Source organism: Maribellus luteus (assembly GCF_003576475.1).
GTDB classification, from domain to species: Bacteria; Bacteroidota; Bacteroidia; order Bacteroidales; family Prolixibacteraceae; genus Draconibacterium; species Draconibacterium luteum.
Genome location: NZ_QWGR01000001.1, coordinates 57672 through 173014, shown reverse-complemented (window position 1 = coordinate 173014; position 115343 = coordinate 57672). Strand labels below are relative to the sequence as shown.

Genomic DNA, 115343 nt, shown 5'->3' with positions numbered 1-115343 from the left:
AGAATTCACATACTTCCCGGGTATTTCCGGGTTCGAATACCAAAGCAGGGTCAGTACTTTGCTGATCGGATCGTAGCTTCCGCAATACGGCAGCGCACGCATGGGAGGAACACCAATTTTACTCCGGTATTTTCCGTCCACTTTAAAGAAAATGGTTCCGTCTTTTACAATCAAACGATCTGCCGGAACTTCTCCAAAATAGTTATCGGTCACAATTTTTCCCAGCTCCTCAATACTTCCGGTTTTGTAGGGAACAAACACCACTCCCTGCTCCGATGGGTTAAACATACAAAGCATCCACAACGACAAAACTCCGTCGGTGGAGTTCCAATCATTCGTCCCCTGGTTTGACAAGCTATTCACCGATTCAAAAGCCACAAAGCTCAATTCGTCATTCAGCCTCATCCCCAGAGCTTGCTCCGTATGTTCTTTTGAAAGTATCTCCACCGAACGCTGAATCTCCATATCCATCACTGTTCCGGAGGCATTTTCGATCGAAAATTCTTTTTGAAAGAGTGCTTTGCTCAGCCCTTGTTCAACTATTCTGAAAGGCTCGGTATCCAACTCTTTCGGCACTACCCAGTTGGCAAAAACCTGCTCAGTTCCGGGTTTAAAATAAATGGAGAAAGGACCGCCTTCCGGTCCCAGCCAAAGCCGTTCCTCGCCACCAAAGGGGTTAAACTGCGCGCTGCGTTCACCCGACTGAAACACATCGTAATTGATCCATCCAAAACTTTTTCCTTTGCTACCCTCAGCAGTAGAAGTCATCACCCTTCCCTGGAGATTGGGAATAATCAAAACTTTACCCGACGAGCCGTTAACGGTCAATTCCAGGTAGTCGATGTTATTTTTCTGAAAAAAAGCTACATCATAGCCATAAGTCCCTCTGTCAAAACTTTCCATTGTATCCGTTTTTGAGTTTTTCCTGTTCGAATTGAATGAACAGGAAATCAGCCCCGCCAGTCCAATCCAGATGATTGCGAATTTAAAAAAGTGTAGCATAATTCAAGCATTAATTTACTTCCAGTTCCTGCCACGAAGGAAGTTTGGGAAAAGCAGCGTGTGGCTCAGCTTGGTACCAGTAGCTTACTGATGATATATCGGATTTTTGAGGTAAATAACGGTGTCCGTGACGCCACCCCAAATCCTGGATTGTTACCTTTAGATCTTTCTTAAAGCGAATCGGGTCGAGAATGTGCCAGCGGTAAAAACCAAAACGCTGTTGCGATTTGTAAGTACCATCGGGCCGGATCACCTGATGCAGGCCTGCATACGGTGTACAGAATTCCTGGTATTGCCCCTCGCGGTCGAAATTATACGAACCGCAAAAATAATCCTCGGTCCCGGTTCCGCAGATTGTCGGAAATTCAGCGTCGCCGTCCATGAAAAACTTGATCTCGCCTTCACCCCACCAGCCGTTGTTGTTCACGCCCCACGCAATGTAGGTCCCCACGTACTGGCCCTGTCCTTTTATTCCATCAAGCAAGGTATGAACCGACGTCATGTTCGGATTACTGCGCCGGAACTGGGCGTGAAAGTAAGCCGCATCATCAGGCACTTCCGTTAAGGTATAGTCGATTTGGTAATACAGCCTCATTTCATCCTTATCGTTGATGTTCTCCATGGTTATTTTGCATTTCTTACGGAACGGCATTGGCCAGTAGCAGTTAAAGGCACTACCGGGGTTCACACAAACGGCCAGCGACGAAAGCGGCGCATAAACATTCCAGCCCATGGCAAAAAAATCGCCTACCGGACATTCAACGGAAGGTTCTTTCTCGTCGTCCCAGTACATGCGAATAATGGAGAATTTCCAGTTCCCGGTGGGCGTCATCCAAATATGCTGAATAGAACCCGACCCGTCGATTTCGGCCAGGGTAAAGGTCTCTCCCGGTTTGATAATGATAAACGGATTCACCTTCCAGCCTTGCCCCAGGTCGCGTGCCACCTCGGCAGCATTTGCTTTATTTCTGATCCCCTTATCCTCCAGCGAGGCCATGCCTCCCTTGCCTTTCTCCCCGGTAAAATTTTCGGGACTGATTGATCTTGTCTCAGCATTAGAAAGACGGTAAATATTTCCCATGTTCATATTCAACCCATCGAACGAGGTTTGCGAACTTACCTGACCTGCAATTACGATGATGGCAAGTAATACTAAAATTTGTTTCATCGACTTAGATTTTATTTGGTTTATTTATTGGTTTTCAGCACCTGAATTTTGCTAAATAAATACAGACTTTCGTAACACAGCGATTCTGCCACCCGACAAAAAAAGCGGAAAAATACACCTCGCTACCGATAACCATAAAGGATACTTGTTTAGTCATTGTTGGTTTAGCTTATCCGATTTACGGTATTGCAATGCTGTGAAAATCAAAGTTGCATGCCTATCAAATATAAGCTTAAGCATTCAAAAAATCGCAAGAATGTGATATAATATATTCAATAGCTTGCTTTTATACTCTTTATTTTAGCCAGGTCAAACTATTAATTGTGTCGCAACGCGCGGCAAAAAAAGACAGACACGACCAATTGTCACCTGATCATTTATTTCTTTCATTATCAAATGTGAAATTAACAATCGCTCATTTTCAAGTTACCTTCCCCAGTTCTAATCTATTTCTATCTTTATCCCTCTGAAGTGTCTTTTATGGGAGAGGACTATAATCTGTGGGAGAATTTCAAAAAAGGGAAAGATTACGCCGTTTCTGAAATTTATGATCGTCACGTGGATTTTTTATTCAATTACGGGAAAAAATTTACGGGTGATGAAGATATTGTATTGGATACCATTCAGGACATTTTTTTTGATTTGATTCGCAACCGGAAAAACTTAGGGGCAACCGATAATATCAGGTTATATCTTCTCAAAACATTCAGGAGAAAACTAATCAGAGCGTTGGAAAAGAGTAAAAAATACGGAGTAATGCCGGATTTCCAGGAAGAAATAAGTCCTGATATATCTTTTTCGATTGAGGAACAAATGATTCAGGACGAAGAATCCGCCCAAAAGATCAAACTGATTACCGAAGCTCTCCATCAGCTAAATCAAAGACAAAGAGAGATTTTATATTATAAATTCACCTGTGGTTTTGATTATCCCGAAATCTGCGAACTCATGTCGATCTCGTACGATACCGCCAGACAATTGGTTTCCAGAACCATTCAATCACTCAAGAAGAGTCTCCCTCCCAAATTAGCTCCGTTACTTTTTATCTGCCTTTCAAAAAAAAGATAAAGTTTTAAATCTTTTTTGTCACAAAACAAATCCCATTGCCTTTTAATTGATATAAAACGAAGGCAAAAAATGTCAAATAAAAGGAAATACTCCGGTTTCTCTATCGAAGATTTATTACACGATCAGGAGTTTGTGCGGGAAGCACTAAAGCCCGGCAAAATATCGTGGAACCGCTTTCTGGACAACCACCCGGAAGAGAAAGACAAAATGATTCAGGCCAAAAGAATCATAGACGTTTTTGAGGTTCCAAGCGTCCCTCTTGATCAGAATAAGAAAGCCCATGCGTGGAGCAACATCAAAAATTACCATACGGCGAACAAAGCCCCCCGCAAAATTTTCCGGTTCAGAGCTGTTGATGCGGCAGTAATTTCGCTGCTTGTTGTAGCCGGAAGCTGGTACTGGAATTATAGCCGGCAATCTGAATGGTTTTTCGAAAGCAATAACTCAAGCGGTAAACCTGAAGTACTAAAGTCTACCCTAATTCTTTCCAATGGCAACGAAATTGCATTAAACGAGGCCAAATCGGCTTTAACTGTTTTGGAAAGTAAACAGGCCATTCAGATCAACCACGACAGCATTGTTGCCACCAAGCCAGAAACAGAAAAGGCGTCACCCAAAGAAGAGCTCAACAAAATAATCGTCCCTTATGGCGAAGAAAGCAGTCTTTTGCTGGCCGACGGGACCAAAGTATGGCTAAATGCCGGAAGCCAGCTGGCTTTCCCGATTCAGTTTAGCGAAAAAACACGCCAGGTATACCTGGAAGGAGAAGCCTACTTTGAGGTAGCCAAAAACAGTGATAAACCGTTTATCGTCTCTACCCACAACATCGATGTGAAGGTGTATGGTACAAGATTCAATATCAGCGCCTACCGGAACGATGATTATACCGAAACAGTATTGCTGGAGGGCAAGATTTCGCTGATCAAAAACAAGTCGCTGCTTGGCAGAGAAACCTACATGACTCCAGGCCAAAAAGCGGTATACAACAATGCAGGGAAGGATATTACACTGGAAAAAACAAACAGACCGGAGCTCTATACATCATGGAGGGAAGGTTGGTACGAATTCTCGGACGTTGACCTGACTTATGTAACCCACAAGCTGGAAAGGTTTTACAATGTAAAGTTTGAATACAACACTGAGCTTGTTAAAAACAGTTACCGCTTAAGTGGCAAACTGGAATTAAAAGAGTCGCTGGAGAATGTGTTGTCGATTCTTGCCAAGGTAACCAACACCGAGTATCGTGTTGAAGCGGACAAAATAATCGTTTCGGAAGCGAAAGAAGAAGAGTAAAAATAATAAAGGTGGAGAACGAGATTAGGCCCTCATTCTCCACCACAAACTGTTAATCATTATCTAAAAGGTAAAAATAGATAATTCATAAAAGTATGAAAAAAAAGAGGAAATGGGACAAGTTCCCCAACGCATGGGGTTCAAATTTTTTATTGAAAATGAAATTATTGACACTGCTTATTTGCCTGGCAATGGCATCTGTTGCTGCCGATAGTTATTCGCAGCAAACCAAGTTCAATATAAATGCCAACAACATTACATTGAAGGATATCTTTCGACAAATAGAACGCGAAAGTGATTTTATTTTTGTGTACAGCGAGAATAATGTAGACCTTCAGCGCAAGGTAAATTCAACGTACAAAAATGAATCGCTGAACAAAATTCTGGATGAGATTTTTGCGGGCACCAACAATTACTACGAAGTACACGACCGGCAAATAGTGATTCTCTCCAAACCGGCTGAAGCAACCATTCCGACAAGATTGAGACAGGATGCACATACCGTAAAAGGTACGGTTACCGATCAATCGGGGCTGCCCATCCCCGGTGTTAACATTTGGATAAAAGGCACCAACCTCGGCACAATTACCGATGTAAACGGAAAATATGAAATAAAAGGCCGTTTACTTCCCGAAACCTTCCTCGAGTTTTCATTCATTGGCTTAAAAACCCAAAAAATACAAGTTGGCAGCAGAGAAATCATCGACGTAAAAATGGAAACAGAAGAGATTTCGATTGCCGATATTACCGTAAAAGGGGCTTATGGTACGGTGCAAAAGAAATCGGACATGGTAGGTTCTGCTTACCAGGTAAATGCCGAGCAAATTAAATCGAGACCGGCAACCCGTGTAGACCTCTTACTGGATGGGATTGTTCCCGGCCTAAAGATTGAGCCCAATGTAGACACTCCGGAATCCACCCGACCCCGCTACAATACCCGTATCAGGGGAGCGGCATCCTTGTCGGCCTCCAACGAACCCTTGTGGATTATTGATGGCACTCCCATTTATACAGGCGGAAAAACCAACCAGATTGCGGGCGTACAAACATCTGTATCTCCCCTGGCAGGAATAAATCCGGAAGACATTGAATCCATTACAGTACTAAAAGATGCTTCTGCCACTTCTATTTACGGGGCCAACGGGGCCAACGGGGTAATCCTTGTTACCACCAAGAAGGGTGTAAGAGACCTTCCTCCGCAGTTAACAGTCAACGCCCGCTATGGTATCTCCAGAATTGATGAATCTTCCAAAGTAAAAACACTCAATGGCAGCCAGTACATGGAGCTGGCAAAAGTTGCCTACCAGAATGCAGGATTGGATATGAAGTATTTTCCATTTCAGGACAACGATATGAACCAATATAGTTCAACCTCAACCGACTGGAACGATGTTTTCTTCGAACTGGGACAGAACAAGCTACTTAACCTTACATTACAGGGGGGAAGCAATAAGTCAACCTTTTACATTTCGGGAGGCTACTACAATGAACAGCAAACCATAAAGGGGAACACAACCGACCGGTACTCTTTCCGCACCAACAACGAAATATATGTAACGGATAAACTTTCCACTTCATTCATTTTATCCGCAACCTACACCGTCGACGATATTTTTAATACGAGCACAGATTACTATGATTTTCTTCCGATCTATAGTGTCTACAATCCGGATGGTACTTATCGGCTTTTCAATAAATTCATTGACGGAAAAACCGCTAACGACGAACCGAACTGGACTACAAAAAAATTCTTTAACAGTGTAGCGGAGCGAGAACAGAACGATTACCGGCAAAGGGCTTTTATGTCGAATGCAAACTTTATCCTGACCTATCAGTTATCGGAGGGGCTGACACTTACGTCGCAATTGGGAATGGATTACCAAAGTCGTTTCGAAGATATTTACAGAGCCCGAAGCAACTGGTCGGGGATGAATTTGGATGGCACACCCACTGGGATTGCCTACCGCTCGCACATGAATACCTTGTTTATTACCAACATCAATCGTTTCAATTACCTGAAAACATTTGGCAAACACACGGTTTCTTCATTGCTGGGAATGGAAATCAATTCAAGAAAATACCGTACCACCAGTTCCAGAGGCGAGGGTTTTATAAACGATCATATCAAAGAAGTATCGTATGCTATTGACCGTTACGGCTCCAGCGGTGCCGATGTTGACCGGGCTATGTCTTTTTTCGGGCAACTTACCTACTCATTCGACAAGCGATATTTCCTGAATTTTAATGCCCGGGCCGATGGTAACTCCTCGTTTGGGAAAGATGTGCGCTGGGGCAAATTTTACTCGCTGGGGTATTCATGGAACATACATAACGAACAGTTCTTTGAAAGTGAGACCATCGACCTTCTGAAGCTGAAAGCAAGTTACGGGACAAACGGAAACTCACGCCTGGGAAGCCAGGAAGCCCTTGGTATTTATTCTTACGGCGATTCGTATAATTATTACAACGAGCAGGGAACGGTTATGACGAGAACACCGCAACCTACTTTAAGCTGGGAAACAACCCACATGGCAAATATCGGATTCAGAATACGGCTATTTGACTTTGTGGACATTGATGCCGAATGGTACAACAACAAAACCACCAACCTGCTAAGTGAAATGGATGTATCGCGAACGACCGGAACTACCAGCATTACCCGCAATATAGGAGAAATCAGAAACAGGGGTTACGAGGCAACTCTTTCCTTTGATTGGATAAAAAATAGAGATCTGTACTGGAGTACAAACATTAATCTTTCGCATAACAAGAACACATTGCTGAAGCTATACAAAGGCATCGTTAAAACGCTTGATACGAAGCTTTGGAAAGAAGGTGAAGGTATCGACACCTACTACCTGATACGCTGGGCAGGCGTTGATCCGCGCGACGGAGCACCACTCTGGTACGATAAAGACGGGAATATTACCCGAACCTACAGCTACGACAACCGGGTACCCGGTAAATCATCCACACCCTATTTAACCGGCGGTTTTACCAATACCGTGGGCTACAAGAGTTTCACGCTGTCAATGTTATTCAATTTCGAAATAGGCGGCTACGCGTTTAGTTCCTATGCCCGTGATGTAGTTTCTGACGGGTTAAACATCATGTCGCAAAATCAATCGGTGAACCAGATGGATTACTGGAAAGAACCGGGAGACATCGCACTCAATCCCAAACCCATTTGGGGTGTTTCTACAAAATCGGCCATGCACTCAACCCGCTTTTTATACGAAAAAACCAACCTGCGTCTGCAAAACATTGCTCTTACCTATGACATGCCCAAACACTACCTGGAAAGAATAGGAATAGAAAAGGCCAGCATAAGTTTAATCGGCGACAACCTGGGGATCTGGACCCGCCACGACAGCAAAACCAGAAACTCGTACCGCCAGTTAATGCGTGGTTATCCGCTCGAAGAAATGTATTCGGTAAACCTGAACCTGACTTTTTAAACGAAACAAGCCTGCAACATCAAGAGGTCTCCAACGATGTTAGGGAAAAAAATAGATACATATGAAAAACAAAATAATAAAATACATCAGCATCGCATTTATTGCAGCAAGTATAAATGCCTGCGATTTTCTGGAGGTTGATCCCATTGGCAAAACCTCCATCCCTGTTCTGTTTTCAAACGTGGAAGGCATACGTGCAGCATTGCCCGGGACTTATTCAATGTATTACAAATACTACAGTTCCGATTTTCTGAAATACCCCGAAGCGGCAGGAAATATGCTTCATCTTAGCTCTGTTTCCGAAAGCAGCGATATGATCAAGCAGTACAATTTCACTTCAGCACCCGGCGATGAACTAGAGACTGTTGGATATATCTGGCGTTACATATACGAAGCAACTGCAAATGCGAACAACATTATTGAGTACCAGCCAGCTCTGGTAAAGAATTTTCCGGCTCAGGAAACTGAATTGAACCGGATTATGGCCGAAGCCCTGTTTTTAAGGGCACTTGGACATTTTGATCTGTGCCGGGTTTATGCACAACCCTACAATTACACCGACGATGCCTCACACGCGGGCATCCCGATCGTATTGAAAACACCGGGAGCCGATACCAACCTCCCGCGAAAAACGGTGAAGGAAGTGTACGAACAGATTATCACAGACCTTGAAAGCTCGTTGCAGTATTTTGAGGGAACCTCGCCCCGCGAAGATTACTACGCTTCTCCCGATGCCGTTTACGGACTATTGTCGAGGGTTTATCTTTACATGGAAAACTGGGATAAGGCAATTGAATACGCGTCGAAGGTGATTGATAAAGTCCCTCTTTCTTTGGGCAGCGATTACCTGAAAATGTACAACGAGCTGGAGCCCGGAGTTGAGAACATTTTCAGACTAAACGGCACATTGAGAAGTTCATCGCTGGCAACATTCTATGCTCCGATTTCACCTCTTGCCATACCTGCGGATACCTTGATAAACCTGTTTCAGAATCAGGATGATATTCGCTTGCAACTATTAACAAAAGAAGACGACTCACCGGTTTGTAAGAAATATTACATAACAGCCGACGTGTCGGAAGAAAACAAGCATTACGATCCCTTTGTGCTGCGTGGCTCTGAAATGTACCTGAACCGTGCGGAAGCTTACCTTCATAAAAATAAGTTAGACGAAGCAGCTGCTGATGTAAAAGCAATAATTGCCCGTGGCCTGCAAGTGGACATTACCGAAATTACGCTGGACGAAACATACGACCAGCTGGCCAAAACGATTGAAACCGAGCGTGCCAAAGAGCTTTGCTTTGAAGGACATCAGTTTTTTGATATCACCCGCCGGAAACAGGACCTGATCCGATCAGCCAACACAAATTCGTCGGTAAAGCAGATACAATATCCAAGTGATTTCTTTGTATTGCCCATTCCGCAAAAAGAAATGGACACCAACCCGTCAATGGAACAAAACCCGTCGTACAATTAAAACATCGTTATGAAAACATCAAAATACATCTTCTTATTCCTGTTGATTTCTGTACTTTGCTCGTGTGGAAAAGATGAGTTTAAACCGTATGATCAGGCTTTCATTCACATTATGAAAGATGAGATTTCCACAACAACGGTTTCGTCAAAAGCCAATTACGTTGCCGAATACAAAATCTTTTTAAGTTCCAAACCATTAACAGAGAAATTAACGGTTACTTACTCCATTTCAACCGGCGAAGGCTTGCAGCAGGGAGTAGACTATGAACTGGTCAACACATCCGGCGAACTAACTTTTTTACCCGGAATTTACGATATGCCGGTGCGCATCCGATGGAAATCACATGTGCTGGATCCACAAAAAGACAATTCGCTGACCATCCGCATCGAAAGCAACAGCCTGGGACTGACAATGGGATTGCCCGGAAAAAATGAAAACCAGCGCGAATTTACCATCACAAAAATCAACTAACTCAGAAACAGAACAAAAGACCGGCACAATAAGGCAGGCAGCACCCAATGCTGCAGAATGCATATAACATTACCCAATGAGAAATTTTATTTTATTATTCATAATACTACTTGTTTCCAGCGTTTTTTCATCCGCCCAAGAATTAAAGCCTCCGAAAAAACTTGTTAAGGGAACACTCGACAATGGCCTTACCTACTACATCTACCCCAATAAAAAGCCTGAAGGCGAAGCTGTTTACCGGCTTTTCATAAAGTCAGGGTCCTTGTTCGAAACAGAAGAACAACGTGGACTGGCTCATTTTCTTGAACACATGGCATTTAACGGAACCCGGCATTTCCCGGGAAATTCGCTCACGGCATTTCTGGAATCAAAAGGAGCAAAATTTGGGGCCGATTTAAATGCCCACACGTCCATGAACGAAACTGTTTACAAACTTCAGTTACCCTCTACCGATCCGGCTTTTGTTGACAGTACGATCATGATTCTGGCCGACTGGGCCGGAGGACTTTTGCTCGACAGTACCGAAGTGGAAGATGAACGGGGGGTTATACTTTCGGAATGGTTGCTAAAAGTGGGGCCAAAGTACGAGGCACAAAACGCCTTTCTGCTGGAATTATTAAACAATTCGCGCTACAGCCGGAGGCTGACCATTGGCGATACGGCAGTGATCAAAAACTTTCCGCTCGAAGATTTGCAGGCTTACTACCAAAAATGGTACGACCCGTCGATAATGGCAGTGGCAGTGGCCGGCGATGTGGATGTGGCGAAGGTCAAAAAGTCGATCAAAAAATACTTCTCACACATGTCATCATCCTTAAATGGCGTGTTACCCAAACATCCTATTTCAGATTATGACAAAGTAGAAGTAAAAACCGTCAGCCATGAATCGCTGGATGGCGTAGAACTAAATGTGATACAGTTGCTCGAACAACCTGTTGCTGTCACCACCGAAAAAGAATATCCGGCTTACTTACAACGCACCTTGCTAAACCAGCTCATAAAAGCACGGTTTGCCGAACGCTCTTTTTCAAACCCTGCTTACAAGGATGCAAGTTATTCATACAGCAGCTTTTTAAATACCAAAGGAGCCTTGCTGGGTAGCGTAGAACTAACGCCGACAAAAATTAAAGCAGGTATCATCGATTTTGCCAGCGCATCGGAGCAAATGTTTCGCTACGGTTTTACCTCGGGCGAAATCAGGAAAGCAAAAACCATATACATTAACGGACTGAAACGCAAAGCGGAATCAAAAAAACCGAGCCTGTCCTCTGCATTAGTAAATGAAATTTACAGTGAATTTTATGTAGGCAACAAAATTGTTTCAGCAAAAGACGAGTATAAGTTAGCCCTCAAATACATCGATGCCATCGACTCTCTGAAATTATGTAATCAGCTTCAGCATTTGCATACCCCTCACAAAACACATTACCTGATAACCACCTTTGACAAGGCAAAAGATGAAATCCCATCAGAAACTGCTTTGATCTCTATTTTTGACAGCATCAGAACGAGCAACATTCAGCCTTATCAATATGCGGTAGAAATGCCGGAAAGTTTGCTACCAAAAGAACCGCTTGCAGGAAAAATTGTGAAAACAAAACGCCTCGAAGAAATTGATGCCGATCAGCTAACCTTGTCAAATGGGGCAGTTGTTACGTTCAAATCTTCTTCTTTATCTCCTGATGACATTCTGCTTAGCGCCTTCAGAAAAGGTGGATTGTATGCGCTCGACAGTGTTGATTACGTTTCCGGATTATATACCGGTTCCATAGTTGGATTAAGCGGCGCCGGCGATTTTTCGCGTCAGGAGTTGAGCCGCTACCTTGCAGGCAGCTCTGTTTCTTCGCGTTTTATCATTGAGAAATCGAGGGTAGGTATCGGTGCCAAATCCAATATCGAAGATTTGGAACTCCTGTTTCAATTGCTATACCTGAAATGGACCTCACCCCGCATTGACACCGCCATTTTTGAGCAAACAAAAAGTAAGGCCATAGAAACTTACCAAACCCGGAATGAAACTCCGACTACCCGTTTCTATGAAGATTTCAGCCTTTTGCTAAATGGCGATAACTACACAACGCGAACAGTTACTGACACCAGATTAGAAAAGGAACTCCAGTTAAACCGGATATTGCCTCTTTTTCAGTCACATTACAATTCTGCCCAAGGTTTTCATTTTGTATTTGTCGGCGATTGTTCGTTAAAAGAGATAAAACCCTATATCGAAAAATACATAGGGAGCTTGCCAGGCGATACGCCGGAAAACAATGGCTATCAATATACTTATTCTGAAACGGTTGCCAATGATACCTCTTTGATCCAAAATGTTGGTGACAATGCGAAATCCACCGTTTCGCTTATGTTTCAGTCGAATAAAAAAATTGACGACTACAACCACACCCAACTCCTCAACGACATGACAGAAGAGATTGTCCGTGCCCGTTTGCTGGAAGTTTTACGCGAAAAAATGGGAATGATCTACAGCGTTGGAGTACAAATGAGCCAAACCAAACATCCTTCTGATTTACGCCGGACAAGCATTCGTTTTTCGTGCAAACCGGAAGACGTGGATACTTTGATTGCCACCACAATGGAACAATTAAAGCTGCTAGCACAGAATCCTGAAAATCTTGGATTGAAGTTAGCCGATGTAAAACAAAACCAACTAAAAGACTGGCAGCTTGATAAACAGCGCATTACTTATTGGTCAGGCGGTATCCGAAACAAGTTATTTAACAACGAGAACAGCTGGGAGTATTTAACTGGGTTCGACCGGATTATTGAACAAATAACGGTGGATTCAATCAGTGAGAACATACAACGCGAACTGTTGCAAGTTCCCATGGTAAAAGCGGTTTTAAACCCCGCCCCTACTCCGGATAACAACGAAATGCAATCAATTAATTAAATAGAATTATTAACTATAAAACACGAAGAAAATGAAAAAACAAATCTTCAATTTATTTTATGCTTTGGCCTTGCTTGCCATTGTAACGGCCTGTAGCGACGATGATGATCCGATAGACTTACCGGTTTACGGAGACGCAACAATGACCAGTTTTGGCTTTTATGTAGAAGACAACGAAGGAGTTATTCTCAAAGATTATGTTGCTGAAGGTATCACGGGAGATTTTACTGTATCAGTACCCGACTACGTGAACAAAACCGCACTTGTTGCCCGTTTTGTAGTTTCTGAAAATGACACTGTTTATGTAAACAATGTACAACAGGAAAGCGGTGTAACAGCCAATGACTTTTCTGCTCCGCTTGATTACATTGTATCGGAAGGGACCAACAACACCAAATACACTGTAACCGTTGCCAATCTTCCGGCTGCTGTTTGGAGCCTGGCAGCAAGTGATACTACCGACTTAAGAGAATTTTCTATGCGGGTAAATCCCGTAACCAATGTTCCGTACCTGGCTTATGCACTTGATATGGATGATTCGGCCGATGAAAAGGTAGGTGTGTTTAAACTGGATGGGAATACATTGGTTAATGTTGGAGCAAAAACAGTTTCAGAGGGAAGAGCCTCTTATCCCAGAATTGCGTTTGATGCAGAAGGAGCGCCATTCATTTCATATGCTGACTACACCAACAATGACCCTTACAAAGAAGGCAGCACAACTTATGCGGCATCGGTTATGAATTACAACGGTTCTTCTTGGTCGTATGTAGGTAATAAGGGTATTACCGATGTACGTATCACATATAATGATATTGTATTGAAAAATGATGGTAACCCAATGTTATTCTGCTACAACAATGCAGCAGGAACACTTGCCAGAAGAGAATTAAACATCTCTGACTTTACCGGAAACAGCTGGGCCTCCAACCTTACCATTCCAGGCAGAGCATCCACTCAATATGCGTATCACACAACTGCAAAAAATGTTGACGGTGTTATTTACCTGGGTGTCTACAATGCCAACGAAGGTACATTCTCGGTCTATAAAAATACAGACGGCAGCTGGACTACCATTGTTGAATCATATTTACAGGACGGTGCAACAACCGGTAACTTACGTGATTTTGATATGGATGTTGACCGCGACGGTAATGTATTCGTTTGTGTTGCCGATGACGAAGCAGGTGCCGATATTTACCGCCCAAAAGTATTGAAATACGATGCTACAGCTGAAACCTGGAGCAAAGTGGGAACGCCCATCGCAATTGATTTCTCTACCACCAGGGAATTTAGCCTCGCGATATCTCCGGTTGGAACCCCATTCCTGATGTATCGCGACGATAGCATGTTCCCGGTAGTTGTTTCGTTTGATGAAGACACGCAGGACTGGACCACTCCTGCCCAACTCAACGCTGTTGAAGCAGAAAATCTATACATGGATTTTGCCCCGAATGGAGTTGCTTATGCCGCATTCACAACTTCGGCCACTGGCGAAACCATGTTATTTAAATATGATATTCCGGCCGAATAACGATATGTACTAAACAGTTAAGAGGATGCCCGTACTTTAATGGCATCCTCTTTTTGTTTTCTGAGTTTGCAAGTCTTTCTCAAGACACCTGTCTTTATACTGGCCACCAGCGCGAAGCAATGTATTTCATATTTTTAACAGAGTAAAACGAACATGAGAAGGCAAAACAATTTTGAAGGTCTCCCGAAAAGTCAGGAATATCTGTCGTTTAACAAAATGACAAGTTCCATGTTATATTGAAGTACCATACATAAACACATAACTGAAGAACAACACTCTAAATTAGTTACATTCAAATGAATAAGATTAGTTTGATCGCCCTGTTTCAATTGCTCCTGTTATCGGCAATTGCCCAGACAAAAGATTTTAATGTTGAAGGCTTTATTTATTTAGATACCAATGAAAACGGTCGGCCTGATGAACGGGAAAAAGGACTAAAAGGAATACCCGTTTCCAACGGAGATACAATCGTGATCACCAACTCAAAAGGTAAGTTTGTTATCCCGGCAGATTCTACTGCCAGCATTTTCCCAATCGTACCAACCGGCTTCGAAAATACAGGCTCAAAAATAGGGAATGCCAATTTTATCTTTTTGGGAAAAAAGAACACAGAAACAACACTGGCTCTCGGGCTAAAACGGGTCAAGCAAGCTTCTGCTTTTCGGGTGGGGGCCATTGGTGACCTGCAGGTTAGTAATCAACAGGAAATTTCTTATGCCAATCACACCGTTCTTTCCGAACTTGCCTCCTCCAACATCGATTTCACTATTTTCCTGGGCGATTTGGTGAACAATAACATCAATGACCTGTCAACAATCCGCCATATTTTAGAGAAGTTACCGACAAAGTCGTGGACCGTTGCCGGAAATCACGACCGCAACTTCACCCCTGATTTCCAACAACATACTTTTAATATGGATTTTGGAGCTTCCGATTATGCTTTTAATTATGCGGGCGTTCACTTCATCGTTTTAAACGATATTTTTGCCGTAGGCGCAAAAGGTTATGAAGGACGCTTAACCGAAAAGCAGCTTCGTTTTATAAAAAACGACCTGGCACTGGTTTCAAAAGAAAAGCTGGTGGTAATCAGCCAACACATCCCTATGGTTTCCGTAAAAAACAAAGCCGATTTACTAAGCTTGCTTGAGCCTTACCGGAAAGTATTGATTTTGTCAGGGCATACTCACAAAGCCACCCGCCATCACCTGGCTCCCAATGTAATGGAAATTGTTACCGGAGCCTCGTGTGGAAACTGGTGGTCGGGAGAACGAAACTGGCAGGGAATGCCTGTATCTCTAATGCAATGCGGCTCTCCGCGTAATTATTATATTCTCGACTTTGAAGACAACGATTACCGCTTTCAGTTTAAAGGCATCGGGCTCGATCCGTCGTTGCAAATGACTGTCTGGATCAACGGACAGGATACGCTTTCCCAACATATTTCATCGTTACAGGAGCTAAAAACCAACGATGTTTTGGCCAATGTTTATGCAGCTTCCGACGAAACCCTTGTAAAAATGAAAATCGACGACGGAGAATGGATAAGCATGAAAAAAACGAAAATTATCGATCCGAATGTGGCACGTATTGTTCATCAAAATAAAACGGGTATCTATCCAACTGTTTTTAGCAGAAAAGCAGCGCTCCGCACCTCTGCTTCGCCCCATATCTGGCAAGGAGAGCTACCAGAAAACCTGTCTTCCGGTGTCCACCTGCTAACAATCGAGGCGGTTGAATCTGACGGGTTTAACGTTTCGGCAAAACAGACCTTTTTTGTCAAGTAAGGCAGTTCTAAAAAAACATTAAAGGAAATTATTACCACATACTGTCCAAAACCAGCGAGGCGATTCGAATGTAATTTTCGAATCGCCTCGCCTTTTAAAATGTACCGGCTATTGCCGGCATTATTTCTCCGTCTGGTCAGTTATCCTTTTTCCAGTATTGCTCAATTTCTTCCAGTGTTTTTCCTTTTGTTTCAGGAATCAGCTTGTAAAAGAAGATGGTCCCGACAAAACAAAAAGCCGCAAACGTAAAAAATCCGGCCCCCATGCCTACGCTCGCAACGTACCACGGAAAAAGAAATGCTGCGGCAAAATTGGTTCCCCAGTTGGCAAAAGTTGCCAGCGACATTGCCCTGCCCCGGATATGAGTCGGGTAGATCTCACCGATTAAAACCCAAATAACTGCATTGATTGACAAGGCCAAACTGCCAATGTATATACAAAGCAGTACAACCGTCCAGATGCCCGAAGCGATGTCGGTCACAAACAAGGTTCCTATTGCGCACAGCGAAACAAAAACGGCTGCCATTCCCCCAATCAGTAAAGGGCGACGCCCCCAGCTATCAATTTTTGTCAGGGCAATAACCGTAAAAATCAGGTTGATAATACCGATCAATACCTGAAACTGAACTGCATTGTTCAGGGCAAAACCAGCGCCTTCCAAGATGGTTGGACCGTAATAAATAACAATATTCACCCCTGTAAACTGCCCAAAAACCGAAAGGCCGATTCCCACTGCCAGTGCGCGCCGCATACCGGGCTTCAAAAGCTCGCCCAAGCCTGCTTTCTTTTTACCGGCTTCATCGGCAGGACGAAGAAGTTTCTCGTCCAATTCGCCATTGATCCGCCGAAGCAAAGCCATGCCTTTCTCAACAAATCCCTTGTCAATCAACCAACGTGGACTTTCCGGAACAAAAAACAACAAGAGGATAAACAATCCGCAGGGAATCATTTCGGCTGCAAACATTCCCCGCCAAATCTCGGTATTGAATACTTTTCCTAAAATACCGGCGGTAAAAATATTATCAGGTGAAGTGGCATAACGCAACAAGGCCCAGTTTGAAAAATAGGCCAGCAAAATTCCGATCACTATCGACAATTGATACAGTGCAACCAAACGTCCGCGAATTTTTGCCGGAGCAAACTCCGATATGTACATGGGCGAAAGAACAGAGGCCATTCCGACGCCAAGACCGCCAACAAGACGGGCAACAATTAACAAGGTAAAGTTGGGAGGAATGGAGGAAAACAAGGCCGACACAAAGAAAAGAAAGGCCGCCAAAATCAAAATAGGTTTTCGCCCGTAGCGGTCGCTTAAACTGCCGGCAACAAAGGCTCCCACAATTGCGCCAATCAGGGCCGAACTTCCAAACCAGCCAACCATTAATTTGGATAAGCCGAATTGGGTTTCCACCATACCGAAGGTTCCCGAAATTACGGCAGTGTCGAAGCCAAACAGTACACCTCCCAAAGATGCCACAAAACAGGTTAACCCAAGCAGAACTTTATTTCCCGATGGATTATCCTGGTGGGCACCTTGATTCATTTTTACATTCATTGTTTCGATTTTTTTGATTTAGTTCATTTTATTTTTGCCTGATCAGGATGAATTCCCTGACAAAAGCAGGCAAAGTTTAAGGTTGAAAATCTATTTGTAACGGTTTACTTTAGCGCTTTGCCTTTTGCAAGTTTTTCGTACAAGTCCAGCGAATCGGGATGCCCGGCAAAAGTCGGACCTTCCGCCTGGTTGATCATTCCGGTATACTGGTAGATTAGGATTTTCTCTACGTAGGGCGACACAGCCTCCAGCTGTTGAATAACCCGCTCGGCAGGAGCTGGCAACAAGGCGCTGTGGTAGACCTTTCCCTCAAAACGAAAAACTTCGACATCTGCCCAAAGACGGGACTTGGCTGCTTTTTTATGAAGTTTATAGAGGTTTTCAAAGAAACCGGCACTTTCTTCAACCCGGGTTTTCTCCACCCCAATTTCATCCTGATAGGCTATAAAATCGACATCCAGCTGCTCCAACTGACGAACATATTGATCATCAAACGCAACATTTCTGGTTCCGTAAGGAGCAATCAAAGTTTTGGCTTTTGGCATTAATCTCGCGGCTTCTTTCGACGACTGGTTCACATAATTGATAAAGAAGTCATCGTAATGCCCGCTAATTCCGGTTTCGTTCGGATAATACCAGCCGTAAAAGCTTTTGTGGTGCCCGTATTTTTCGGCAATTTCATTCATTGCTTTCACGCGCAACTTATTCACTTCCGGATCTTTCATCAACATGGCAGGATTTCTCCACTCTCCGAAAAAGCCATTGCTGACAAAAAAGCGGATGCCATACTTATCGGCCGCAGTAAGTACCACTTCCAAAGGATCTTCGCACCCCATTTCGTGCTTTGGCAACAACGAAGTAGGGTAAAAACTTTTATCGTAAATAGCTACATCCAACAATACCAGGTAACGCAATCCAGCATCTGCTATTTCTTTTACTTTGGCATCCCACTGTTCAGCCGTAAATTTCTCCAAAGTGGGGTTCCAGTATTTCCCCTCGGCGGTACTGTGGTGCTGAAATTCAAACCAGGAACCCTCAATGGGTTTCATCGTTGTTTTTTTCTTTGCAGCCGCTTGTATTTCCTGCAATAAAAAAGGGCTGGCCACCGCCATTGTTCCTAATGTTCTTAAAAAATTCTTCCGGTTCATCGTAATACAAATCTTTATCTATTCTGTCAAAAATGTTTTCAGCTTGCTGAACAATTACTTATTTCTGAGAAAGAATGTCAAAACTAAATATTTTTATGCCGAAAAAAGTATTTAATAAAATATTTTATTAACCTTTTCTGCAAATTCGTGTTGGAGATGGTTCTTTTTTATTTAGGTGGCTGTCTGTTCAGTTAGTCGGTCAACTAAAAGCTAATATTTTTTCACCCACTTCGGATTCCTTCCCGGCCTCATTCCCGAAGAACAAAATACCGAATTGCTTGGAAATTTCCCTAACCGCACTTCTGCTCTGTCTCCTATTCTTAAATAAAAAAAGAAAGGCGATCTGCTATTCGGTCTAATTGTTTTGCTTCTTCGCAGTAACTAAAAACGATTTATTGCTGCCTGATAGCTTGATGGGAAAAATACAATACACTTAATGCGACTATTTCGATCAGGTTCTGACTTACCATCCAGCAACTTCCTTCAGTGTGCATGTTGGTGCACAGCCCGAGAGAAGGCGTGTACGTAGGTAATACATGGCCTGCAGCATACCAAATATTTTTGCCGGATCAAACAGATACACCCAACGGTTGATCGCCTCTGGTAAGTTCACTAGCAGAAGCAGACAAGTTTTAAGGTTGAAATTTATTTGAAACTATTTACTTTAGTGCCTTACATTTTGCGAGCTTTTCGTATAAATCCAACGAATCAGGATGTCCTGCAAATGTCGGTCCTTCAGTCTTGTTGATCATTCCTGTATACTGGTAGATCAGGATTTTTTCGACATAAGGCGACACAGCCTCAAGCTGTTGAATAACGCGTTCGGCAGGAGCTGGTAACAAGGCGCTGTGGTATACCTTTCCTTCAAAACGAAAAACTTCGACATCTGCCCAAAGACGGGACTTGGCTGCTTTCTTATGAAGTTTATACAGATTTTCAAAGAAGCCAGCACTTTCTTCAACCTGGGTCTTCTCCACCCCAATTTCATCCTGGTAGGCTATAAAATCGACATCTAGCTGCTCCAACTGATGCACATACTTATCATCAAAAGCAACATGTCTGGTTCCGTAAGGAGCAATCAACGTTTTGGCATTTGGCAGTAACCTGGCAGCTTCTGCTGAAGATTGGTTTACATAATCGATGAAGAAATCATCATAATGCCCAATAATTCCGGTTTCATTGGGATAGTACCAACCGTAAAAGCTTTTGTGATGTCCGTATTTCTCAGCAGTTTCATTCATCGCTTTCATACGCAACTTATTTACTTCCGGATCTTTCATCAACAATGACGGATTTCGCCAATCGCCGAAAAAGCCATTGCTGACAAAGAAGCGAATACCATACTTATCGGCTGCCGTAAGTACCACCTCCAAAGGGTCTTCACAAGCCATTTCGTGTTTTGGGAGCAAAGAAGTAGGGTAAAAACTTTTACCATAAATGGCCACATTCATCAATACCAGGTAGCGAAACCCGGCCTCTGCTATTTCTTTTACTTTGGCATCCCATTGTTCAGCCGTAAATTTCTCCAATGTAAGATTCCAGTATTTCCCCTCATCAGCACTGTGGTGCTGAAACTCAAACCAGGAGCCCTCAATGGACTTCATTGTTGTTGTTTTTTCTGCAGCCGCCTGTACTTCCTGCAATAAACCGTTACCGGGCAGGGTCTTCGCGTCTAATGTTTTTAAAAAATTCTTTCGATTCATTTTATAACATTCGTTTATTTTTTCTGTCAATATTGGGTTAAGCTTGAAAAATACAACATGCGAATCAAGGGTTAATTGCCTGTGTTATATAATGTTCTAATTTATTCAAGTACCATACTTTGATAATAAACAAGTTGGCTCTCCTTCCCTCTAATTTTAAAGTTTAACCTTCTTGAATCCAATTTTACTTCCATAAAATCTTCGTTTGAACAAACTATAACAGGATAATTAAAGCCTGATTTTTCAGTACCAATCCACAGATTATTATGCATGTGCCTGCAAATCATTAAATCAATCCCTGCATTATGCAGTACGGGGCCATAGTGTTGAGCCAGCTGAGCCATTCCATACCAATTATTTTTGTCTTTGATTATTGGCATGTGAATAACAACAATTTTTGCTGCGGCACACCGAAATTCTTCGCTGTTAACTTCCTGCTTTAACCAGTTTAGTTGTTGTTCGCGGTAAGTATCAAAAGTAACCGTCACAATTAACTGTAATATTGGTTGTCCTTAAAGATTTATGAAATAACAAATTCCCAATTTCTAAAACGAAACAGACTTTACATCCAATAAAGAACTACATGAACTTTCAGGTGTTATCATCTCTATTTCCAGGTAATAAGCTTTGTCAAAAGGCCAATATGTAACATCTGTTCCAAAGTCATTATCAAAAGCAAAGAAAGGGACTCCATCCACAAAAAGTTGGATAGAAGAAGCTGACCAATCACACGTAAAGGTATGATAGGTATTTGATAAGGCATTAACTTCAATCGAAGTCCCCTTTTTGTTGCCGGTGTTCCAATTTAAAGCCTCAGTAAAAATGCCTCCATGTATTCGTTCAGGATCACTTGAATGATATGATAATAGAGTAATTTCTTCATCCGGATATGTTGTTGACGACTCTACCGGACGCAAACGCACGAACACTTTCGCCTTTGTTTCAGGCATTTTAAGCTCAAGTTCAATGCGCCCGTATTTCTTTTCTATCTGTCCTTTTGTTGTAATCTTCGTTGTATTCTCCTTGTCTATTTTCCAGATAGTCGAGTCTAAGCCGACGACCGGGAAAGAGCCAATTTGTTGTTTTGGAAGCCGGCGGGTTTGTATTAAGGAAGCCAAACGATCCATCAATCGCTGATCCTTAGGATTTTTCGATTTAGAGAAAGACAAAATAGCCCCGCCCCCCTCATAATAAGCAATCGCAGATTCTTTAAACACGTTGTTTTTTTCGAAACGATCTAAATAAGTTTCCAGGCGTGTATAAAATGAAGATTTGTGGTCAGATAATGCCCGGTCGTCGAACTCTATTTCTAATCCTAAGTTATGGGTATAAGCTAACCGACAAGTTTTATCTATGCGCTCGTCGGTGATGGAGGCTTCAAAAAAGTGATTGGGCTGTGCATAAGCTACGTCAAAACCCAGCGCTTTCCAGTCGTTGTAACCCATTGCATTCCAGTAAGGAATCCAATAAAATTTATAATCTTTTGCCCGGATATAATCACCAATAGGGACCGTTAATGCTTTGCTTGTTACAATATCTTCTGATACCCAATAGAACCCGGCAAGATCTAAATAATCCAATCCAGCCGCTTTAAAGCGTTTGATGAGTTCGTCGATATACCATTGACAGGCGTCGTATTTATCGATTTCATTTGCAAAGTCCAGGACTCTTCCATTGAGCGTACCCCAGTCTTTCTGGCCGGGAATCGGATCGGGTATGCCAATCACTACTTTATGCCGGAAATTCGGCTTTCCCAGTTGTTCGGCCTGAGAGGCAATACATTCATTCAAGGCAGGTAAAGCTTTTCCCGACTCGAACAAGCGATCCAACAACCACGACCACTCTTGCTTGCGAGCGCCATCTTTTTCATAGCGGGAAACATAACAGCGTCCCTTTCCGTCTTTAAATTCCAGAAAAAGGAATCCATCGAACAACCAATCTTTTCTCCCGTTTAAATCCTGATGAACTACATAAGGCAAGAACTGATCGCTGGTCCAATCCATTCGGTGCACTCCTCCCTGATAAATTAACACCAAATCATTGATGTCGGTTTGTTTGTATCCCTTTACTAATGGTTGTGCTTCTCCTGTGTATACAAACATTATTGAAATAACTATGGCAAGCAATAAAAACAAATGTCTCATTCGTATAAAATTTTAATCCGGCGTTTCTATAAATTTCGTATCAACTCCATTTTTTAAATTAAACTTCAACAGAATGGAATAGCCATTCATACATTCCCGTTTTGCGTGGGCTTTAGTATTCATGGCTATTCCGTTGTATCATTTTTTTTGATAGACCTTAACATAGTCCACCTTAAAAGTATCCGGAGCACAGGCGTTTTTAATTCCTTCCAAAAATGAAGGAATCTCCATGCTCAAAATCATATATTCTTTGGTGTGAGAAAGGCCTACGGTTTGTTCATGGTATTTTAAGCCGTCGATAAAAAATGAATATTTCTCCGGGGTCCACTCCAACGCAAAAGTATGAAAGCCTTCCGATAAACCTTCCAACTCACTCACCATCGCCCCCGAAGACTTCTGGTTTGGACCATAAGCCCAATGCAGGCAATGGGTAAGCTTATCTTTTCCTAATCCTTTAAAATATTCAAAGATATCAATCTCGGTTCCATACACGGCAGGATCTTCTCCGTCGGAAATACCCGGAGATTGAAACCAAAAAGCAGCCCATGGCCCAATGCCTTTTTGCAAAGCAGCTCTACATTCATAATATCCATATTTGCTCATAAATGTTTCCTGAGTACCTACAGCACTTCCCATGATGCTATCTTTTTTGATGTCATACATCAAATTTAGATTTCCATTAGAAACACTAACCATTGATGGATCATTGTATCCAATGCGGCGAGGGCCGGTTCCTCGTATTTTCCACTTCGTTGTATCCAAAACAGTTCCATCAAACTGATCTTCCCAAACTAAAGAATAACCTTGCTTTTCGGGCTCGAATATTTCCTGACTTAAAGCCGTATTTTTCGGTTTTACTGAGGAATTATCTTTTAATGAGTGCTGGCATGCACCTAACAATACTGTGCATGCCAAAATATACATTCGAATGTTTTTCATTTTATTTTATTTAGAACGATTTGTATCCCACCAAACACGAACATTCTGACCGTCGCCCTTACCTCCATTTAATGAAGGATCGGAGGCATTTTCCGGATTATTACGTCTTTCACTATCGGTGTATCTAATCTTTTTTATGATTTCACCTGGCTTCAAATCCGGATCATCAGAACGAACGATTGCATTAAAAACAGGATAACCTGTTCTGCGGTATTCAGTCCAGGCTTCATTTCCATTCGGGAATAACGCAATGTATTTTTGCGTGATAATCTGTTTTAACTTAGTTTCGTAATCTGCCGCGGCACTCCATGCTACTGCTCCGGTAGTTATATATGTTTCATCTTGAGTAAGGTCAAGAACATCGGTAGCTATACCTTCTCGAGAATAAGCAAAAGAAGACCTGATCCCTTCTTCATAGTTTGTTTTTGCATCACCTGCTCCATTCCATCCTAATAAAGCTGCTTCTGCTTTTAAGAAGCAAACCTCAGAATAAAGCATAACCGGATAACGTTTTGTGATCCAAACCCCTGACTGATCTATACCATTTAAATTCCAATCGGGTAAGAACATTAAGCCGTGAACATTTGAAATTTCATTTAAAGTATTACCTGCTGTTGTGAACTGATCAGCAGGAAGACCATTTGCCATACCTTTATATGCCGGCCCTTCCCCCTTTGTTACAAAATTTTTGGTTTTACCAATGTATAATGGCAAACGAGGATCTGCTACAGTTCCACTCTTTTCCAAGAGATCAACCAAGGTTTTACTTACTCGAAATTCATTCCAGTGACTAATTGTAATCAAAGGATAGCCTAGACTATTCCAATCGGCATTGTTTGTATAGATTGTTGCAGATTCATTGTTCGATCCCATTACTCCTGCAGCAAGAGCTGCTTCTCCTTCCTGTTTGGCTTTCCCCGGGTCAACAAAAGAAATATGAATGGCTAAACGAAGACGAAGCGAGTTGGCAAATTTAACCCATTTCTGGATGTCTCCATTGTAAATAAAATCAGCACTTTTAAAGTCTTTTTGTCCTTGCAGCCCACTGGATAAAATCTGTGCGCTCTCGGTCAATTCTTTAAATAAATCATAATAGATATCCTTTTGACTATCGTATTTGGGTTTTTGAACTCCGGTTCCGGCTTCAAAATAAGGTATATCCCCGAAAAGATCTGTTACCTTGGCGGTAGAATATGCCGTCATAATACGTAGTAGCTGGTAAGTATATACCGAATGGGGATAATTCTCAATGTCTGCTTCAACTACTTTTTTATTCTTTACCACATCTAAAAAATGAGGAGACCACAGCCCTGGATTTACAAATCCATCCGTATACATATATCTATCTGTTGTAAAACCGGTGGAAGTATTTGCCAGGTACTGAGCCCACAAGTTAGCCCCGAGATTATCTCCTAACTGATAGGTTTCCCAGTTGATGTTAGTAGCTTTCCATGTAACATAAGGAAAAACTAATTCAGGGCTTAATGTGGTCGTTGCCAAAGGATTTTTATTCATATCCTCAAAATCATCTGTACAACCGAATAAGATTGCAATAGATAATGCCAACAGCGTTATTTTTTTTAATACGTTTTTCATTTTTTCACCGTGCTAAAAATTTACATTTAAATTAAATCCGAAGCTTCTTGTTGGAGGCATTGCTGAAATTTCAAAAGCTTGTGCATAATCACTGCGCGAGAAAGCACCTTCCGGATTATTAGGTGTGTTTTTCTTGAAAAAGAATAAATCTCGCCCGACTAAAGAAAGTTTTACACTAGTAAAAGGCGTTTTACTTATCAATGTGTGAGGGAGCTTATACCCCAACGACATTTCTCTCATTTTTATAAATGAACCGTCATAAACAAATTCTTCGGCTACTCCTTCCGGGCCTCCTACTGTTTCATAAAATTGTTGTGCGGTAATTGTCACATTATTTGCCGCTCCGGTATCGATATTAACCCCCTTGATAATCATTCCACCATCTCGGTAAGCAAGCGTTCGTTCAGAATTCCCCAGAGCAGAAGCATAGGCATCTGTTACTGAAACGATATCACCGCCTTGTCTCATGTCAATCAACATTTTGAACGAAAGGTTTTTCCATCGCAGATCCGAAGTTACAGCTCCAGTCCAGTCAGCCATCATATTACCTACCACCTGATCGCTTTCAAACACAGGCAAACCATTATTATTAATTATTACATTCCCTTGTTCGTCGCGTACATAGGCCTTACCAACAATATCACCAAATTTTCCACCTTCACTGACATAAACACCTCCAATGCGAACGCCTCCAATCCCCCATCTTTTAACGGTTGGGTCCAGTTCAATACATTTGGAAGAGTTCGTTCCCCAATTGAAATTCAACGACCATTCCCAATCTTCTGTTTGAACAGGAACAAAACTTAACATAAGTTCTACTCCTTCACTGCTCATTTTTCCGGCATTGATTAATTTACTTCTATAACCTGACGATTCAGTAACCGGTACACTTAAGATTTGATCTGATGTATTCGATTTATAGTAAGTAAAATCAAGTCCTACCCGACTATCAAACATTCTAATGTCCGTACCCACCTCATACGATTGCGTTGATTCAGGTTTTAAAGTAGATAAAGGGAAACTATTAGGAGCGGCTGACCCTAACACCGGTGTCATTACGGTAAATACACCATAAACTGAATGCAAACGATATGGACTGGTATCATTACCTACTTTAGCCCAGGATCCTCTTAATTTCATAAACGAGAATGCTTCCGGCAAATCAAGCATTTCAGAGACGACACCACTTAAACTAACTGAAGGATAAAAATATGACCAATTATCTTTGGGAAGAGTAGACGACCAGTCATTTCTGGCAGAAAAATCCAAATAAAGCATACTCTTATAGCCAAACTGCGCATTCCCTAAAACGGAATGAACTTCTTTTTCATAAAAACCTTCATATGGATCTTTTTTATTTCCGTTCGAAAGTGCAACCAGTCCAGGAATTGTTAAGCGCCCGGCTTGAGCCGATAAAGATTGCCCTTGTTCATTCCGAAAAGCAGCTCCAAAGTTGGCCAATACTGAAAAATCTTTAAATGTTTTATTGAAATTCAAAATCACGTCTGAATTCGTTTCCTGATAAGTATTTGTATTATTTGAATATTGTCCGGCTCCGGTGTTATAGGAAAAAGGCATCATAATTTTCCGGTTCATGTTGTTCCAGTCAATGCCTATTTTCGCGCTTAATCTCAACCACTCTGTAAACGTAATACTTGCATTCATTTGACCGATGACACGATTCTTCATATCCTCATTGCCATTCCCATTATAGAAATATGCAAACGGGTTGATGTACTCATTACTATTACCAGACCAATTTACCGGGGTACCGTTCATGCCTTCCGGGTTTCTCAAATCCTCTATGCGAATATTTCTGGGCATTTTTATAAATTGATTTGCGATGCCGTACTCTCCCTGATCCGGGCGATTTTCCCCTTTTTGACGGATGTAACTTATTTTACCCCCAATATTGACCCATTTATTGGCAAAGTTCATGCTTCCATCAAAATATTGACGTGTCAAGGAATGGGTTGGAGTAATGCCTTCATTGCGGGAATCAGAATAAGACAGACGTCCGAATAAAGTTTCACTACCACCAGATACCGCAAGCATATTATTATACGTGAACCCTGTTTGATAGAAATCCAGCATCTGATTGCCTTGAGGACGCATTGCATAAGGGAGATAAGATGCATCTCCATAAATCTCATTTCTCCAGTTAGGAATTTCTTGTCCGGTCATTCGGGGGCCCCAACTACCTTTCGCATCTATTGAAAATTCACCGTTTGAACCTTGCCCATATTCGTTTTGAAATTTATACGCCTGATAAGGAGTGGTAACATTAACATTTCCATTGTATTCAAAAGAGATACCTTGATTCTTTTTCCCTTTTTTGGTAACAACCAGAATTGCTCCATTTTGTGCGCGGCTACCATATAACGCAGCAGCATTGGCTCCTTTTAATACTGAAATGCTTTCAATGTCTTCCGGGTTAATCTCAGAAGCAGATCCGGAGTAATCAATATTTCCCCATTGGTTTGCAGTTCCGGCAGAATTGTCACTGATCGGAAGACCATCGATTACCCATAAGGGCTGGTTGTTTCCGCTTAACGAGTTTAATCCTCTCATAATTATACGGGTCGATCCCCCCATGCCAGTTCCTGATTGATTAATCTGTACGCCGGCTACTTTCCCTTGTAACATGTTGGCTACACTCTCCGAACGGATTTCTGTAAAACCTTTTGTTTTGATTTCTTGCATGGCATATCCCAAAGCTTTCTTTTCACGCTTGATTCCCAATGCAGTTACTACCACCTCATCAACACCAATTGCATCGGCAATCAGGACAATATTTAGAGTAGTTCGGCTACCCACTTCAACTTCTTGTGCTTTCATCCCAACAAAAGAAAATTGAAGTCTAGTGTTTTCAGGAATATCTGGTAAGGAATAGTACCCATCAGCATCTGTTACTGTTCCCTGCTTGGTTCCTTTTACCACGACAGTTACACCAGGTAAGGGCTGCCCATCCTCGCCGGTTACCTTACCCGAGACAGATTTTTGCCCGGCATCTGTATACCTTTGGTCTGCCAATTTTTTAGAGCCCGGGCTAATAACAATATAGCGATCAACAACTTTATATTTTAAATCACTTCCTTCCAGAAGATCATCCAGTATTTTCTCAATTGTCTCGCTTTTTACCTTTAGGTCAATCCTTTTAATATTGGCAACTTCATCGTTTTTATAGAAGAAATAAAAGTCACTTTGAGCTTCAATTTCCTCAAACAACTCAGCTAATGTCACGTTTCTGACATCGATACAAACTTTTGTTGCCTGGGAGTAACTTTTGGCACTCACCGCTACCACACCCATCAGGAGTAATAAGATCGTTAGTTTCATAACTTTAATCATTCTGCTACACCCAATAAACAGGGCATAACTCTCTCGTTTTTTTTTCATACTTTTGGCATGTTTAATAATTATTAATGATTCCTTTTGGAATTGTTTTTAAACATCCTACGGAAGTTGGCGCTTCCCAGGATTTTGACAGAACCGGTATTATTAGCGTAATATCGGTTCGTTGTTTTGGTTTACTTAATTTTGCATAGGTATTTAGTTTTCTTTCGACAATATTATTTCGTTTTTATCTTCGCTTTTTTGAATTACCTGGAACTTAATCGGAGATGACAGCTTTATAATTTCCAGCACCTGGTACAAAGGCTTATTTTTCAAAATTGTACCTGTAAACCGGTAATTTTTTATTTCCTCGTCTTTAAAAACAAATTCCACGTTGTACCAACGTTCCAACTTAGCGATAATAGGCTCCAGCCTTTCGTTATAAAAGCTAATTCTGCCTTCTTTCCATGAAGAATAGAAACGCGTGTCCACGTTCGAGAGGTATACCTTTTTCTCGGTCAGATCATAGCTGGCCATTTCTCCCGGTTTTAGTTCAATAATCCTTTTCCCCTGCTGGTTAAGCAATTCTATTTTCCCTTCTACCAGGATGGTTTCCGAGAAATCGTTTTCGGGATAAGCACTGATATTAAAACTGGTGCCCGTTACCTTTACCTGCATATCATTAAACTCTACCAGGAAAGGATTTTCAGGATCTTTCGCGACGTCAAAAAATGCTTCTCCGCATAACTCCACGCTACGGTTTTCCCCGTTAAAAGCAGCAGAATAACGAATGCGCGATTCGGCATTCAACCAAACATGTGTCCCGTCAGACAACACCACCTCGGCAATCTGACCGGCCGGACATATTACTTCGTTCATGGGCTGCGTTTTGGTCCGGCTCAAATAATTTAGCAACGAATACGAGATAGCTACGGCAAAAACCAGCACAGCAGCGTATTTCATAACACTCAGAAATAGCTGGTACCGGGGTTTACCCATCTGTCTTGAAAGCTTTTTGTATTCTGCATCCAAACCGTCACCTTCGTCACCACCTTTGGTTAACGACCAGGTATTTTTTATCGATTTGTAAAATTCCCGGGCCTCCTTGTTCTCCATCAGGTATTGCGAGATTTCATTCTTCTCCGCCACATCACTGATGTTCCCCAGAGCATATTGTATGATTTTTTCCTGATCCATTTTATCGGTTCTATTAGTGTAACAACAAACGTTTGTTTTACCCTAGGTGGGAAAACAAAAAAATTCAGAAAAAAAGCTGGATGGTTAATACCGATTTAAATTATTGACAACAAAACAGCAAAGAAGTCAGACGGAAAATGCTCTTTTAACCTTTTCCGAAATTGCTTCAGGGCTTTCGACATATGCCCCTCCACGGCTTTCACCGAGATTCCCAGCTTCTCAGCAATTTCCTTGTTTTTTAACATATCGTAGCGGCTTAGCTCAAAAATACGTTTACATTGCGGAGGAAGTTCCTCTATGGTGCTTTCAATAATACCTTTTAACTCATTAAACGTAAGCACATCGAAATCAAGCTGACACAAAGCCTCGTAATTCAAGATCAACTCGTTATAACGGTATTTCAAGTGCTCTTCATATTTTTGTTTTACCTTAACAGCCTTTAGGTAATTCAGCGACTTGTTTCTTAACACCTGAAAAAGAAAAGCTTTTAGATCAGAGTCCGCTTTTAAGTTTTCCCTGTTTTCCCAAAGCTTCAAAAACGATTCCTGTACCAGGTTTTTAGCCATTTCCCGGTCATTGACATATTCCACAGAAAAAGCAAGTAAGCGGGGAAAGAAGGAATTAAAGACAATGCGAAATGCATTTTCATCTCCCCGTTTTATCTGATTTAGAAGTTCAGTATTTAGTTCCTTTTCCTGAATCATAATCGTCAGGTTCAAATAAATTTGGGCTACAAGATAAAAATTCGTATTGAACAAATGCAGATTTTTTTCAGATGTAAACACCTTCACTCCTTTTATCGACGAACAGAATATCACAGAAAAAGCTTCTCATAAATACTAAAAATACAAGACCTTAAACAAAAAACATTATCCTTAAATATTATTTGCCGTGCAAAGCAGAAAACCTTCAACCGTAAGTACAAAAATGGATAATTCGTATTTGAGAAAATCATTCTTGTAGAACAAACAAAACTCATTACTAATATACGTCCATGAAAACAAAACCAAACACATTTTGTAACATCCTTAGATCTATTTTTCAAAAGAAAAAGAGTCGTGCAATTCTCTATTATTGTTCTTACTTTTGTGGCTGAATATATTTAACGACCATGATAAATCGAAGAAACTTCATAAAAACGGTACCGGTGGTGGGTGCCGGAGTGGTGCTGTCGAACCAGGTGATGGGCCAAACAGACTCTAAAAAAAATAAACTTCCGGAGAATCACCGGGAATACTGGGTACAGCTGCTCGATAAAATATCGGCGCCTGTCCTGGAGGCCGGAAGCCAAAACAAACTAAAAGCTACAATGCCGGTTGAAACAACCACCGGGGCTAAAGAAAAACCCTCCACTTACCTGGAAGCTGTGGGAAGATTACTGGCCGGAATTGCGCCCTGGCTGGAAAGCAATTCGGGAGATGCCGCAGAAACCGGGCTAAGAAAAAAGTACCGCGAGATGGCATTAAAAACCATTCACAACATTACCGATGAAACTTCGCCCGATTATCTTTTTGATCACAAGGAACCGCAGATACTCGTAGATGCTGCATTCTTGGCACATGCTTTTTTACGGGCACCTCAACAGTTGTGGCAGGCACTTTCTGAAGATTCCCAAAAGAACGTTGTGAAATGCTTTGTGGTCACTCGCGACATAAAGCCTTTTTATTCCAACTGGCTGCTTTTTAGCGGAATGATTGAAGCATTCTTTCTGAAAAACGATTTGCCATTCGACATTATGCGGCTCGACTTTTCTGTAAAAAAACACCAGGAATGGTACCTGGGTGACGGAATGTACGGAGATGGGCCTGATTTTCACTGGGACTACTACAACAGTTACGTTATTCAGCCCATGTTGATGGACATTGTAACGGTAATGCAGGAAAAGAAGAAATTCGACGACCGCTCCACCGAAGAAATTGCTAAAAGATTTACGCGCTATGCTGCCATTCAGGAACGACTGATTTCCCCGGAAGGTACTTTCCCTGCCGTTGGCCGCTCGCTGGTTTACCGGATGGGAGCCTTTCAACATCTGGCCCAGGCAAGCTTACAGAAAAGACTTCCCGAAATTGTTAAGCCCGCCCAGGTACGATGTGCATTAACAGCCGTTATGCAACGTTTGATGAGCGCCCCGGGGACATTTGACAAAAATGGATGGTTACAGATTGGCTTGTGCGGGCATCAAAATTCGATGGGTGAATATTACATCTCTACCGGAAGTTTGTATTTGTGCTCAACAGGCTTGCTTCCATTAGGACTCGCAACGGATGATGAATTCTGGAAAGACGCTGATGCGCCCTGGACCAACATTCGGATTTGGAACGGCGAGGATTTAAAAAATGACCACGCATTGTATTAAAAAATAAAAGGCTGTCGATGACAGCCTTTCTTATTTCATACATTTTTTAGTGCTTCCAAAATCCTTTGGGGTGTCATTGCCATTTCGAACAAGCGCGCACCGGTTAAATCATAAATGGCGTTGTTAATCACAGCTCCCATGCACACAATGGCAGGCTCGCCTCCACCCTGCGGCGGTGCATTGCGATCCAGAATCTTGGTTTCAATTTCCGGAATCCACGAAAAACGCGGGATTTCGTAGGTATCAAAATTGGAAGTTTTTACTTGGCCCCCTTCAAATTCAACGACTTCTTTGAGTGCATAACCCAATCCCATGTTTATGCAACCTTCCATTTGAATGGTCGCTCCCTGTGGGTTTACACAAAAACCCATTTCCTGGGCACACCAAACTTTCAGCACTTTTACCTCACCTGTTTTGGTATCCACATCTACTTTGGCAATGTGAGCAACGTAAGTACCGGCATCCGAACCAATCGCTACTCCATAACCACGCTTGCTGGGTGATTTCGCTGGTTTCCAGTCGGCCATTTTTGCCACCTCTGTCAACACATCGATTGCCCGTTGGTCTGTCAGATTTTTTAGTCGGAACTCCACCGGATCGATCCCGGCTTTGGCCGCCATGATGTCAATCTGAACTTCGCGCGCAAAAGTATTGGTGCTGTTTCCGGGTCCACGCCAGGCTCCGGTAGGAAACGGATGAATACCCGGTGCCCGCCAGCCGCGTCCGTAAACGGTTCGTTTTTGGTGCGGGACATTGTACATAGTTTCCGCACCGCGGTCTCCGGCATAATAAACATGGTAGTCCCAAAACACGATTTTCCCTTTATCATCCACCCCCGAGTCGATTTTAACAATCGCTGCCGGCCGGAATTCATCAAAGAAAAATTCTTCCTGACGGTTCCAGTCGACCATCACAGGCTTTCCGGTTATTTTTGCCAGCCGCGCTGCCTCAACCGCCTGTTGGTGCGCCGATTTTCCGCCAAAACCACCTCCCAGATACGGAGGTTTTACCCGCACATTTTCTTCCTCAAAACCCAAAACACGGGCAATGTTGCTTTTTGCCGAAAAAGGTGTTTGCGTTCCTGCCCAAACCGTCATTTTTCCGTCTTCAAGAAAAGCCATTGCCGTATGCGGTTCCATTGGCAAATGCGCCACATACCCATCGTAAAATTCGTTTTCAAATATATCTTCAGATGATTTTTTCCCGGTTTCCAGATCCCCTTCGTTGATATTTGTATTGCCTTCGGGTGCGTTTTCACTCAAATAAGCAAAGACATTTTCGTTGCTGACCGGCTTTTCATCGCCTGCAAATTCGGCTTTAAACAAACGCCGTGCTTTGTCGGCCATTTCCGGATCTTCGTGCAAGGCTGCCACCAAATCGTCGTCCTTTACAATTTGAATGCCCTCCACTTTTTCAGCTTCCGAAGTATCAACGGAAACCAGCTTCGACGCATGCGACGGTGGACGAAGGATACGCGCATAAACCATTCCCGGGAGGCGAATATCTCCGGAATATTTGGCTTTTCCCGTTACCTTTTCAACGCTATCGACCCGAAACTTGGGCTGCCCCATGATCCGGAACTCCGAATAATCTTTTACCTCGGGTTTCTCCGACAAAAAACGTTCGATCTTTTTTCCTTCTGTTAACTGAGCATAAGTAACCTTCTTCTTTTTATCGTTTTTATTGAATACCACGCCTTCTTTCACGTCCAAATCCTCAAGGGGAACGCCAAGCACTTCCGATGCCAGAATCAGAAGAACCATTCTGGCCTCAGCCGCTGCAGCACGCAAATATGGGCCGAAAGCGCGGGTGGACAAAGAGCCGAAAGTTCCCATATCCCACGGACACAGATCGGTATCGCCCATTACCATTTGTACCTTTTCAAAAGCCACATCCAACTCATCGGCCAGCATCTGTGCCAAACCGGTTACCACGCCCTGCCCCATTTCAATCTTTCCGGTGAAACAGGTAACCGTTCCGTCTTCATGGATCTGAAGAAAGGCATTTAAATCGTTGGGAAGACGGTTTTGATCTGCTTCGGCAGCCATAATTTCCATCGCACTTCCTGCCCGGAAGAAAATATAAATGCCGCCTCCCATTAAACGGAAAAAATCGCGGCGTTTGATTCCCGGAAAGGAACTGTGACTTTTCAAATAGTCTTTATAATCGTTGAACTCATCCATCTTTTCTGATTTTAAATTCGGGTATTACTTTTTGTTGCGCATCCCGGCAGCCGCCGTTTCAATAGCCTCAATTATGCGATTGTGAGCACCACATCGACAAAGATTGTTTTCCATTCCCCAGATGATATCCTCATGGGTTGGATTTGGATTGTCGTTGATCAGACCGACAGCATTCATGATCATTCCGGGGGTGCAATACCCGCACTGAAGCGCATCGTTGTCGACAAAGGCCTGCTGCACCGGATGTAGTTTATCGCCATCAGCCAGTCCTTCAATCGTGACAACACTTTTCCCGGCCACTTCACCCAGACTGGTGATACAGGACCGGACTGCCGAACCGTCGATCAAAACCGTGCATGCACCGCAATAACCTTCTCCACATCCGTACTTGGTGCCCGTGAGGTTGAAATGCGTACGCAACACCCACAGTAAGGTTTTGGAGGCATCGAGTTCAACAGCAATGTTTTTACCGTTCAACCTGAATTCAATCGTTTCCGCCATAGTATGTATCTTTTAGTTTTTGGTAATCTTCCTGCGTGTCCAAATCTTCAACGATCTCTGAAGTATCGACTTCCAGCTCTTTCACATCATTCGGATATCGTTGCAGCAATTCGCGCAATCCCGGATTTCCTTTTAGCCCGAACATTTCTTCCCGAAATTGCAGATCAAATAAAACCGGGTGTCCCCTCTTCTCCTCCCAAACCGGGAGAATGATTTTCGCCCCTTCCTTTTGGTAAATTTCAATGATCCTGTTGATTACCGAAGTTTGAATCATCGGTTGATCTCCCAGCATTACCAACACAGCATCCACCGCTGAAGGGATCGTCTTTATTCCGCAAAGCACCGACGAAAGCATTCCATCCTGATAACTTTCATTTACTACGATCTTAACGCCGGAGGGTTTTAAAAGCGACTCAATTTCTGAACGATGACTGCCGGTAACCACCAACACCTGATCAGTATCTGAAGCCAAAGCCTTTTCTACAGTTGCCTCAACAACTGTTTTCCCGTTCCAGGGCATCAGTAATTTTTGCTGCTTCATGCGCGTTGATTCTCCCGCTGCCAAAATCAGGCACCAAACTTTCTTTTTTGAGGATTGATTTGTCTCTTGGGAATCGTCTGCTGAATTTTGGTAAGTGCTTGTCATTCTTCAAATTTAAGAAGAAAACAGATTGCTCAGTTACAAGAAGAATGGTTTTACAACAGACTCAACAGATCACCTTGTCCGGAAAATTTTACATCGAGGGTTTATTTCAATAATCGCATGATACACGAGCGCTCTACCAGAACAATGCACCCAAAAGAATACCAATGGGTTCTGATTAATTTTAAACGAATTATAGTGTATTCAAGCCTTTTGTGTTGGATGAAACTGAACAGTTATCGCCCGACTAATCCATAAATGACATAACAAAAATAGATCTTACAATGAAGGTTGAGCATATTTCTCAATTTGTCAAATTTTACTTTAATTTGTATGCTATCTAAACTGAGAATTAAACCAATTGCCGGAACTAAAGCCAAATAAAACGAACGACCTCTTAGAGCAAATACAAAAGGGATCTCCATTTGCGTTTCAGGTTTTATTTGATAATTATAGTCGGAAGATCTATCATTTTTCGATGGGTTATCTAAAAAACAAACAAGAGGCTGAAGATATTGTACAGGAGGTGTTTTTGAAAATCTGGAAATCGAGAGAAGAGCTGCTTGCCGGTACATCCTTCGAATCTTTTCTTTTCACCATTACCCGAAATGCCATATTAAATACCATCCGTAAAGAAAAATACCAGCAGGTTTACATGAATTATGTCAAACTCCATTTGGAGAAAAATGTATTGCTGGATGAGGAGTTGGATTTTAATGAATTGGAAAGGGCCTATAAAAAATCGATTGACAAACTCCCCCCCAGACGTAAAGAAATATTCATATTAAGCCGTTACAGAAATTTTTCAAATGTTGAGATTGCGAAAAAAATGGATGTTTCGGTAAAAACGGTGGAAAATCAAATGACCTCAGCCTTGGCTGATATCAGACAGAATTTGTTAAAGCTTGGTTTCTCAGGAATTATCTTTTTCGAAATTTTCTTATAAAATTTTAATTCTACAATAGGGGTTGATTCGTCTTCGTGTGTATACCTATACATTACGCAGAATTACATAATGAAATCAATCGATAAAACTAACATAAAAGAGCTGCTCGCTAAATTGCTGACAGACACTTTAAGTGAAAGCGAACAAGAGCAGCTACGAAATCACATAGGCTCTTCTTACAAGGATAAACAACTCAATGAATTGATGTCAGAACACTGGCAAAACCTCGATACTTCAGGTTTATCAGCAGAACCATCTCTCGAACATCTGAAACTAAAGTTATGGACTCTGATGCAACAAGAAGAGACGCTAAAAAAGCAAGCGGAACGATCCCGTACAATCAGCTGGAAAACAACCATTACCAGAATCGCTGCCATTTTATTTATCCCTTTGCTGGTTTACACCGGGTTCATGCTTGCCCAAGACAATATTCAAAACAAGCAGGCCGAAATGATCATGCAAAAGGTTGAAGCAAATCCCGGATCAAGGGTTCATTTTACTTTGCCCGACAAAACCGAAGTGTGGCTGAATTCAGGAAGTAGCCTCGAATATCCGATAGCTATGACCCAACAAAAACAACGAAATGTAAAACTCACAGGACAAGGGTATTTTAAAGTTTCGCACAGTCCAAGACATGCTTTTCTGGTAGAGGTAAATCAAATGAAAGTAAAAGTATTGGGTACTTCGTTTGATGTATCCAATTACACTAACGACGGTCAAATCATTACCACCCTCGAAGAAGGTTGTATCGCACTGCTTGATTCACAAGAAAGAGTAGTCACGAAATTGGCTCCCGGGCAACAGGCTGTACTTGATAAGACATCCAGAAAATTATATGTTGAAAATGTTAAAACAGAACTATCAACTTCGTGGAAAGACGGGCGCCTGATTTTCAGAGATGCGCCGTTGAAGGAAGTAGTTAAGTTGTTAGGGCGCTGGTATAATTGTAACATTGAAGTGGACGATTCGCTGATTGGTTCGGACATAAAATACACAGCAACCATCCAGGATGAAACATTGGGCGAAGTATTGCAAATGATTGAACTTTCTACCGCTGCAAAAACCAGCATAAAAAACAGGGAGGTACGCATATGGGCTAAATAAAAAACAAAGGACAGTGGTGACGCACTATCCTTTGCTAGAACTAATCATAATTAAATAATTAATCCAGTAGAAAATCAAAAGTATGAAAAAAAAATGGTTCCTAAAGGACCACAGTTATTTATTTAGCTGTGTCAAAAAAATCGTTAAAATTATGCGCTTGAGTATTTTTCTTATTGTTTTGACAAGCCTTCAATCTTTGGCTTTAGACAATTTTGCACAAGGCAGTAAATTAAACATTAAGGTTGAAAACACAACCCTGTCAGAAGTGCTGCAACTTATTGAAAAAGAAAGTGAATACTTTTTGTTTTACAACAACAAAGTATTGGATCTCAACGAAATTGTAACACTTGATATTAAAAACAAATCAGTAGTAGAGGTATTAGACATATTGTTTAAAGACAAAGGTGTGACCTACACCTTTAACAATAAACAGATAATACTCTCGAAAAAGGAAGGCAAAGGAGATTCGGTTCAGCAAAAATCAGTTTCCGGTACTGTAACAGACAAAAACGGACAGCCTCTTCCGGGAGTTACAATTGTTTTGAAAGGAACGACCAACGGCACGACCTCAAATAGTGACGGAGAATTCTCTTTGTCTCGTATTCCTGAAAACGGGACACTGGTGTTTTCGTTTATTGGATTGGAAACACTCGAAGTTTCGGTAGACGGACAAAGTGTAGTGGATGTGGTAATGCAGGAAACTTCTGTTGGTGTTGACGAAGTAGTAGTTACTGCCCTTGGTATTAAGAAATTAAAAAAGCGAGTTGGCTACTCGGTACAGGAAGTAAAGGGCGAATCGCTGCAAAAAGCCAAAGCTCCCACGGTTATTGAAAGTCTTACCGGGAAAATTGCGGGAGTAATTGTTGCAAATACCAGCGAATTTTTTGGCGATCCTCAGGTGTATCTTCGTGGCAAGCAACCGCTGATTGTAATTGACGGTGTTCCGGTAAGTGCCGATGGATGGAACTTTAACTCCGATGATATCGAAAACATAAGTGTGTTGAAAGGGCCTGTATCTGCGGCACTCTATGGATCACGCGGGCTTAACGGAGCCATTCAGATTACCTTGAAAAAAGGTGTTCAGCAAGAAGAAAAAACGACTGTTAGCTTTAACAGTACCAATACTTTCCAAACTTCTTTTATTCGTATTCCAAGAGCACAAACCGAATTTGGCCCGGGATCGCGTGGTCAGTACGAGTATTACGATGGCCGTGGTGGTGGTATTAACGACAGTGACTACGATATTTGGGGACCACGTTTTGATGGCCGCTTACTGCCTCAGTGGGACAGCCCCATTAATCCGGAGACGGGTGAAAGAATCCCGACTCCATGGGTAACACGAAACACAAACAATCTCGACGATTTTCTTCAGACCGGTTTTACCGGAACCTACAATGTAACGGTAAAAAATACCGGGAAATATGGTTCGGTTATTTTATCGGATACCTACCGGAAAGTAAAAGGAATTGTACCGGGAAGCAAATTGGATATTAATACTCTAAGGATTGCCGGTGATTTGAATCTATCAAAGAAATTCAAGGTTGAAGCGTCATTGCAGTACAATACCCAGGAAACTCCCAACATCCCAAGAACTGAATACGGCCCCACCAGCCCGATTTATCTTATCTCTATCTGGGGTGGAGCGCACTGGGATATCAACGATATGAAAAATTACTGGGAAGAAGGAAAAGAAGGTATTGAACAGCGTTTTGCCGAAAAATGGAGATACAATAATCCCTGGTTTTGGGCTAAAGAGAGAAAAAGGAGTTATGATCGTTCTGATATAATTGCTTTTGCAAAACTGAATTACAAAATTAACGACAAGATGAATGTGTTTGTTCGCCATCACATTCACGATGATAACCTGATTCGTGAGAGCCGTGACCCATTTTCGTTCTACGATTATGGTATTCCTGACAGGGAAGGTCGATACGCTATTTATAACTATAAAACGGTTACAAAAAATACCGATTTCCTGTTTAACTATGCCGATAAATTTTTCAATGATCAGCTAGAGCTAAATACTTCACTGGGAGGAAATGTTTTAAACGATCATTACAGGAATTCTTCGGCAGGAACTTCCAATATGGTTGTGCCGGGACTTTATACTTTGTCGAATAGTGCAGAAAAAGTACTGCCGGGAAGTTACCTGTCAAAAAAGGCAGTAAACAGTTTGTATACTTATGTTGACCTGGGATTTAAAGACTTGTTTTTTGTAAATGCAACACTTCGCAGAGACCGTTCTTCTGCTTTAATCGAAGGAAACGATGCCTTCTTCTATCCTTCTGTTTCGGTAAGTGCCATCGTTGATAAAATGGTTGATTTGCCGGATTTAATCAGCTTTTTCAAGTTGAGGGGAGCTTATGCAAAAGTAGGTGGCGACCTGGGAGCTTATTCTGCAATTAATACCCTGGGAACTTCTAAAAGACGGAACATGCCAACTGCATGGATATCGGGCACGCTCATTGATCCCAATCTGCAACCACAGTTTAACTCATCGTTTGAGTACGGTGCCGATCTTCGTTTCTTTGATAATCGCTTAGGCGTCGACGTTACCTACTTTAACTTAATTAACGGACCGCAAATCTACGATCAATCCATTTCAAATGCGACAGGTTACGGCTATCATAAAACCAACGGACGAGAAGTCGAACGCTATGGTTGGGAAGTAGTTTTAACGGGAACTCCGGTTAAAACCCAGGATTTTTCGTGGGATATGACCCTTAACTGGGACATGTACCGGGAAACACTCAAAAGTTTGCCTGATAACCTGGACGGATCGCCTCGGTTGGCAGAAGGAAGGACGGAGATTGGCGACAGAACCGGAAGCTATTGGTATTACAATTGGCAAAAAACTCCCGATGGAGATCTGATTATTGGATCAAATGGTCTGCCGTTGCGTACCGAACACGTGCAAAAACAGGGATACTATGAGCCGGACTGGACCTTTGGCTTAACGAACAATTTAAGCTACAAGAATTTTGATTTGTCTTTCCTGATTGATGGCCGTGTTGGAGGCTTCCTGTTTGATAACCTGACCAGGGATCTGTGGCGTTCGGGATCACACCCCGATGCAATCGGTCAGAACCGCGAATTGGGTAACCAGGGAATTAAAACCATGTTGGTGCCGGGCAAAATAGTGGTTTCGGGCGAGGCAACCTACGATCCTGAAGGAAACATTATTGAGGACACAAGAGAGTATGCAGACAATACTCAACTGGTGTTTTACGAAGACTGGGCAAAACGTTACAAGGCAGATTGGCCCAGCGTAACACTGGAAAAAACGTTTGTTAAGCTTCGGGAAGTATCCTTAACCTACAACTTTACTGACGCAACCCTGCAGAAGCTTCCGTTTTCAAAAGCAAGTTTCTCGGTAGTGGCCCGCAATTTATTCTACTGGACAAAAGATGACACATATGCTGATCTCGATAGCTTTACTATTTCGGGAAGATCAGGCGTTAGAGATGAAGCAGGCTTGCAGCTGCCTTCAATGCGAACCATTGGTTTTAATATTGATTTGACCTTTTAACCTTTGAATAAAACTAGACGAAATGAAAAATAATAAAACACTGGCAGTGTTACTAACATTGCTAATATTTATCAGTAGCTGCGCCGATTTTGAAGAACTGCGCGTGAATCCTAATGAACCTACGAGCGTGGCTCCGTCCTTAATTTTCACCAACTTTTTACCCGAAGCAAGCGGTCCGTTTTCAGGCACTTACATGACCACTCAACATCACCATTCGGTGGGTGGCGATAGCGGACCGGTTCTTTATGTGAATTACAGGGGCTATTTTTATCACAAGGACATACAGAGCCTTGAGTTTATGGTGGAAGAAGCCGAAAAGATTGGAGCAAGAGGATATGCTCCATTGGCAAAATTTCTGAAAGTACACACCTATTTTGAGATGGTACGCCGAATGGGAGACATCCCGTTAAGTGAAGCTTTACATTTGGAAGAGGGAATTATCTATCCGGTTTATGATTCTCAAAAAACCATTTTTATACAGCTTTTGGAGTGGTTGGATGAAGCTAATTCTGAAATTGATCCCCTGGTGAAGGAAAGCCTTACCGTAGCCGGAGATTTTTATTACGGTGGCGACCTGAGCATGTGGCAACGAGTGATAAACTCTTACACGCTGCGCATTTTAATTGAATTAAGCAAAAAAGCAGACGATTCTGAGCTGAATATAAAAGGCAGATTTGCCAACATTGTAAACAATCCGGATAAATATCCGCTTTTCAGAGGGAACGAAGACGACATGAAATACGAACACTGGGACGAAGACGGTTTCCGCTTCGGGCTTAATCCTGACTCGCCAAGTGCCGTTGACCGTACCGTTGTAGGAGGGCTGTTTGTTGATTTATTAAAGGCAAATAAAGATCCCCGTTTGTTCATGGTTGCTGATCCAACACCGGCTGCCCTTGCTGCCGATCCAAATGCTGCTTCCGATTTCGATGCTTATGCCGGCCCCTATGTTTCAACAGCGTTGGGTGAGTTGCAAAGTGCTAAAAATGCCGGATTGTTTTCGAGAGTCAAAAACAGTCGCTACATCAATTATGTGGGTATTCCCAACGTGTTTCTAAGTTATGTAGAGCAGGAGTTTACCCTGGCTGAGGCAGCAAACCGTGGTTGGATCCCGAATGCAAAAATGCACTACGACAATGCCGTAACTGCATCGATGGAATTTAACGGAGTTGCCCCGGAAAATATCGCAGGCTTCCTGAACGGATTGGGAGCATACATTGGCGATAACATCGATGGTCTGGAACAGATTCTTACCCAAAAATACATCGGATTCTTCCAGAACTCAGGTTGGGAGGCCTTTTTTAATCAGCGCCGAACAGGTGTTCCGGAGTTTGCTGTTTCTTCTGAAAATACGCCGAGAGAAAAGATTCCGGTACGCTGGATGTATCCTACCGTAGAAAGAGATACCGATAATCCGCTAAACTACAGAGAAGCATTGGTTCGCCAGTTTGGCTCCGAAGTAGATGATGTAGACGCTGTATTATGGCATATGAAGTAATACGTTTGGCATTTTCACAATCAAAAAATGAATAAGATGAAAAAATCATATAGTTACATAAAAACACTACTTATGGCGGTTGTTCTTTTGGCGGCAACTGCCTGTGAGTACGATATATCCGATCCCAATATTGTCCCATACATCATTACAGAAGACAACAAGGCAATATTTACCCCCATTAACCCCGAAACAGGAAGTGCATATACTTCCGGAGAATTGGCCGAACTGGACTACAATCCGAAAGAGGAAAATACTTATTTGGAAGACCAGACCATAGGCTTTGATTTTGTACTGCGTCTCGAGCCGGTTAAACTCGAAATACTGGAGTCGAACCAAACTACTTTAATAAAGGAGTATACTGAATTTCAGAAAGACGGAGCTACTTATAAGCTGTTGATAAACACAACTCTGGCAGAATTAGGTATTGGAGAAGGCAAAAGCAAAAAGATGCTTTTCAAGTTTTATTACCAAAACCCAAACGGAGGTCCTTTTATCGAAGGAATGTTCTACACCGTGCGCTTTAAATCACCTCCACCAAAATTGCCTACCGGGTTTGAGTTAATTCGTAAACAGGGTGAAAACAAACATATCCTGGTAAATAACCCGGAGGTTGCACTTACTGTATTCGAGGCCAATCGTTACGGACACAGTTACGACGGGAATGCTGCAAACTATACAACGGTTGAAGGCGATCCAGACCTTAATTTCAGAGGCACAAGCGATTTCTCCGTTTCTTTCTGGGTACGTACCTCCTCTTCGGTCAGCGATCCGGCAATGATGGGCGACCAGGATTGGAACAGCTCAAACAATACCGGTTTTACAATTGCATTTACCGGCGATGCCTGGCGAGTGGCAATTTCGGATGGAAATGGCAACAAAGCAGATGCAAGTACCGATGGTATGCCATTTAATGACGGCGACTGGCATTTGCTGGCTGTTACTTTCGATCGCGATGGAAATATGTCCATGTACCAGGATGGAGTAGAAGTTGCCAGCGATGATATGTCAGCAGTAGGAAGTATTCTCAACGATTACTTTATTCACATTGGGCAGGACGGAACAGGAACTTATGGTGTCCCGTTTGTTGGCGACATTGCGGAAAGTAAGATTTACGATTATGTATTGACTCCGGCCGAGGTGGCTGAAATTTCCAAAGATCCTTCTACCGGTGCCACGGTTGAAATGGCAGCAGGTCTTAAGAAATTAATTCAGGTTGAAAAAACAGGCGACATTGCCATGGAAAATTTTGGCAATGGACTAAAAGGTTATCAGTTTAACGGAACAAATCAGTACGCAACTTTAGCCGACGATGATCTTGGTTTCAGGTACGAAGGAGATTTTTCAATTTCATTTTGGGTGAATACAACTTCTGCTGACAGTGATCCGGTTATGATTGGAGACCAGGATTGGGATAGTTCCGGCAATACAGGTTTATCCATTGCTTTTCGGGGGGATAACTGGCGTGTAGCTGTATCTGATGGTGGCGGAAACAAAGCGGATTGGAGTACTTCGGGCGATGGTATTCCGTTTAACGGCGGTAACTGGCATATGTTAACTGTTACCTTCGACCGTGATGGAAATATGACCATGTATCAGGATGCTGTTGCTGTAGGTGGCGCCGATATGTCGGCAGTTGGAAGCATTAACAGCGGAAATCCGTTAAGAATGGCGCAGGATGGTCCGGCCACATACGGACAATTTTTTGAGGGGAAAATGGCCAATGTTGTGATTTATGACTACGTCCTTACCCCGGAAAATATAACAGATTTGTTCAATAACTAATACTCGGAAGAACACAAATGAAAGGGGAACAGGCTTTTGGCTTGTCCTCTTTCATTCTTACAACTTCCGAAACATCTTAATTATGAATCCAATTAACAACATCGTTGTTGGGGCATTCCTGTTATTTTTTTTCACCATCTCAACCGGCAATGCCCAAGACATTACAATTCAACCTTATCTTCAGGATGTAACACCCAACTCGGTCAACCTATTATGGGAAACCAACCAAACCAACGAAAGTGTGGTTGAGTGGGGCACTTCCATCGAACTGGGAAATGTAAGTTACGGAACCTCCTTTTCATCCAACACTTCGAGATTGCACCAGGTTCAACTTGAAAACCTCGCCCACTATACCAGATATTACTACCGCGTAAAAACAGGAAATGCCATTTCCGATATTTTCGAGTTCAAAACACCTCCTCTGGCAGCCGACGAAAAGCCTTTTCGCATTGTTGCCATGAGTGATATGCAAAAGGATGGAGATCACCCCAACAAATTCAAAGAAATTGTGGAAGAAGGGGTTTTAAAATATTTTAAGACCAAGTATGGTGGTAAGATTACCGATAATTTGGCGTTGATCATGCTTCCGGGCGATTTGGTGAGCAATGGCGAAACTTTTAGTCAATGGAAAAACGATTTCTTTAATCCGGCAGAAAAGTTATACAGCCAGGTCCCGGTTTACCCGGTTCTGGGGAATCATGAAAATAACTCGGCCTATTACTTTAATTACTTTAAATTGCCTGAAAACGGAACCGAAAGCTACAAAGAACACTGGTGGTTTAAAGACTATGGGAATCTCCGGATTATTGGATTGAACTCTAACGGTCCATACAATGGGAATGTTCAACTGGCATGGTTACAACAAACACTGAACAATACTTTAACAGCCGATTCTATCGATTTTGTATTTGCACAAATGCATCATCCTTATAAATCGGAACTGTGGACACCCGGGGAATCCGATTTTACAGGGAAGGTAATTGAAAAGCTGGATGATTTTGCTGCACAAAGCGGGAAACCGGTTGTACACCTGTTTGGTCATACGCACGGGTATTCCAGGGGGCAGTCGAGAGATCAAAAACACCTTTGGGTTAATGTGGCTACCGCCAGTGGGGCCATCGATAACTGGGGCGAATTTCCCAACCGCGATTACGATGAGTTTTCGGTTTCGCAAGATGAATATGGTTTCGTTGTAATAGATGTAACCGATGGCAATGACCCGAAACTGGTTTTAAGACGGATTAGCCGCGGAGATCAGGATCAGGTGATAGAAAACCAGCAAACGGATGTTGTAACCATCCGAAAAAATGCCTCACTTGTAAACAGACCGGAAGGAATCAGTCCAGCCAATCAAAAATTAATACCGGAATGTGTTGTTTTAAAGGCTGATAATTTTTCTTCGGCCAATACAAATTCAGAGCATGCACAAAGCCACTGGCAGGTATCAACCAGTGCCACCGATTTTTCAAATCCTGTGGGCGACAGCTGGAAGACGTTTGAAAACTGGTACAACGAGGTTAATACTCAGGAAGGTGATGATTTAACCGATGAACCGATGGCCGGATTAAGTGAGAATACGAACTATTGGTGGAGAGTAAGATATCGCGACAAGGAATTAAACTGGAGTGAATGGTCGGAACCACTGGCTTTTTCAACCGGTGAATCCCAATCGCTTCCCAACCTCTTAAAAAATCCGGGAGCAGAAAACGGACTGGATAACTGGCAAACGATACAAGGAGTAGTAGAAGCTTTGGCTGAGGGAGAATGTGACGGCACTAGTCCGTACAATGGTCAAAAATATTTTATTGTAGGAGGTTTATGCAATTCAAGCGCCGTTGCAAAAGCATCGCAATATGTCGATGTCAGTTCTTACAGCGATTCGATAGCCACCGGAAATTTTAAGGTAAATTATGGCGGCTACTTGTCGAATTACAATGGAAGCGATCGTCCTGAATTGAAAATCCTTTTTTATGACTCGAATAACCAGAAGATCAGCGAAGGAAATACTTTGACTACCCTCAATAGCAACTGGACTCTTTTAAGCGCGACTACCCATATTCCGCAACATACCAAAACCATTAAATTTGAGCTGAAAGGGACACGAAATGCAGGGAATGATAACGACAGTTATTTTGATGACCTTTTTCTTACTTTAGGATCAGCTAAAGTAGATTGTAGTGTAGTTACTTCTGTTAATAACACAATTCGTCCGTATATTCCGGAGCTCAAAGTTGTGCCAAATCCAATGGTTTGCCAATCGTACATTCAGTTGCCCGACTCGGATTACTCCGGGCTAAAACTTAGCTTGGTTGACGTAAATGGGTGCAAGCTAAGTTGCCGCTACAGGGTTGAAGCAAATCGGATTATTATTGAACGAGATTCATTAGTCCCCGGATTTTATATGTTTATGGTTAGAGATAAGCAAACAATCGTGGGGAAAGGGAAAATTATAATTTCAGACTAGCCACCTAAAGAGTGCTTGTATTTAAATTCACAATATATTATGAGAAAAATGACGTTGAAAATTCTGGTAGTCCTGGTAGTTGTTTTGGGCTTAAATGGTACCGCTATTGGACAGCAAACACTGCATTTTAATGAGGACAAAACCTTCAAAATAGTACAATTTACGGATCTGCATTTTATGTTCGATTCACCAAAATCGGAAGTTGTTTTACCCATGATAAACGAAGTGCTTGATATTGAAAGACCTGATTTGGTTGTTTTTACAGGAGATGCAGTTACCAAAGCACCCGTATTCAAGGGTTGGGAACTATTAACAGCCCCAATGATTGACAGGGGAATTCCATGGGTAGCAGTACTCGGAAACCACGATGATGAATCGGATAAAACCAGAAGTGAAATTATGGAGGAACTGGTTCAGCTTGAAAAAAACTGTATTGCTTATAAAACGGAAGAAGCCTATGGAACAGGCAATTATGTATTGGAAATAAAAGGTGGTGACAAAACTACCAAAGCCCTTCTTTATTGCATGGACTCCAATGCATATTCAACCGTTGAAGGTACAGGCACTTATGGTTGGTTCACCCGCGAACAGATAAACTGGTATACACAAAAAAGCAACAACTTCACAGAAAAGAACAATGGAGAAGCTATTCCGGCCCTGGCCTTTTTTCATATTCCGCTTCCTGAATATACCCAGGCATGGAGCAATGGAGGAATGCAACCGGTAGGAGTTAAGAACGAAGATGTTTGTTCGCCTTCTCTTAACTCCGGAATGTTCCTGGCTATGCTGGAGCAAGGTGACGTAATGGGGACCTTTGTTGGTCACGATCATGTGAACGATTACATTTCGTCGCTTTACGGAATAGCATTGGCCTATGGGCGCTTTTCGGGCAGTGGGGACACTTATGGCGACCTGAAAAACGGAGCCCGGGTTATTGTTTTGAAAGAAGATAAATGGGAATTTGATACCTGGCTTCGCATACGTGGCGGCGAGAAAATAAATGAAACTGTTTTTACCCGAAGTAACCCCGAATAAAAACGGCACCGCTGCTCCTTCAGGGAAATGCATTCAAGAAGCAAAAACTGACAGGCTAAAAAAGAAACTCATCACGATATGAAAACCGGGATGAGTTTCTTTTCTTTAAGCGGAATCATCTGATTTATGCAAAAAATCATTCTCCCTGATTTCTAAGCTGCTCTTTAAATTGATCCCTAGAGATGCATTCGGGTTAAAACAAAAAAGGCCGACCGTCACAATGACTTTCGACCTTTTAAGTGGGCGATGACGGATTCGAACCGCCGACCCTCTGGGTGTAAACCAGATGCTCTGAACCAACTGAGCTAATCGCCCTAAAAATTGTTTTCTTGTTTCTGAACGCGCCCCCTTTTTCAGAAAGGCGCTGCAAATATAGAAGCTATTTTTAGTTCTGCAAAGAAATCGCAAAAAAATATTCATAAAATTTCTGCCTCTCTAAAAATGATGCCACCAACAAAAACAAGGCATTTCTCTCCGGCATTTTCGATTGTTTCCCCGAAATCCTCATTCTCAAAAAGATAAATATCTGCGTCCAATCAGAAACCCACTATGAGTCGCCTCAACGCCGCCACATCGGGTGCTTTTACAAGCTCAAGCACTCCTAAAACAAAATGTAATTTTTCATGCAAAAAAAGCTTCCTGTACATTCCCAATGCTGTTGACGCACAAAAGAACTTCCTCTCACAATTCCTTTCTTCCCCTCCCCGATGTCAACACTTAAACGTCTTTCCCAAAAAAATTATATGTTTGTGCCAACTAACGGATTTCGATGACTAACAAAATAAACCTGGATAAAATAATATCAGAACTGGCAAATGACAATGAGGCGCCACTCGAAGATTTATTTAATCACTACTATCCTCGTTTATACAATTTTTCCCGCTCCTTTTTAAAAATCGAAGAAGACATTGATGACATCCTGCAGGAAGTATTTGTAAAAATCTGGATGAACAGAAAAAAAATAAATTCCGCTGCGACCTTCAATTCCTTTATTTTTACCATAACCCGGAACCTTTTATTAAACGCACTCAGAAGCCGCCTGAACAACGAAAATATTAAAGGAGAAATCCTTAAACTTTCCCTGGCTGAAGAATATTCCCAGATGGAGCAAGTTGAATACCACGAATTGAAAGAAAAAGTGAACAATTTAGTAGATGAGCTCCCCGAACGCCAAAAAGAAATATTTATCCTAAGTCGCGAGGAAGGTCTTTCTCACAAAGAAATTGCAGAAAAACTAGGCATCTCAACAAAAACGGTAGAATACCATATCAACCAATCTATCAAACACTTAAAAAAGAACCTCGAGAAAATCGGCCTTATGTCGGTACTCTTTTTCTATCTTTTTTTCTAATTTTTTTTGATTTTTCGCCAGGGATAAACCTTTTAGCTGTGTATTAACTAACAGAAAACACAACATGAAGAATTTATTCAAAAAATATTATAACTCGGTTTTACATCCCGATGAATTTCCGAAAGTCTCTGCTTTCATCACCGATAAGAAAAATGAATTCATGATTTTCAGCCTGATGAAACCATTTTGGAACAAGGAAATAAATGCAGAAGATGTAAACCCCAAAACCAATCCGGCTCTTTATGAACGAATAAAAGAAGCTATATCGCTCGAAAATCAAAAAACGATGCGACGGAAAATAAAAATTTACGCCTGGGGCTTACGTGTCGCCGCTGTTTTGGTGCTTGCATTATTAGTTAGTACGATCTTCTTCTTCCAAAAAGCAGGGCAAGGTCAACTGGCCGACCAGATACAAACAATCGTGACTCCTCCGGGCGCCAAAACAAACATAACCTTACCCGATGGTTCGCTCGTTTGGCTGAATTCAGAAACAACACTTTCGTATCCCCTGAAATTTAAACATACCCGGCCGGTAACGCTTGTAGGCGAAGCTTATTTTGACGTAGAAAAAAACAACAAGCCATTTGTGGTCATAACAAATTATGGCGATGTGGAAGTAAAGGGCACTTCCTTTAATGTGAAGGCTTATACCGACGACAATGCTTTCGAAACCACGCTCGAAGAAGGAATTGTTGCCTTTAAGGCAACCGGGGAAACAGAAGGAATTACCCTACGCCCCGGGGAACAAGTAATAAAAACAGACAAAGGCTTTGCTGTTACCCAAGTGGAGACCAAGTACTTCACTTCGTGGAAAGAAGGGAAGCTGCTATTTAACCGGGAACCATTTCCTCTTTTTATAAAGAAACTGGAGCGCTGGTACAACGTGAGCATTGAATGCCCCGACCACGAACTGGATGAACTCTGGTACACCGGAACCATTGAAATGGAAAGCATTAGCGAGGTGATGGAAATGATCAGTAAGGCAAGTCCGGTTACTTATAGTTTTAATGAAAAAACAAGGGTGTTTACGATAAAAAAGAAAAAATAACGGATCAAACTAAATTCTTATGCTTATGACCTAAAACAAATTTTCCTGCTCAGCTACCAGGCAAAAAGAAAAGAAGCAAGAACTCGCACTTCCTGCTCCTTTGATGTAGTTGATAAATAATATAGTTACTTATTCAAACCAATTCAAAATTATGGAAAAAAATCGAAGTATCCATGGACTCAGTCTGTGTGTATTGAAAATGCTTAAAATTATGAAGCTTACTGTTTTTTTGATGCTCGTATCCTTTGTAGGAGTATTCGCATCCGAAACCTACTCACAAACTACCAAACTATCGCTAAAGGTCGAAAAGATCAGCTTGGAAGAATTTCTGATAAGGATAGAAGACCAAAGTGAATTCCGCTTTTTTTATACCGGCAACATTGATATCGATAAAAGAGTGTCGGGAGAATTTAAGAACAAAAACATCATCGAAATTCTGGACGATATCAAAGAAGAAGCGGGTATCCATTACGAGGTAATGGGGAAACAAATCATTCTTTCGCCGGAAAACATGAATGCAAAAGTCAAAAGTATTCAACAGCAAAAATCAGTGTCAGGTAGAGTAACCGACGAAAAAGGTGAACCGCTACCCGGGGTTACAGTACTGTTTAAAGGCACAACCAATGGTACCGTTACAAGTTTTAATGGAGAGTATACACTAACAGATGTTACTGAAGGAACTGTCCTCCAGTTTTCGTTTGTGGGAATGACCATGCAGGAGGTGGTAGTTGGCGCCCAGGTATCAATAAATGTAGTTATGGTGGCTAATGCGATTGACATTGACGAGGTAGTGGCTGTTGGTTACGGTGTAATTAAGAAAAGTGATTTAACGGGAGCTGTTTCGGCCATAAAAGAGGATGAATTTAACGCCGGTGTTAACGGTTCAATAGAACAATTGGTGGCGGGTAAAGTAGCAGGAGTACAAATTTCTCAATACAGTGCGGAACCAGGTGGCGGAATTTCAGTCCGTGTTCGTGGTGTCACTTCTGTAAATGCAGGCAATGATCCGCTTTACGTTATCGATGGCCTGCCGGTTGACAATAGCAGTATGTTTTCCGGAGGAGGAGCAGCGAGTGTTGGTAGGAATCAAGCAAGAAATCCATTAAACTCGCTCAATACAAACGACATAGAGTCAATAGAGATTCTTAAAGATGCGAGCGCTACTGCAATCTATGGGGCAAGAGGCGCAAATGGTGTAATACTCATCACTACAAAGAAAGGAAAACAAGGGCAAACGACCATCAATTATAACATCAACCTTGGAGTACAGTCGGTTAAAGACAGGTATGATTTGCTGACCTCTCAGGAATATATGAAAGTTATTAACGAACTCTCAGTGGCCGAAGGCAAAGGAACAATTTTTTCGCCTTCAGACATGGCAAGCATTGCTGGAACAGACTGGCAAGACCAAATATTCAGAACCGCACTTATTCAGGAACATAATCTTTCAGCAACAGCGGGTGATGATAATACAACTTTCTTTGCTTCCTTTAATTATTTTAATCAGGAAGGAGTAATCAAAAATACAGGCATTGAGAAGTACATTGGTCGAATCAATTTAGAGCAGAAGATCGGGGAGAAAACCCAAATTGGGATTAATTTAAATACCAGTTTGATTAATGACAATAACAGCATTGATAATTCCGGTGATAATGAGGCGGGAGGGCCGCTTTATGCAGCCCTGCTGTATGACCCAACAGAACCTGTTTACGATGAAAACGGAGAACTAACGATCTCTTCTAACCTGACAGTACAAAATCCGATCAGGTTAGTCAAGGGCATTTCCAGTAAAAATGTCACCAACAGAACATTTGGGACAGCTTATATTGAGTATAATGTTTCTGATAATTTACAAGCCAAATTAAATTTTGGGACCGATCGTGCAACTTCCAGAAGAGATATTTATAATTCCAGGCTGACTTTCCATGGTTCAGGAACGGGCGGCCTTGCCAATATTGCAACACTTGAGCGCTCAAATGTTCTTCTCGAATATACGATGACATACACTAAGCCAATAGGACAGAATAATAACCTTACTGTACTTGGTGGTACTACTTATCAAAGTTTTTCTTCAAGACATTTTGTTGGCGATATCAGCGGATTTCCTGCAGATGATTTACTCACCAATAATTTTTCGTTGGGTAATACCGATAATGACATGCTATACAGCGGTCGAAGTGAAAATAAATTGCTGTCTTATCTCGCCAGGGTGAATTATTCAATCGCTAATAAATACCTGCTTACAGCATCGTTCCGCGCAGATGGCTCTTCTCGGTTTGGGAAGAATAACCAATACGGTTATTTCCCATCTTTTGCCGGAGCATGGAAGCTGTCAGAAGAAGATTTTATTCCTGATTTATTTTATAATTTAAAATTAAGAGCAAGTTGGGGACAGATTGGGAACGAATCAATTGGTAATTACGAGTTTTTAACAACCTTAAGTCCAGGTGATAGTTACGCAGTGGTTAACAACTCAATTGTTCGAGGCATAGAACCTTCACGTGTCGCCAATCCTGATTTGAAATGGGAAACAACCGAACAAACAGATATAGGATTGGATGTGGCTTTCTTTGACGGTAGAATTAGTTTTACTGGCGACTACTTTATTAAGTACACGAAAGACATGTTGTATAACCTGCCCATGCCACAATCCACCGGCTTTGGATCCCGTAGAGCAAACATCGGGAAAATGAAAAACAATGGAATCGAATTTCTTCTAAATACGATCAACATAAAAACAAATCGATTGGAATGGAGTTCTTCGTTAAATTTCACCAGCATTAAGAATCGGGTAGAAAGCCTTGGTGGATTAAATGATGTAGTTGGCAGGTATTCAATTATCAGGGAAGGGGAGCCTCTAAATGCTTATTATGGTTATCATGTTCTTGGACTTTTTCAGGAAGGAGATGATATAGCGGGATCAGCTCAACCAGATGCACTTCCAGGGCACCCCAAATTTGAAGATGTCAACGATGATAAAAAAATCGATACGAAAGATTTACAAATTATTGGAAAACCTTATGCCGATTTTATTTTTGGATTGCAGAATTCTATCTCCTATGATCGTTTTCAACTCGATATATTTATTCAGGGACAATATGGTGCCGATTTGATTAATCAGAACCTGGTTGAAAGTTTATACCCTAAAAACTTTAGAAGAAATAGGATTACAACCACTGCATTGGATCGATGGACCCCGGAAAATACAAATGCAAAATGGCCTTCAGGAGTATTTTCAGACGATTACGGCGGCAATAGAACAACAAACTCGCTTACGGTGCAAGATGCTTCCTTTATCCGTCTTAAAAATGTGCAACTCAGCTATGACATTCCGGTTTCCCGAATCAAGTTTATGAGTTCTGCCAAAGTTTTTATAACAGGACAAAACTTACTTACAATTTCGAATTACATTGGCTCTGATCCAGAGGCAAATGCGAATGGAGGAGGAAGTGCCCGAATCGATATCAGCGGGTATCCACCGGCTCAAACATGGTCTTTCGGAGCCAGATTTAGTTTTTAAGAATTTAACACGCGAAAATAAACATAAGAAATGAAAAAATACATATTCAAGATAATACTCGTGGTCGTAGTAATTATGCACACCACCAGTTGTGCTGATCTGTTGGATGCTAATGTTTATTCAGAATTAGATCCTCAATCAAATAGCGAGGAAATTATAATGGCAACCTTGTACAATGCTTATTCCAGTGCACAATTACGTTACTATTCCGGAGGACTTACAAGATTTTATGCATCTGCAATGTGTTCAGGCGAAAACTGGAACGAGGGAGGGGCGATAGCCGCACGTCTTAATCCGTTACGGTCCTTTACCTGGGCAAGTAACCATTATGACCTGGGTACAAGCTGGAACGCCTGTTATCAGGGAATTAGAGATGCAAATACTCTTTTGGAAAATGTGGAAGAGGAAACGGATCCATTTAAAAAATTGGTGAGAGCCGAAGCTACATTTATAAGAGGGTGGTGTTATGTTGTACTTTACGATCTGTTTGGCCCGGTACCTCTACGAACATCCACTCTCGACAATCCGGAGCTTGCAAAGGCAACGGATGATGAAATGAAAATGCAAATCGAGAAAGATATGCTACAGGCTATTCAGTCACTCCCCGACGAGCCTGTTGAATATGGTAGAGCCAGTAAAGGTGCAGCAATGGGGATTTTGTGTAAATTTTATTTAAACACCAAGCAGTGGCAAAAAGTGGTTGAATTGTCTCAGGCAATTATAGATATGGATAAATATGACTTATTGCCAAATTATAAGGATGTTTTCGCCATAGCCAATGAAGGGAATAAAGAATTACTTTGGGCTTTAGCACGCACTGCATCTGGCACTTCCGGAAATTCAGGAGGAGGCACTTATCTGCAAGCAATTACTTTTCCGACAGATTACCCTCTCGCTTCTAACCAATCAGTGTATGCTGCAAAAACATACTTCTATGATGATTTTTTGGATTCTTTTGAAGAAGGAGATGAGCGTGCAGAATTATTTGTCAGAGATTATATCAATACTTCAGGAAATCACATTCAATTGTATGGGAATGATAAATCACTGACATTAAAATATGAATTTGACCCGGATGCTGTTGGCCCTGCAAATGGCAATGATATGCCAGAAGTAAGATATTCAGACATTTTATTAAGTCGTGCAGAAGCGTTGAATGAATTAAATGGTCCAACTCAGGTGTCAGTTGATTTAATCAATGAGGTACGTGTTAGGGCTGGTGCATCTGTAAAAACATTGGCAGATTTCCCTTCCAAAGAAGCTATGCGCAGTGCCCTTTTAAAAGAGAGAGAATGGGAATTTTATGCCGAGGCAAAAGGTCGACAGGATCAAATTCGTCAGGGCGTATTTATATCCCGCGCGCAAGCAAGAGGAATAACAGTAGCCAAAGCCCACCACGTACTGTTTCCTATTCCGCTGGCAGAGATAAACGCAAATCCGAACATCGAACAAAATCCAGGCTACTAAAAGTAGTGAGTAACTAATTTAACGTATTAGGCAGGTTGTTAAACCTGCCTAATACGTTAAATATCACACCCCTTAAGGCTCTAACAACACGGAGTCGCATGAAAAATATTCAAACAAATGAAAATATTTAACAGTCTCCTGTACATATTGACTTTTATATTGCTCTCAAGTTGTCAACATCAAAAGAGTGACACGTATTTACCTCCTAATATCGTAGTGATATTAACGGATGACAACGGCTACGGAGATTACGAACACAATGGTAATCCAACCATTAAAACTCCCAACATTACCCGGTTGAAAGAGGGCGGTATCAACTTTACCCAGTTTTACGTTACTTCTCCGGCCTGTACTGCATCGCGCTATTCCCTGCTAACAGGGCGTTATCCGGCACGGTCAGGATTGGGCACATGGGTTCTGAACCCTGCGTCGGAGAAGTATATCCACAGGCAGGAAATAACACTTGCCGAAGGTCTTAAATCAGTAGGCTATAAAACCGGAATATTTGGGAAATGGCACCTCGGATCTCCCAACGAGAAGAATGAATTTACTCCTCAATCATTGCCATTAGCGCATGGCTTTGACGAATGGATCGGGACCAATGTGTCGCATGACTTCGAGAATTCCATGCTATTAAAAAGTGATCCTGACGGGAATAATCCCGTACCCGGATACAGTTTGATCGCAAAAGATTTACCGGCTAACACGAAAGCATCAGAATCATTAACGAGCGTTTGTACTCAAGCTGCTATCGATTTTATTCAACGAAATAAAGACAATCCATTTTTTGCCTACATCCCATACAACATGCCGCACTTGGGGCTTTTTGTCAGTGATGAATTTAAAGGCAAATCGCGTAACGGAGAACTTGGCGACGTTATGGAAGAACTGGATGCAGCGATTGGCGACATTTGCCAAACCTTGGAGGAGGTTGGAGTGAGGGAGAATACCATCATTATTTTTTCTTCGGATAATGGCCCCTGGATTGTTTTTAACAACAGAACGGATTCGAAATACGGAGATACACGTTTAAAGGTTGGCTATGCCACACCCTTTCGCGATGGCAAAGGTTCAACCTGGGAAGGCGGTCACCGCGTGGCAGGAATCATTAATTGGCCGGCAAAAATTAAAGGGAGCCGAAACGAGCAAACGCCTGTCAGCACTCTGGACATTTTACCTACCATATTTGCCATTGCCGGAGTTGAAATGCCAACCGACCGGACGATTGATGGCCGTGATATTCGTTCGTTACTGATGCCTGCGGAAAATTACCCCAAGGTTGAAGATTTTAGCTTGCTGTATTCCTATTTTGATAACCAGCCATCAGCCATTCGGGCAAACGAGTGGAAACTACATGTGAGAATCGGTTCTCAAACAAAAAACAACTACGGGTACGAAGCGTCACGCGAAACCCCGCTGCTTTTTCAGGTTGAAAAAGATCTGGGAGAGCGGATCAATCTGGCCGATCAGGAACCTGAAAAAACATCTGAACTGCTTACTGACTTAGAGAATATGGAACTCCAAATTAAAAAGGAAGGCACATTCTGGGATCAGGAATAGTTTAGACATGCAATATTGGAATTCTCGTCTTTCGGTCCAAATAAAGCTTGCAAAAGCTGACTGGGTCGAAAACAACTAATTTGAATTTTTAAATAAAAAAATAATTGAGGCATGCGGAAGTAATTGGCTTGCTGCATGGATACCTTATTAAAATGATTAAAATGAAAAGATTACTTATAGTAATTTGCTTGCTGGTCGTAGCGAATGTAATGATGGCAAAAGAATACGAGCTTTCTTCTCCGAACGGAAGAATCAGCCTTAAAGTGAATGTGGACGAAAATTGCACTTATTCCGTTTTTTTAGGAGATCAACAGATAATTATGGCATCTCCCATCGCTCTGGAATTAGACAATGGAGAGGTTTGGGGGAAGGATGCCCGTGTCAGGAAAGCTAAAGTAACCTCACATTCCCAAGAGCTGACTCCCGTTGTTCAGCGGAAATATGCCAAAATTCAGGATGATTACAACCAGCTGACCTTATCGTTTAAAGGTTATTCTTTGGAATTCAGAGCTTATGACGAAGGAGCGGCTTACCGTTGGGTTTCCGCATTAAAAGGCGAATACAAAGTGAAGTCGGAACAGGCCAGCTTTGTCTTTCCTGCTGATCATACCACTTGGTTTCCTGAAGAAGAAAGTATGTTTTCTCACCAGGAAAGGGAATACCTGAAAGTCAATCTTTCTGCAATTGGATCCGACAGGTTTTGTTCAACGGGGATGTTGGTGGATTGTGGCAACGGAGTAAAAACTTACATTTCAGAGTCAGACCTGATGGATTATCCCGGGATGTTCCTTAAAGGGGACGATCAAAATCAGAATGCCCTGGTTGGCAAATTTGCCGGTGTTGTTCTGGAGGAAAAGCAGCTAAACGACCGGAATGTAAAACCAACGAAATATGCTGATTACATTGCACAATGCAATGGCCCGCGGAGTTTCCCATGGAGGGCATTGCTTATAACTGAAAATGATGAAGCGCTTGTACAGTCGGAACTGATTTACAAGTTAGCTCCTGAACTGAAAATTCAGAATACAGAATGGATTAAGCCCGGAAAAGTTGCCTGGGACTGGTGGAACGCGAATAACATTTATGGCGTCGATTTTGAGTCGGGCGTAAATAATGATACGTACAAGTATTACATTGATTTTGCCTCGAAAAACAAGCTGGAGTATGTTATTCTGGATGAAGGCTGGTACCATTTGGAGAATATCATGGATGTTGTTGATGAGATTGATATCCAGGAATTGGTTGACTATGGAAAAGAGCGCAATGTGGGAGTAATCCTTTGGGTAGTATGGAAAGCTCTGGATGATCAGTTGGAGAAAGCTCTTGACCAGTTTGAGGCCTGGGGCGTGAAAGGAATCAAAATTGATTTTATGCAGCGCGATGACCAGTGGATGGTTAATTTCTACGAGAAAATTGCCAGAGAATGTGCTGAGCGGGAATTGCTGGTGGATTACCACGGGGCCTATAAACCGGCCGGACTTGAGCGTGCGTATCCCAATGTCATCACCTATGAAGGTGTTAAAGGGATGGAAAATGCCAAGTGGTCTTCACTTCCTGATCCCGAGCATAATGTAACGTTGCCATTTACCAGAATGGTGGCTGGAGCGATGGATTATACACCGGGGGCAATGATTAATACAACCAAGAAGAATTTCAGGGAGGTTTTCACACAGCCTATGAGTTCCGGAACACGCTGTCACCAACTAGCTATGTATGTCGTTTTCGAGAGCCCGCTTCAAATGCTTTGCGATAATCCTTCAAACTACTATAGAGAGCCTGAATGCATGAAGTTCCTTTCTGTGGTTCCTTCTGTTTGGGACGATACAAAAGTTCTACAAGGAAAAGTAGGTGACTATGTTGCCATTGCCCGTCGCTCGGGCGATACCTGGTATATTGGTGCCATGACCGATTGGGATGCCCGCGACTTAAGTCTGGATCTCGATTTCTTAGGTGATGGAAATTATTCGATGAGTGTGTGGAAAGACGGTGTGAATGCCGACAAACATGCTGCCGACTTTGCCCAGGAAAACCAGGATGTTAATTCTGCTTCAAAAATCAATATTAAAATGGCTCCCGGAGGCGGCTGGGCAGCTATTATCGAAAAGAAATAAGTGATTTGTTGAGTCACTCAAGATTCAAAACCATTTTGCGAATAGAAATATATAAGATTTCAGCCTGGCAACTTTTTTAAGGCAAGCCCCAAAAGAATTGCCACGCATTCAAAACAAAACCATCATGATTCCGGAGAATCACCAACAGAAATAAAAGTTAAGATGGATACTTCTATTCGGGATTTGTTTTTTTACGCAAAATATCCAATGTAGAATTTCCAATATCCAATTTTCCGGGTTTTGTTGGATATTTTACATTCAAAATTGAGAATTGGATATTTTTTAAAATTGACTTTCAGAAAAAAAGGCCGACTGCCAAATGACAGTCGACCTTTTTTGTGGGCGATGACGGATTCGAACCGCCGACCCTCTGGGTGTAAACCAGATGCTCTGAACCAACTGAGCTAATCGCCCGAAAAATGTTTTCTTGTTTCTGAACGCGCCCTCCTTTTCAGAAAGGCGCTGCAAATATGTAAGCATTTTTTAGTTCTGCAAAGAAAAATCTTCATAAAATTTCAGCCACCACAAAAGTACTGCCCCCCACAAAAACAAGGTCATTTTCTCCGGCGTTGACTTTTGCTTTTTCGAAGCCCTCATTCACAGAACGATAAGCATCGCCAACAAGTCCAAAGTCGGCAGCATGCTGTTTCAAGGCTTCCGCATCCAAAGCCCGTTCAATGTTTGCTTTTACAAAATAATAGCTTGCATTTTTCGGCAAAAGCGCCAAAACCTTGTCCGGATTTTTGTCGCCAACCGTTCCAAAAACAAAGTGCAGGTTTTTATGCGGGGTAGAATTTATCTGTTCCACCACCTCTTTTATTCCGTCAAGATTGTGTCCGGTATCGCAAACCACCATCGGGTTAGCCCCGATCACCTGCCAGCGCCCCTGTAATCCGGTCTTCTCTCTCACCTGCTGTAAACCGGTTCTCAAATTCGGCTCGTCAATTTTAAATCCCTGTGCATTCAAAAGTTCTGTAGCCTTCAAAACAGTGGGAAGATTTTTGTGCTGATAAAAGCCCAGCAAATCCAGTTTCATATCCCGGTAAAAAGGCTCACCGTTTTTGTCCACCTGTACATTTTGCAAACCGTCGATTCCCCGGGTTGCATACGCCACTTTGTACTCCTGGTCAGCAAAATAAATCGGTGCGTTCACTTCCTGGGCTTTTCTCAGAAACACCGCTTTTGTTGCCTCCTGCGTTTCGCCAATCACCACCGGAACATTCTGCTTGATGATCCCGGCTTTTTCTCGGGCAATAAGTTCAAGTGTTTCTCCCAGTAAATTGGTATGATCCAAACCGATGTTTGTAATAATCCCTACTTCAGGCGTAATAATATTGGTGGAATCAAGCCGCCCGCCAAGTCCGACCTCAATAACAGCTACGTCCACTTTTTGCTGCGCAAAATAATCGAATGCCATAGCAACGGTCAACTCGAAAAAAGAAGGTTCTATTTTCCACAATTCATTGTTAGTACGGTAGTTTTCCACCCAGGCAACCACATCCTTCTCTCCCATCATCTTCCCGTCAATCCGGATACGTTCCCTGAAATCTTTTAGATGTGGCGAGGTATAAAGCCCGGTTTTATAACCGGCTGCCTGCAATACCGAAGCCAGCATGTGCGAAACGGAACCCTTGCCATTGGTGCCCGCCACGTGGATGGTTTTAAACATCCGGTGCGGATGCGCATAATATTCATCGAGCAGTAAAGTGTTGGCCAGGGTGTTTTTATACGCTGCCGGCCCGGTGCGCTGAAACATCGGCAGGCGCGTAAAAAGGTAATCAAGAGTTTCGCTGTAGTTCACGTCAATTTATTTTTATTAACGGGTGCAAGTTTATTAAATTTTGAGGCATCATCCCCTTTATCCAGTCAATTTATCTACATTTAAGAAATTCAATTTGCATATGCTCAGTCAAACAAAAAAGAGTAAAATTTTCGTTTTGGATACCAACGTAATTTTACACGATTACACCTGTATTTACCAGTTCCAGGATAACGACGTTATCCTTCCGATCACCGTATTAGAGGAGCTGGACAAATTTAAGCGCGGCAATGATCTCATCAACTTTCAGGCACGTGAATTCACCCGCCTGTTAGACGAAATCGTAGGAGATGAACTATTTAACGGCGGCAAGTCGCTGGGACAGGGAAAAGGTAAGCTGAGAATTGAAACCGGAAAACCCTTTTCGGATGAATTAAAAGCGTCTTTTAAAGAAGACATCCCGGACCACCGTATTCTTGCCATCGCCGATTACATTTCGAAATCGTACCCTAAACGTAAATCGGTTCTCATTACAAAGGACATCAACCTGCGGATGAAAGCCAAATCGCTGGGCATCCAGGCCGAAGATTACAAAACTGACCAGGTGACCGACGAGCACATTCTGGACAAAACCGTTACTACCTTTGATAATTTCGACGATTCACTGATCGACAGATTGTACAACCAGGGAAGTTTCGCCAAAGACGATGTTAAGAAAGATTTTAACCCCGAAGCCAATGAATGCTTTATTTTCCGTGGAAGCTCCTCCAGCGCACTGGCACGTTACGACAACAAATCGGAACGGATTTACCGGGTGGAAAAGAATTCGGCTTACGGAATCAAACCACGAAACGCCGAGCAAACGTTCAGCTTAAACATGCTGATGGATCCGGAAATCAGGCTGATGGCACTAACCGGGAAAGCCGGAACAGGAAAAACCCTGCTGGCGCTGGCAGCTGCCATTGAGCAACACCGCCAGTACGAACAAATTTTGCTGGCCCGCCCGATTGTGGCGCTCAGCAACCGCGACATTGGTTATCTGCCCGGCGACGCATCTGAAAAGATCAGTCCGTACATGCAACCGCTGTTTGATAACCTGGCCGTGATCAAGCATACTTTTAACCCGCGCAGCAACGAATACCAGCTGATCGAGGAAATGGTGAAGGAAGAAAAGCTGAACATTACTCCGCTGGCCTACATTCGCGGACGTAGTTTGTCGAATGCCTTTTTTATCATCGATGAAGCCCAAAACCTGACTCCGCATGAGATAAAAACCATTATCACCCGTGCAGGCGAAGGAACCAAAATGGTGTTTACAGGCGACCTTCAGCAGATCGACTCGCCTTATCTTGACATGAAATCAAACGGTTTGGCCTACATGACCGACCGTATGCGCAACCAGGAACTGTTTGCCCACATCAACCTGTTGAAAGGCGAACGCAGCTACCTGGCCGAACTCGCGGCAACGCTGCTTTAAAAAATATCCCCGGAGACTTCCGTGTCTCCGGGCTTTTATCTTCCAAAACACTGAACAGCACTCAACTTGCAAATCCATTCTTTTTTCTACCTTTGCAGCCTGTTTAGAAAGATTCAAAATTAGAGATGGACTACAAAGGGAAGAAAGCTGCTTTTTATACATTGGGTTGTAAACTGAATTTCTCGGAAACTTCCACCATTGCGGCCTCTTTTAAAGAGGTTGGTTTCGATCGTGTGGAATTTGAGGAAGAAGCCGATGTTTATGTGATCAATACCTGCTCGGTTACGAACCAGGGCGACAAGGAAAGCCGGAACATTATCCGGCGCGCGGTACGCAAAAATCCAAACGCGATGGTGATTGTGGTGGGTTGTTACTCGCAGCTGAAACCAGAAGAAGTAGGCCACATTGAAGGCGTTGACCTGGTGCTTGGTACGCAGGAGAAATTTCATATTCCGGCTTACCTGGGTGATTTGCAAAAAAAGGACACCACACAGGTACAAACCACGCGTTTGGCCAACATCAAAAGTTACCACCGTGCTTTTTCTTGGGGCGACCGTACGCGTAGTTTCCTGAAAGTTCAGGACGGGTGTGATTATTATTGTTCTTTCTGTACCATTCCTTTTGCACGCGGACGGAGCCGCAACGACACCATCGAGAATACGGTTGCCGAAGCACAAAAAGCGGTTGACAAAGGCTTTAAAGAAATCATTTTAACGGGCGTAAACATTGGCGATTTTGGCAAAACCACGGGCGAAAATTTCCGCGATTTACTGAAAGCGCTGGAAAAAGTGGAAGGATTAAACCGCTTGCGCCTGGGATCAATTGAACCTAATTTGCTGAAAGACGAGATCATCGAACTGGTGGCTGAATCAAAAGTGATTATGCCGCATTTTCACCTTCCGTTGCAGTCGGGTTCCGACGAGATTCTTTCGCTGATGAAGCGCAAGTATTCTACTGAACTTTACCGCAGAAGAGTGGAAAGAATCCGCGAAATTGTGCCGCACGCATTTATTGGTGTGGATGTAATTGCCGGGACCAACGGAGAAACAGAATCGTATTTCCAGGAGTCATACGACTTCCTGAACAGCCTCGAAATATCGCAACTTCATGCTTTTACCTATTCGGAACGAAGTGGAACGCAGGCTTTAAAAATTCCGTGGAAAGTAGAAGTGGAAGACCGGAAACGACGCACACAGATGTACATCAATCTATCGGAGAAAAAACTACGGGCTTTTTACGAACAACACCTGGGAGCCGAGCAAACCGTTCTTTTTGAAGACAAGAAAAGCCAGGACAGCATGAATGGTTTTACCGAGAATTATATCAAGGTTGAAATTCCTTATAACGAAGACCTGGTGAACCAGCTGCATCCGGTAAAATTAAAGTCAATTTTGCCAAACGGACACGTTGCCGTGGACCTCATGGCTTAAAAAAAACTTACTTTTACTCCAAACTTCGCAGCTATGAATTACAAACAACTTTGTTTTCAGGTGCAGGACATTGCCCGTGAAGTGGGAGATTTTATCCGCACGGAACAGAAAAAACTATCCGCTGAAAACATCGAAATCAAAAGTGTCGCCAGTCTGGTTACTTATGTCGACAAAACCGCTGAACAACGCATTGTTTCAGCGTTAAAAGCCTTAATTCCGGATTCAGGTTTTGTAGCCGAAGAAGGAACCGCTGAATCGCACAACGAGAAATACACCTGGTTTGTAGACCCGCTCGACGGTACCACCAATTATCTTTTTGGGATTGCACCGCATTCGGTAAGCATTGCTTTGGCCGAAGACGGCAAAATAGTACTGGGCGTGGTGTACGAAATTGGCGCCAACGAAATGTTTTACGCCTGGAAAGACAGTCCGGCGTATTGCAACGACAAAGAAATTAAAGCTGCCAGCCGTTCAAAAATGGAAGAAACGCTGATCGGAACCGGTTTTCCGTATTACGATTTCGACCGCGTGGACGACTACATCAGCGCCATGAAATACCTGATGAGAAATACACTGGGCCTGCGCAGGTTTGGATCGGCAGCAGTGGATCTTTGCTATGTGGCTTCGGGGCGTTTCGATGCCTTTTACGAACATGCCCTGCACGCCTGGGATGTGGCTGCCGGTGCGTTCATCCTTCAGCAGGCCGGAGGCAAGGTCACCGACTTTAATGGCGGCGACAACTGGCTTTTCGGAGGGCAACTCGTTTCCGCAAGCGGCAGTTTCTTCGACACTTTCTACTCAATTATTCACGCATATCTGGGAGATAAGCAGTAAAAAAATAGTATTTTGGGAATAAAATACAATTGCCATGGCTGAAAAAGAAATTGCACTGTTACGGGAACAACTCACCAGTCTCGACGAACCAAAATTCGACCTCGAAGCCTGGAAAAATCACACCTTAATTTTTCTGGAAAGGATTTTTGGGAAAGACAATAGCAAACTAAAGCTGATCCGTGATTTGCGTTACGATTATTCGAGCTGGAACCTGCGCGACACGGCCGCCAGCGGAAAAACAAAAGACAAAGATCCGGTGAAAATGCAGGCCCGTGAAATTCTGGAAGCCACCATTATGGAACTGGAAAAACTGGGCTTGCCCGGTGAAAGTTCAGAACATCAAAAAGTGTGGGAACTTCTGGAGGATGAACTGACCGGAAAGCAGGTAAAAGAGATCGAAACTCTGCTAAAATCAGAAACTTCGGATAAGGCAGAAAAGATTGGCGAAATTCTGGAAAAACTGGAAAAGGAAAATCTCGCAGCCATCATCGCAAAACTTCTTCTGAACTAATTTACATGACGAGTAAGCCAGAAATTGCCATTGTAATTTTAAACTGGAACGGGGTTAAACTGTTCCCCGACTTTCTTCCGTCGCTAATCGAACATTCGAAGGGAGACAATATTGAATTGATTGTTGCCGACAATGGTTCCACCGATAACTCGCTGGCTTATCTGGAAAAGAATTTTCCGTCGGTCACCCTGCTCGACCTGAAAACCAACTATGGTTTTGCGAAAGGTTACAATGTGGCGCTGGAACAAATCGATGCCGACTATTTCGTACTGGTAAACTCGGATGTAAAAGTGAGCGAAAACTGGATTCAGCCTTGTATTCAGCACTTTGAATCGGATAAAAAAGTAGCGGCCGTTCAGCCCAAGATACTGAGTTACAACCAACCCGAATATTTTGAATATGCAGGAGCTGCCGGTGGCTTCATCGATCAGTTTGGCTATCCGTTTTGCAGGGGACGCATTCTCAATAAAGTGGAAAAAGACGAAGGGCAGTATCAAACTCCCGGCGAAATTTTCTGGGCAAGTGGCGCCTGTATGTTTGTCAGAGCCGAAGCCTTCCGATCGGCAGGCGGTTTGGATCCGCTCTTTTGGGCGCACATGGAAGAAATCGATCTTTGCTGGAGGCTCAAAAACCGGGGAATGAAAATCGTTTACGAGCCTCAAAGCGTCATTTATCATTTAGGTGGCGGTTCTTTGTCGTACGGCGATCCGCGCAAAGTCTACCTTAATTTCAGGAACAACCTGTACATGCTGTACAAGAATCTTCCCGAAAATAAATTTAAACGTATTCTTTTTATCCGAATGGTACTCGACGGTGTTGCTGCCGCCAAGTTCCTGCTGGGCCTCGAAGGAAAAGCATTCCTGGCAGTAGCCAAGGCACACGCTACGTTTTATAAAAACCTGGGAGAACTTCGGAAGAGCAGAACCGAAATCCGGCAACATTCCCACCCAAGCGATCATCCTGAAATTTTCAGGGAAAGCATCATGTGGAAATTTTTTATTCAGAAAAAACAGACTTTTTCAAGTCTGAATTTTAAGCAGAAATAAGCATGCAGAAACTTACATTTACAGAACCCATTTACACCTATCATATCGATTTCGTGGGACACGTCAACAACATTATTTATGTGCAGTGGCTCGAAAATGCGCGGGTAAAACTAATTGAAGCAATGGACCTCAGTATTTCCGCTCTCTCTCAAACCGACAATATTCTACCCATTATCACCGAAACGCTGATTCAGTATAAAAAGCCATTTTTCTTAGGCGATACGGTTCAGGTGGAAGTCTGGGTTTCGGAAATGTTCAATGTTTCGGCCAACTTCAAATTCCGCTTTCTGAACGGAAAAAATGAACTCTGCTGTACCGCCCAGCAAAAAGTACTTTTTATCGACAGTGACACCCAAAAACCTTCCAGAAAAATTGTAAAGTTTCGCGAGAATTTTGAAAAATTTCTCATTTCTGACCCCGAATAAATACATTGAAAAATTGAAGGTTATAACTCAATACTAATTTTCCTTCTTACCCCCTACTACGTCTAAAAACGTAGTTCTGAATACGTATATCAGCGGTTTTAAAACTGTGGGTATTTGCCAAGCTTTGCACAAACAAGGCAGTTTTATGTATTCAGATTTAAACCAAAGATTAAAAGCGGATGTACGGCTGGAAGAAGGACTGCAGGCCTGCATGAACTGCGGAATTTGCACCGCCATTTGTCCGGCAGCCGAGTTTTACGAATACGACCCGAGATCCATTGCCATCACCGTCCAATCGGGAAACCACGAAAAAATTGCAGCGCTGCTCGAAAGCGATACGATCTGGTATTGTGGCCAGTGTATGTCGTGCAAAACACGCTGTCCCCGAAACAACTGCCCCGGACTCATCATCAATGTGCTACGCAAACTCTCCCAGGAAACCGGCGCTTTTATTAAAAGCCGGATGGGCCGCCAGCAATATTTAATTGTCAAAAGTATTGGTGCAAACATCCTTCAGTTTGGCTACTGTGTCCATCCAACCTCCCTCGTTCCGGCTACCCATCCGGAACAGGGACCGGTTTGGCGCTGGGTATACGAAAATATGCACGAAGTGTATGCCGCGGTGGGCGCTAATCTCGACGGTGACGGCCCCGGTGCCATGCGAAAAATAAGTCCAACAGATCTGAAAGAACTTCACCAGATATTTAAGGTAAGCGGAGGTTTAAAACTCTATCAAACCATCGGGCACTTCAGTCAATTAAAAGCAATTGAACTGGGTTTGACAGATGAAAACGGCGATGCTGATATGGAAAAATACACGCAGTATTTACTGAATGAATGAGCCAGACATGGAAACAAAAACAAAAATACGCTGGAGCGAATACAACAAGGAAATTGCCAATGATAAGTTCTTTTATTTGCGAAGTTGCATCCGGCAAAATTTTAATCCGGGAGCCGAGAAAGTATTCCTGTCCATCCTTCAGAACAAACTGGGGAAAGAGGTTTACGACGATCCTCATCACACCACTTGCTCGGGAATCGGCTATCATTCCGACATTGTGCCTTTCGAAACCTTTCAAACCATGGTGGCCCGGCAGTTTTCCTTAATGACCGAACGTGGGTACAAAAACTGTGCGGTGTCGTGTATTACTTCGTTTGGCGGCTACAACGAGGTACTTTCCACCTGGAAAGAATTTCCGGAAGAGCTTGAAAAAACACGCGAAAACCTGTTAAAAGCAACCGGAAGAACGTTTGAAATACCGGAGAATCTTTCTCACGCTTGCGACATTATTTACAAATTCAGAAAGGAAATTGCGGCTCAGGCCCCTTACCGTTTGATTAACAAGGAAACCGGAGAACCGCTGAAAATAGTCGATCACATCGGATGTCACTATGCCAAAATCTTTCCGGAAAAAGGTGTGGGTGGCTCTGAATATTCACGCGTACTCACCGGGATGATTGAAGCCTGGGGCGGAGAAGCAGTCGATTATCCCGAACGCCGGCACTGCTGCGGTTTTGGATTCCGACATTACCTCATAAAAAACAACCGCAGCTATTCCATTTCCGCGTCGCGCAAAAAATTTGAAAGCATGCAGCCGTACCAGCCCGATATGATTCTGACCAATTGCCCCGGGTGCAACATGTTTCTCGACCGCTGGCAATATGCACTGGCACAAATCGAAGGAAAAGTTTACGGAGGCAAAAACGGCATCCCGGTACTTTCGCACGAAGAACTTGCCGCACTGGTGCTGGGTTACGATCCGTGGAAAGACATTGGCTTGCAAATGCACCAGATGGATGTGGAGCCACTTCTGGACAAAATAGGAGTTGAATACGATCCGAAACTGAAGTTTACAGGAGTTAAGGGCCAGTACATTAACGAACCTGAATTTACCGGTTGTTTAGCAAGAACAGATTGAATGGATTGATGTGATTGTATTTAAACCAGACGAAAAATTTAAAAACGAAGAGGGTGAACAACAAACATGTAGCCGTTATTGGCGGAGGAATTGCCGGAATGGAGGCCGCTTCGGTGCTGGCCCGGCAGGGGCTGAAAGTGACACTGATAGAAAAACAGGCAAACACAGGCGGCAAACTAAACGATTGGGATCATCTTTTCCCCGATTTTTCATCGCCTGAAGTGCTGGTAAATTCGCTGGCAACCAAAACAAAAGACAGCGGCGTAAACACGGTTTACAATACCGAAATCAGCCGGATTGAACGAGCCGGCAAACGCTTTGAGTTACGGGCCAACCAGGATGCCCGGTTTTATGCCGACGCTGTATTGGTAGCTTCAGGCTTTAACGTTTTCGATGCCACCATTAAAGAAGAATACGGTTACGGGCTGTTTGGCAATGTAATTACATCGGTTGATTTCGAGAAACGAATGAAAAAACACGGCCAGCTGCACACCATTCAGGGAACAGATCCCAAACGGGTTGCCATCATTCATTGTGTGGGCTCCCGCGATGCAAAAGTTGGCAATACTTACTGCTCGAAGGTCTGTTGCATTACCGGGATAAAGCAGGCCATCGAAATCAGCGAGATGCTGCCCGACTGCGAAGTATTTTGCTTTTACATGGACCTGCGTTTGTACGGATCGAAGTTCGACAGCCTGTACCTCCAAGCTCAGAAACGGCACAAAATCCAGTTTATCCGGGGCCGTTTATCGGAAGCTGCCGAGCGCGCCGACAAAAGCATTCAGATCAAAGCCGAAGATACGCTTCAGGGCCGCCCGTTGCGAATGACTGTCGATATGGTAATCCTTTTGGTGGGCATGGAACCGGGTGCATCCACTTCGCAGCTGATTCAGAAAAACCAAATGACCGTGGATGAAAACGGTTTTCTGAAATCGGCCAACGTGCACTGCGCCCGCAACCAAAGTACGCAGGAAGGCATTTTTATGGCGGGCACTGCTATTTGTCCGATGGCTGTGAACGAAACAATCGAAAATGCGCGGTCGGCTACTACCGAAATCATTCACTTTTTTGAAAACCGGAGGCCATGAACGACCTGAGCTTTTTAAAACCTGCTTCCCGCCAGATCGACTTCGATAATTTCGACGACCGCCTGCTGCTTTATGTGCTGCAATACGAGCCATCGTTTTTTACCTGTATTTCGTGTGGTGGCTGTACAGCAACTTGCAGCGCCGGGAACCTGACCAATTTCAATGTTCGCAAAATAGGGCTGTGGCTGCGCCGCGGCGAAACAGAAAAACTCTCTGAGGAGATCCAGAAATGTATGTTTTGCGGGAAATGCACACTGGTCTGCCCGCGCGACATCAATATCCGGAACGTGATCCTGCTGATCAAAAAACGCATTGCCATGCTGAAAAACGAAAACTCTCCCGCATAATGGAAAAGCTCATCATTCTTCCTTTTAGCATTGGCTTTATCTACCTCCTTGGAATTCTGGGATTTCGTTTTGTGAAATGGATAAGCGGTTTGTCGAGACTTGATAAACTCCGGTTGATACACTCTTTAAAAACCCGTCGTTTTTTTGATTCACTCCAAGAAGTTTTCATGGAAGGACTTCTGCATCGCAAAATTTTCCTGAAAAACCCGGTGCTGGGCTACATGCACATGAGCCTGGCTTTTGGCTGGTTTTTGCTGATTGTTGTCGGTCACTTCGAAGTGATGGTTTCCCGACAGTCGCTGATTGCGCCCATTTACCTGCCGGTGTTTTTTCGCTATTTCGAAACCGGTCATTCCTTCCCGTTAGCCGGTATTTTTTCATTTCTGATGGACCTGTTGCTGCTGTTTGTTCTTTCCGGAGTAGCACTCGCAATGCTGAAAAGATTCAAGAAGCAGTTGTTCGGAATGAAAAAAACCACCCGGCTAAAAACCGGCGACCGGATTGCCTTACTCTCACTGTGGATGATTTTCCCTTTGCGGCTTTTAGCCGAAGGAATGTCGGCAGGCTTGTACGGAAATGGTAGTTTTCTGACTTCCACTCTTGGTCACATTTTTGGCAACCTAAACTCAGAAACGGCCAACCTTTCACTTTGGACCGCCTATTCCTGCTCGCTGGGATTCTTCTTTGCCGCTTTGCCCAATTCGCGCTACATGCACATTCCCACGGAGATACTGCTGATTTTTGTTCGGAATGCGGGCGTCAAGCTAAAAAAGCGAAACAATACCTATACCAACATCCAGGTGTTTTCATGCTCTCGCTGCGGGCTGTGTCTTGATAATTGCCAGTTATCGGCCGCCGGAATCAACAACACACAATCGGTGTATATCCTGAAAAACATCCGCAACCACAACCTTTCCGACGAACAGCTTTTTAACTGTCTGCTTTGTGGAAAATGCGAGGTTGATTGCCCGGTTGGAATCAACACCATCGACCTGCGAATTACCCAGCGCATTGAATCAACACGGCAATACAATTCCTCCTACGAATATTTGGAAGATGGCCCTGCCCCCAAAGCCGACACGGTTTACTTTGCGGGATGTATGACTCATCTCACCCCCGGAATTATTGCTTCGATGAAAAAGCTTTTCCAACTGGCCGGTGAAAATGTGTGGTTTATGGACGAGGAAAAAGCACCTTGTTGCGGCCGCCCTTTGATGCTGGCCGGACAATACGAGGCGGCCTCCAAACTGATTGCCAACAATACCCGGAAAATAATAGGCTCAGGTGCTAAAAGACTGGTCGTCTCCTGCCCCATTTGCTACAAAGTTTTCAAGGAAGACTATGAACTGGCGAATGTGGAGGTGGTGTTTCATGCCGAATACATTTTAAACCTCATTCGTCAGCAAATTATTACACTGAAAAAAGGTGCTGACCGCATTATCTATCATGATCCCTGCGAGCTGGGACGCGGAATGGGAATGTTTGAACCACCACGCGAAGTGCTGCGGGCCACCGGGAAGGTCATTTCCATCAAAAATGAAAAACAAATGGCCCATTGCTGTGGCGGCAGTTTGGGAAATCTGAAAATATCTCAACCGGAACGCTCGCTGCTCCGCAACCAGGCCGTAGAAGATTATCTGCAATACCGTCCCGATGTGTTGGCAACAGCCTGCCCCATGTGCAAAAAAACATTTTCACGCCACCCGGGTCTAAAAGTGCAGGATATTTCTGAAACAGTGGTGCAGGCCTTACAAAGCAAGGTTCAGCCAAAAGCGGTAATAAAAAAGGCAAAATCAAACGTACTGGAAGCAGAATTAATATAAAATTTCGAGCCTCATTTTCAGCCAGTAAGAACTAAACCGGACATCAAACCTTCAACAAAAGACATTCAGGTCGTATTCCCCCGCAAGAAGTTAGACAAAATCAAAAAAAGCTTTATAACTTTGTCGCGACATTTACGCAATGGGGTGTCCCGATTACCCGGGACTGAGATTATACTCAAAGAACCTGATCCGGTTAGTACCGGCGGAGGGAGAGCGAAAGGGAAAATTTCCTGCCTCATTGGTTAGTTTTTAACCAATTAATCACAAAATGAAAAAGTTTAGTTTTTTACTGCTGTTACAGGTATTGGCAGTTGTGTCGTTTGCTCAGGTAAAACTGAGTGGTGTTGTATTGGGCGATGGTGAACCGCTGGCCGGTGCCAGCATAGTTATCGACAATACGTTCTATGGTGTTTCAACGGATGGAAGCGGTAGTTTTGAAATGAAAAACCTGAAAACCGGCGACTACACCCTCAAAGTTTCTTTTATTGGTTTTGAGACAAAAGAAGTGGAAGTTAGTCTTCAAACCAACAAGAAAATTGAAGTGAACCTGGCGCCGGGAAGTGTTTTAACCGACGAAGTACTGATTTCGGCAACCCGTGCAGGGGTCAAGACACCGGTAGCTTACAGCAATGTATCAAAAGAGCAGCTGGAAAGCCAAAACCTCGGGCAGGACATTCCCTATTTGCTGCAACTCACACCATCGTTTGTGGCAACTTCTGATGCGGGCGCCGGAGTGGGTTACACCAATTTCCGTATCCGCGGAACCGATTTAAACCGCATCAACGTTACCATTGACGGAATCCCGATTTCAGAATCGGAATCACACGGAACATGGTTTGTTGATATTCCTGATTTGGCCTCATCGCTTGAAAACGTACAAGTTCAGCGCGGTGTAGGAACTTCGGCAAACGGAGCCGCTGCTTTTGGAGGCTCTATCGACCTGCAAACCAACACCCTCAACAAGAAACCTTCTGCGGAATACCGGACTTCAGTTGGTTCTTTCAATACTTTTAAAAACACTGTTTCGGCAGGAACCGGTTTGCTTGATGGTAAGTTTACGTTTGATGTTCGCCTCAGTAAAGTAAAATCAGACGGCTTTATTGACCGGGCTTCTTCCGACCTGAAATCATTCTTTGTTTCGGGTGGTTATTACACAAAAAAGTCGGTGCTGAAAATCAATGTTTTCTCGGGTCTCGAAGAAACTTACCAGTCGTGGTGGGGCGTTCCGTCGGTGCGTTTAAATAACGACATGGCAGGAATGCAAGAATACGAAGACAACTGGCTTTTTACACACGAGGAAACTCAGCACATGATTAACTCGGATAGCCGCACCTACAATTATTACACGTACGATAACCAGATAGACCACTATCAGCAGGATTATTATCACCTGCATTTTTCGCACCAGTTTAACGAATTCCTGCACCTGAACACAGGACTTCATTACCGCCGAGGACGTGGCTACTACGAGAACTACAAGGCTGATCAGGATTTAAAGGAAAAGTACAACATCCAGTATCCGGTTGTTGGAAACGATACAATTAAATCGTCGGATTTGGTAAACCGGAAATGGCTCGACAATGATTTTTACGGAGGTGTTTTCGCTTTAAACCACAAAAAAGACCGGGTTGACTTTACTTTAGGCGGCGGTTGGAATACATACGATGGCGACCACTTCGGAAATGTAATCTGGGCACAGTATTTAGGCAACGTTGCCCCCAATTATGAGTGGTACCGAGGAAACGGCTTGAAAAAGGATTTCAATATTTATGCAAAATTCAGCTATCAACTGGCGAAAAAATTAAATGTTTACACCGATCTGCAATACCGCAATATCAACTATAAAATTACGGGAATTCATGACGATTTGAGAGACATTAGCCAGGAGCATGACTACAACTTTTTTAATCCGAAACTGGGAATATTCTACCAACCCAGCGACAATCAGAAACTGTATGCATCGTTTGCTGTAGCCAATCGCGAACCCAACCGCGACAACTTTGTGGATGCTGACCCGAACGGAAAACAACCAGTACACGAAACGCTGCACGACTGGGAAATCGGGTACAACTATCAGTCGTCGAACTTTACAGCCGGAGCCAACTTGTATTACATGAATTACAAAGACCAATTGGTTTTAACCGGCGAAATAAACGATGTAGGTGGCGTGATTATGCTAAACGTTGACAAAAGCTACCGCGCCGGGCTGGAATTACAGGCAGGCTGGAAAATCTTGCGTTCCCTGCAATGGAACGCCAATGCAACCTTCAGCAAAAACAAAATAAAAGATTTTTCAGAATTTGTTGACGACTGGGATACCGGCGAACAACAAGCATTTGACCTTGGAACTACAGACCTGGCCTTTTCACCCAACTTTACCGGTAACAGCCAGATATTGTTTACACCGGCAGAGAACCTGTCGTTTAGCCTGCTCTCGAATTATGTTGGCAAACAATACATCGATAACACTTCGAACAACGACAGAGTGTTGGATGCCTATTTTGTAAACAACCTGAAAATTGATTACCGTTTAACAACAGGCTTTTTCGACGAAATTGTTTTGCACTGCATGGTGAACAACCTGTTCAACGAAAAATATGAATCGAATGCCTGGGTTTACTCCTATTTTCTTGGTGGCGAACGCTATAAACAAGATGGCTATTTTCCGCAGGCCGGAACACATTTTATGTTTGGCGTAGACTTTAAATTCTAGCAATTTATTTGTGATACTTTGTGTCTTCTTTGTGATACTTTGCGTTTCTATTTTACCGCAGAGTTCACAGAGAAGCCACAGAGCTTTGCATCCGGGTCATTCCAGAATCACTTTCCCTTCAATCTCCACCAACAAATTATCGCGGCAAATGTCGGCAATGATGTAAACCACCGGCAGGTTTCCAAAATGCTTTTTAAATGTTCTCCGAATGGCATGAAAATCCTTCCGGTTCTTTACATACACCCGTGCATGTCCGTATTTGGGTTCCAGCTTTTCATCGGCTAGTTTCTGAAGAACTTCACCGGAATACAAACGCTGTATATTTTGAATGGTAACTTCGGTTTGAAGCACAGGATCGCCAACACCTACCGTATTTTCGCCTGTAATGGAAGCGGTTCCTGAAATAAAAATCTGTTTTTTACCACTGTAACTGAAGTACCGCGCCCGCTCAAACTTGGGGGTGGTTTTTGCGAGACACTCCTCGCCCACCAGTACTTTTTCGCTGTACGAATGTGCCGAAATCTGTTCCGGGTTATCAACCGGAGATGTTATTACCCCGTCCCCTTTAACAGCCACAAATTCAATGATCACACCTCCCCTGTTCATGCCAATTCCGGTAGCTGCCGGGTATCCGTTGTTTTCGAAAACCGAACCGTAATACTGTGAGCGCACATCGTTAAAAGCCTGGTAACGTTGCTCTTTTTCGTCGAAGCCCAAAATGTTTTCAAGGTAATTCCACTGCCTGACAATGTTCTCAAGACTAAAACCGGCTTTTTCAAGAACATCGCTCAGCGTTTCAAACGCGTTTTCAGAATTGCCCCGGCAGGAAATATTCTGATTGGAACGAACGTTCCCCACCACTATCCGGGCATTTTGATTCCGAAAAATGGCCGTTCCGTTTTCTCCTTCCGAAACCGACTGCATGTGCCACACTGCCGGATCGTAATAAAAAGCTTCAACAATGATTTTGCAGGTAAGCGGGGGTTGCGCAATAAACGACAGCAGAATGTTTTCGGGAAATAACCCGGCAACACGCTTTTTCACCTGGCCGCGAAGTGCGGCATAAGCCTCATCCGATTCGGTATCAACAAAAAAGTTGAGCTTAAAAATGCGCTTCCCCGAATTGATTTTCAGCAACTTCATGCAACAGCTCTCCACTTGCTCCTCAAGTGTAGAACACGCACGTTCCGGTTTTATATAAATTCTGTCTCCGTCTAAAAAATACATTCCCAATCCCTGTCAATCACAAAATGCAGAAAAGAAACCAAGTTCCTTTGCCAGCATTTCAGTTAAACGAAGCACAAATATGGCTGTTTTTTTCGCGAAAAAAAATGAGGCTGTTTCCTAATAATCACCATCGGCCACACCGCCTTTCAGCACTGTTTCGGTTGATCCTATTCCCAGACGGTCAGCTCCTTGTTCCAAAAATGCAACAGCATCTTCCCAACTGCGGATTCCACCCGAGGCTTTTACTTTCATTTTAGCGCCGACGGTTTTTACCATCACATCAATGTATTCGGTTTTTGCACCACCCGGACCAAACCCCGTGGAAGTTTTTACGTAATCGGCGCCGGCCTCGTACGATAATTCACAGGCTTTGGCAATTTGTTCCGGAGAAAGAAAACCACTTTCCTGGATCACTTTTACCAAAATCCCATGCTGATGCGCCACTTCTACCACGGCTTTCATATCCTGTAAAACATATTCGTATTCACCCGACAGAAAACGCCCGATGTTCATTACCATGTCAATTTCATCCACGCCGTCTTCAATGGCTTGTTTCGCCTGAAAAGCTTTTACCGGCGTAGCATCGGCTCCGTGCGGAAAACTCAACACACACGACACTTTTACATCGCTACCTTTCAGCAGCTCCTTTGCGGCTTTTATATCACACGGCTTTACACACATACTGAAAACGCCGTATTTCGCACACATTTTCGCATTGGCTTCCAAATCGGCCAACGTTTGATCGGGCTTTAACACCGCATGATCGATGGTTTTTGCAACCTGTTCTATTGTATATTGCATATATATTCTTGTTACGCTGATTTTATATTAACGACAGTAATACCGAGCGTCTTTTAAAGTTTTTCTATTTTACCAATGTCCTGAAGATTAACAAAAATGGAAACCAGGTAAAGCCTTTCTCCATCCAATTTATAAAACAGTGTGGTTTGTTTGCTCAAAACGGCTTTACGAAGTTTTGGATTGTATGTTGAAACCGGGAACATTTCCGGAAACTGCAAAATAAGTTCAAGCTGTTTAGAAAGCCGTTTCTTAAATTGTTGGGTTTCCCGTTCTGTCCATTTTTCCTCCAGATAACTCAGTATCTTTTCCAGGTTATCGACAGCTTCCTTCGTCCAGATAAGTTTATAAACCATATTTCCGCTGGATTTCCTCGTGTGAAAAAACTCTACCTTCCTTCACATCCCGGATACCCCGCTCAATACTCTCTTTTTGCTCCACTGAAAGATCTTTCCACCAATCGTCATTCTTATCTCTCGAATCCTTAACAATCTTCAAATATGCGATTGTTTCCTCGTCATTGAGTTTTGCAAGCCATTCGATCAATTCAAGTTTAACCGCGTCGTATCCCATTTTTTATTTCAAAGTTACAAATTTTCGAAAACCGGTTCTGCTAAACTTCCGTTATCGCTTTTACAATTTCTATTGCCTCGTCCAGATCGCTCTCTCGCACAAACAAATCGATGGCCGAAGACACGCCTCCTACAAAACCAGCATTAATTCCCTGTCCGAATCCATCTTTAATGAGGCAAAAAATATCTTTTGATTCCAACTCCTGTTTTATATGACTGATGATCACATCACTACTTGTGTACAATTTTACAATTTTATCTTCCATAGTGCCTTCGTTTTTTAGATTACTCTTCCATTTCTTTCAGAATCTGCTCCACCTGCTCGTTGGTCTGCGTTAGCTTGTCTTTGCAGGTTTTTAGCAGGCTTGAAACACGCTTTACTTTTTCGGCCAGTTCATCCACATCCAGTTCTTCGTTCTCAATTTTCTCGAGAATCTCTTCGATCTCTGCCATCGCTTCGTTGTACGATATTTTTTTACTTACCATTATCTGATTGATTTGTGATTTTACTTTTTACATTGCCATCGGCAAAGCGGGTTTCCAGTTCTTCTCCTACCTTCAATCCTTTGGCTGATTTGATGATTTTCCCTTCTTTCAAAGTTAGTGTAAATCCTCTTTTCAGTACATTTTCGGGAGTTAATAAACGAACGGTATTTTCATTCAAACGCATTCGCTCTATCTCTTTCGAAAGTCGTTTTCTGGCTTCTGTTCCCACTTTGCGTTGCACCCGGTCGAGCAAGGCCTGTTGTTTCAGCAGCGACTCTCCGGCTACTCTTCTTAAAATGCGATGTTTGCGGTTGAGCTTGTTTCGGGCCTCCACCGACCAAACCGACAGTACCTTATTGAGCTGATGTTTTTGCCCGATCAGCTCCCGCTGTTTTCCAAAAGAAAAGGAACTTACTCCTTGTTGCAAACGGGTTCCTGTCCGGCTTAGGCTGCTTTGTTTATCCCTGATAAATTCAGAAACCGTATCGCTCAGGTTTTCAGCCAGGTCTTCCAGCTTTTCTTTTTGAAATTGCAAGGTTTCACGGCTTAACTGAACAATGGAATTTTCCAATTCCAGCAAACGTTCGTAAAAACGTTCCACCCCGTTTACGAGAAACTCAGCCACTGCCGTTGGTGTTTTTAGCCGGGTATGTGCCACCAGGTCGATGATCGTATCGTCTTTTTCGTGGCCGATCCCGGTGATTACCGGCAAAGGAAACTGCGTAATATTTATGGCCAGGTCGTAATTATCAAAGCTACTTAAATCGGCTGTGGCACCTCCCCCGCGAATAATCACAACGGCATCAAAAAAATCATCGTATTGAAAAATCCGCTCCAAAGCGCGAATGATCGAAGGAACTGCTTCTGCTCCCTGCATGTAAGCCTCGAACAAATGCGTATAAAAACGGAAACCATACTCGTTGCTTTCGAGCTGATTCATAAAATCCTGGTAACCGGCGGCTGTGGCCGAAGAAATTACCGCAATTTTCTGAGGAACCAATGGTAATTCCAGTTCCTTGTTCATCTCAAAAACACCTTCCTGCTGCAAACGCTCAATGATTTGTTTTCGCTGCAAGGCCATATCGCCAACCGTGTAGGTAGGATCAATATCGCGGATGTTCAGGCTCAAACCGTAGGCAGGATGGTATTCCACCGCTGCCTGAACCAGGATTTTTATTCCGTGGGTAAAAAGCTGGCCGGTAGTGGTTTCAAAATAAGGCTTTAACATGCGGTAGGTGTACGACCAAATGGTGGCCCGAGAACGTGCCGTAATGGTGTTTCCTTCTTTTTCAACCAATTCCAGGTAACAATGCCCGCTGCGGTTTTCCTTTAGCTCACTTACCTCGGCGACTACCCAAACCGTTCCGGGAAATGCACTCAACAAGGCATCCTTGATACGTTCATTTAGTTCTGTTAACGTAAGCTTCTGGTTCATCTATTTTATTTTGTTGACTTTCACCGTTGCAGTTTCGGTCGCTGTTCTGATCCTTAAAATGTACAAGCCGTTTTCAATAGCGGCCCAGTTGTTTACTTCGATTCTTTGCGCCCCCGGATACACCCATTGTTTTTTCAAGCGGCCGTCGATGGTATATAAATCAAGCTGAACTTCGCTTGACGAGAACATTCCATTCTGCTCCAACACCAGGTAATCTGCTACCGGATTTGGGAACACCTTCCAACGGTTATTTGTTTTGGAAACATTTATCGACAAGGGATCCAGAATGGCCGAAGCGGTACGCATATTCGGGATACCATAACCAACCAACGAATCGGGCGAGAAGTATTTACTTCCGGATTTTTCCAGCGCATCTTTGATCTCGGTGGCAGACTTGCCAGGGTACCGCTGCCACAAACATGCAGCAATTCCCGCCAAAATGGGAGATGAAAACGAGGTTCCGTTACTTTGTCCAATCGCTCCGCCTGAAAGCTGTACAATGGACCGGTAGCCCAAAGCCGCCAGGTTGGGTTTTATGGCACCATCAGCTGCCGGCCCTGCGGAAGAGAAATAAGCAGGATACAGGTTTTTATCAACCGCTCCCACACCGATCACCCCTGTACCATCCGATGGTGCAACGATACGAAACCAACTGTTGTCCCGTTCATTTCCCGCACTGGCGAACACAAGCATCCCTCTCGAAGCTGCAACATTGGCCGCTTTTGTAACGCGGGTTGTTTTGCCGTCCATGTCGGCATAAATATGATTGGTCTGCTGATCGTCAAACGTGCTGTACCCTAACGAAGAGTTGATAATATCGGCTCCCACGCTATCGGCAAATTCAGCTGCCGCCACCCAGTTATCTTCTTCCAGAATGTATTCGCTGTTATTATCTTCGGAACGCAACAACCAATAAGATGCCTCGGGTGCAGTTCCAATCAATTTGCCCGGATAGTTTCCGCCCATACACGATAACACACTCATCCCATGGTAGTTTGTACTATAAAAATCGCTTTGCGGATCAACAAAATCCCTGGTTCCCAAAACCTGGTTATTGGCCCAGAGGCTGTCAAAAGCCGGCAGTTCGTTCGCCTTCAAAAAACCGGCATCAAGCACGGCAATTTGAATACCGTCTCCCTTGTAGCCCATGTTATGAAGAAACTGACCTTCCATCATTCCCACCTGGTAAACCGATGCGCCGTAAACCGATGTATCGATTGGTTCGGCTTCCGAAACCATCTCTTCAGCAAACTTACGTGTAGCACTTTTCGTGGTTTGTCCGGGTTTTGTTTTTTGAACCTCTGAAATAAAACTCCAGGGCAACAACAAGGTGTCCAGTTGGTCCATTTCGGTTTTTACCGTCATTCCGTTTAACCATTTCGATGAATGGACATAAACTACATCAAGCGTAAGAACCGAGTCAATATAAGTCTTATTTACGGGCAGATCCAGGGAGTCGATTGGGATATTTTGTTGAATGCGGCGTTGAATGGCCCTTTCCGACAGGTAAGCTCCCGGCGAAGAAAAAGAATACTCTGTGCCGTTTTTATCCGTAAAAGCAATCCAGTAAAAATTTTGCCCGAACGCCTGTGTACAAATTGTCAGCGAAAAAATCAGGAGTATAATGTATCGAGTCATTTAGCGTATTTCAAATTGTACCGCCAATTTAATGAAAATATGAACAGGGTTTACCTGAACATTTTATTCTGCATCATATACTCCGAGGGATCTTGCATGAATTTCTCCGGATCCAGCAAATGGCCTTTGTTCTTTTCCAGTTCTTTCATTTGCAGGCTATCGATACTGTCGCGAACCTGCGGATTCAGTATTTGACCTTCGTTATAAAAGAGTGAATACAGGTATTTTCCGTCTTCATCGTAATATTTCCACTCATCGTGGCGAAGGTTGTTTCTGTAGGCGCCCACCACTTCCTGTTGTCCGTTTTCAAAATAGACCAGGAACAGGCCGTTGCGCATATTGTTTTGCATTTTACATTGCATGTAAGGTTCGCCTGTTTTAAAAAAGACCTGGTAATCACCTTCCTGCACATCATTTTTCCAGTGACTTTCTTCCATTACTTCACCCGTATCGTAGTAACGATGCGAAACACCGTCCTTTACTCCGTTCAGGTATTCCTCATCGGCCACTTTTTGGTTTTCTTTAAAAACCGACCAAACCCCGGTCTTTTTTTCATTAAGAAAGTCGCCTTCTGCCAGCTTCTTGCGCCAAACGTCAAACAGCTGTGTATGTGCAGTGTCGCCCCGGTATTCGATTAAAGCCTTTACTTGTCCTCCCGGATGATAGCGTTTCCACTCTCCCACGGGTTTGCCGTCTTTAAAAGCCCCTTCGTAAACAGGCCTGCCATTGGGCTGCGTTTTCTTCCACAAACCTTGCCGCAATCCGTTGGCATCGGTTTGGTTGATTTGCGAAAACGACAAAAACGGCAAAAAAATAAAGAGGACGAGTAGTTTGTACATAGCTTTTTTATTAAAACGCAAAATTAGAGAAATATTTTATGTATTGAGACAGTACGTGTTTCTCTCTGAAAACACAAATACTGACCTCCAAACGTGTGAATCCTTGTTAAGATTTTAATATATTTTCAAAGTGCTCTTTCATTTTAACAAAAATTACAAGCAAATCATTCACTAAAATGATATTTTAGCATACTTAACTAAAATCATTTAAGAAATGACAATATCAAACCGAAGATCGTTTTTAAAAACGACCACCGCTGCCGGGGCCGGATTGTTTGCAGCGCCTTACATTGCCAAGGCTGGCCTGTCAAAAAAAAGTAAAAACGGGGAAGTAAACATTGCCTTTATCGGAGTTGGCGGACGCGGGCGTGGCCATCTGAAACGGGCGGCTAGTACCGAAGGTGTGAAAGTAACTGCTTTCTGCGATATCGATCCGGAAGCTGTGGAAAAAACCCAGAAGATATTGAGTGACCTCGGGAAACCGGAAGCTGCCGTATATTCCGACGGTGAACATGCCTATCTCGAAATGCTGAAACGCGAAGACATCGACGGTGTTATCATTTCTACGCCATGGTTGTGGCACACCCGCATGGCTGTGGCCACCATGAAAGCCGGTAAATATGCAGCCGTAGAAGTTTCTGCTGCCAACACCATTGAAGAATGCTGGGACCTGGTAAACACTTCGGAAGAAACAGGGATGCCCTGCATGATCCTGGAAAATGTAAATTACCGCCGCGATGCGATGGCGGTAATGAACATGGTAAAACAGGGGGTTTTCGGAGAAGTAGTACATGCACGTTGTGGTTACCGCCATAGTTTGCTTGATGTAAAATTTAACCAGGACCTGAAATTTGGCGAAGGTGCCCACGGAGAAGCCCGCTGGAGAACGCAACATTCGCTCACGCGTAATGCCGATGTATATCCGACGCACGGATTGGGACCAATAGCCGCCATGTTAGACATTAACCGCGGAAACCGCTTCCTGTACCTAACTTCTACAGCAACCAAAGCAGTAGGACTGAAAGATTATATCGAGGAAAAGGGCGGAAAAGATCATCCGAATGCCCAACTTCCTTGGAAGCAAGGTGATATTATTACGTCGGTTATAAAAACGACCAACGGAGAAACCATTATTGTAACGCATGATTGCAATCTGCCGCGTCCTTATTCATTGAACTTCCATGTGGCAGGAACCGACGGAGTTACCGACTTCGATTACGGCCATCGCCGCATTCATATTGAAGGACAAAGCAAGGCGCATAGCTGGGATGAATTTCAGGCATGGCAGGATAAATACGACCACCCGCTTTGGAAAAAATACGGCGAAATTGCAAACGGAGCAGGACACGGCGGAATCGACTATTTTGTAACCCGTGAGTTTATCAATGCAGTTAAAGAACAACGCCAACCGGTTATGGATGTTTACGATGCAGCTGCCTGGAGTGCGGTAACACCGCTTTCTGAAGCCTCCATTGCAACGGGAAGTACCCCTCAGTATTTTCCTGATTTTACCCGTGGACAATGGATTAAGCGTAAACCGGTAGAATTCGTTTAATAAAATTATACAGCTTATATTGAAAGCCGTCCGGGAGATAACCAGACGGCTTCTTTTTTTAGAGAAAAGTCTCTCCATCATACAAAACACAGGGTATATAAACATTCCGACTAGCCCAATAAGCTTTCATACGATAGAAATACCTAAAAAATATGTCGTTTTTCTCATCAATCCGGGCAAACGATTGTTATAATGGGTTAGCTATAAATTTAATTTCAGCAAATGTTTGAGGCTTTAAAAAATATTGACCGCAAAGGATACAAAGCCAAATTCGGAGGACGGGAGATATTTAAGTTCATTGGTCCCGGATTGCTGGTAACCGTTGGTTTTATCGATCCGGGCAACTGGGCTTCCAACCTCGCTGCAGGAGCAAATTTTGGCTACTCCCTGTTGTGGATGGTGACACTTTCGACCCTGATGCTGATCGTACTGCAACACAACGTTGCCCACTTAGGAATCGCCACCGGGCTTTGTCTTTCAGAAGCAGCAGCCATACACGTAAAAAAACGACATGCCCGCTGGCTTTTGTCATCGGCCATGCTGGCATCCATCTCCACATCGCTCGCCGAAATACTGGGAGGCGCTATTGCCGTTAACCTGCTGTTTGACATTCCAGTAAGAGCCGGAGCCCTGCTGGTTACTATTTTCGTACTGATCATGCTTTTTACCAACTCGTACCGGGTGATCGAAAAATGGATCATTGCCTTTGTTTCGGTAATTGGCCTGTCGTTTTTATACGAACTGTCGCTGGTAAACATCGACTGGAATGCAGCAGTGAAAGGGTGGGTAACGCCTGCTTTTCCATCCGGTTCGATGGTGATTATTATGAGTGTACTGGGCGCTGTGGTAATGCCTCATAACCTGTTTTTGCATTCCGAGATTATTCAAAGCCGGCAGTGGAACCTTCAGGACGATAAAATCATCAAAAAGCAACTGAGGTACGAATACCTCGACACACTTATTTCCATGGTAATCGGATGGGCCATTAACAGCGCCATGATCATTTTGGCAGCGGCCACCTTTTTTAAAACAGGAACTCCGGTTACCGAACTCGAACAGGCCAATTCGTTACTGACTCCTTTGCTGGGCAATCATGCTGCGGTTGTTTTTGCGGTTGCCCTGTTGTTTTCGGGGCTTTCCTCCACCATCACTTCGGGCATGGCTGCCGGAACCATTTTTGCCGGCATGTACAAAGAACCTTATGATATTCAGGACAACCACTCCCGGCTGGGAGTTTCCATCTCACTTATCGTTGCGTTGCTAATTATTTTTCTCATTTCCAATCCGTTTAACGGACTGATCATTTCACAAATGTGTTTGAGCATTCAGCTGCCGTTTACCATCTTCCTGCAGGTATACCTTACTTCTTCCGAGAAAGTTATGGGAAAGTACAGGAACTCCACGTTCTCAAAAATTCTGCTTTACTCCATAGGCGTAATTGTGGCTGCACTGAACGTAGCGTTGTTTATCAGCCTGTTTCAATAACCCTCCTTCGGCAATAACCTTGCTACTGCCGCTCGTATCGAACTTCTGTCTAAATGTTGGGGACAAATAGCTGCTACAACAAAAAAAACAACAAGTTCCGCTCTCTTTTCGTCAGCTCCTAGTAATCCATCCCCCAACGTTCGCTGGGATCTCCCGGGATGGCCACTTCTTTTTGAGAAAAACGGAAGACATGTGGCTGAACCAGTCGGTTGAAATCCTCGTATTTCATCTGTATCATTTCGGTATGATTTCCGGCGTTAAAGGCGATCATATCGTCTTCAGCCAAAGTCTGCGCCACGTACACATCCAAATCGTACAGGTTACCAAACGGCGGCATGGCCCCCACTTCGCAATCGGGAAAGAAATACTTGAATTCCTCTTCGGTAGCCAGTGCCACCTTCTCCTTTCCAAATACTTCCTGGAGCAAATCGAAATTAACCTTGTAACTGGCCGGTAACACGCACATGGCCAGGTTGCGATCAACTTTGATCATTACGGTTTTTGCCACTTCTTTCCCCGAAATATGGGTTTTCGCAGCAATTTCCTGTGCTGTATAAGCACTGGAATGTTTGATTGTAACATACCTCACCTGGTTGTCATCGAGGTAAGTTTTTAGTTTTTTTGCCGGCATTTTCTTTTGTTTTAGTTGATAAATTGAGTTTCTACCTTTAACTGAATTCTATTTCGGAATCGTTTAGATTTTACTTCCCTGAAAACCGGAAAGTTTCAGAAACAGGCAAAAAAAATACCCCACCCAAGGCGAGGTACTTCTTTGCGTATTTTGTAAATTCTCTTATCCCAGATAAGCTTCCAACATCCAGATACGTTTTTCGGTATGGCCAATCCATTCGCTCATCATTCCAACGGTGCCTTCGTCGCCGGCCTCGCTTGCTGTTGCAAGAATATCGTTAAAACTTTCCAAAAAGAAACGGTAACTGTTCAATACGGTTTCAACGCCTTTCTTTCCGTCCGAAAGATTCGATACCTGTTCCAATGTAGCTACTTTAAGGTAATCGCCATAAGTATGCAAAGGCTCGCCTCCCAGTGTTAAAACACGTTCTGCAATCTCATCTACGATTTCAGCCGACTCGTTGTAAAACTCTTCATATTTTCCGTGAAGTTGGAAAAACATCGGGCCCTTTACGTTCCAGTGCAGTCCTCTCAGGTTCTGGTAAAAAATCTGATAATCTGCCAATAACTTGTTCAATTTCTCTACTGTGGGTTGATTTTTTGTTTTCATCTTATTCTAAACTTTATGTTTTTGATGTTCATTATTTATACTACAAATGTACTATTAGAAATATTTATTAATTTTATGACTCTATTTACAATACTTATAGAATGAACATCAACCAACTGGAATATCTGCGCGAGTTATGCAATTCAGGAAGTTTTTCAGCCGCTGCCGAAATCCTGGGGATTACACAGCCGGCCCTGAGTCTTCAGATTCAAAAACTGGAAGAAGAGCTCGATTTTAAATTGATAGACAGAACCAAACGGCCCTTGAAACTTACCGATGAAGGTGCCGTGTTTTACGAAAAAACGGTGGATATTCTGCAGCAAATTGGACGACTGAAAGATTTGTCGCTGGAGTTGGGAGAACAGATAAAAGGAAACCTCCGGGTGGGAATTATTCCTACGGTAGCTCCGTATCTGGTTCCGCTGTTCACACAAAACCTGAAAACAAGTTACCCGGAGCTTCAGATCGAAGTTTTTGAGTTAAAGACCGAAGAAATTGTAGACGAACTAAAAATGGGAAAACTGGACTGCGGCATTATTTCAACGCCTGTTTCAATGCTCAATATCCATGTAACTCCACTGTTTTATGAACGTTTTTATGCCTACGTTTCAGTAAAACACCCGCTTGCTTCGAGCGAAAAACTGGATGTGGACGAAGTGGACAAAAACGACATCTGGTACCTCGAAGAAGGCAATTGTTTTCAAAACCAGGTGAATTCGATCTGTAAAATAAACTACCAGAAAAAAGCAGCGCAACAGCTGGTTTACCGCAGTAGTTCCATTGAATCGCTCCGGCGAATTGTGGAGCACGAATGTGGAGTGACCTTTGTCCCCGAGCTGGCCACCATTAACATTCCTGCCGAACAGGAAGAAATGATCAAGGAACTTACAAAAGAAGAACCGGCGCGCGAAATCAGCATGGTAACCGTAAAAAAGCCGGCACGCGAGCGCCAGGTTGCTGCGCTTCAAACCGTGATTCGCGAAAGCATTCCCAAACGGATGCAGCAAAAACCGGAAGGCTGGATTGTGGATACGATGTTATAAAAAAAGCTCCCTCAAAAAATGAAGAAGCTTCCAGCAAATTAAAAATCATGTGATTGCCCCGGTAAAACGATCAATAAATTTCCTTGGTCATTCGTTCGGTGGCAGTCATATAATATCGCGCAAAGTTATCGTCTTTCATAAAAACAGTTAATTGTTCGCGCCAGCTTTCGGCTACTTCCGAAAGGTCGGCAATACCTTTTTGGGCGTCCAAATCTGCCGGATTGGCACGAAAAGCTTTAATAACCGGAATAAATTCATCCATCCACTGCTCATAGCGGTCCATCAGCTGTTGTTGATCGGCAGAAAGCGGAAACTCAGTTTTGTCGTTCATTACTTTTGCCGAAAGTTTTTCAACTCCCAGTGCACCTGCCCCAATCGTCAAGCCCAGTTTGGTCAGAAAAGACCTTCTTGATTCTTCGTATTCGTTCATACCCTGCATTAATTAAATCCGTTTTCAAAACAACCATTTTGTAAGAAGGTTTACCGCAAAAGCAAAAAAAGCCTTCCGTCGCTTGACAGAAGGCTTTCTGAATATTATTCAGTGGACAACATGACCGGAAATCACTCATCCATTTTGTAGGATCAAATTATTTCACTTCTTCAAAAACAACCACATCTGACTATCAACCCATTCACAATACAAATATGTCACAAAAAAATCATCTATTTTATGCCGCCACATCGGTATCATTTCAGTACTCAATAAAGCAAAATTACTTAAGAAGAACCGGAATGCCATCATTTAAGTTTTAAATGATGGCATTAGCGCAGTGAAGAATGCCGCAGACTTTGATCTGGAACTGTTGTTGTAATTTCAGGATCGGGATTAACTTGACTGTAGATGCTGACTATATAGCAATAAACAAGATAAAGTAGTTAGAAATCATACGTAATAAGAACAAAGAATGGTTGAAATTATACTCAAACTTAAAGGGGTTAATTACAATAACAGAAAATGATCGCTATTAATTTTTGATAGTTTTTGTATGATAAACGGAGGCCTATTCTTTAGCTGAATATCCGAAATTTCGAGACCAGTAAATCCCAACAAAACTTTTTAGTTCTCCTCAAATTAGATTTGGTTATTTCCAATAGCCTCTCAAGTTTTCTTTGGGGGCTTTCCCCTTTAATATAATTTTGATAAGTTTGTAGCAATTGTCTTAATTTATAAGCATAGCTTCGAACCCGGATAATAAAAATATCGGGGATTAGTAATGAATATAGTAAATCAGATTGTTCGGGGAAATGAAGAAGCCTTCAAGGAGTTGTATGTAAAATACAAACCTACAGTTTGTAAGTTTGTCTACAGTTTTACTAATGACTCCGATTTAACTGACGATATTGCTCAGGATGTTTTTATTGCAGTCTGGTTGAATCGTAAAAATCTGGATCCCAACAAATCGATTTTGTCCTACTTAATGACCATTGCCCGGAACAAGGTTTTTGATTACTTCAAAGAAACATCCCGAAAAAAGGAAATGCTGGAACAAAACTGGCTACTGCTGGAAAAGACCCGGAACGAAACTGAAGATGTTCTGAATTCACTGGAGCTAAATAGGTTAGTTGATGCTGCAATTAGCCAGTTAAGTTCACGTAAAAGGGCAATTTTTGAGCTCAGCAAACTCAAAGGAAAAACACATGCAGAGGTTGCATACGAACTCGGTATCTCCCAAAATACAGTTAAAAATCACATGGTGGAGTCGTTAAAATTCATCAAAGAATTTTTAAGTGATCAAGGGGAAGTCGCCTTTAGTTTGTTTGTTTTTTTGTTATTCAGATAACACTTCTATCGCCTTTAAGATCATTTTAACACCCTACTCTACACTGATTCCTGTCAATTGGTATTCTTTCTTATTACTTACAATCAACTATTTACCGGAAGGCTTTTAGTCAATGAACTGAGGGATATTCTTAGTAAAAACTTATTGCCATTTATTTGACAGTCTGCAAAAAAAATTAAAAAAAGTTGACCTGTCACTAGTCCTGTGCTCTCCCAATACAGTATATAGTGTGTAAGTAAATAGTAATGGAAGAAAAACGAAAAATAAAGCTGTTTTATAAATTTCAACAAAAGCAGTTGACCAAAAGTGAATACGAAGAATTTGTAGCCGAATTTGGAAAAAAGGACGCTCATGAAAACTTCGATCACTTATTTGATGCTTATGCCGATAATTTAATCAAAGAGGGCCAGCCTCTTCAATTCGAAAAAGAGTTATTGGAAGAGGCAGAGCATGTCCTGAAAAAAGCAAAGCAGCAAGAACGATTTGCCATTCATAAAAAATCAAATATTCTCCATTCTTCGTGGCTGAGAGTTGCCGCAGTTATTCTTGTGGTTATTTCGGTAACACTATACTGGAACTCAGTTAATAATAACAAGAAAGCAGCAGAGGTTTTAAGCGCTGAAATCATAAACACGCTTGAAAAAAGCACCAGCTACGGTGAACTCTCTAACGTTGTTTTATCAGATGGTTCAAATGTTAAACTAAATGCGAAAAGTAAAATACGCTTTAACGAAAAATTCCAGGGAAGTACACGGGAGCTTAGTTTAAACGGGCAGGCTTTTTTCGATGTGGCCAGAGACGAAAACAAGCCGTTTATTATAAAATCGGGACAGCTAACGGTAACGGTACTGGGAACTTCTTTTGATGTAAAATCGTTCGATGACGACGATTACGCATTGGTAACCGTCGTGTCCGGGAAGGTTAAAGTTAACTCTCCCGCAGGCGAATATATTATTACGCCCAATGAACAGGTTTACCTCGAGAAATCAACAGGAAAACTCATAAAGCGCGAAGTAAATGCTGAAAATATCATTAAATGGACCAATCGCATCCTGTATTTTGATCACACTCCCGTGACAGAAATGATAAGCCAGCTGGAGCGTTGGTACAATGTAAAGATAATAGTGAACGATCCCGAACTCTTATTAAAAACGGTTAGTGGTGAGTACGTCAACGAAAAGCTGACAACGATATTACAAACCCTGGAGTTCTCGCTTCACATTCAGTTCGAAATAACAAATGAAAGAGAAATAACACTTAGCAAATCTATTTAGGAACTCAAAAAGAAAAAACACATGAATTAAGAATACGAAGCAACCAATAAAAAAGAACAGCAACACCGGGATGGGTCACTGTTCTGCCTAAATTTTTAGCTACTCGTTGAAGATGATTTCTCAGGTCCACTTCAAACGTAGCTGTTTAAACAACTTTTAATTGTAAAAACCATAACAAAAATATGAAGAATAAATATCATCTTAAAAAAGTGCTGATGAATTTAACATGTTTTGTGCTTATTATGACGCTTTTCTCCAGCCTGACCTTTGCTTCCGATACTTATGGGCAGGGAATAAAGAGCACGGATGTTGCATTTACGCAGAAAATAAAAGATTTAGATCAGTTAATAACAGAAATAGAAGATCAAACAGAATACCGTTTCTTTTTTGAAAATCAGGCAATATCAGATAAAGACTATAGCGTAAAACTTAATATTTCAAAAGGATCAGTGTTCGAGGTCTTATCTGAGGTGGCCAATCAAACAGGTTTGTCTTTTCGACAATTAAATAATACGATTGCGATCAAAGCAAAATTCGATGCTAATGACCAATTGGAAACGAATGCAATATCTGTTCAACCAAGAACAATTAGCATTACCGGAACGGTTACAGATGCATTTAATGATGAGCCGATACCAGGAGTAAATGTCTTAATAGCAGGTACCTCTCTTGGGACTACTACTGATGTTGATGGTATTTACCAATTGTTGGTTACCGAGGGGGATACACTAATCTTTTCATTCATCGGTTATGAAGTACAAAAAATTGAAGTCGGGAAAATAAAAATTGTTAACGTAAGGCTTTCGGCGCAAACTGAAATGATAGAGGAGGCAGTTGTTGTAGCATTCGGGAAGCAACGCAAAGAAAGTGTTGTTTCGGCCATCACGACGGTAAACACTGCTGATTTAAAGGTACCATCAAGTAATTTAACTACTGCTCTGTCGGGTAAGATGGCAGGCTTGATTGCCTACCAAACAACAGGGGCACCTGGCGAAGAGGATGCTCAGTTTTTTGTACGCAGTGTTACTTCTTTTGGGAGTGGATTGACTTCGCCATTAATTTTAATTGATAATATTGAAATGACATCCAGGGATTTGTCCCGGCTTAACCCTGATGATATTGCCAGTTTTTCTATCTTAAAAGATGCTTCGGCAACTGCTCTCTATGGGGCAAGGGGAGCTAATGGGGTTGTTCTGGTGACGACAAAAGAAGGAAAGAAAGGAACAGTGGATGTCCAGGTGCGCGTCGAGACTTCTGTCTCTACTCCAACAACGAAAGTTGATATTGTCGATCCTGTCGCATTTATGGAGTATTCAAATATCGCAAGTTTGACACGTCATGGCGAATTGACCTATCCACAAAGTAAAATTGACCAAACAAGAAACCTGAATAGAAATCCATATGTCTATCCGGCAGTCGACTGGAAAGATATTTTAACAAGAGATTACTCGGTAAATCAGCGAGCAAATATCAACCTTACCGGTGGTGGAGAGGCTGCAACTTATTATATTGCCGGATCTTTTTCACAAGACAAGGGAATCCTGCAGGTTGATCCTGTGAATCCATTCAATACCAACATCAATTTGAGATCATATGTTGTTCGGTCGAACGTTAATCTTAATTTGACCAAATCATTGGTAGCAAAGGTTAGGGTAAATGGAAGTTTTGAAGACTATACCGGTCCGATCGGAGAATTTGGAAGTGGCGGTGCCAATACTTACGGGAAAACGCTAATTGCGAATCCTGTATTATTTCCTGCTGTTTATGCCCCGGACAGGGAAACTCAATATCTTGATCGTATGTTGTTTGGTAATTACTCTGATGATGCCTATGGAGTAGGTTCCGATCAATACATCAATCCATATGCCGACGTAATGAAAGGATATGAAGATGTGAGAAATAACACCTTTTTGGCGCAATTGGAGCTTCATCAGGATTTGGACATGATAACCAAAGGGTTAAAAGCCCGTTTTATAGGTAGTATTACACGTTACTCCGGATTTAACATCCAGCGCAGTTACAGACCTTTTTACTACCAATATATCAAAGGCACCTACGATCCTCAAAATACCTCTTACCCATATGAACTAGCGGTATTAAATCCGGAAGAGGGGTCAGATTTCATCGATTACAGCGCAGGTGGTAAATTTGTAAGATCGAGTTATTACGGAGAGGGAGCCGTTTTGTATAACAGAACTTTTGCGGACAAGCACAGTGTTGGAGGCCTTTTGGTCGGTTCGTTTAAAGAAAATATGGATGGAAGTCCTAATAACCTGGATACTTCGCTGCCATCAAGAAACATGTCGTTTGCGGGCCGTTTTACTTATGGGTTTGCTCAAACTTATTTTGTTGAGTTTAACTTTGGGCTAAACGGTTCTGAACGTTTTGATCCGGCACACCGTTGGGGCTTTTTCCCTTCAATAGGTGCCGGATGGCAAGTATCAAATGAACCTTTTTGGACCGGAATTAAAACAGTCGTTCCCAGTCTGAAAGTTAGGGCTACCTATGGTTTGGTTGGGAACGATATTATTGTATCTAATAGCGATCGTTTCTTCTTTACGTCAAATATTAATCTAAACGGGTCATCTGCTGGCAGGTTCGGCAATAATCCGTATGAAGCATTCAGCCGTCCAACAATAGATATTTTGAGATATGCCAATCCTGATATTACATGGGAGGTTTCTTACAAAACCAACCTTGCAATTGAAATAGGGTTATTAAACGATGATTTAAAGTTCATTGGGGAGTTGTATCACGAAAGACGCACCAACATTGTTCAGTTGAGACCTGACATTCCTTCTACTATGGGGTTAACGACCGGTATCAGAACAAACTATGGCGAAGCGGTTGGAAAAGGAGTTGATTTAAGCCTTGATTTTAATAAAGCTTATAGTAACTCAATGTGGTTCATAGTTAGGGGGAACTTTACATACGGAACATCAAAAATAACCCAGTATGATGAATTGGATTACTCCGGAATAGCCCCATGGTTGTCTGTTGTAGGACAAAAGGTTGGTCAACAGAGAGGATATGTGGCCGAACGTTTGTTCATCGATGATGAAGAGGTACGTAACTCGCCTGTACAACAGGTTACCAGTGGTATCGGAGAATACCAGGCAGGTGATATAAAATACCGTGATATCAATGGTGACGGGATTATCAACTCATTTGATATGGTACCAATGGGATATTCGGCAAACCCGGAGATTCAATATGGATTGGGCGGGTCAATCGGGTACAAAAATTTTGATTTTTCGATGTTCTTTCAAGGTTCTGCTAGGGCTTCGTTTTTCCTGGATGCTGCGAATATGGCTCCTTTTGTTGAAGTATATTCTGGAGGGAAAAAAGGAAATAGGGCAATGTTAAGCTATATCGCTGAAAGTGTGTGGACAGAAACAGACAGGGATGTTTATGCAAGTTGGCCCCGTCTTTCTCCGGATACTGGTTCAGCAGCATTCGGGAACAACAATAACTTCGTTAGAAGCAATTACTGGTTGCGGTCAATCGGCTACCTGCGTTTAAAATCTGTTGAGTTTGGATATTCTGTTCCAGAATTTAAAGGCATTAATGCAAGGCTTTACGCAAGTGGAACAAACTTGCTGACATTTTCAAGTTTTAAATTGTGGGACCCTGAAATGGGGGGGAATGGACTGGCCTATCCTTTACAAAGGGTTTTTAACGTGGGCCTTCAACTTAATTTTTAATCATAAAAACAAATATTATGAGAAAAATATATAATCGTCTGGCATTTATTGTTCTGTTTGCTTTGTTTGGCTGTAATAGTTTTCTGGATATTTTGCCGGATGACAAAGCAGAACTGGAAGATGCTTTTAAAGACAAATATAATTCAGAAAAATACCTGTTTACTTGCTATAAAAGTCTGCCAAATTACGTATCACCCACGAGTACGTTGGGTATTTCGGGGGGAGGAGATATTCTCTATTCAGAAAGAAATACCGGAGGTGGTTTGTCAGCCGGACCTCCTGCGCCTATGATGGCTTTTCTCCGAGGGAATAATACAACCAATCCTTTAATGAACTTTTGGGATGGGTATAATGGAGCTCCTGAGAGTTTGTGGGAAGGAATCAGGCATTGCAATGTATTTTTAGAGCAAATCTTAATGGAAAATGGTGGCCCACGAGATCTAGAAGAGGAGCTCAGGACCAGATGGATTGCTGAAGCAAAGGCAATTAAGGCGTATCTGCATTTTTATTTATTTCAACTATACGGACCAATTCCAATTGTTGATTATGCAATCCCTATTTCGGAGAAAGGAGACAAAGTAAATGTGCACCGTGCTCCCGTGGATGAGGTGGTTGACTATATCGTGAACACATTGGATGAAGCCATTGTGGACCTTCCGTATATGAACGAACTGGATGTTGTTAGTGAATTTGGAAGATTCACAAAAACCATTGCTTTGTCAATTAAAGCAAAAACGTTGGTATTGGCAGCCAGTCCTATTTTCAACAATAACAACTACTACTCCGGCTATGCAGATAAAAGGGGCGTGGAACTATTTCCGCTTGGAGATAGTAACGAGAGATGGGAAAGAGCATTGGCTGCCTGTGATGAAGCCTGTCGTTCTGCTGAAGATGATGGGGCAGTTATTTTAATCACGAATGATGGTGGAAACAATGCGATAAGAGGTATTAATATGACAAATATCAGTGATACCACAAAGGCAATGGTAAGTCTTAGACAAGCTGTTACTGAATCGTGGAATCCTGAAGTGATCTGGGCAGTGAATGAGAGTACTACTCTGTTGCAAAGATGGAGCACCATGTTAAGCAATGATGAATGGTTCAATATAAATGGAACAGCTGGAAACGATATCGGACAACGCCACGGACCGACTTTAAATATTGTGGAAGAATTTTATTCGTCAAACGGCATTCCCATTGACGAGGATGCTGAATGGGAAAGCAATGGGTGGTACCAAAATCGTTACAACACTCAACTTCCGGACGTAGGGCACAGCAAATATTTTATCAAGGATGGTCAGGAGACTGCGATTCTGCATTTTAACCGCTCATTACGTTTTTATGCTTCTGTAGGCTTTGATGGGGGCATTTGGGAAGGAAGAGAAAAGAGCTTAACAGAGGCGTCATTCCCCAATATGTTGAGACACTATGGCAGTGGAATGAAGCATTCAGAAACATATGGAGGTTACCCTTATGCCGGTTACCTGGCAAAAAAATTAAGTCACCTGAGAACAACCTATACTGAAACCAGGGTTACTTTGATTAGGGAGGATTACTCTTTCCCAATAATCAGGCTGGCGGATATGTATTTGCTATTGGCCGAATGTCTGAATGAGGTTGGAGGTCCTTCTAAAACCGATTCACAAGGCAACAATGCTTACTATTATCTGGATCTGATACGGGCAAGAGTAGGCATGGAAGGTGTAGTTGACAGTTGGAATAAGTATGCGAAAAGCGGTTATAAAACGAAGCCCAATGATATCAGTGGGTTAAGGGATATTATCCGGCAGGAACGTATAAATGAATTGGCATTTGAAGGACATTTTTATTATGATGTAAGAAGGTGGTTAATGGCCGAAGATATGTTCAACAAACCAATTTTAGGATGGAACCAATATGGGGAAAACAAGAAAGACTTTTACAACATAAGGGTTTTATTGGTCCCCCGATTCTCTATGAAGGATTATCTAATGCCGATCAGGACAAATTCATTGTTGCAAAACCCCAATCTGGTTCAAAACCCGGGTTGGTAAAATGAATATGGGTACACACAAAAAAAATTACAAAATGAGAAAAAATATAAGTTCATTACTTATTCTAATTATCAGCACTTTGCTGATGATCACTTGTACGGACTCATATATGGGGATAGAGCAAGTAAAGACCAGTTCGGTTAAACCTGAAAAAATCACAATAAAAGAAGTGGTGCCGAAATCGGGTGCATTGGAGATTCATTTTACACTTCCCAAGGGAAATCCAGACATCTCGCAGGTTGTTGCAAGTTACATCAACAAACAAGGTGAAAAAATGGAGTTTAAAGTTTCCAGGTATAGCTCTTTTATTTTGGTGGAGGGTTTTATAGGCACAAGTGAAAGGACTGTTGAATTAGCTTGTATTGATAATAGCGGAAATCAATCTGAAACAACTGTGGTGAAAGCAGCACCACTAATCTCTCCGGTAGAGCTTGCACTTCAGACAATGAAAATTGAACCAGCCTTTGGCGGGATAAAAGTTGAGTGGGAAAATCCGCAAGGGAATCCATTTGTTATTCATGTTTTAACGGCAGATACATTGCAAAAAGGTATCGTTTCGCTTGAAGAAGATCTAAAGCAAGTGATCTATTCCCGTGACTCCACCAACACCTTTGCCTATATTCGTCCATACGCTGCTATAAAACAGGACTTTGGATTTTATGTGTCAGACAAATGGAAAAATAAGACAGACACATTAATTGGCTCTTTTACTCCTTTTAAAGAAGAATTAATCGATTTCAACCTCGTAGAACCAGTTACGTATTTTAATCCTACTTATTACGGGGGAAGCCGGGATTATGATACATATGCTATAAACCCTGCCACAGGAATACAAAATGATGGAAATTGTCATGGTTCAAACTTTGGCCCTCATAAAATGTTCAATGGCGTGATAACTGCAAATGATTATTATGTATATAAATTTGTAAGAAATCTGACAGATCCGGATAAATCGAAGCAAGAGCTCGAGCAAAATGCTTACGCGACTTTTGATTTGCACATGGAAGTACGATTAAGCAGGGTAAAAATATATCCCAGGCCGAGTAGCAGTTATACCTATAACAGATCAAGTGTGAAACGTTTCCGCATTTGGGGTACCAACGATGCCAATACTGAGAAATGGGCTAAGTTCCCGGAAACCTGGACATTGATTGGAGAGTATGTTGGAAAAGAACCGGTTAGCAGGGACAATTTGACGGCCGAAGAAATTGAATATTTCAATTACAATCAGGAATATACTATAAGCGAAGACAATGTGAATCCTGAGGCACAGACAACAGCGACGTTCAGGTACATGCGTCTTCAGTTAATGGAATCCTATAATCCAGTCATTTCTTACTACACCATAAATGAGTTCGAAATGTTTGGAGATATTCAACAGTATTATTAAAAAGATTATATCAGATTAAAATGAGAACGATGAAAAGATACATATTCAAAATCACAATCTTATTGTTCATTTTTTATGTGAGTTGTGATGATGCAAATGACTTATTGAATCAATATATAAAAGATGGACCAATCATTTATGCAGCAAAAGTAAATGAATTAAACACTCAGGCAGGATATTCCCGAATGAGAGTAAATATTTACCCTGAAGAAGATGTAAACCGTTCCTATTGTATTTTGAGTTGGAACATCTCCCAGGGATTAAAGGATTCTGTGAAAGTTGAGTACCTCGAGAATAATTTTGACAACGATTCGAGCTGTTATTATACCGTTGTCGATTTCACGCCGGACGAAGGTATTGAGGGAAACCTGGAGATAACGGCTCAAAATGTAGACGTGTTTGGTAACAGATCATTAAAAACGACTGAAAGAGCCTACATTTATGGCCCCAGTTATATCTCTACTTTGATAAATGCTCAGGTTCAATTTTCATCTGACAATGAAATTATTTTTGAACAAAAAATAGGGGCAGTTGGAAACTTGCTAAGTTATGAGCAAAACAGTGGAGAATTTACGGATGAGATTTTTGTTCCCGATAGTCATTATCCTCTAACCGATGCTAAAGCCGGGGGTGTAGTACGGACTAAAACGAGATATCTTATCTCCGAAACAGATATCGATACACTTGAAGTAGTGAACTATTTGGAGACAATAATTCCTCCGAACTAACATTGAGTCCCTTCCGCAAATCTGTTTGCCAATGTTTGGGAAATGGATTTGTGGAAGGGCCAGTCATTCATAGCAGAATAATAACTGTATTTATTTTAAGTGTACTAATATGAGAAAGACAGGTATAACTATGTTCGTGCTCTTTATTAGTGTTGTTGTTTCTTGTCAGGATGGTGCTTTTAACGAGAATGATAACGATGACAAGCTAAGTGAAGCCGTTCAGGAAGCAGCACAGGTAATGACTCAATTCAGAAAAACATCTCCGTTTTTGCTCGACGCGGAAAGATTAGAGCTGTGGGATAAATTTGAAGTTTATTCTGATAATCTGGAGAAAACCACTTTCAAAGAATATCTGAATAAACCTGAAGATGAAGCCGTCAGTATGGAAGACACAATTCCCATGTTATATTTTTACCGGGAGGCTTTTGACAAAGTGCTTGACGAAGTAAAGAACACAAAGGTTAACTATGGGAATACATCGGTCTGGATGCTGTATAATATGGGGTTTGTGGTGAAAACACCTTCCGGTTGTTTTGGTATTGATATTGATCATCGCCTGGCGGAGAAATTGGAACCCTATCTGGATTTTCTCTGTATTACCCACAACCATGGAGATCACTATAACAACAAACTGATTGAGGCAATGAATATGAATGGGAAGCCGGTGTTGTCAAATTTCCACAAAGGAAGTAGAGAATATGTTTCAACGACACCTACAACTTATAGAATCGGTAATTTCTCTATCCGAACTGATATTTCTGATCACCTTGCCAATCCGGATTTTCCTGACTTTGTTACTGTTTTCCGAATCGAGGGAGGAGAAGATTCAGGGAATTTCTCGATGCTTCACTGTGGAGACTCAGGGTTCAATCCAAACCATTTTACAAATGTTGAGGGTGCTGTTAGCATGTTAGTTATGAGGTGGGGAGCACCCCGGGAAAATAATATTCTGGGAGCAGGTGAAGGGCAAGTAATCCCGGATTGCGCTGTGTTGTCGCATCTGATCGAATTAAGACATGACCCTTACCCGCGTGGTCAGGCTTCGATAACCAAAACCCTTGAGCATTTGCCTAACGTGAAATGCAACAATACCATTCTTCCATTTTGGGGAGAGACTTTAAGGTGGAAAAATGGGGAGATGCATTAAACTTGAATGAAAGAAAATTACGAGGTAGAACCAAATAAAACGATTCTGCTTTTCGGCAAAAGTCGTAATTCCCAAACAGAACTGTTTGTATAATAGAGAAAAGAAAAGGCTGGTAAAAACCAGCCTTTTTTATTTAATAATGAATAGTGACAGCTTAGCTTCGGTCCCTTATCGGGGACTTGTTATCAGAAATAGCTTCGATTTAATAATCGTCCCCTATTTTACTTCTTCAAAGTTAACAGCCAATGATTTTCAGTATTTTAGGATTTTTGCGTACAAATATGGTACAAATAAGCACATTTTTACTATTAAAATCTCATTTCCATTGTTCACAAGCTATCCAACTATTTTCTCCACGATTCTTTAATCTGTCTACCCTTCTCAGTTAATCTATACTTTTGCTTGCTACTCTTAGGTTTATCGGGTATTGTCATTTCTATAAGCTTTAAATCCAGAGCTTTTTGCAAGTAATTATACAAAAAAGTTGGTCGATGTTTTACCCCAAGTTGATTCATTAACTCAGCATTGGAGTATTCTTCTTCTTCAATACATTGAAGTAGTTTTTTAACTTGTTCGGTGACTTGTTCGGTGACTTGTTCGGTGACTTGTTCGGTGACTTGCGGGGTATGTAGTTCTTCATCACTACCGACCTTAAACAAAGTTACCTGTATGCCTCCTGCTGTTTCAATAATTTCGGGTGTAGGCAAACCTGCTTTTTTACAAGAATTAATAATCTTTAAGGTTCCTCTTCCCCAGGTATCGATATATCCTGCTTTAAAACAAGCATCGGCAATTAACCGATTGCGAGGGTACGAAGTATGAACGCCTTTTAGCATCTCAATATCCATATCGTAAGGCAAACCACCTTCGTTCCAAATCATAATTTTGTCATTATAAACTCTGATTTGAACATGAACTCCGATATATGTTCTGTGAACAAGAGCATTTAACAACATTTCTCGTAATGCCTCAAGCGGATACTCACCCTTTTCTATTCGCAGTATTCCTCTAAACTCTATTTGTTTTACAAGATATTTATAACCCAGTTGCTTAATTACTTCTTTAAGCAGGTAAACAATATTTCCTTCAAGTACATCGTGAAACCGTAAATCAGCATCGTCATTTACAAAACGTCCTATTCTTACCGATATACCAGGATAAAATCTACCGGGGTCTTTCCCAAACATTACAATAGCCGAACGCTTTATTTTATTATTCTCAACTAAACGTAACTTTTCAAGAAATTGCAATATTGATAAACCTTCAACATCCGGTAGACGGTCGCCATCTTTTGCATCTTCAATATATTTTGCAATACTATTTGCGTCAATATCATCAATGGTGGCACGTTCTTCAATAACATCGTCCCAGGTTTTCCCTGCCTTTTTCAGCAAAAACTCATTTAACTCAATTCCGGTAAGTTCGGTTTTTGTACTGCCCGAACGATAATAGTACCTTCCTCTTATCGACACTGGAACCGAATAGGGATTCACAATGATTTCAATATATTTCTTATCTTCATCTTCCTGCAAATTAACATCACAGGTTATGCCCAAGGTATTTCGTATTTTTTGCGGAATACTCTCCATCAACTTTCTGTAATTCTCCAGATGAATAATATTCCCATCATCGTCTTTCCCAATGTATATTTTACCACCTACAGCATTGGCAAATCCGCAAACCCATTTTAGGTAATCGTCATGCCAACTTTGTTTATATTCTATGTTTTGTTTTTCGGGCATATTACAATTTTAAAAATCTTTCTTTTCAATTTCTTCATCAAGAATATCCATAACCACCGACTGAATGCTATAATGAAACCAGGTTTCAAATAACTCCCATGTTAGCTTTTCAGGCCATAGGTTTTCATCTGTTGTCCAATCGAATAGCTCTTGCTCAAAGAATTCAATAAAATTCTCCTTTAAATATTCAATGGCATCATCAGGGTGGGTGAATTCAGGAATCAGGAAAACATCACCCGCATCATGTGCCATTGGTTTCGGACATTTTAATTTGTCGTCGGGAAAAATATAATTTACCCAATCAAATAATGGTTGTTTCGGGAAAAGAATTAATACATCTCTATTTACAGTATCAAACATAGCTTCTTTATATAAACATTATACAAAAATAGGCTTAAAATATCATTGATGATTTACGTTTAGCTTATACCTGTTTTGATAACATCCCAAACATAAAGTTCATATCGCGCCTGTTTGAAATCAAACCACTTTTGCCTGTAATCCGAATTTTCAACCAGGTATTTAAAATTGGCAAATGGCTTCCTCCTGTTCAGGGCATTTATCAATTTTTCCTGAAAATTTGTATCCCTTACTTCATCAATAAAATATTCCATTATTTTGAATGAATCGTGCGATTCCATTGGTTCAATTGTTATACAGTTGTTCCATTCATCATGTTTCAAACCTGCACTTTCAAAGGTTTCGCCTGTCATCATTTCAAATTCTTCCGGGTCGTAAGCCAAATCTTTTGGGATATCTTCAAATTCAAGCGTATCAGGATTAAAGAAACAGATTAAACCAGCCGATAATCCATCTGCAATTTCAGAAACTGCCTTTTTATATTTCGAAGGAATTTCTTCAGGTTTCGGCTCTTCATAAATCTCGGTTAATAAAAATGTATGTATTTTCTCTAATGCCTTTTTATTATCGAAGACAGTTCTGATTATTGCCAATATTTCATTTTGTAGTTGCCCTTTGTTCATACTTATAATTCCTAATCAATTACCTGCCAATAGCCACCTTTAGCCGGGCCAATACGCTTCAATAATCCTTTTTTCTTCAGATTTTCAATGTTTCTTTCAACCGAACGTTCTGATACACCAATCGTTTCGGCCATTTCGGGGATAGAAATATTCTCGTTGCCCTGAATAAGTTCTATAATTTTCCCCGACGTTTTCCCCGACGTTTCTCTGACACTTTCCTGAGCCTCCATCTTGAAATCAACAACAACCGAATCAAACTCTATTTGATAATCCGGCATAGTTGAATTATAAGCCTTCCAATTATCGTCAATCTTATCAAACCCAAAACCAATGTTCTCTGCCAGTTTTACCATTCGAAACAGCTTGGCAATAATTGGGTTACGGGGCAAAGATATATCCTTCCCTTTTAATTCCTCAAAAGGCTTTGGTAATCCACCTGGATTATAAAACTCAATATGATTCGTAAATATGCGGACACGTGGACACGCTGGAGAGAAATAGTCAGTGTGCATCAACATATTTACCAAAGCTTCACGGATACTTTCGAGCCCCGGAGATAACTCCTGTCCAAATCCCTCGGCGGTCAGTGAAAACCTAACATCTACCTTTTGTTTTAGCCTATGAAAACATTCGAAATAGTATTCCCGAGAGTTTTCCTGAACATGTGTGATGAAATATTTCCTTCAACTTTTATTTTGTATTTTTTGAAAATACTTTTCAGTTTTACATTTACCCAACTCCTGTCAATTGGCTTTATTCCATACCGATTAATGAATATGAATTGATTGTCATCTGTAATCGACATTTTTTTCTTAATCCTTTGAACCATGGATTTTAGGTCCTGATTAATTTTTATCCTTCTTGTCTTTTTTGTTTTCTTCTCGACAATGGTAAAGGTTTCTCCATTCTCAAATTGACTATACCGAAGTTTAAGTAAATCTCCGATTCGAAGACCGGTGAATACACCAATTGCAATTAATAAACAATACTTGTTTTCACCATCGCGTTCTAAGTTTGAAATAAGTAATTTGAACTGATCCCAGTCCATTGATGACGTTGTTGTTCTTTGACCAAGTCGTGACATAGCTTTAAATTTTATGGTTTAAAGCCATTCTACTGTGAAAGCTCTACTTTCACCTAAACTTGATTAAAACACTGTATGTCAGAAATTAAACAGACCCCGAACGTAAAAGTGATTCCATTTGGTTATACTTGTGACATTAGTATAAGTTGTAATAAGCTACGACACTAAGGATATTATTTCTCTTTCAATATATCTATAGTTATCCTCTGTAAACTATTGTCCGAACAAAACCTTGCAGGATCAATACCATTTAACCTTAGCATAAGACAATAAGTTCAAGACTCTACTGGTCAACATCTTCATGAGATAGGATCAATCCGCACAATATTGATTCACCCTTTTGCGGAATAATCTCAAATATTGGATTAGTAGTTCCATCAACTGTGATATTTACTTCAAATCCACCATTTTGTTCAAATTCTACAACATTGGAAATGTTATTTATCTTATACTCGACTGTACCTCTTTCTTGCCTTGAAAACAGTAATACCTTTAATTTATATTGCCCTGCACTTAATGCCTTTTTACTGGTAAAAGCATTTAACGGAAACTCAACTGCAGTATCAACCAGAATTCCATTTCGGTATATTTCCTTGTAATCCTCTGAGGAGGAGTTTATGTCCACAACTGTTTTTCCCGTTTCTTTTTCTCCCAAAACTTTCCAGTAGCTTCTCTCTCTGTTTACAAGGTAAGTTAATCTACCCGGCATCTGTGCCAGTGCTTCATGCGAAGTATGACCAAAATTAATGCGGATACTTTCTTTTCCAACCAACTGCTTCAAAGAAATAAAGTGAGGCAGCCATCGCAATCCCATGGAAAACAACAAACCCTTTTCACCCTTGGTACTATATCCGTATTGTATGGTTTTTGCATAATGTTCCAAAACCTCTTCTGGATTAAACTGATCGGCGATTCTTTTCGAAGTTTCGATATTCCCGGCATTATGTTCTTTTAAAAATGAAAGGTATAATTGCTGTTGTTTATTAAAATCTCTGACAAATATTTCCAAATTCTTATAAAAAAGGTACATCTGTTCCTGGTCTTTTGAGAGCACTTCCCGGTTTACTTTTTCAAGAAGATCAAGCCGTTGATTACATGCGTCAATAACTTTGGCTGGATCATCAAACTTATCGTAGTGTGGTTTATCAATAAACTCGGAACTTGTTTCTCGCCCAAATACCGGCATATTCTCATTCATCATGGTTAAATACCACGACATTGTTTCAGCACCTTCTGAACCGAACCACTTCTCACCTAATTCTTTTAAAGTTTGGTTTAAGGACTGATTTTCGGAATTGGCCATTACCTGGCGGGAGTGATGTATAAAAAATGAATCAAAGGGCCTGGTCATCCAGTGAATTACTCCAAACCCATTGGATTTTAGCTCTTTTAGTGTTTCATTAAAATCCTCGAAGGGAGCTAAAGGAGCCCCAATGTATGCACCATCGTCGTGGTGAGGCCAGATTACCGGTATAATTTTACCCGCTTTGCTCCACGAAGCAATATCATCTATCATTGCTTGATTATGCAAGTGCAAATCTCCCCGTATTACTTCTGAGTCCAAAATATAGATTGTCGTAAAATCCGGATAAAAGGCATGCATAGGTTTCAGCGATTTCCATTGCCATGTGCCATAGGCAATATCAACATCTTCACGGTTTAGCTCTCTAAATGCCTGTTGGTAGGCATAGGCCATTTTCGATTGAGCAAAAACACCTTCAGATTTTGGCAATTCTGCCAGTTCCGGCTTTTCTTTTATTTTCTGAAGAAATTCCTTTTGCCACTCCTTTGGCATCTCATTCCTTTTTAATTCGTGCCAAACCGAGCCTGCCGCCCTTCTCCACAATACGTATTTGTCGATCTCAGGGTATAGCTTTAAAAGATCGGCCACCTGCTTTTTATAATAGTTATAGCCTTCAGTTTTATCGGGACGTGGCAACCATACCTCACCGGCTTTTTCCCCCATCCAGCCAATTCCCCTGTGGTTTACTTTGAATTTGTCGGTCTCCGGAATCTTTTCCATCATCTCCTGTGGTATTGCTGCCACAATATCAAAATCAAGGGCTATGTTAACCCTTATACCCCTTGCTTTGGCATGTTGGAAAACGCGCTTCATTAAATGTTGCACTCCAGCCACCTTTTCTTCCTCCGGCACCTTACTTGCCTCACTGCCAAAAACAGCATCATCAAACACATGCCCTCCCGGCAAACGTCTTACATCGTTCACGTGCTCGGTCGACCAATCCCTTCCTTCAGCAGAATTGGTGAGGTAACCAACAGGTTTTTTCATGCCCTTATATTCGAAAGTAAACATGGGATTGTTGGCGTAACCGTGAACCATTATGGTATTGTATCCCATTTTCTGTGCCTGATTTATCCACAACACCCAATCTTCATAATCCCAGGCTGTGCAACCACTTAAAAAATTATGCCAATTGAATACTGTTCGCTCCTCAACCAAGGGTTCGTTTGTCAGGTTCCATCGGTCAAAATCAAAAACCTCTTTTTTAGGAGGGGCAAAATCGCCGCTAAAAACAAAGGAATAACCCAACTTTTCCATCAACTCATATACCCCATACAACAATCCCTTACTTCCTTCTGAAGTAATTACTCCTATATTTTCTTTCGTATGAAAAACTGAAAAACCTTCTTTACTTTGGGGAACGGAAGAAAGCAATTGTTGATCCTCAGGCAATTTGTCTTTTACGCCGATGAATATTTTGTTTTTGCTTTTTGATTCAGTTACTATACGAAACTGGTAATCCTCGTAAATATTCCCCAAATATGTGCTTAACTCGGCGGCAGCAAGTTGTTCAATCTCATCGGCATTTTCAGGGAGGGTTATATCAACCGTTTTTTGTGATTTGCCACACGAACATATGAGCACTATTAAGAACAGGTATAGAATTGATCTCATTGTAATGACTTATTTGGTTTTTTCTCTAATTATTCTTCAGTAAGGCTTTCATATACCCCATTGCATAAGCCATACCTGCATGCCATGGAGCATCGCAGGTCATTTGTGGCGTATGGTCAGGAATTAATACACCTTTAAAATCATTCTTTTTAAGAATACGAATGATACGTGCCATATCAATATCTCCTTCATCAACAAAAACCTCTTTGTAATCGGGTACTTTCCCCACTACATTTCTAAAGTGAATATAGCCAATCTTATTTTGCTTGCTGTACGCATCAGTAGCCTCATAAATATCGCCTTCGGTCATTTCGGCAACACTACCCAAACAAAATTCCAGACCATTGGATTCACTGGGTTTCATATCAATAAGCCTTTGATACATGTTTGGCTGGTAAACCAGGCGTGGCGTATTTCTTACATACGGCATTGGTGGATCGTCGGGATGTGCTGCCATCATAACACCTGCCTCTTCCGCAACCGGTATAATTTCGTCTAAAAAATAAGTTAAACGATTCCAAAGCTCATCGTGGCTAATTTTTGGCATTATTCCTTCAGGAGCATTTTCATCGTAAACCATGTTCCAAACCATTCCGTTCGGAATAGGTGTATCATCAATGCTTCCTTCCATTCCTACCGATTCGGCTCCTCCCCTGGCATAAGGTCCCACGGTACGAGCGGCAACACCGGCCAGCGAAAAGTTATAACCAAAAACCGGAATACCGGCTTTCCCAACAATTCTGATTTGTTCTTTTATCAACTCAATCTGTTCTTCTTTTTTATGGCCATCGAGCAAAATATCATGCCAAACGGCAGGATCGAAGTTTTCAATGGCATATAATTCCATACCATGGCTATTAATTTTCTTCTTTAAATCAAGTAAATAGTCCAACGACCATAGTTCTCCACCACCGGCATTTCCCCAACCTCCTTCTTCTCCAATAGGTTGGTTCGCATTATTTTTATTGTTTTTTTCATGGCCAAAATAATCCACCAAATGTGCTACTATATGCGTAGCACCGCATTGTTTTGCAAAACGGAAATGCTCATCGTTCAGCAAATGTTTATATAATCCAAATCCTAATTTCATGTGATTATAATTGTTTGTTTTGTATGGTATCACATGGAACTCGCAAAGTAGAAATAATCATTTCCTTTTGTGCGAAGTTTTTCCATGCTCGTTCATTCTTTATTTTTTAATGTCGACATAAAATTATTTACGACTTCAAATCGGCAATTAGCCCCTGAATACCAAGGTTACTCATATATAGTGCAAATACCAGTATTAAGGTCAGTATTACAACATCGTGAATCCGGTTGGTATGTTTCCCCATAATTGCTTTTTTAGAAGTTAAAAAGAATATACAGGCTATGGTAAGAGGCAAAACAATTGCAATACTGGCCTGAGATAACATGAGAATAAAAACCGGCTTTATACCTGCAACTACACCAAGCACGCTAATAATTGAGAGAACCAACAGAACAATACGATATTTTGTTGTCCGGGTATTTCGCTCTTCATTGTTGAAATCAATCATTAACCATGGAATAACCAAAAGATTGGGTAAGTGAGAAGACAGCCCTGCAGCCAAAATACCAACCACAAAAACAAACATCGCTGCTTTGCCCGCAATCGGTTCAAGCAAAGGAATCATCTCTGCCACATTGTTCATTTTTAAACCCTGGACATGAAGTGTTGATGAAGCAGTAATTAGCACGGCTGCACTAATTACAAACATCATCGAAGCACTTACAAAAGCATCCCTTTTTTGCAGGGTATTGTCCTTCATTTTCCATCCTGTTTCCTTCACAATTTGCGAACGAATTATAAAGGCAAACACTGAAACGGTTGTCCCAACCATACCGGCAACAATAATTAAAGGACTATTGTCGCTACCCTCAGCTGTATCAGGTACTTGTGGGACAAAACCTTTGGTGATTTCACCTATTGACGGAAAATTAACAAACATTGTTGCAATAAAGCAGGCGCCCATAACCGCAACAAAAATGGCAAGTACCTTTTCGAAAAACGAATAGTTCCCAATCCAAAGCAGTACATAAATTCCAACTGCAATAAAAATTGCCCAGTACACCTGGGGTATTCCTTTACCTGATCCGGTTTGAGAAGCTACTTCGAGCACTTCAACGAGTATTCCTAACAATCCCATAAGGGCACTTAAAATAATACTAGAAAGTGCTGCAATCAGCACCAGTGCTACAGCCGGGTGAATGTGTTTTTTGATTCCGTCAATAATGGTTTCACCACTTACCATGGTATATTTACTGAAGTGAGTAATCAGATAGTAGGTAATGATGCAACTGATAAAGATTGTCCAGAGCAGGTCAAGGCCAAAATTGGCTCCCGCTTTCGACATGGAAGTAACGCTTCCGGTTCCGACATTATAACCGATTAAAAATATACCGGGAAGAACCGAGGCTATTATTTTTTTTAGTTTCGACATCCTTAAAAAGTTTGTTAAAAACCGATTGAGTTACCACCATCAACCGGTAAACAAACACCTGTAATAAAGTCTGATGCATCGGATGCCAGAAATGCAGCTGCTTTAGCAATATCTTCAGGCATGCCGAATTTTCCGGCGGGTGTACGTGCTAATATCTTAGCTTCCCGTGCAGGATCCTTGTCCATTATGGCGCGGAACATTTTCGATTCGATAAAACCGGGGGCAATGGAATTGAATCGGATTCCGTGGTGAGAGTATTCGGTAGCTAAAGTTCGGGTTAAGCCTAATAATGCAGTTTTTGAGCTACTGTAGGCAACAACCTGGCTTATTCCGTATAAAGCGGCCATGGAACTAATGTTAATAACCGAGCCTTTCCCTCTTGAGATCATTGGTTTTACCGCTGCACGTGTCAATGCGAACAAGCTGGTTAAGTTGGTATCAATCACAGCGGCAAATTCCTCGTCAGTTGTTTCGAATGATGGTTTTTTACAATGTCTTCCGGCATTGTTTACCAATATTTCCAATGGGCCAATATTCTTTTCAATATCGTTAATAAGCTCCTCGTGTTTGTCTTTTTGCGTTACATCGTTTACATAGGTAAAACAATTTTCTCCCAACTCAGCTTTTACATCGTCCAGGCTGTCCTTGTTTAAATCGGTAATGGCTACTTTCGCTCCCAGGTTTATGAATTGTCTTGCAATTCCCAATCCAATACCTGCGGCAGCTCCGGTTACAAGGGCCACTTTTCCTCTTAAATCAACTAAATTTTCCATCTTATTGTATCCTTTCTAAAAATCATTAATTACAAATCAAAATATGCTTCTGCATTGTTGTAACAAATGCCCTGAACAATCTCACCCAATAGTTCCATATCTTTGGGTAGCTCCCCATTTTTAACGTCTTCTCCGATTAGATTGCAAAGAATTCGTCTAAAATATTCGTGACGTGAGAAGGACAAGAAACTGCGTGAATCGGTTAGCATTCCTACAAAACGACTTAATAGTCCCTGGTTTGAGAGGGCATTTATTTGTTTCTCCATACCATCCTTTTGATCAAGAAACCACCAGCCTGAACCAAATTGCATTTTGCCAGGTACCGAACCATCCTGGAAATTTCCAATCATCGATGCAACCATTTCGTTATCGCGTGGATTCAGGTTATAAATGATTGTCTTGGTCAGTTTCCCCTGTTCTTCCAGGCGATTTAAAAACAATCCCATGGAATGTGCATAATTAAAATCGGCAATGGAATCGAAACCACATGCTTGTCCTACATTTTGTACACCCTTGGTATTAACATCGCGTAAGGCACCCACATGAAATTGTTGTACCCAACCTTTTTCGTGGTTCCAAACGGCCAGTTCAAACAACATGGCCGACATAAACTTAGCCTGTTCTTTTCTATTGAGTTCTTTACCTCCCCGAATGGTATTGAAGATAATTTCCAGTTCTTTCTCTCCTACTTCTTCAACCGGGAAAGGGAATTCCAGACCATGATCTGACACCCGGCATCCGTTCCTGTGAAAGTATTCATGTCTTTGCTTCAGTGCATTTATGAAATCCTCAAAATGAATTATATCGACTGCCGTTGCTTCTGCCAGCTTATCCACATATGCATTAAAACCGCCTGCATTTCTTACATCCAGGGCCTTATCGGGACGCCATGCAGGCTTTACAGCAATGGTACAATCTGATTTAGTAAAAGCTTGATGCCACGCCAGGGAATCAACCGGATCATCGGTGGTGCATACCTTTACCACATTAAATTTTTGGAGTATGGCTTGCACACTTAATTCACCGGAGCTTAACTGTTCAGAGGCATTGTCATAAATTCTTCGTGCCGATCTGGGATTTAGAATTTCTTTAATTCCAAACGGCTTTACCAATTCCAGATGCGTCCAATGGTACAAAGGATTTCGCACCGTATAAGGAACCGTTTTTGACCAGCTCTCAAACTTCTCCCAGTCTGATGCTGCTCCGGTTATATACTTTTCTCCTATCCCATTTGTACGCATGGCCCGCCATTTATAATGGTCGCCATAGAGCCAGGCTTGGGTTAGATTTTTGTAGACTCTGTCCTGTGCTATTTCCTGGGCTGGCAAATGACAATGATAGTCTATAATTGGCATTGGTGCAGCATAATCGTGATAAAGCTCACGAGCCACATCGCTTTGCATGAGAAAATCAGGATGAATGATTGGATTTTCCATGTCTACATTATTCCGAATTTTGCAAATGCATCAACCGTACTCATTCCTTCTTCCAGCGCGTTTTTTACCAGTTTTTCGCCGCGAGCTTTTTCAATGGCACCTTCAAAGGCTTCCTTTTCAATTTCTTTTGGCACAATAAGAACACCATCCCTGTCTCCAAAAACAATATCGCCAGGATTAACCCTTATTCCATTAAATTCAATGGGTACGTTATAATCAATTACTTTTCCTCTTGGCCCCTGGTCTTGTGCATACGTGCCTATGGAGAATGTGGGAAAGTTAAGCTCTTCAATTTCATTTGTATCACGCGAATATCCATCAACAACGGCTCCGGCTGCTCCCAATTTTATTGCACGAGTACTCATAAGTCCACCCCATAGTGCATAACGGGGTGAAGAACCGGAACAAATGTAAACCTCGTCCTCCTTCAAACAATCCAGGGCTTCAAACATGATCCCGAATGGCTTTTTCATCATCGGGTTATTGGTTGTTTCTGCTTCTTCCAGAAAAACATCTGCTTCTAAAACCGGCATAGCTCTTCCAATTACGACCATTCCCTTTGTGATTGGCTTTACATCGGGAGCAACAAATTGATGTAAGTATCCCAACTTGTCCAACACATCGCCAACTAAAGCTGTAAACAGCTCTTCTCGAGCTATTTTAAAAAGTTCTTTATCGTTACTCCACATTATTTTTAATTTAAGAATCGCAGCAAATTTAGAGAGGATGAATGAAATTCTATTTCACAATAGAAACAACTTATAATACTATTCATGCACAATACTGGTTATTTGTTATAAATATTTGTCATATTTGTACATGTCGTCAATCCTAATAAATACCATTCCCCAACAAAAATTTCTTTATACAGTAAAAACGTACAAGGAGAAAGTATTCCATTTACCTTTTCACAGGCATGACAGGTATGAACTGACCTACATAATTAGAGGAAAAGGAACACGCATTATAGGCGATACTATAAAAGAATATAAAAGTGGTGATATTGTTTTAATGGCTCCCAATATCCCCCACCATTGGCAATCGGAATGGACCGGTGATAAATCGGTTGCCGCTATTACAGTTTTTTTTAGTGAAGATTTTCCCAGTCCTGACTTCAAATTACTTTCTGAATTTGATAATATAACAGAATTATTAAAAACATCGAGATTTGGAATTGAATTGAAAGGTGAACTAAGAAAAAAAATTCAGCGTAAATTAATGAAACTTACGAATGGTCACACGTTAAATCAAATTATAAATATCATCAATATTCTTAGTTCAATTGCAAAATCTAAAGAGTACATTATTCTAATGGACAGAGGCTTTTCCAGTCCTAAGCATGGTGATTTGGACCGAATAACTGAATTAGTAAAATATATTCAAGAAAATATCACACGGAAAATAACAATTGATGACCTTGCAAACAAGGTACATATGCATACCGGAAGTGTAAATCGTTTTTTTAAACAAGCAACCGGATTTTCTCTTATCGAATACATTAACCTCATGCGCATTGGTATGGCTTGTGAATTACTTACAGGTACTGAAAAAAAAACGGCAGATATTGCTTTCGAATGTGGCTTTAATAATTTGTCTCATTTTAACCGGACATTTAAACGTGTTAAAAATACTACCCCTAAAGAATTTCGGTCACAGGTTATGTAAGCTACTACCTTAACTCATTTTGAATCATTGAAACAAAAAAACTTTCCATAAATCTTCATGTTTCATGGAAATTTCCCAAAGGCAGTGCCCTAAATGAAGTTACTCCCACATCAGTATCACATCCTTCTTCCGATGTTTAGGGAAAACTTCCAGTTCCTCAATCTTGCCATTTTTCACTCTATGGAATCGCCAGGGTCCACCTTCGGAATGTAATCCCAGTTCTTCATCAGTTTGAGCATTAAGGAGACTGAAACCAAACAGCAAGAAGGCAGATATCAAGAGCTTTACAGCAATGTGTGGTCCCGAATAGTTTTATTTAACTGGCATAGCTGTTCTTATTTTTAGTTTATCGATTCGGTACTCGTCCTTATATAGTCCCATCTTATCGAAGGGCACAGGCTTAAACCCTCGGATTTTTTTGAATACTTCTGAATCGGGTTTAAGGTTAAAATCCTCATTCTCATAATCCACAAAACCCGGATCTTCATCCGTTCTGAAATTATTTACATCTTCACATTGGGCATGCTCTCCACCTGCGAGGTGCAGTGGGTGCTCAGCCCCACCAATGATCAGGTTTCCTGAAAGTACATTTCGTCTTGAACGCATTCCTTCCCACTGCTTCCCTTCAACAATAAGATCGAGGTAATTGAGTAATCCGGGATACCTGTCGGAATAGGGACTTTCATAAATGTTCACGTTTTCTGTCAAACGTCTTCGTAAGAGCCCGTCTTCTCCAAACATATTTTTTGCACCACCTTTGTACCAGGTATAATAATGTGCTGAGAAATAAGCTGTGTAAGAAATGGGTTCTATCACAATGTTGTTTTTCATTTTCAGGTCCCATCCACTATTAGTAAATAAAACACCATGTTTTGTATTCATTTTATAAAATACATTTCCAAAAACCAGCACATCGGTACTTGAATCGTCGCAGTAGATTCCCATGTTCATTCTGTTTGGATTACCACAATGATGGAAATAATTATAGCGGATCACATTTCCCCTATCGCTTGGATCTCTGCCAATGTACCATGGTGATGTATCGTCAGAGTTTAATGTTACGTGATGAATGTTATTGTACTCGAAAAGATGGTCATTACCATGTACATAAATACCCTGCCATTCAGAATCGAATATCTCACAATGGGCTATGCGGTTTCCACATCCATCGATATTAATACCTGCCCAAAGAAATTTATTTCGTCGGTTATAACGGTATACCTTACAATTTTCAGCTGTATTATTACCCGGTATTAAGTTCCTTTTGCTTCCTCCGCTAAGGTATATACCACCACTGCCGGTATTGTATACATCACAACTTAAGATTTTATGATTAGCACCGGCTTTACGGTCCCATGAAGTGTATTTATAAATGTGCCCCTGGAGGTTACCAACCATCCTTGAAACCGGCACGCCTTCGTAGTCATCGTGGGTCACCATAGGAAAGGTTTGTTTGGCTCCCTGTCCCATAAAGATCCCGCTTGTTCCTACATTTCTTACCGTACATCCGGCAATGAGGTTATTTGAACCACGTTCTAAGTACACGCCTATTCCACGGCCCACTTCAATGGTTAAATCGCGAATGCTTACATAACTGGCACCTTCCAAACAAACAATCGGCTCTTCCAATATTGAAACCATTATTGAAGCATTTTCCATATCACCCGGAGGCCAGAAGTAAAGCATTCCAGCTTCCTTATCCACATACCATTCTCCCGGGCTATCCAGCTCCTCCAGAATGTTGTATGCCACATAATGACGAAAATCGCGGCCACTGCCCACGCCATACAGGGAAGGCATGGCCAGTTTTACTTGTTTCTTTTTGGTATCTATCGATTCCACCAGGATATTGTCATCGGCGTAACCGTACATAAATGAGCCCTGAAACCAAACATCATCCTGTCCGGCCCATTTGTCGTGTCTTGGGTCGGTGTATTCGAATACTCCCCCCCTGTTTGAGTAATCACGATTACGGGGAACAGAGCCTTTATCGATCACCTTGCCTATTTTGACGTATCCCTCATTGGGATAGCGCGCCAGCGTCATGGCTTCATTATTGAAAAAAACCTCAATCGGAGCATTTGTTACCGACATGGCATGACCGTATTGTTTTATCTCGCCAAAATCGGAAATGCCAAGTTGTTTCAGGTCTGCCTCCAAAACATTATTCCTGGCCTCTTTTGACAATCTTTTAAGAACTGAATTACTTTTGACCCTGGAAAATTGCTCTGAGGGAATTCTTTTCCCTCCGATAATGCTTACTTTTTCATCGGGATTTGCCCGCCAAATGATGGAAGCACCGGGCTTACCCGAATCGTTTTCATTCAATACCAGAGGTTCTTGCTGTTCATAGCTTCCTTTTCCTATCCAAATCGTAATACCTTCCGCGGAAATTACATTGATTGACTTGTAGTGCCGTATTAAGTTGCGCGCACCTTCAAGTGTTGCCACCGGCTTGTCTTTTGTCCCGGGATTCGTATCGTCACCATTAACTGCAACATATATTTCTTTGCGAAGGCGATTCGCTTGATTTTGGGCATTAAGTGTACCCAAACTTATCAGCAATATTGCCAGAAACAGATACTTCATATTGGTTAAATTTTAACAGCAAAGGCGCAATCCAGAATCTTTGCATCTCCGCACCTCAGCGGTTTATTATTCTTTTTTATTTCTTTTTAATAACAACAGCAAGTCCACTGTCTTTAATCAGTTTTCTTTCCAGAACAGAATCCTTGTTTACCTTAACCGTTGTGGTTTTAAATATATTCTTTTTCAAATCATCCGTGTCCTGATAGTAGATCTTTGCCTCGTAAGATGCATTCTCATCCAAAAATGAAAGCGGGATCTTTACTTCCCTGCCGGTATGTGCTGCCAGAGAGCCAACAAACCAATCGTCATTACTCTTGCGTGCAACAGTAGCATATGCTCCCATTTCACCTTCCAATACTTTGGTATCGTCCCAAACCACCTGTAAGTCGTCGTAAAAACTCAGGTCTTCGCTTTCGTCAATTACCTTTTCTGCTGATCCGGCGCCTCCTTTTTTCACAGGCGATCCTTCCGGTCGATCATACCAATAGATAAAATTCAACGGGCTATAAAGCATTATTGCTTTGGCCATTTGAGCGGATTTTCCGCCCATTTTTTGACTTACTCGTTCGGCCAGAAAACAGTTGGTATTGTCACCTGCTCCTGCAATCATTCTGGTAAACAAAGTATTTATGGAGTGCTCTACCGAAGGGCTTTCCTCGTCTCCCCTGATTCCTTCCAGAGTCATCAGGTTAGGATAGGTACGTTCGTAACCTGTTGGCCGGTACTGGTCGTGCACATCCACCATCATTTCATATTTTGCTGCTTTTCTAATGGCATCGTGTAACCAGTCTGTCCATTCTTGCGAACCAACATTTACAAAACCGTATTTGATTCCTTTAATGCCCCATGATTTAAATAAAGGCAGGATCTCATCCAGCTGTTTTTCCAAAGCTCTTCGGTTTACATACAAAAGAATCCCAACACCTTTGTTTTCGGCATACTTAACAGCATCAAGCAAATCAAGCGGACCCGGTGAACGACGTGGATCTACGGTAATGGTGGATGCATCCGATGCATCATCGTATTCGTTTCCATACCAACCCGCATCAAATTCAACGTATTCGATATT

The 115343-nt window shown here is 42.0% G+C and carries 86 protein-coding genes, 2 tRNA genes and 1 riboswitch (2 of these 89 cut by a window edge); of the genes, 45 read left to right on the top strand and 43 right to left on the bottom strand.

Going from position 1 to position 115343, the window contains the following annotated elements; translation table 11 throughout:
- Both D1614_RS00680 and D1614_RS00675 read right to left on the bottom strand, forming a co-directional pair.
- Positions 1–903 carry the 5' portion of a DUF6786 family protein gene (locus D1614_RS00680; protein ID WP_119436339.1) on the bottom strand. It extends 255 nt beyond the left edge of the window, so only the first 903 of its 1158 coding nucleotides appear in the window; it begins with the start codon at positions 901–903; its stop codon lies off the left edge, out of view.
- Between the two features lie 109 nt (positions 904–1012).
- On the bottom strand, positions 1013–2170 hold the full coding sequence (locus tag D1614_RS00675; RefSeq protein WP_119435954.1) for a glycoside hydrolase family 172 protein: 1158 nt from the start codon (positions 2168–2170) through the stop codon (positions 1013–1015).
- 480 nt (positions 2171–2650) lie between these two features.
- Between D1614_RS00675 and D1614_RS00670 the strand changes: the two genes are divergently transcribed.
- The 8 genes from D1614_RS00670 (at position 2651) to D1614_RS00635 (ending at position 16160) form a co-directional block, all read left to right on the top strand.
- On the top strand, positions 2651–3238 hold the full coding sequence (locus D1614_RS00670) for an RNA polymerase sigma factor (RefSeq protein WP_119435953.1): 588 nt from the start codon (positions 2651–2653) through the stop codon (positions 3236–3238).
- Between the two features lie 69 nt (positions 3239–3307).
- Positions 3308–4531 carry a FecR family protein gene (locus D1614_RS00665; RefSeq protein WP_119435952.1) on the top strand — a complete coding sequence of 408 codons (1224 nt, stop codon included), beginning with the start codon at positions 3308–3310 and terminating at the stop codon, positions 4529–4531.
- 158 nt (positions 4532–4689) lie between these two features.
- Complete coding sequence (locus D1614_RS00660; RefSeq protein WP_206609880.1) at positions 4690–7989, top strand: SusC/RagA family TonB-linked outer membrane protein; 3300 nt, start codon at positions 4690–4692, stop codon at positions 7987–7989.
- A 61-nt stretch (positions 7990–8050) separates the two neighbouring features.
- Entirely contained in the window at positions 8051–9466 is a 1416-nt protein-coding gene (locus D1614_RS00655) for a RagB/SusD family nutrient uptake outer membrane protein (RefSeq protein WP_119435950.1), read from the top strand.
- Positions 9467–9475: 9 nt separating this feature from the next.
- The gene (locus D1614_RS00650; RefSeq protein WP_119435949.1) at positions 9476–9937 is read left to right on the top strand and encodes a hypothetical protein; all 462 of its coding nucleotides are present in this window, start codon (positions 9476–9478) and stop codon (positions 9935–9937) included.
- 76 nt (positions 9938–10013) lie between these two features.
- Positions 10014–12845 (top strand): M16 family metallopeptidase, encoded by a 2832-nt coding sequence (locus D1614_RS00645; RefSeq protein ID WP_119435948.1) that lies wholly within the window; start codon positions 10014–10016, stop codon positions 12843–12845.
- A gap of 31 nt (positions 12846–12876) precedes the next feature.
- On the top strand, positions 12877–14376 hold the full coding sequence (locus D1614_RS00640; protein ID WP_119435947.1) for an SGBP N-terminal domain-containing protein: 1500 nt from the start codon (positions 12877–12879) through the stop codon (positions 14374–14376).
- 296 nt (positions 14377–14672) lie between these two features.
- Positions 14673–16160 (top strand): calcineurin-like phosphoesterase family protein, encoded by a 1488-nt coding sequence (locus D1614_RS00635; RefSeq protein WP_119435946.1) that lies wholly within the window; start codon positions 14673–14675, stop codon positions 16158–16160.
- Between the two features lie 136 nt (positions 16161–16296).
- Here D1614_RS00635 and D1614_RS00630 read toward each other — a convergent pair whose 3' ends face one another.
- The 10 genes from D1614_RS00630 to D1614_RS00585 all read right to left on the bottom strand — a co-directional run bounded on the left by D1614_RS00630 (position 16297) and on the right by D1614_RS00585 (position 30482).
- Positions 16297–17715 (bottom strand): sugar porter family MFS transporter, encoded by a 1419-nt coding sequence (locus tag D1614_RS00630; protein ID WP_119435945.1) that lies wholly within the window; start codon positions 17713–17715, stop codon positions 16297–16299.
- 104 nt (positions 17716–17819) lie between these two features.
- Entirely contained in the window at positions 17820–18764 is a 945-nt protein-coding gene (locus tag D1614_RS00625; protein ID WP_206609879.1) for a DUF4434 domain-containing protein, read from the bottom strand.
- Positions 18765–19522: 758 nt separating this feature from the next.
- Complete coding sequence (locus tag D1614_RS00620; protein ID WP_206609878.1) at positions 19523–20566, bottom strand: DUF4434 domain-containing protein; 1044 nt, start codon at positions 20564–20566, stop codon at positions 19523–19525.
- Positions 20567–20667: 101 nt separating this feature from the next.
- Complete coding sequence (locus D1614_RS00615) at positions 20668–21054, bottom strand: hypothetical protein (RefSeq protein WP_119435944.1); 387 nt, start codon at positions 21052–21054, stop codon at positions 20668–20670.
- A 57-nt stretch (positions 21055–21111) separates the two neighbouring features.
- The gene (locus tag D1614_RS25715) at positions 21112–22710 is read right to left on the bottom strand and encodes a DUF4855 domain-containing protein (RefSeq protein ID WP_162304365.1); all 1599 of its coding nucleotides are present in this window, start codon (positions 22708–22710) and stop codon (positions 21112–21114) included.
- Positions 22711–22848: 138 nt separating this feature from the next.
- Positions 22849–23649 carry a glycoside hydrolase family 16 protein gene (locus D1614_RS00605; protein ID WP_119435943.1) on the bottom strand — a complete coding sequence of 267 codons (801 nt, stop codon included), beginning with the start codon at positions 23647–23649 and terminating at the stop codon, positions 22849–22851.
- Positions 23650–23655: 6 nt separating this feature from the next.
- Positions 23656–25245 (bottom strand): SusD/RagB family nutrient-binding outer membrane lipoprotein, encoded by a 1590-nt coding sequence (locus D1614_RS00600; RefSeq protein ID WP_119435942.1) that lies wholly within the window; start codon positions 25243–25245, stop codon positions 23656–23658.
- A 12-nt stretch (positions 25246–25257) separates the two neighbouring features.
- Positions 25258–28644, bottom strand: a complete 3387-nt coding sequence (locus D1614_RS00595) for a SusC/RagA family TonB-linked outer membrane protein (protein WP_119435941.1) — start codon at positions 28642–28644, stop codon at positions 25258–25260.
- Positions 28645–28797: 153 nt separating this feature from the next.
- Positions 28798–29778 carry a FecR family protein gene (locus D1614_RS00590; RefSeq protein WP_119435940.1) on the bottom strand — a complete coding sequence of 327 codons (981 nt, stop codon included), beginning with the start codon at positions 29776–29778 and terminating at the stop codon, positions 28798–28800.
- 95 nt (positions 29779–29873) lie between these two features.
- Complete coding sequence (locus D1614_RS00585) at positions 29874–30482, bottom strand: RNA polymerase sigma-70 factor (RefSeq protein WP_147383951.1); 609 nt, start codon at positions 30480–30482, stop codon at positions 29874–29876.
- Positions 30483–30889: 407 nt separating this feature from the next.
- On the opposite strand from D1614_RS00585, the gene D1614_RS00580 reads away from it, so the two are divergent.
- A complete protein-coding gene (locus D1614_RS00580) occupies positions 30890–32134 on the top strand; it encodes a DUF2264 domain-containing protein (protein WP_206609877.1) in 1245 nt (414 codons plus the stop codon).
- A gap of 35 nt (positions 32135–32169) precedes the next feature.
- Here D1614_RS00580 and D1614_RS00575 read toward each other — a convergent pair whose 3' ends face one another.
- Genes D1614_RS00575 through mocA form a run of 3 tightly spaced genes read right to left on the bottom strand, consistent with a single transcriptional unit; the run spans position 32170 to position 35464 of the window.
- The gene (locus D1614_RS00575) at positions 32170–34317 is read right to left on the bottom strand and encodes a xanthine dehydrogenase family protein molybdopterin-binding subunit (protein ID WP_119435938.1); all 2148 of its coding nucleotides are present in this window, start codon (positions 34315–34317) and stop codon (positions 32170–32172) included.
- Positions 34318–34341: 24 nt separating this feature from the next.
- The gene (locus D1614_RS00570) at positions 34342–34818 is read right to left on the bottom strand and encodes a (2Fe-2S)-binding protein (RefSeq protein ID WP_119435937.1); all 477 of its coding nucleotides are present in this window, start codon (positions 34816–34818) and stop codon (positions 34342–34344) included.
- Positions 34802–35464 (bottom strand): molybdenum cofactor cytidylyltransferase, encoded by a 663-nt coding sequence (mocA, locus tag D1614_RS00565; RefSeq protein ID WP_119435936.1) that lies wholly within the window; start codon positions 35462–35464, stop codon positions 34802–34804. The genes D1614_RS00570 and mocA overlap by 17 nt, the downstream gene beginning before the upstream one ends.
- A 358-nt stretch (positions 35465–35822) precedes the next feature.
- Here mocA and D1614_RS00560 point away from each other — a divergent pair, with 358 nt between their 5' ends.
- From D1614_RS00560 to D1614_RS00530, 7 genes are all read left to right on the top strand, one after another.
- Positions 35823–36407, top strand: coding sequence for an RNA polymerase sigma-70 factor (locus D1614_RS00560; RefSeq protein ID WP_119435935.1), 585 nt, complete (start codon positions 35823–35825; stop codon positions 36405–36407).
- A gap of 69 nt (positions 36408–36476) precedes the next feature.
- Positions 36477–37511: a FecR family protein gene (locus D1614_RS00555; RefSeq protein WP_119435934.1), complete on the top strand. Its 1035-nt coding sequence runs from the start codon at positions 36477–36479 to the stop codon at positions 37509–37511.
- Positions 37512–37668: 157 nt separating this feature from the next.
- Positions 37669–41040, top strand: a complete 3372-nt coding sequence (locus D1614_RS00550) for a SusC/RagA family TonB-linked outer membrane protein (protein WP_162304363.1) — start codon at positions 37669–37671, stop codon at positions 41038–41040.
- A 22-nt stretch (positions 41041–41062) separates the two neighbouring features.
- The gene (locus tag D1614_RS00545; RefSeq protein WP_119435932.1) at positions 41063–42538 is read left to right on the top strand and encodes a SusD/RagB family nutrient-binding outer membrane lipoprotein; all 1476 of its coding nucleotides are present in this window, start codon (positions 41063–41065) and stop codon (positions 42536–42538) included.
- Between the two features lie 36 nt (positions 42539–42574).
- On the top strand, positions 42575–44320 hold the full coding sequence (locus D1614_RS00540) for a LamG domain-containing protein (RefSeq protein ID WP_162304362.1): 1746 nt from the start codon (positions 42575–42577) through the stop codon (positions 44318–44320).
- 82 nt (positions 44321–44402) lie between these two features.
- Positions 44403–46784, top strand: a complete 2382-nt coding sequence (locus D1614_RS00535) for a purple acid phosphatase family protein (protein ID WP_119435930.1) — start codon at positions 44403–44405, stop codon at positions 46782–46784.
- A gap of 39 nt (positions 46785–46823) precedes the next feature.
- Positions 46824–47819: a metallophosphoesterase family protein gene (locus tag D1614_RS00530; protein WP_119435929.1), complete on the top strand. Its 996-nt coding sequence runs from the start codon at positions 46824–46826 to the stop codon at positions 47817–47819.
- A 240-nt stretch (positions 47820–48059) separates the two neighbouring features.
- Here the strand turns inward: D1614_RS00530 and D1614_RS00525 are convergent.
- Positions 48060–48134: transfer RNA gene (locus tag D1614_RS00525), tRNA-Val, on the bottom strand.
- Positions 48135–48588: 454 nt separating this feature from the next.
- Here D1614_RS00525 and D1614_RS00520 point away from each other — a divergent pair.
- The 6 genes from D1614_RS00520 to D1614_RS00495 all read left to right on the top strand — a co-directional run bounded on the left by D1614_RS00520 (position 48589) and on the right by D1614_RS00495 (position 58876).
- Positions 48589–49170, top strand: a complete 582-nt coding sequence (locus tag D1614_RS00520; protein WP_119435928.1) for an RNA polymerase sigma-70 factor — start codon at positions 48589–48591, stop codon at positions 49168–49170.
- Positions 49171–49234: 64 nt separating this feature from the next.
- Complete coding sequence (locus D1614_RS00515) at positions 49235–50218, top strand: FecR family protein (RefSeq protein WP_119435927.1); 984 nt, start codon at positions 49235–49237, stop codon at positions 50216–50218.
- A 211-nt stretch (positions 50219–50429) separates the two neighbouring features.
- On the top strand, positions 50430–53738 hold the full coding sequence (locus D1614_RS00510; RefSeq protein ID WP_162304361.1) for a SusC/RagA family TonB-linked outer membrane protein: 3309 nt from the start codon (positions 50430–50432) through the stop codon (positions 53736–53738).
- Between the two features lie 30 nt (positions 53739–53768).
- Positions 53769–55205 carry a RagB/SusD family nutrient uptake outer membrane protein gene (locus tag D1614_RS00505; RefSeq protein WP_119435925.1) on the top strand — a complete coding sequence of 479 codons (1437 nt, stop codon included), beginning with the start codon at positions 53769–53771 and terminating at the stop codon, positions 55203–55205.
- 216 nt (positions 55206–55421) lie between these two features.
- A complete protein-coding gene (locus D1614_RS00500) occupies positions 55422–56765 on the top strand; it encodes a sulfatase family protein (protein WP_162304360.1) in 1344 nt (447 codons plus the stop codon).
- Between the two features lie 161 nt (positions 56766–56926).
- Positions 56927–58876 carry a retaining alpha-galactosidase gene (locus D1614_RS00495; protein WP_119436335.1) on the top strand — a complete coding sequence of 650 codons (1950 nt, stop codon included), beginning with the start codon at positions 56927–56929 and terminating at the stop codon, positions 58874–58876.
- A gap of 339 nt (positions 58877–59215) precedes the next feature.
- Here the strand turns inward: D1614_RS00495 and D1614_RS00490 are convergent.
- Both D1614_RS00490 and D1614_RS00485 read right to left on the bottom strand, forming a co-directional pair.
- Positions 59216–59290 (bottom strand) — tRNA-Val (locus D1614_RS00490).
- A gap of 91 nt (positions 59291–59381) precedes the next feature.
- A complete protein-coding gene (locus D1614_RS00485; RefSeq protein WP_119435923.1) occupies positions 59382–60677 on the bottom strand; it encodes a bifunctional folylpolyglutamate synthase/dihydrofolate synthase in 1296 nt (431 codons plus the stop codon).
- 136 nt (positions 60678–60813) lie between these two features.
- Between D1614_RS00485 and D1614_RS00480 the strand changes: the two genes are divergently transcribed.
- The 12 genes from D1614_RS00480 (at position 60814) to D1614_RS00425 (ending at position 74248) form a co-directional block, all read left to right on the top strand.
- Positions 60814–62112, top strand: a complete 1299-nt coding sequence (locus tag D1614_RS00480; RefSeq protein WP_241558060.1) for a PhoH family protein — start codon at positions 60814–60816, stop codon at positions 62110–62112.
- A 125-nt stretch (positions 62113–62237) separates the two neighbouring features.
- On the top strand, positions 62238–63542 hold the full coding sequence (gene mtaB / locus D1614_RS00475; protein ID WP_119435921.1) for a tRNA (N(6)-L-threonylcarbamoyladenosine(37)-C(2))-methylthiotransferase MtaB: 1305 nt from the start codon (positions 62238–62240) through the stop codon (positions 63540–63542).
- Between the two features lie 33 nt (positions 63543–63575).
- Complete coding sequence (locus D1614_RS00470; RefSeq protein ID WP_119435920.1) at positions 63576–64376, top strand: inositol monophosphatase family protein; 801 nt, start codon at positions 63576–63578, stop codon at positions 64374–64376.
- Between the two features lie 34 nt (positions 64377–64410).
- Positions 64411–64887, top strand: a complete 477-nt coding sequence (locus D1614_RS00465; RefSeq protein WP_119435919.1) for a hypothetical protein — start codon at positions 64411–64413, stop codon at positions 64885–64887.
- Positions 64888–64892: 5 nt separating this feature from the next.
- Positions 64893–65933 carry a glycosyltransferase family 2 protein gene (locus tag D1614_RS00460; RefSeq protein ID WP_119435918.1) on the top strand — a complete coding sequence of 347 codons (1041 nt, stop codon included), beginning with the start codon at positions 64893–64895 and terminating at the stop codon, positions 65931–65933.
- Positions 65934–65935: 2 nt separating this feature from the next.
- Entirely contained in the window at positions 65936–66358 is a 423-nt protein-coding gene (locus tag D1614_RS00455; protein ID WP_119435917.1) for an acyl-CoA thioesterase, read from the top strand.
- A 145-nt stretch (positions 66359–66503) separates the two neighbouring features.
- Positions 66504–67199 (top strand): 4Fe-4S dicluster domain-containing protein, encoded by a 696-nt coding sequence (locus tag D1614_RS00450; RefSeq protein ID WP_119435916.1) that lies wholly within the window; start codon positions 66504–66506, stop codon positions 67197–67199.
- Between the two features lie 7 nt (positions 67200–67206).
- Positions 67207–68277, top strand: coding sequence for a heterodisulfide reductase-related iron-sulfur binding cluster (locus D1614_RS00445; protein WP_119436334.1), 1071 nt, complete (start codon positions 67207–67209; stop codon positions 68275–68277).
- A gap of 53 nt (positions 68278–68330) precedes the next feature.
- Positions 68331–69365 (top strand): FAD-dependent oxidoreductase, encoded by a 1035-nt coding sequence (locus D1614_RS00440; RefSeq protein WP_162304359.1) that lies wholly within the window; start codon positions 68331–68333, stop codon positions 69363–69365.
- Entirely contained in the window at positions 69362–69712 is a 351-nt protein-coding gene (locus D1614_RS00435) for a 4Fe-4S dicluster domain-containing protein (RefSeq protein ID WP_119435914.1), read from the top strand. The genes D1614_RS00440 and D1614_RS00435 overlap by 4 nt, the downstream gene beginning before the upstream one ends.
- On the top strand, positions 69712–71535 hold the full coding sequence (locus D1614_RS00430; protein ID WP_162304358.1) for a (Fe-S)-binding protein: 1824 nt from the start codon (positions 69712–69714) through the stop codon (positions 71533–71535). The genes D1614_RS00435 and D1614_RS00430 overlap by 1 nt, the downstream gene beginning before the upstream one ends.
- A 130-nt stretch (positions 71536–71665) precedes the next feature.
- Positions 71666–71763: riboswitch (TPP riboswitch) on the top strand.
- 40 nt (positions 71764–71803) lie between these two features.
- On the top strand, positions 71804–74248 hold the full coding sequence (locus D1614_RS00425) for a TonB-dependent receptor (protein ID WP_119435912.1): 2445 nt from the start codon (positions 71804–71806) through the stop codon (positions 74246–74248).
- Between the two features lie 96 nt (positions 74249–74344).
- Here the strand turns inward: D1614_RS00425 and D1614_RS00420 are convergent, their stop codons facing one another.
- From D1614_RS00420 to D1614_RS00380, 9 genes are all read right to left on the bottom strand, one after another.
- Complete coding sequence (locus tag D1614_RS00420) at positions 74345–75391, bottom strand: chorismate transformation FkbO/Hyg5 family protein (protein ID WP_147383946.1); 1047 nt, start codon at positions 75389–75391, stop codon at positions 74345–74347.
- 201 nt (positions 75392–75592) lie between these two features.
- Complete coding sequence (deoC, locus tag D1614_RS00415; protein ID WP_119435910.1) at positions 75593–76276, bottom strand: deoxyribose-phosphate aldolase; 684 nt, start codon at positions 76274–76276, stop codon at positions 75593–75595.
- A gap of 53 nt (positions 76277–76329) precedes the next feature.
- Positions 76330–76629: a type II toxin-antitoxin system RelE/ParE family toxin gene (locus D1614_RS00410; protein WP_119435909.1), complete on the bottom strand. Its 300-nt coding sequence runs from the start codon at positions 76627–76629 to the stop codon at positions 76330–76332.
- Positions 76619–76846, bottom strand: coding sequence for a hypothetical protein (locus D1614_RS00405; protein ID WP_119435908.1), 228 nt, complete (start codon positions 76844–76846; stop codon positions 76619–76621). Before D1614_RS00405 ends, D1614_RS00410 begins: the two co-directional genes overlap by 11 nt.
- A 40-nt stretch (positions 76847–76886) precedes the next feature.
- On the bottom strand, positions 76887–77111 hold the full coding sequence (locus tag D1614_RS00400; protein WP_119435907.1) for a putative signal transducing protein: 225 nt from the start codon (positions 77109–77111) through the stop codon (positions 76887–76889).
- 19 nt (positions 77112–77130) lie between these two features.
- Positions 77131–77331, bottom strand: a complete 201-nt coding sequence (gene xseB / locus D1614_RS00395; RefSeq protein WP_119435906.1) for an exodeoxyribonuclease VII small subunit — start codon at positions 77329–77331, stop codon at positions 77131–77133.
- Positions 77321–78766: an exodeoxyribonuclease VII large subunit gene (xseA, locus tag D1614_RS00390; protein WP_119435905.1), complete on the bottom strand. Its 1446-nt coding sequence runs from the start codon at positions 78764–78766 to the stop codon at positions 77321–77323. Before xseA ends, xseB begins: the two co-directional genes overlap by 11 nt.
- Positions 78767–80404: a S8 family serine peptidase gene (locus D1614_RS00385; RefSeq protein WP_119435904.1), complete on the bottom strand. Its 1638-nt coding sequence runs from the start codon at positions 80402–80404 to the stop codon at positions 78767–78769.
- 50 nt (positions 80405–80454) lie between these two features.
- Complete coding sequence (locus D1614_RS00380; protein ID WP_119435903.1) at positions 80455–81243, bottom strand: toxin-antitoxin system YwqK family antitoxin; 789 nt, start codon at positions 81241–81243, stop codon at positions 80455–80457.
- A gap of 214 nt (positions 81244–81457) precedes the next feature.
- Here D1614_RS00380 and D1614_RS00375 point away from each other — a divergent pair, with 214 nt between their 5' ends.
- Entirely contained in the window at positions 81458–82798 is a 1341-nt protein-coding gene (locus tag D1614_RS00375) for a Gfo/Idh/MocA family protein (protein ID WP_119435902.1), read from the top strand.
- 222 nt (positions 82799–83020) lie between these two features.
- Positions 83021–84283 (top strand): Nramp family divalent metal transporter, encoded by a 1263-nt coding sequence (locus D1614_RS00370; protein WP_119435901.1) that lies wholly within the window; start codon positions 83021–83023, stop codon positions 84281–84283.
- Positions 84284–84401: 118 nt separating this feature from the next.
- Here the strand turns inward: D1614_RS00370 and D1614_RS00365 are convergent, their stop codons facing one another.
- Positions 84402–84914, bottom strand: coding sequence for an aminoacyl-tRNA deacylase (locus tag D1614_RS00365; protein ID WP_119435900.1), 513 nt, complete (start codon positions 84912–84914; stop codon positions 84402–84404).
- Positions 84915–85076: 162 nt separating this feature from the next.
- Positions 85077–85523 (bottom strand): Dps family protein, encoded by a 447-nt coding sequence (locus D1614_RS00360; RefSeq protein WP_119435899.1) that lies wholly within the window; start codon positions 85521–85523, stop codon positions 85077–85079.
- 101 nt (positions 85524–85624) lie between these two features.
- Here D1614_RS00360 and D1614_RS00355 point away from each other — a divergent pair, with 101 nt between their 5' ends.
- Positions 85625–86566 (top strand): hydrogen peroxide-inducible genes activator, encoded by a 942-nt coding sequence (locus D1614_RS00355; protein ID WP_119435898.1) that lies wholly within the window; start codon positions 85625–85627, stop codon positions 86564–86566.
- A 70-nt stretch (positions 86567–86636) separates the two neighbouring features.
- On the opposite strand, the gene D1614_RS00350 is transcribed toward D1614_RS00355, so the two are convergent.
- The gene (locus D1614_RS00350) at positions 86637–86996 is read right to left on the bottom strand and encodes a twin-arginine translocation signal domain-containing protein (RefSeq protein WP_162304357.1); all 360 of its coding nucleotides are present in this window, start codon (positions 86994–86996) and stop codon (positions 86637–86639) included.
- A gap of 784 nt (positions 86997–87780) precedes the next feature.
- Here D1614_RS00350 and D1614_RS00345 point away from each other — a divergent pair.
- The 7 genes from D1614_RS00345 to D1614_RS00315 all read left to right on the top strand — a co-directional run bounded on the left by D1614_RS00345 (position 87781) and on the right by D1614_RS00315 (position 98623).
- A complete protein-coding gene (locus D1614_RS00345; protein WP_119435896.1) occupies positions 87781–88347 on the top strand; it encodes an RNA polymerase sigma factor in 567 nt (188 codons plus the stop codon).
- A gap of 245 nt (positions 88348–88592) precedes the next feature.
- The gene (locus tag D1614_RS00340) at positions 88593–89621 is read left to right on the top strand and encodes a FecR family protein (RefSeq protein WP_119435895.1); all 1029 of its coding nucleotides are present in this window, start codon (positions 88593–88595) and stop codon (positions 89619–89621) included.
- A 182-nt stretch (positions 89622–89803) separates the two neighbouring features.
- The gene (locus tag D1614_RS00335; RefSeq protein WP_206609876.1) at positions 89804–93325 is read left to right on the top strand and encodes a SusC/RagA family TonB-linked outer membrane protein; all 3522 of its coding nucleotides are present in this window, start codon (positions 89804–89806) and stop codon (positions 93323–93325) included.
- A 17-nt stretch (positions 93326–93342) separates the two neighbouring features.
- Complete coding sequence (locus tag D1614_RS00330) at positions 93343–95358, top strand: RagB/SusD family nutrient uptake outer membrane protein (RefSeq protein ID WP_119435894.1); 2016 nt, start codon at positions 93343–93345, stop codon at positions 95356–95358.
- Positions 95359–95392: 34 nt separating this feature from the next.
- Complete coding sequence (locus tag D1614_RS00325; protein WP_162304355.1) at positions 95393–96748, top strand: DUF5126 domain-containing protein; 1356 nt, start codon at positions 95393–95395, stop codon at positions 96746–96748.
- Positions 96749–96777: 29 nt separating this feature from the next.
- Positions 96778–97476 (top strand): DUF4998 domain-containing protein, encoded by a 699-nt coding sequence (locus tag D1614_RS00320; RefSeq protein ID WP_162304354.1) that lies wholly within the window; start codon positions 96778–96780, stop codon positions 97474–97476.
- A gap of 109 nt (positions 97477–97585) precedes the next feature.
- Complete coding sequence (locus D1614_RS00315) at positions 97586–98623, top strand: MBL fold metallo-hydrolase (RefSeq protein ID WP_147383944.1); 1038 nt, start codon at positions 97586–97588, stop codon at positions 98621–98623.
- Between the two features lie 344 nt (positions 98624–98967).
- Here the strand turns inward: D1614_RS00315 and D1614_RS00310 are convergent, their stop codons facing one another.
- From D1614_RS00310 to D1614_RS00260, 11 genes are all read right to left on the bottom strand, one after another.
- A complete protein-coding gene (locus D1614_RS00310; RefSeq protein ID WP_119435890.1) occupies positions 98968–100365 on the bottom strand; it encodes a Fic family protein in 1398 nt (465 codons plus the stop codon).
- Between the two features lie 9 nt (positions 100366–100374).
- A complete protein-coding gene (locus D1614_RS00305) occupies positions 100375–100617 on the bottom strand; it encodes a hypothetical protein (RefSeq protein ID WP_147383942.1) in 243 nt (80 codons plus the stop codon).
- A gap of 167 nt (positions 100618–100784) precedes the next feature.
- A complete protein-coding gene (locus tag D1614_RS00300; RefSeq protein ID WP_119435888.1) occupies positions 100785–101348 on the bottom strand; it encodes a UPF0158 family protein in 564 nt (187 codons plus the stop codon).
- Between the two features lie 11 nt (positions 101349–101359).
- On the bottom strand, positions 101360–101860 hold the full coding sequence (locus D1614_RS00295; protein ID WP_241558068.1) for an ATP-binding protein: 501 nt from the start codon (positions 101858–101860) through the stop codon (positions 101360–101362).
- A gap of 101 nt (positions 101861–101961) precedes the next feature.
- Positions 101962–102432: a tyrosine-type recombinase/integrase gene (locus tag D1614_RS00290; RefSeq protein WP_119435886.1), complete on the bottom strand. Its 471-nt coding sequence runs from the start codon at positions 102430–102432 to the stop codon at positions 101962–101964.
- 283 nt (positions 102433–102715) lie between these two features.
- Complete coding sequence (locus D1614_RS00285) at positions 102716–105349, bottom strand: alpha-glucuronidase family glycosyl hydrolase (RefSeq protein WP_119435885.1); 2634 nt, start codon at positions 105347–105349, stop codon at positions 102716–102718.
- A gap of 25 nt (positions 105350–105374) precedes the next feature.
- Complete coding sequence (locus D1614_RS00280; RefSeq protein WP_119435884.1) at positions 105375–106439, bottom strand: mannonate dehydratase; 1065 nt, start codon at positions 106437–106439, stop codon at positions 105375–105377.
- 127 nt (positions 106440–106566) lie between these two features.
- A complete protein-coding gene (locus D1614_RS00275; protein WP_119435883.1) occupies positions 106567–107811 on the bottom strand; it encodes an Nramp family divalent metal transporter in 1245 nt (414 codons plus the stop codon).
- Between the two features lie 14 nt (positions 107812–107825).
- Positions 107826–108584 carry an SDR family NAD(P)-dependent oxidoreductase gene (locus D1614_RS00270; RefSeq protein WP_119435882.1) on the bottom strand — a complete coding sequence of 253 codons (759 nt, stop codon included), beginning with the start codon at positions 108582–108584 and terminating at the stop codon, positions 107826–107828.
- Between the two features lie 29 nt (positions 108585–108613).
- On the bottom strand, positions 108614–110020 hold the full coding sequence (uxaC, locus tag D1614_RS00265; RefSeq protein WP_119435881.1) for a glucuronate isomerase: 1407 nt from the start codon (positions 110018–110020) through the stop codon (positions 108614–108616).
- Between the two features lie 2 nt (positions 110021–110022).
- Positions 110023–110709, bottom strand: a complete 687-nt coding sequence (locus tag D1614_RS00260) for an RraA family protein (RefSeq protein ID WP_119435880.1) — start codon at positions 110707–110709, stop codon at positions 110023–110025.
- Between the two features lie 130 nt (positions 110710–110839).
- Here D1614_RS00260 and D1614_RS00255 point away from each other — a divergent pair, with 130 nt between their 5' ends.
- Complete coding sequence (locus tag D1614_RS00255) at positions 110840–111685, top strand: AraC family transcriptional regulator (protein WP_119435879.1); 846 nt, start codon at positions 110840–110842, stop codon at positions 111683–111685.
- A 312-nt stretch (positions 111686–111997) separates the two neighbouring features.
- Here D1614_RS00255 and D1614_RS00250 read toward each other — a convergent pair whose 3' ends face one another.
- Complete coding sequence (locus D1614_RS00250; protein ID WP_119435878.1) at positions 111998–114274, bottom strand: right-handed parallel beta-helix repeat-containing protein; 2277 nt, start codon at positions 114272–114274, stop codon at positions 111998–112000.
- 76 nt (positions 114275–114350) lie between these two features.
- Positions 114351–115343: the 3' portion of a glycoside hydrolase family 97 protein gene (locus tag D1614_RS00245; protein ID WP_119435877.1), read on the bottom strand. It continues 900 nt past the right edge of the window; 993 of the gene's 1893 nt are visible here — the last part of the coding sequence; its start codon lies off the right edge, out of view; the stop codon is at positions 114351–114353.

What these genes read in the sequence shown, in the direction of transcription:
- D1614_RS00675 (WP_119435954.1), bottom strand. Translation starts at nt 2,170, where the DNA reads ATGAAACAAATTTTAGTATTACTTGCCATCATCGTAATTGCAGGTCAG.
- D1614_RS00670 (WP_119435953.1), top strand. Translation starts at nt 2,651, where the DNA reads ATGGGAGAGGACTATAATCTGTGGGAGAATTTCAAAAAAGGGAAAGAT.
- D1614_RS00665 (WP_119435952.1), top strand. Translation starts at nt 3,308, where the DNA reads ATGTCAAATAAAAGGAAATACTCCGGTTTCTCTATCGAAGATTTATTA.
- D1614_RS00660 (WP_206609880.1), top strand. Translation starts at nt 4,690, where the DNA reads ATGAAATTATTGACACTGCTTATTTGCCTGGCAATGGCATCTGTTGCT.
- D1614_RS00655 (WP_119435950.1), top strand. Translation starts at nt 8,051, where the DNA reads ATGAAAAACAAAATAATAAAATACATCAGCATCGCATTTATTGCAGCA.
- D1614_RS00650 (WP_119435949.1), top strand. Translation starts at nt 9,476, where the DNA reads ATGAAAACATCAAAATACATCTTCTTATTCCTGTTGATTTCTGTACTT.
- D1614_RS00645 (WP_119435948.1), top strand. Translation starts at nt 10,014, where the DNA reads ATGAGAAATTTTATTTTATTATTCATAATACTACTTGTTTCCAGCGTT.
- D1614_RS00640 (WP_119435947.1), top strand. Translation starts at nt 12,877, where the DNA reads ATGAAAAAACAAATCTTCAATTTATTTTATGCTTTGGCCTTGCTTGCC.
- D1614_RS00635 (WP_119435946.1), top strand. Translation starts at nt 14,673, where the DNA reads ATGAATAAGATTAGTTTGATCGCCCTGTTTCAATTGCTCCTGTTATCG.
- D1614_RS00630 (WP_119435945.1), bottom strand. Translation starts at nt 17,715, where the DNA reads ATGAATGTAAAAATGAATCAAGGTGCCCACCAGGATAATCCATCGGGA.
- D1614_RS00625 (WP_206609879.1), bottom strand. Translation starts at nt 18,764, where the DNA reads ATGAAACCCATTGAGGGTTCCTGGTTTGAATTTCAGCACCACAGTACC.
- D1614_RS00620 (WP_206609878.1), bottom strand. Translation starts at nt 20,566, where the DNA reads ATGAATCGAAAGAATTTTTTAAAAACATTAGACGCGAAGACCCTGCCC.
- D1614_RS25715 (WP_162304365.1), bottom strand. Translation starts at nt 22,710, where the DNA reads ATGAGACATTTGTTTTTATTGCTTGCCATAGTTATTTCAATAATGTTT.
- D1614_RS00605 (WP_119435943.1), bottom strand. Translation starts at nt 23,649, where the DNA reads ATGAAAAACATTCGAATGTATATTTTGGCATGCACAGTATTGTTAGGT.
- D1614_RS00600 (WP_119435942.1), bottom strand. Translation starts at nt 25,245, where the DNA reads ATGAAAAACGTATTAAAAAAAATAACGCTGTTGGCATTATCTATTGCA.
- D1614_RS00595 (WP_119435941.1), bottom strand. Translation starts at nt 28,644, where the DNA reads ATGAAAAAAAAACGAGAGAGTTATGCCCTGTTTATTGGGTGTAGCAGA.
- D1614_RS00590 (WP_119435940.1), bottom strand. Translation starts at nt 29,778, where the DNA reads ATGGATCAGGAAAAAATCATACAATATGCTCTGGGGAACATCAGTGAT.
- D1614_RS00585 (WP_147383951.1), bottom strand. Translation starts at nt 30,482, where the DNA reads ATGATTCAGGAAAAGGAACTAAATACTGAACTTCTAAATCAGATAAAA.
- D1614_RS00580 (WP_206609877.1), top strand. Translation starts at nt 30,890, where the DNA reads ATGATAAATCGAAGAAACTTCATAAAAACGGTACCGGTGGTGGGTGCC.
- D1614_RS00575 (WP_119435938.1), bottom strand. Translation starts at nt 34,317, where the DNA reads ATGGATGAGTTCAACGATTATAAAGACTATTTGAAAAGTCACAGTTCC.
- D1614_RS00570 (WP_119435937.1), bottom strand. Translation starts at nt 34,818, where the DNA reads ATGGCGGAAACGATTGAATTCAGGTTGAACGGTAAAAACATTGCTGTT.
- mocA (WP_119435936.1), bottom strand. Translation starts at nt 35,464, where the DNA reads ATGACAAGCACTTACCAAAATTCAGCAGACGATTCCCAAGAGACAAAT.
- D1614_RS00555 (WP_119435934.1), top strand. Translation starts at nt 36,477, where the DNA reads ATGAAATCAATCGATAAAACTAACATAAAAGAGCTGCTCGCTAAATTG.
- D1614_RS00545 (WP_119435932.1), top strand. Translation starts at nt 41,063, where the DNA reads ATGAAAAATAATAAAACACTGGCAGTGTTACTAACATTGCTAATATTT.
- D1614_RS00540 (WP_162304362.1), top strand. Translation starts at nt 42,575, where the DNA reads ATGAAAAAATCATATAGTTACATAAAAACACTACTTATGGCGGTTGTT.
- D1614_RS00535 (WP_119435930.1), top strand. Translation starts at nt 44,403, where the DNA reads ATGAATCCAATTAACAACATCGTTGTTGGGGCATTCCTGTTATTTTTT.
- D1614_RS00530 (WP_119435929.1), top strand. Translation starts at nt 46,824, where the DNA reads ATGAGAAAAATGACGTTGAAAATTCTGGTAGTCCTGGTAGTTGTTTTG.
- D1614_RS00520 (WP_119435928.1), top strand. Translation starts at nt 48,589, where the DNA reads ATGACTAACAAAATAAACCTGGATAAAATAATATCAGAACTGGCAAAT.
- D1614_RS00515 (WP_119435927.1), top strand. Translation starts at nt 49,235, where the DNA reads ATGAAGAATTTATTCAAAAAATATTATAACTCGGTTTTACATCCCGAT.
- D1614_RS00510 (WP_162304361.1), top strand. Translation starts at nt 50,430, where the DNA reads ATGAAGCTTACTGTTTTTTTGATGCTCGTATCCTTTGTAGGAGTATTC.
- D1614_RS00505 (WP_119435925.1), top strand. Translation starts at nt 53,769, where the DNA reads ATGAAAAAATACATATTCAAGATAATACTCGTGGTCGTAGTAATTATG.
- D1614_RS00495 (WP_119436335.1), top strand. Translation starts at nt 56,927, where the DNA reads ATGAAAAGATTACTTATAGTAATTTGCTTGCTGGTCGTAGCGAATGTA.
- mtaB (WP_119435921.1), top strand. Translation starts at nt 62,238, where the DNA reads ATGGACTACAAAGGGAAGAAAGCTGCTTTTTATACATTGGGTTGTAAA.
- D1614_RS00470 (WP_119435920.1), top strand. Translation starts at nt 63,576, where the DNA reads ATGAATTACAAACAACTTTGTTTTCAGGTGCAGGACATTGCCCGTGAA.
- D1614_RS00465 (WP_119435919.1), top strand. Translation starts at nt 64,411, where the DNA reads ATGGCTGAAAAAGAAATTGCACTGTTACGGGAACAACTCACCAGTCTC.
- D1614_RS00460 (WP_119435918.1), top strand. Translation starts at nt 64,893, where the DNA reads ATGACGAGTAAGCCAGAAATTGCCATTGTAATTTTAAACTGGAACGGG.
- D1614_RS00455 (WP_119435917.1), top strand. Translation starts at nt 65,936, where the DNA reads ATGCAGAAACTTACATTTACAGAACCCATTTACACCTATCATATCGAT.
- D1614_RS00450 (WP_119435916.1), top strand. Translation starts at nt 66,504, where the DNA reads ATGTATTCAGATTTAAACCAAAGATTAAAAGCGGATGTACGGCTGGAA.
- D1614_RS00445 (WP_119436334.1), top strand. Translation starts at nt 67,207, where the DNA reads ATGGAAACAAAAACAAAAATACGCTGGAGCGAATACAACAAGGAAATT.
- D1614_RS00435 (WP_119435914.1), top strand. Translation starts at nt 69,362, where the DNA reads ATGAACGACCTGAGCTTTTTAAAACCTGCTTCCCGCCAGATCGACTTC.
- D1614_RS00430 (WP_162304358.1), top strand. Translation starts at nt 69,712, where the DNA reads ATGGAAAAGCTCATCATTCTTCCTTTTAGCATTGGCTTTATCTACCTC.
- D1614_RS00425 (WP_119435912.1), top strand. Translation starts at nt 71,804, where the DNA reads ATGAAAAAGTTTAGTTTTTTACTGCTGTTACAGGTATTGGCAGTTGTG.
- D1614_RS00420 (WP_147383946.1), bottom strand. Translation starts at nt 75,391, where the DNA reads ATGAAGTTGCTGAAAATCAATTCGGGGAAGCGCATTTTTAAGCTCAAC.
- deoC (WP_119435910.1), bottom strand. Translation starts at nt 76,276, where the DNA reads ATGCAATATACAATAGAACAGGTTGCAAAAACCATCGATCATGCGGTG.
- D1614_RS00410 (WP_119435909.1), bottom strand. Translation starts at nt 76,629, where the DNA reads ATGGTTTATAAACTTATCTGGACGAAGGAAGCTGTCGATAACCTGGAA.
- D1614_RS00405 (WP_119435908.1), bottom strand. Translation starts at nt 76,846, where the DNA reads ATGGGATACGACGCGGTTAAACTTGAATTGATCGAATGGCTTGCAAAA.
- D1614_RS00400 (WP_119435907.1), bottom strand. Translation starts at nt 77,111, where the DNA reads ATGGAAGATAAAATTGTAAAATTGTACACAAGTAGTGATGTGATCATC.
- xseB (WP_119435906.1), bottom strand. Translation starts at nt 77,331, where the DNA reads ATGGTAAGTAAAAAAATATCGTACAACGAAGCGATGGCAGAGATCGAA.
- xseA (WP_119435905.1), bottom strand. Translation starts at nt 78,766, where the DNA reads ATGAACCAGAAGCTTACGTTAACAGAACTAAATGAACGTATCAAGGAT.
- D1614_RS00385 (WP_119435904.1), bottom strand. Translation starts at nt 80,404, where the DNA reads ATGACTCGATACATTATACTCCTGATTTTTTCGCTGACAATTTGTACA.
- D1614_RS00380 (WP_119435903.1), bottom strand. Translation starts at nt 81,243, where the DNA reads ATGTACAAACTACTCGTCCTCTTTATTTTTTTGCCGTTTTTGTCGTTT.
- D1614_RS00375 (WP_119435902.1), top strand. Translation starts at nt 81,458, where the DNA reads ATGACAATATCAAACCGAAGATCGTTTTTAAAAACGACCACCGCTGCC.
- D1614_RS00370 (WP_119435901.1), top strand. Translation starts at nt 83,021, where the DNA reads ATGTTTGAGGCTTTAAAAAATATTGACCGCAAAGGATACAAAGCCAAA.
- D1614_RS00365 (WP_119435900.1), bottom strand. Translation starts at nt 84,914, where the DNA reads ATGCCGGCAAAAAAACTAAAAACTTACCTCGATGACAACCAGGTGAGG.
- D1614_RS00360 (WP_119435899.1), bottom strand. Translation starts at nt 85,523, where the DNA reads ATGAAAACAAAAAATCAACCCACAGTAGAGAAATTGAACAAGTTATTG.
- D1614_RS00355 (WP_119435898.1), top strand. Translation starts at nt 85,625, where the DNA reads ATGAACATCAACCAACTGGAATATCTGCGCGAGTTATGCAATTCAGGA.
- D1614_RS00350 (WP_162304357.1), bottom strand. Translation starts at nt 86,996, where the DNA reads ATGAACGAATACGAAGAATCAAGAAGGTCTTTTCTGACCAAACTGGGC.
- D1614_RS00345 (WP_119435896.1), top strand. Translation starts at nt 87,781, where the DNA reads ATGAATATAGTAAATCAGATTGTTCGGGGAAATGAAGAAGCCTTCAAG.
- D1614_RS00340 (WP_119435895.1), top strand. Translation starts at nt 88,593, where the DNA reads ATGGAAGAAAAACGAAAAATAAAGCTGTTTTATAAATTTCAACAAAAG.
- D1614_RS00335 (WP_206609876.1), top strand. Translation starts at nt 89,804, where the DNA reads ATGAAGAATAAATATCATCTTAAAAAAGTGCTGATGAATTTAACATGT.
- D1614_RS00330 (WP_119435894.1), top strand. Translation starts at nt 93,343, where the DNA reads ATGAGAAAAATATATAATCGTCTGGCATTTATTGTTCTGTTTGCTTTG.
- D1614_RS00325 (WP_162304355.1), top strand. Translation starts at nt 95,393, where the DNA reads ATGAGAAAAAATATAAGTTCATTACTTATTCTAATTATCAGCACTTTG.
- D1614_RS00320 (WP_162304354.1), top strand. Translation starts at nt 96,778, where the DNA reads ATGAAAAGATACATATTCAAAATCACAATCTTATTGTTCATTTTTTAT.
- D1614_RS00315 (WP_147383944.1), top strand. Translation starts at nt 97,586, where the DNA reads ATGAGAAAGACAGGTATAACTATGTTCGTGCTCTTTATTAGTGTTGTT.
- D1614_RS00310 (WP_119435890.1), bottom strand. Translation starts at nt 100,365, where the DNA reads ATGCCCGAAAAACAAAACATAGAATATAAACAAAGTTGGCATGACGAT.
- D1614_RS00305 (WP_147383942.1), bottom strand. Translation starts at nt 100,617, where the DNA reads ATGGCACATGATGCGGGTGATGTTTTCCTGATTCCTGAATTCACCCAC.
- D1614_RS00300 (WP_119435888.1), bottom strand. Translation starts at nt 101,348, where the DNA reads ATGAACAAAGGGCAACTACAAAATGAAATATTGGCAATAATCAGAACT.
- D1614_RS00295 (WP_241558068.1), bottom strand. Translation starts at nt 101,860, where the DNA reads ATGCACACTGACTATTTCTCTCCAGCGTGTCCACGTGTCCGCATATTT.
- D1614_RS00290 (WP_119435886.1), bottom strand. Translation starts at nt 102,432, where the DNA reads ATGTCACGACTTGGTCAAAGAACAACAACGTCATCAATGGACTGGGAT.
- D1614_RS00285 (WP_119435885.1), bottom strand. Translation starts at nt 105,349, where the DNA reads ATGAGATCAATTCTATACCTGTTCTTAATAGTGCTCATATGTTCGTGT.
- D1614_RS00280 (WP_119435884.1), bottom strand. Translation starts at nt 106,439, where the DNA reads ATGAAATTAGGATTTGGATTATATAAACATTTGCTGAACGATGAGCAT.
- D1614_RS00275 (WP_119435883.1), bottom strand. Translation starts at nt 107,811, where the DNA reads ATGTCGAAACTAAAAAAAATAATAGCCTCGGTTCTTCCCGGTATATTT.
- D1614_RS00270 (WP_119435882.1), bottom strand. Translation starts at nt 108,584, where the DNA reads ATGGAAAATTTAGTTGATTTAAGAGGAAAAGTGGCCCTTGTAACCGGA.
- uxaC (WP_119435881.1), bottom strand. Translation starts at nt 110,020, where the DNA reads ATGGAAAATCCAATCATTCATCCTGATTTTCTCATGCAAAGCGATGTG.
- D1614_RS00260 (WP_119435880.1), bottom strand. Translation starts at nt 110,709, where the DNA reads ATGTGGAGTAACGATAAAGAACTTTTTAAAATAGCTCGAGAAGAGCTG.
- D1614_RS00255 (WP_119435879.1), top strand. Translation starts at nt 110,840, where the DNA reads ATGTCGTCAATCCTAATAAATACCATTCCCCAACAAAAATTTCTTTAT.
- D1614_RS00250 (WP_119435878.1), bottom strand. Translation starts at nt 114,274, where the DNA reads ATGAAGTATCTGTTTCTGGCAATATTGCTGATAAGTTTGGGTACACTT.